The organism is Thermotalea metallivorans, from assembly GCF_001562415.1.
In the GTDB taxonomy this organism is placed as follows: domain Bacteria; phylum Bacillota; class Clostridia; order Peptostreptococcales; family Thermotaleaceae; genus Thermotalea; species Thermotalea metallivorans.
Genome location: NZ_LOEE01000027.1, coordinates 1 through 115343 on the forward strand (window position 1 = coordinate 1; position 115343 = coordinate 115343).

Annotated in this window: 106 protein-coding genes and 8 tRNA genes (1 of these 114 running past the window's edge); 25 read left to right on the top strand and 89 right to left on the bottom strand. The window is 41.4% G+C overall.

Going from position 1 to position 115343, the window contains the following annotated elements:
• A partial coding sequence (locus AN619_RS16210; protein WP_207644250.1) for a hypothetical protein occupies positions 1–206 on the top strand: 206 nt, incomplete at its 5' end.
• Positions 207–424: 218 nt separating this feature from the next.
• Here AN619_RS16210 and AN619_RS04630 read toward each other — a convergent pair.
• Positions 425–667, bottom strand: coding sequence for a hypothetical protein (locus tag AN619_RS04630; RefSeq protein ID WP_068555315.1), 243 nt, complete (start codon positions 665–667; stop codon positions 425–427).
• A 46-nt stretch (positions 668–713) separates the two neighbouring features.
• The gene (locus AN619_RS04635) at positions 714–1481 is read right to left on the bottom strand and encodes a DUF92 domain-containing protein (RefSeq protein ID WP_068555316.1); all 768 of its coding nucleotides are present in this window, start codon (positions 1479–1481) and stop codon (positions 714–716) included.
• A gap of 210 nt (positions 1482–1691) precedes the next feature.
• Between AN619_RS04635 and AN619_RS04640 the strand changes: the two genes are divergently transcribed.
• The gene (locus AN619_RS04640; RefSeq protein WP_068555317.1) at positions 1692–2318 is read left to right on the top strand and encodes an NUDIX hydrolase; all 627 of its coding nucleotides are present in this window, start codon (positions 1692–1694) and stop codon (positions 2316–2318) included.
• A 181-nt stretch (positions 2319–2499) separates the two neighbouring features.
• Here the strand turns inward: AN619_RS04640 and AN619_RS04645 are convergent, their stop codons facing one another.
• The 4 genes from AN619_RS04645 to AN619_RS04655 form a co-directional block, all read right to left on the bottom strand.
• On the bottom strand, positions 2500–2835 hold the full coding sequence (locus AN619_RS04645) for a hypothetical protein (protein WP_198153240.1): 336 nt from the start codon (positions 2833–2835) through the stop codon (positions 2500–2502).
• A 31-nt stretch (positions 2836–2866) separates the two neighbouring features.
• Positions 2867–2989: a hypothetical protein gene (locus AN619_RS16460; RefSeq protein ID WP_278279845.1), complete on the bottom strand. Its 123-nt coding sequence runs from the start codon at positions 2987–2989 to the stop codon at positions 2867–2869.
• Positions 2990–3087: 98 nt separating this feature from the next.
• A complete protein-coding gene (locus AN619_RS04650; protein WP_068555318.1) occupies positions 3088–5859 on the bottom strand; it encodes an ATP-binding protein in 2772 nt (923 codons plus the stop codon).
• Complete coding sequence (locus AN619_RS04655) at positions 5856–6986, bottom strand: metallophosphoesterase family protein (protein WP_068555319.1); 1131 nt, start codon at positions 6984–6986, stop codon at positions 5856–5858. Before AN619_RS04655 ends, AN619_RS04650 begins: the two co-directional genes overlap by 4 nt.
• Before the next feature lie 289 nt (positions 6987–7275).
• On the opposite strand from AN619_RS04655, the gene AN619_RS04660 reads away from it, so the two are divergent.
• Positions 7276–8673, top strand: a complete 1398-nt coding sequence (locus AN619_RS04660) for an MATE family efflux transporter (protein WP_157064911.1) — start codon at positions 7276–7278, stop codon at positions 8671–8673.
• A 182-nt stretch (positions 8674–8855) separates the two neighbouring features.
• Positions 8856–9068, top strand: a complete 213-nt coding sequence (locus tag AN619_RS04665) for a hypothetical protein (RefSeq protein WP_068555320.1) — start codon at positions 8856–8858, stop codon at positions 9066–9068.
• 340 nt (positions 9069–9408) lie between these two features.
• Here the strand turns inward: AN619_RS04665 and AN619_RS04670 are convergent, their stop codons facing one another.
• Positions 9409–9783 carry a hypothetical protein gene (locus AN619_RS04670; protein ID WP_068555321.1) on the bottom strand — a complete coding sequence of 125 codons (375 nt, stop codon included), beginning with the start codon at positions 9781–9783 and terminating at the stop codon, positions 9409–9411.
• Positions 9784–10231: 448 nt separating this feature from the next.
• Between AN619_RS04670 and AN619_RS04675 the strand changes: the two genes are divergently transcribed.
• Both AN619_RS04675 and AN619_RS04680 read left to right on the top strand, forming a co-directional pair.
• A complete protein-coding gene (locus AN619_RS04675) occupies positions 10232–10957 on the top strand; it encodes an HAD family hydrolase (protein ID WP_068555322.1) in 726 nt (241 codons plus the stop codon).
• A gap of 160 nt (positions 10958–11117) precedes the next feature.
• Entirely contained in the window at positions 11118–12350 is a 1233-nt protein-coding gene (locus tag AN619_RS04680) for an LL-diaminopimelate aminotransferase (protein ID WP_068555323.1), read from the top strand.
• Between the two features lie 188 nt (positions 12351–12538).
• Here AN619_RS04680 and AN619_RS04685 read toward each other — a convergent pair whose 3' ends face one another.
• The 19 genes from AN619_RS04685 to AN619_RS04775 form a co-directional block, all read right to left on the bottom strand.
• On the bottom strand, positions 12539–13141 hold the full coding sequence (locus AN619_RS04685) for a SprT-like domain-containing protein (protein WP_068555324.1): 603 nt from the start codon (positions 13139–13141) through the stop codon (positions 12539–12541).
• Positions 13142–13240: 99 nt separating this feature from the next.
• Entirely contained in the window at positions 13241–14239 is a 999-nt protein-coding gene (locus AN619_RS04690; protein ID WP_068555325.1) for a sensor histidine kinase, read from the bottom strand.
• Positions 14232–15263, bottom strand: coding sequence for a 3-oxoacyl-ACP synthase (locus AN619_RS04695; protein WP_068555326.1), 1032 nt, complete (start codon positions 15261–15263; stop codon positions 14232–14234). The genes AN619_RS04690 and AN619_RS04695 overlap by 8 nt, the downstream gene beginning before the upstream one ends.
• On the bottom strand, positions 15256–16293 hold the full coding sequence (locus tag AN619_RS04700; RefSeq protein ID WP_068555327.1) for a 3-oxoacyl-ACP synthase III family protein: 1038 nt from the start codon (positions 16291–16293) through the stop codon (positions 15256–15258). The genes AN619_RS04695 and AN619_RS04700 overlap by 8 nt, the downstream gene beginning before the upstream one ends.
• 19 nt (positions 16294–16312) lie before the next feature.
• A complete protein-coding gene (locus AN619_RS04705) occupies positions 16313–17347 on the bottom strand; it encodes a 3-oxoacyl-ACP synthase III family protein (protein ID WP_068555328.1) in 1035 nt (344 codons plus the stop codon).
• 14 nt (positions 17348–17361) lie between these two features.
• Entirely contained in the window at positions 17362–18402 is a 1041-nt protein-coding gene (locus tag AN619_RS04710) for a 3-oxoacyl-ACP synthase III family protein (protein ID WP_068555329.1), read from the bottom strand.
• Between the two features lie 123 nt (positions 18403–18525).
• Positions 18526–18861, bottom strand: a complete 336-nt coding sequence (locus AN619_RS04715) for a thioesterase, FlK family (protein WP_068555330.1) — start codon at positions 18859–18861, stop codon at positions 18526–18528.
• 21 nt (positions 18862–18882) lie between these two features.
• Positions 18883–19287 (bottom strand): SCP2 sterol-binding domain-containing protein, encoded by a 405-nt coding sequence (locus tag AN619_RS04720; RefSeq protein WP_068555331.1) that lies wholly within the window; start codon positions 19285–19287, stop codon positions 18883–18885.
• Positions 19288–19298: 11 nt separating this feature from the next.
• Complete coding sequence (locus AN619_RS04725; RefSeq protein ID WP_068555332.1) at positions 19299–20315, bottom strand: 3-oxoacyl-ACP synthase III family protein; 1017 nt, start codon at positions 20313–20315, stop codon at positions 19299–19301.
• Positions 20316–20327: 12 nt separating this feature from the next.
• Entirely contained in the window at positions 20328–21179 is an 852-nt protein-coding gene (locus tag AN619_RS04730; protein WP_068555333.1) for a 3-hydroxyacyl-CoA dehydrogenase family protein, read from the bottom strand.
• Positions 21166–22077 carry a 3-hydroxyacyl-CoA dehydrogenase family protein gene (locus AN619_RS04735; protein WP_068555334.1) on the bottom strand — a complete coding sequence of 304 codons (912 nt, stop codon included), beginning with the start codon at positions 22075–22077 and terminating at the stop codon, positions 21166–21168. The genes AN619_RS04730 and AN619_RS04735 overlap by 14 nt, the downstream gene beginning before the upstream one ends.
• Before the next feature lie 23 nt (positions 22078–22100).
• Positions 22101–22505, bottom strand: coding sequence for a VOC family protein (locus tag AN619_RS04740; protein WP_068555335.1), 405 nt, complete (start codon positions 22503–22505; stop codon positions 22101–22103).
• A 36-nt stretch (positions 22506–22541) separates the two neighbouring features.
• Positions 22542–23297, bottom strand: a complete 756-nt coding sequence (gene fabG / locus AN619_RS04745; protein ID WP_068555336.1) for a 3-oxoacyl-[acyl-carrier-protein] reductase — start codon at positions 23295–23297, stop codon at positions 22542–22544.
• Between the two features lie 2 nt (positions 23298–23299).
• Positions 23300–24433 (bottom strand): DUF362 domain-containing protein, encoded by a 1134-nt coding sequence (locus AN619_RS04750; protein ID WP_068555337.1) that lies wholly within the window; start codon positions 24431–24433, stop codon positions 23300–23302.
• 17 nt (positions 24434–24450) lie between these two features.
• The gene (locus AN619_RS04755) at positions 24451–25449 is read right to left on the bottom strand and encodes a 3-oxoacyl-ACP synthase III family protein (RefSeq protein ID WP_068555338.1); all 999 of its coding nucleotides are present in this window, start codon (positions 25447–25449) and stop codon (positions 24451–24453) included.
• A 36-nt stretch (positions 25450–25485) separates the two neighbouring features.
• Positions 25486–26238, bottom strand: a complete 753-nt coding sequence (gene fabG / locus AN619_RS04760) for a 3-oxoacyl-[acyl-carrier-protein] reductase (protein ID WP_068555339.1) — start codon at positions 26236–26238, stop codon at positions 25486–25488.
• Positions 26239–26262: 24 nt separating this feature from the next.
• A complete protein-coding gene (locus AN619_RS04765) occupies positions 26263–26847 on the bottom strand; it encodes an indolepyruvate oxidoreductase subunit beta (RefSeq protein ID WP_068555340.1) in 585 nt (194 codons plus the stop codon).
• Positions 26848–26909: 62 nt separating this feature from the next.
• Entirely contained in the window at positions 26910–28502 is a 1593-nt protein-coding gene (locus AN619_RS04770) for a thiamine pyrophosphate-dependent enzyme (protein WP_068555341.1), read from the bottom strand.
• Between the two features lie 274 nt (positions 28503–28776).
• Positions 28777–29502 (bottom strand): LytR/AlgR family response regulator transcription factor, encoded by a 726-nt coding sequence (locus AN619_RS04775; RefSeq protein ID WP_068555342.1) that lies wholly within the window; start codon positions 29500–29502, stop codon positions 28777–28779.
• A 679-nt stretch (positions 29503–30181) separates the two neighbouring features.
• On the opposite strand from AN619_RS04775, the gene AN619_RS04785 reads away from it, so the two are divergent.
• Positions 30182–31606, top strand: a complete 1425-nt coding sequence (locus AN619_RS04785; protein WP_068555344.1) for a hypothetical protein — start codon at positions 30182–30184, stop codon at positions 31604–31606.
• Between the two features lie 17 nt (positions 31607–31623).
• Here AN619_RS04785 and AN619_RS04790 read toward each other — a convergent pair whose 3' ends face one another.
• A complete protein-coding gene (locus AN619_RS04790; protein WP_198153241.1) occupies positions 31624–33696 on the bottom strand; it encodes a sigma-54-dependent Fis family transcriptional regulator in 2073 nt (690 codons plus the stop codon).
• Between the two features lie 287 nt (positions 33697–33983).
• Here AN619_RS04790 and AN619_RS15875 point away from each other — a divergent pair, with 287 nt between their 5' ends.
• The 3 genes from AN619_RS15875 to feoB all read left to right on the top strand — a co-directional run bounded on the left by AN619_RS15875 (position 33984) and on the right by feoB (position 36455).
• The gene (locus tag AN619_RS15875; RefSeq protein WP_157064912.1) at positions 33984–34130 is read left to right on the top strand and encodes a hypothetical protein; all 147 of its coding nucleotides are present in this window, start codon (positions 33984–33986) and stop codon (positions 34128–34130) included.
• Between the two features lie 194 nt (positions 34131–34324).
• On the top strand, positions 34325–34543 hold the full coding sequence (locus tag AN619_RS04795) for a FeoA family protein (RefSeq protein ID WP_068555345.1): 219 nt from the start codon (positions 34325–34327) through the stop codon (positions 34541–34543).
• Positions 34544–34592: 49 nt separating this feature from the next.
• A complete protein-coding gene (gene feoB / locus AN619_RS04800) occupies positions 34593–36455 on the top strand; it encodes a ferrous iron transport protein B (protein ID WP_068555346.1) in 1863 nt (620 codons plus the stop codon).
• A 29-nt stretch (positions 36456–36484) separates the two neighbouring features.
• On the opposite strand, the gene AN619_RS04805 is transcribed toward feoB, so the two are convergent.
• From AN619_RS04805 to AN619_RS04820, 4 genes are all read right to left on the bottom strand, one after another.
• Complete coding sequence (locus AN619_RS04805; RefSeq protein ID WP_068555462.1) at positions 36485–37060, bottom strand: GNAT family N-acetyltransferase; 576 nt, start codon at positions 37058–37060, stop codon at positions 36485–36487.
• Positions 37061–37349: 289 nt separating this feature from the next.
• Positions 37350–38735, bottom strand: coding sequence for an aldehyde dehydrogenase (locus tag AN619_RS04810; protein ID WP_068555347.1), 1386 nt, complete (start codon positions 38733–38735; stop codon positions 37350–37352).
• A gap of 30 nt (positions 38736–38765) precedes the next feature.
• The gene (gene thpR / locus AN619_RS04815) at positions 38766–39311 is read right to left on the bottom strand and encodes an RNA 2',3'-cyclic phosphodiesterase (RefSeq protein ID WP_068555348.1); all 546 of its coding nucleotides are present in this window, start codon (positions 39309–39311) and stop codon (positions 38766–38768) included.
• Positions 39312–39536: 225 nt separating this feature from the next.
• Positions 39537–40430, bottom strand: coding sequence for an MBL fold metallo-hydrolase (locus AN619_RS04820; RefSeq protein ID WP_068555349.1), 894 nt, complete (start codon positions 40428–40430; stop codon positions 39537–39539).
• Between the two features lie 349 nt (positions 40431–40779).
• On the opposite strand from AN619_RS04820, the gene AN619_RS04825 reads away from it, so the two are divergent.
• Complete coding sequence (locus tag AN619_RS04825; RefSeq protein ID WP_068555350.1) at positions 40780–42480, top strand: ABC-ATPase domain-containing protein; 1701 nt, start codon at positions 40780–40782, stop codon at positions 42478–42480.
• A gap of 97 nt (positions 42481–42577) precedes the next feature.
• On the opposite strand, the gene AN619_RS04830 is transcribed toward AN619_RS04825, so the two are convergent.
• The 15 genes from AN619_RS04830 to AN619_RS04900 all read right to left on the bottom strand — a co-directional run bounded on the left by AN619_RS04830 (position 42578) and on the right by AN619_RS04900 (position 61432).
• Positions 42578–43951: a hypothetical protein gene (locus AN619_RS04830; RefSeq protein ID WP_157064913.1), complete on the bottom strand. Its 1374-nt coding sequence runs from the start codon at positions 43949–43951 to the stop codon at positions 42578–42580.
• A 249-nt stretch (positions 43952–44200) separates the two neighbouring features.
• Positions 44201–45745 (bottom strand): HAL/PAL/TAL family ammonia-lyase, encoded by a 1545-nt coding sequence (locus AN619_RS04835; RefSeq protein ID WP_198153242.1) that lies wholly within the window; start codon positions 45743–45745, stop codon positions 44201–44203.
• Between the two features lie 26 nt (positions 45746–45771).
• Entirely contained in the window at positions 45772–48036 is a 2265-nt protein-coding gene (locus AN619_RS04840; RefSeq protein ID WP_068555352.1) for a xanthine dehydrogenase family protein molybdopterin-binding subunit, read from the bottom strand.
• Positions 48036–48920 (bottom strand): FAD binding domain-containing protein, encoded by an 885-nt coding sequence (locus AN619_RS04845; protein ID WP_068555353.1) that lies wholly within the window; start codon positions 48918–48920, stop codon positions 48036–48038. Before AN619_RS04845 ends, AN619_RS04840 begins: the two co-directional genes overlap by 1 nt.
• A gap of 25 nt (positions 48921–48945) precedes the next feature.
• Complete coding sequence (locus AN619_RS04850; RefSeq protein WP_068555354.1) at positions 48946–49404, bottom strand: (2Fe-2S)-binding protein; 459 nt, start codon at positions 49402–49404, stop codon at positions 48946–48948.
• 146 nt (positions 49405–49550) lie between these two features.
• The gene (locus AN619_RS04855; protein ID WP_068555355.1) at positions 49551–51143 is read right to left on the bottom strand and encodes a BCCT family transporter; all 1593 of its coding nucleotides are present in this window, start codon (positions 51141–51143) and stop codon (positions 49551–49553) included.
• 432 nt (positions 51144–51575) lie between these two features.
• Positions 51576–54644: an AAA family ATPase gene (locus AN619_RS04860; RefSeq protein WP_068555356.1), complete on the bottom strand. Its 3069-nt coding sequence runs from the start codon at positions 54642–54644 to the stop codon at positions 51576–51578.
• Between the two features lie 351 nt (positions 54645–54995).
• Positions 54996–55607, bottom strand: coding sequence for a hypothetical protein (locus AN619_RS04865; RefSeq protein WP_068555357.1), 612 nt, complete (start codon positions 55605–55607; stop codon positions 54996–54998).
• 160 nt (positions 55608–55767) lie between these two features.
• On the bottom strand, positions 55768–56151 hold the full coding sequence (locus AN619_RS04870) for a hypothetical protein (RefSeq protein WP_068555358.1): 384 nt from the start codon (positions 56149–56151) through the stop codon (positions 55768–55770).
• A gap of 262 nt (positions 56152–56413) precedes the next feature.
• Positions 56414–56692: a hypothetical protein gene (locus AN619_RS04875; RefSeq protein ID WP_068555359.1), complete on the bottom strand. Its 279-nt coding sequence runs from the start codon at positions 56690–56692 to the stop codon at positions 56414–56416.
• Between the two features lie 576 nt (positions 56693–57268).
• Positions 57269–57913 (bottom strand): hypothetical protein, encoded by a 645-nt coding sequence (locus AN619_RS04880; RefSeq protein ID WP_157064914.1) that lies wholly within the window; start codon positions 57911–57913, stop codon positions 57269–57271.
• Positions 57914–58083: 170 nt separating this feature from the next.
• Positions 58084–58467: a hypothetical protein gene (locus AN619_RS04885; protein ID WP_068555361.1), complete on the bottom strand. Its 384-nt coding sequence runs from the start codon at positions 58465–58467 to the stop codon at positions 58084–58086.
• A 453-nt stretch (positions 58468–58920) separates the two neighbouring features.
• The gene (locus AN619_RS04890) at positions 58921–59469 is read right to left on the bottom strand and encodes a hypothetical protein (protein WP_068555362.1); all 549 of its coding nucleotides are present in this window, start codon (positions 59467–59469) and stop codon (positions 58921–58923) included.
• 48 nt (positions 59470–59517) lie between these two features.
• Positions 59518–60519 (bottom strand): hypothetical protein, encoded by a 1002-nt coding sequence (locus AN619_RS04895; protein ID WP_068555363.1) that lies wholly within the window; start codon positions 60517–60519, stop codon positions 59518–59520.
• A gap of 547 nt (positions 60520–61066) precedes the next feature.
• The gene (locus tag AN619_RS04900; RefSeq protein WP_068555364.1) at positions 61067–61432 is read right to left on the bottom strand and encodes a phage holin family protein; all 366 of its coding nucleotides are present in this window, start codon (positions 61430–61432) and stop codon (positions 61067–61069) included.
• A 158-nt stretch (positions 61433–61590) separates the two neighbouring features.
• Here AN619_RS04900 and AN619_RS04905 point away from each other — a divergent pair, with 158 nt between their 5' ends.
• The 3 genes from AN619_RS04905 (at position 61591) to AN619_RS04915 (ending at position 65396) form a co-directional block, all read left to right on the top strand.
• Positions 61591–62652, top strand: a complete 1062-nt coding sequence (locus AN619_RS04905) for an NAD(P)/FAD-dependent oxidoreductase (protein ID WP_068555365.1) — start codon at positions 61591–61593, stop codon at positions 62650–62652.
• Positions 62653–62799: 147 nt separating this feature from the next.
• Positions 62800–64539 (top strand): 2-oxoacid:acceptor oxidoreductase subunit alpha, encoded by a 1740-nt coding sequence (locus tag AN619_RS04910; RefSeq protein ID WP_068555366.1) that lies wholly within the window; start codon positions 62800–62802, stop codon positions 64537–64539.
• The gene (locus tag AN619_RS04915) at positions 64536–65396 is read left to right on the top strand and encodes a 2-oxoacid:ferredoxin oxidoreductase subunit beta (RefSeq protein ID WP_068555367.1); all 861 of its coding nucleotides are present in this window, start codon (positions 64536–64538) and stop codon (positions 65394–65396) included. Before AN619_RS04910 ends, AN619_RS04915 begins: the two co-directional genes overlap by 4 nt.
• Positions 65397–65419: 23 nt before the next feature.
• Here the strand turns inward: AN619_RS04915 and panD are convergent, their stop codons facing one another.
• From panD to AN619_RS04935, 4 genes are read right to left on the bottom strand one after another with little or no spacing between them, the layout of a single operon-like run.
• On the bottom strand, positions 65420–65803 hold the full coding sequence (gene panD, locus AN619_RS04920) for an aspartate 1-decarboxylase (protein WP_068555368.1): 384 nt from the start codon (positions 65801–65803) through the stop codon (positions 65420–65422).
• Positions 65804–65808: 5 nt separating this feature from the next.
• Complete coding sequence (gene panC / locus AN619_RS04925) at positions 65809–66657, bottom strand: pantoate--beta-alanine ligase (protein ID WP_068555369.1); 849 nt, start codon at positions 66655–66657, stop codon at positions 65809–65811.
• A 20-nt stretch (positions 66658–66677) separates the two neighbouring features.
• Positions 66678–67511 (bottom strand): 3-methyl-2-oxobutanoate hydroxymethyltransferase, encoded by an 834-nt coding sequence (gene panB, locus AN619_RS04930; protein WP_068555370.1) that lies wholly within the window; start codon positions 67509–67511, stop codon positions 66678–66680.
• A gap of 2 nt (positions 67512–67513) precedes the next feature.
• Positions 67514–68380 (bottom strand): Rossmann-like and DUF2520 domain-containing protein, encoded by an 867-nt coding sequence (locus tag AN619_RS04935; RefSeq protein ID WP_068555371.1) that lies wholly within the window; start codon positions 68378–68380, stop codon positions 67514–67516.
• A gap of 449 nt (positions 68381–68829) precedes the next feature.
• Between AN619_RS04935 and AN619_RS04940 the strand changes: the two genes are divergently transcribed.
• Complete coding sequence (locus AN619_RS04940; protein ID WP_068555372.1) at positions 68830–69384, top strand: phosphatase PAP2 family protein; 555 nt, start codon at positions 68830–68832, stop codon at positions 69382–69384.
• Positions 69385–69684: 300 nt separating this feature from the next.
• Entirely contained in the window at positions 69685–70104 is a 420-nt protein-coding gene (locus tag AN619_RS04945) for a hypothetical protein (protein WP_068555373.1), read from the top strand.
• 76 nt (positions 70105–70180) lie between these two features.
• On the opposite strand, the gene AN619_RS04950 is transcribed toward AN619_RS04945, so the two are convergent.
• The 4 genes from AN619_RS04950 to splB form a co-directional block, all read right to left on the bottom strand.
• Complete coding sequence (locus AN619_RS04950; RefSeq protein WP_068555374.1) at positions 70181–70690, bottom strand: hypothetical protein; 510 nt, start codon at positions 70688–70690, stop codon at positions 70181–70183.
• Between the two features lie 10 nt (positions 70691–70700).
• Complete coding sequence (locus AN619_RS04955) at positions 70701–71126, bottom strand: hypothetical protein (protein ID WP_068555375.1); 426 nt, start codon at positions 71124–71126, stop codon at positions 70701–70703.
• A 42-nt stretch (positions 71127–71168) separates the two neighbouring features.
• Positions 71169–71510: a cupin domain-containing protein gene (locus AN619_RS04960; RefSeq protein ID WP_068555376.1), complete on the bottom strand. Its 342-nt coding sequence runs from the start codon at positions 71508–71510 to the stop codon at positions 71169–71171.
• Positions 71511–71607: 97 nt separating this feature from the next.
• Positions 71608–72633 carry a spore photoproduct lyase gene (gene splB, locus AN619_RS04965; protein WP_068555377.1) on the bottom strand — a complete coding sequence of 342 codons (1026 nt, stop codon included), beginning with the start codon at positions 72631–72633 and terminating at the stop codon, positions 71608–71610.
• A 359-nt stretch (positions 72634–72992) separates the two neighbouring features.
• Here splB and AN619_RS04970 point away from each other — a divergent pair, with 359 nt between their 5' ends.
• The 3 genes from AN619_RS04970 (at position 72993) to AN619_RS04980 (ending at position 76051) form a co-directional block, all read left to right on the top strand.
• Complete coding sequence (locus tag AN619_RS04970) at positions 72993–74807, top strand: heme NO-binding domain-containing protein (protein WP_068555378.1); 1815 nt, start codon at positions 72993–72995, stop codon at positions 74805–74807.
• 152 nt (positions 74808–74959) lie between these two features.
• A complete protein-coding gene (locus AN619_RS04975; RefSeq protein WP_068555379.1) occupies positions 74960–75700 on the top strand; it encodes a CAP domain-containing protein in 741 nt (246 codons plus the stop codon).
• Between the two features lie 15 nt (positions 75701–75715).
• A complete protein-coding gene (locus tag AN619_RS04980; protein WP_068555380.1) occupies positions 75716–76051 on the top strand; it encodes a hypothetical protein in 336 nt (111 codons plus the stop codon).
• A 25-nt stretch (positions 76052–76076) separates the two neighbouring features.
• On the opposite strand, the gene AN619_RS04985 is transcribed toward AN619_RS04980, so the two are convergent.
• The 3 genes from AN619_RS04985 to AN619_RS04995 are packed head-to-tail and all read right to left on the bottom strand — an operon-like array spanning position 76077 to position 80395.
• Positions 76077–77321, bottom strand: a complete 1245-nt coding sequence (locus AN619_RS04985) for an efflux RND transporter periplasmic adaptor subunit (protein ID WP_068555381.1) — start codon at positions 77319–77321, stop codon at positions 76077–76079.
• 12 nt (positions 77322–77333) lie between these two features.
• Positions 77334–79685, bottom strand: coding sequence for an ABC transporter permease (locus tag AN619_RS04990; protein WP_068555382.1), 2352 nt, complete (start codon positions 79683–79685; stop codon positions 77334–77336).
• A complete protein-coding gene (locus AN619_RS04995) occupies positions 79685–80395 on the bottom strand; it encodes an ABC transporter ATP-binding protein (RefSeq protein WP_068555383.1) in 711 nt (236 codons plus the stop codon). Before AN619_RS04995 ends, AN619_RS04990 begins: the two co-directional genes overlap by 1 nt.
• A 640-nt stretch (positions 80396–81035) precedes the next feature.
• On the opposite strand from AN619_RS04995, the gene AN619_RS05000 reads away from it, so the two are divergent.
• Both AN619_RS05000 and AN619_RS05005 read left to right on the top strand, forming a co-directional pair.
• Positions 81036–82616, top strand: a complete 1581-nt coding sequence (locus tag AN619_RS05000; protein WP_068555384.1) for a sodium-dependent transporter — start codon at positions 81036–81038, stop codon at positions 82614–82616.
• A gap of 266 nt (positions 82617–82882) precedes the next feature.
• Positions 82883–83578 carry a hypothetical protein gene (locus AN619_RS05005; RefSeq protein WP_068555385.1) on the top strand — a complete coding sequence of 232 codons (696 nt, stop codon included), beginning with the start codon at positions 82883–82885 and terminating at the stop codon, positions 83576–83578.
• A gap of 20 nt (positions 83579–83598) precedes the next feature.
• On the opposite strand, the gene AN619_RS05010 is transcribed toward AN619_RS05005, so the two are convergent.
• The 4 genes from AN619_RS05010 to AN619_RS05025 all read right to left on the bottom strand — a co-directional run bounded on the left by AN619_RS05010 (position 83599) and on the right by AN619_RS05025 (position 88208).
• Entirely contained in the window at positions 83599–85761 is a 2163-nt protein-coding gene (locus tag AN619_RS05010) for a DNA topoisomerase III (RefSeq protein ID WP_068555386.1), read from the bottom strand.
• Between the two features lie 141 nt (positions 85762–85902).
• Positions 85903–86424, bottom strand: a complete 522-nt coding sequence (locus tag AN619_RS05015; RefSeq protein ID WP_068555387.1) for a chromate transporter — start codon at positions 86422–86424, stop codon at positions 85903–85905.
• Positions 86408–86959 (bottom strand): chromate transporter, encoded by a 552-nt coding sequence (locus AN619_RS05020; RefSeq protein ID WP_068555389.1) that lies wholly within the window; start codon positions 86957–86959, stop codon positions 86408–86410. The genes AN619_RS05015 and AN619_RS05020 overlap by 17 nt, the downstream gene beginning before the upstream one ends.
• Before the next feature lie 133 nt (positions 86960–87092).
• Positions 87093–88208: an aminopeptidase gene (locus tag AN619_RS05025; RefSeq protein WP_068555391.1), complete on the bottom strand. Its 1116-nt coding sequence runs from the start codon at positions 88206–88208 to the stop codon at positions 87093–87095.
• Positions 88209–88503: 295 nt separating this feature from the next.
• On the opposite strand from AN619_RS05025, the gene rd reads away from it, so the two are divergent.
• A complete protein-coding gene (gene rd, locus AN619_RS05030; protein ID WP_068555393.1) occupies positions 88504–88665 on the top strand; it encodes a rubredoxin in 162 nt (53 codons plus the stop codon).
• A 139-nt stretch (positions 88666–88804) separates the two neighbouring features.
• Positions 88805–89701 (top strand): DMT family transporter, encoded by an 897-nt coding sequence (locus AN619_RS05035; protein WP_068555395.1) that lies wholly within the window; start codon positions 88805–88807, stop codon positions 89699–89701.
• Positions 89702–89906: 205 nt separating this feature from the next.
• Here AN619_RS05035 and yihA read toward each other — a convergent pair whose 3' ends face one another.
• From yihA to tig, 6 genes are all read right to left on the bottom strand, one after another.
• Positions 89907–90560 (bottom strand): ribosome biogenesis GTP-binding protein YihA/YsxC, encoded by a 654-nt coding sequence (gene yihA / locus AN619_RS05040; RefSeq protein ID WP_068555396.1) that lies wholly within the window; start codon positions 90558–90560, stop codon positions 89907–89909.
• Positions 90550–92898, bottom strand: a complete 2349-nt coding sequence (lon, locus tag AN619_RS05045) for an endopeptidase La (protein WP_334292193.1) — start codon at positions 92896–92898, stop codon at positions 90550–90552. Before lon ends, yihA begins: the two co-directional genes overlap by 11 nt.
• A gap of 232 nt (positions 92899–93130) precedes the next feature.
• Positions 93131–94822 carry an ATP-dependent protease LonB gene (gene lonB / locus AN619_RS05050; protein ID WP_068555398.1) on the bottom strand — a complete coding sequence of 564 codons (1692 nt, stop codon included), beginning with the start codon at positions 94820–94822 and terminating at the stop codon, positions 93131–93133.
• 120 nt (positions 94823–94942) lie between these two features.
• Positions 94943–96217 carry an ATP-dependent Clp protease ATP-binding subunit ClpX gene (gene clpX, locus AN619_RS05055; protein ID WP_068555400.1) on the bottom strand — a complete coding sequence of 425 codons (1275 nt, stop codon included), beginning with the start codon at positions 96215–96217 and terminating at the stop codon, positions 94943–94945.
• 18 nt (positions 96218–96235) lie between these two features.
• Complete coding sequence (clpP, locus tag AN619_RS05060; protein ID WP_068555402.1) at positions 96236–96820, bottom strand: ATP-dependent Clp endopeptidase proteolytic subunit ClpP; 585 nt, start codon at positions 96818–96820, stop codon at positions 96236–96238.
• A gap of 24 nt (positions 96821–96844) precedes the next feature.
• A complete protein-coding gene (gene tig / locus AN619_RS05065; RefSeq protein ID WP_068555404.1) occupies positions 96845–98131 on the bottom strand; it encodes a trigger factor in 1287 nt (428 codons plus the stop codon).
• A gap of 424 nt (positions 98132–98555) precedes the next feature.
• On the opposite strand from tig, the gene AN619_RS05070 reads away from it, so the two are divergent.
• On the top strand, positions 98556–98759 hold the full coding sequence (locus AN619_RS05070) for a hypothetical protein (RefSeq protein WP_068555406.1): 204 nt from the start codon (positions 98556–98558) through the stop codon (positions 98757–98759).
• Positions 98760–98895: 136 nt separating this feature from the next.
• Here AN619_RS05070 and AN619_RS05075 read toward each other — a convergent pair whose 3' ends face one another.
• The 8 genes from AN619_RS05075 to AN619_RS05115 form a co-directional block, all read right to left on the bottom strand.
• On the bottom strand, positions 98896–99855 hold the full coding sequence (locus AN619_RS05075) for an ABC transporter ATP-binding protein (RefSeq protein WP_068555407.1): 960 nt from the start codon (positions 99853–99855) through the stop codon (positions 98896–98898).
• A gap of 11 nt (positions 99856–99866) precedes the next feature.
• Entirely contained in the window at positions 99867–100856 is a 990-nt protein-coding gene (locus tag AN619_RS05080) for an ABC transporter ATP-binding protein (RefSeq protein ID WP_068555409.1), read from the bottom strand.
• A 28-nt stretch (positions 100857–100884) separates the two neighbouring features.
• The gene (nikC, locus tag AN619_RS05085; RefSeq protein WP_198153243.1) at positions 100885–101781 is read right to left on the bottom strand and encodes a nickel transporter permease; all 897 of its coding nucleotides are present in this window, start codon (positions 101779–101781) and stop codon (positions 100885–100887) included.
• Between the two features lie 32 nt (positions 101782–101813).
• Positions 101814–102740, bottom strand: a complete 927-nt coding sequence (nikB, locus tag AN619_RS05090) for a nickel ABC transporter permease (RefSeq protein WP_068555411.1) — start codon at positions 102738–102740, stop codon at positions 101814–101816.
• A 115-nt stretch (positions 102741–102855) separates the two neighbouring features.
• Positions 102856–104397 carry a glutathione ABC transporter substrate-binding protein gene (locus AN619_RS05095; protein WP_068555413.1) on the bottom strand — a complete coding sequence of 514 codons (1542 nt, stop codon included), beginning with the start codon at positions 104395–104397 and terminating at the stop codon, positions 102856–102858.
• A 578-nt stretch (positions 104398–104975) separates the two neighbouring features.
• Entirely contained in the window at positions 104976–105746 is a 771-nt protein-coding gene (locus tag AN619_RS05105; protein WP_068555417.1) for an acyl-CoA dehydratase activase, read from the bottom strand.
• 14 nt (positions 105747–105760) lie between these two features.
• Positions 105761–106018 (bottom strand): DUF3343 domain-containing protein, encoded by a 258-nt coding sequence (locus tag AN619_RS05110; protein ID WP_068555419.1) that lies wholly within the window; start codon positions 106016–106018, stop codon positions 105761–105763.
• 9 nt (positions 106019–106027) lie between these two features.
• The gene (locus tag AN619_RS05115) at positions 106028–107335 is read right to left on the bottom strand and encodes a double-cubane-cluster-containing anaerobic reductase (RefSeq protein ID WP_068555421.1); all 1308 of its coding nucleotides are present in this window, start codon (positions 107333–107335) and stop codon (positions 106028–106030) included.
• A gap of 307 nt (positions 107336–107642) precedes the next feature.
• On the opposite strand from AN619_RS05115, the gene AN619_RS05120 reads away from it, so the two are divergent.
• The gene (locus AN619_RS05120) at positions 107643–108047 is read left to right on the top strand and encodes a hypothetical protein (protein ID WP_068555422.1); all 405 of its coding nucleotides are present in this window, start codon (positions 107643–107645) and stop codon (positions 108045–108047) included.
• 336 nt (positions 108048–108383) lie between these two features.
• Here AN619_RS05120 and AN619_RS05125 read toward each other — a convergent pair whose 3' ends face one another.
• The 14 genes from AN619_RS05125 to AN619_RS05190 form a co-directional block, all read right to left on the bottom strand.
• Entirely contained in the window at positions 108384–110528 is a 2145-nt protein-coding gene (locus tag AN619_RS05125) for a putative bifunctional diguanylate cyclase/phosphodiesterase (protein WP_068555424.1), read from the bottom strand.
• Positions 110529–110882: 354 nt separating this feature from the next.
• Positions 110883–110959: transfer RNA gene (locus AN619_RS05130), tRNA-Arg, on the bottom strand.
• Between the two features lie 74 nt (positions 110960–111033).
• Positions 111034–111120, bottom strand: a tRNA-Leu gene (locus AN619_RS05135).
• Between the two features lie 46 nt (positions 111121–111166).
• Positions 111167–111242: transfer RNA gene (locus tag AN619_RS05140), tRNA-Lys, on the bottom strand.
• A gap of 6 nt (positions 111243–111248) precedes the next feature.
• Positions 111249–111324: transfer RNA gene (locus AN619_RS05145), tRNA-Gln, on the bottom strand.
• 14 nt (positions 111325–111338) lie between these two features.
• Positions 111339–111414, bottom strand: a tRNA-His gene (locus AN619_RS05150).
• A 5-nt stretch (positions 111415–111419) separates the two neighbouring features.
• Positions 111420–111496, bottom strand: a tRNA-Arg gene (locus AN619_RS05155).
• 4 nt (positions 111497–111500) lie between these two features.
• Positions 111501–111574: transfer RNA gene (locus tag AN619_RS05160), tRNA-Gly, on the bottom strand.
• Positions 111575–111577: 3 nt separating this feature from the next.
• Positions 111578–111654: transfer RNA gene (locus tag AN619_RS05165), tRNA-Pro, on the bottom strand.
• Between the two features lie 224 nt (positions 111655–111878).
• Positions 111879–112352: a YfcE family phosphodiesterase gene (locus AN619_RS05170; RefSeq protein WP_068555426.1), complete on the bottom strand. Its 474-nt coding sequence runs from the start codon at positions 112350–112352 to the stop codon at positions 111879–111881.
• A 1-nt stretch (position 112353) separates the two neighbouring features.
• Complete coding sequence (locus tag AN619_RS05175) at positions 112354–112959, bottom strand: XTP/dITP diphosphatase (protein ID WP_068555428.1); 606 nt, start codon at positions 112957–112959, stop codon at positions 112354–112356.
• Entirely contained in the window at positions 112928–113725 is a 798-nt protein-coding gene (gene rph / locus AN619_RS05180; RefSeq protein WP_068555430.1) for a ribonuclease PH, read from the bottom strand. Before rph ends, AN619_RS05175 begins: the two co-directional genes overlap by 32 nt.
• 149 nt (positions 113726–113874) lie before the next feature.
• Positions 113875–114894 (bottom strand): GerMN domain-containing protein, encoded by a 1020-nt coding sequence (locus AN619_RS05185; RefSeq protein ID WP_068555432.1) that lies wholly within the window; start codon positions 114892–114894, stop codon positions 113875–113877.
• An 80-nt stretch (positions 114895–114974) separates the two neighbouring features.
• Positions 114975–115343: the 3' portion of a DUF2179 domain-containing protein gene (locus tag AN619_RS05190; RefSeq protein WP_068555434.1), read on the bottom strand. The gene runs 153 nt beyond the window's last position; only the last 369 of its 522 coding nucleotides appear in the window; its start codon lies off the right edge, out of view — the gene reads right to left on this strand; it ends in the stop codon at positions 114975–114977.

Below are 115343 nucleotides of genomic sequence, written 5' to 3' on the forward strand. Positions count from 1 at the left end.
GGGACTTTGCCTCCGGCTTCCTTCAGATTCCACCTCACGATGGACACCCTTGCCTTTGGCTAATGGTTCCCACTGCCAAGCCCATAGCGGACTTTCACCGCCAAGTTACTGCCCATGCCGGGCGCACGTTAAAAAGGACAGTTTGGTATCTCAAACTGTCCTTTGTTTTGGTAAAAAAAGCAATGAGGCAAACAGGGGGCCCTTAAGATTTAGGCTTCGTCACTAATGGCTACTAGCTAATGGCTGATAGCTGGTGGCTAATAACTAACAGTTTATAGTTAACAGTTTATAGTTGTTAACGGCTAACTGTTAACTGGCAGCTGGTGACTGGAGAAAAACGGCACAGGTCTGAGTAGGAAGCCAAATCTCCAGGGTTTGTCTGCAAACTCGCAGACAAAAGAATATCAAAAGCAACGGGCAAGAATTACGCCTGCATGTGATTGACTTTTATCCCCTCTAAACCTTCCAGCTGCTCCATCATATGGCGTATTTTTTCCATGTCTCCCCTTAGGTTTAAAGTGATTAAGCCGTGATTGACCTCTCCCGGATCATGAATTCCAAATCTACCAATAATCATATCTCCATGTTTTGTCAAGATTTCCTGCACCTTTGGCGCAGCGTCTGCACGATGATCTACCCTGATGCTCATAACACTCAATGGATCCATAGCATTCCCTCCTTCTTTTTTCTTCTGCTATTTTAGACAAGATTCCTTAAAGATATGCATGAAGCATTAAAAAAATCAAACTTCCAAAAATAGAAGCTAAAAAGTTTACCATATTATTTTTTAACCAATCCGCCTTTTGGATGGCTCCATCATCTTCCTCATAGCCTTCTTCCTTTTCAAAGATTCCCAACAAAGAGTCAAAAAAACCGCCCCCTATGGCACTGATAAAGATCAAGCCATATCGCCACAGGCTTATATTGGGGATAAGCTTCAGAAGGCTCAGTATGTAGATCATCAGCAAATATCCTACCAATCCTCCGACGCCCCCAAGGGTACCCCATAAGGTAATACCCCCGGAAATCCCTTGGGGAACCTCTCTGAATCTATCAAGGGAATAGGTTTTGCTCGGGAAGAGGGTGCCTATTTCTGAACACCAGGTATCAAACAAATTGACGGCAATCGCAGTAAGATACAAATGGTAAAACAAGATATTTTCTGTAAAATAATACATGAGGGCAAAGACAGCAGCAACAGCGCCGTTGGCAAACAACTGCTTCCAATCCCTGGCCGATCGTTCCCGGGCTTTCCCTTTAATTTTTCTTTTATGAGCCGTTTGAATTCTGGTGAGTATACTTCCTGTAACCAAAAAATATCCCAGAGGAAAAATCCAAAAAAAACCATTGACACCAGAAGCCGTACCTATAAACCACAGGGCAAAAATAGCATCTCCAGTAATCCAGTCCATGCGGTAGGTGAAAAAACCAATGGTCATCATCAAGAAAGAAATTAAGCATAGATGATATAGATTTGACATAACGGCCTCCTCATGAGAAAATACTATATAAGCCCTATGGATTAAGCCCTTAGCGATTCATTCCTATGGCTATTCCCTGTTGATCCTGGCCAAAATAGAATTACATAAATAATATTATAACTTTCTGGAATCCATGAAGCGTTAACGTTGCATGACCATATTCAAGTGAAACTTTCACTTTAACTTATTCTTTCAAAGGCAGGTGAATCTATGGAACTTCATGCCATCAAAACCATCGTCCAAAGCAGAACGGCCAAACCTGAGGGAAAGTATAACCGTTTTTCCGTCCTGGTGCCCATTCTTCAAGTTCAAGGTGAACTTCACCTTTTATTTGAAATCCGTTCTGAAAAATTAAAGAATCAACCGGGTGAAATCTGTTTCCCGGGAGGAAGAATAGAAAAAAACGAATCTCCGGAACAATGTGCTGTCCGGGAGACCTCCGAAGAATTAAATCTCCCTACGGAGAAAATTCAAATCTTTGGCCCACTGGATTATATCGTGACACCCTTTAACGCAATCCTATATCCGTTTCTGGGTTTTTTGCCCGGGATCCGAGTAGAGCAAATCCATTTCAATCGAGATGAAGTAGGCGATGTCTTCACCGTACCGATGAAATTTTTTCTGACCAACAATCCCGAGGAGCATTTTATCAATATCAAGGCTGCCCTCCATGATGACTTTCCCTTCCACATGATCCAAAATGGAAGGAATTACAAATGGAAAGTAGGAAAATATCCAGAGCTGTTTTATCAATACAACGGCCACATTATATGGGGGATGACAGCCCGAATCGTCAAAAATTTTATCAATATCATCAAGGGAGAAGAGGACCTGTAAAAAATTATACACTCAACAACCTATATCTTCAACATATGTTATGAATTTCCTTCCTACAGAATACAGCCAAAATTCCCTTCAAAAATAGCAAGCTCTGGATGTCAAGCTTCCAGAGCTGATTTTGTTTCCTTTGTTTAAATGGAAAATCTATGGATGGGGAGAGTCTGAATTAGGCAGGGTTTTATCTTATTCTTTTTAACATCGCCTTGACCACTTCATCAAAGGGCATCGTGCCGATCTGGGCCATAATCTTATCTAATTCGCTTTTTTCCTCCTTTTTCAACGATCCCCTAAGGACAATACTCACCAGCTGGTCTGCATCCACCAAAACAGAAAAGACATTCAGCGCACCGCTCAACAATCCTACAATCACAAGGGCTTGGGCAGGTGTTAAATTAAACTTTCCATTTTGACCACAAGTACGCCGCTGTATTTTATTATGTCCCTTGCTGTCCTGCTTGCCTAATTCAGCCATTGCTTCCTTCATCAGTGCATCTAGCTGCTCGGGTGAAAACACAATAACTCCCCCTCGACTGTATTTCTAGTTCCTAACCCGGTATGATAATGGGCGCTTCCTGCCCTGGTTTTCCCCGTCCCGTTCCAAAAATAAAAACAAGACCCAACAAAATAATCCATACGAGATCAACCTTCAAATCCTCATTTCTGGACAATATACTCCCTCCCTTTAATAGTATTATATTAAGATTCCAATCACCTGTGACTAATTTGCAGAATCCTATGTATTTTCTTCATTTGATTCGTCCTCTCGTTATAAATCAATATAATGTATCTTTTCAAATTTTCTCAGTATCTCCAGTTCCCTTTTTTGACAGGTAAATAAGATCACTTGACGGTTCTTTCCATATTCATAAAGATAATGCAAAACCGCCTCCAGTCGACGGTCATCATATTGAACAAAGGCGTCATCCATGATCATGGGCACGGCAGCTTTCTGGCCAAAAATCAAATCGGCAATTCCCATTCGCATGGCAAAATAGATTTGGTCCCAAGTACCATTGCTAAAGTAATCCATATCTTTCACTTTGTCTTCCACAGGATCTATAATTTTCACACCGTAGTTTTCTGAGATTTTCAAATCCTCATATTTTCCATTGGTAATCCTGCTTAGGATAGTCCCCACCTTTCTATTCAGTCTAGGTCCAAAACTTCTCTGAAGTTCTCGAAAAGAATTTTCCATCTCTTCCATGGTGCAGTCTATGGCAGCTGCCATTTCCTCATAGTATGCCATCCGTTCCTCTAAAATCCTCATCTCTTCCTCGATCTCTGCCATACCTCTGCTGTGGGCAAAACGATTCTGTATTAGATTCTCTATATCCTGGATCTGTTTTTCTAAAGCAATCCATCTTTCCTGCTTTCCCTTCAGCGCCTCTTCCAGTCTTTCTTCCTTTTCCAGTTCCTCTGCACTGTCCATCTCTGCTATTTCTTCTATTTCTTCCATTTCTTTTCTAATGTCCTCCAAAGTCCGCCCTTTCAGCAGTACCTTGCAGGCTTCTTCCAAGGAAGCCCTTTGCTTGTCCAATTCATTTTTATCTTTTAATATTTTGGAAAGCCCCTCAATGCAGTTTTCCACTTTCTCCTCCCTTATCTCTTGAAGATCCAATCTATGTCCCAAATCTTTTTCAATCTCTACAATTTGATCCTGCATCTGTTTTATTCTAGTCCCCAAATCTTTCAGTTCCCTTTCTGCCGCTTCTTTCTCTGAAAGCATGCTTCTATATTTTCTCAGATTATTACGAAATTCTTCTAAGCTACTGCAACGGCATTGCCTATAAATGTTCCGGACATACCCTTCCCGTTGTTCCAAAGTTCTTTCTAAATTCCGGATCTGCTCTTCATTGATATTTTTTCTTCTATCTTCCATACGTACCTTTAGTTCTTCTATTCGATTTCTTTTTTCTCCATACTTCATCATGCCTGCACGAAATTCTTGAAATCCCTCGACTCCAAAGCGGGAATAAATCTCATTGAGATCTTTTTGGATGGCCTCTATTTCCTTCATGATCAGAGTCTCATCCCCAATCACTGCAATTTCCCGCTCTACATCCTTAAGGCCTTCAGCAATTTTTCTCCTATGGATCCATCCATAGCTACACAGCAACAAACCAAAACCGCTTAAGGCATAAAAATAGGCATGAAAAACAAAGGCTCCTATAAGTCCTCCTACCGTCACCAATAGGGCAGAAATCATTATGGCCGAAGCAGTTCTCATTTGATTCCGAAGCAAATCCCTCTTCAGTTGAAAATTTTCCCTCCGAGTTTCCCCGTGGATCTTATGCTTGAGTTCCTTGAGCTGCTCTTCTTTATCATAAACTTCCATTTCCATAGATGGTCGAACTTCCTCAAATTTTTGAAGTGCTCCGAGGCTGTTTTGCTCATCCCTCCACTGGGCCTCCAATTGAGCAAGTTCCTGTTTCTGCTGTTGCCATGCCTGCAGTTTTTCTTCTATCTGCTGACACTCTTGGCATACAGCAGCAAGCCTGGCTTCTGCATCTTCCTCCAAGTCCTCATATCCTTCAAAAGACTGCAACACATCCTTCTTTCCTTCATATCGGACTTTCGCAGTTTCAAGCATCCCATAGAGCTCTGATAACTGCTGCCTTAACTCCTTCCACTGTCTGGCCTTACTCTTTAGGTCGAGGATCAGACCTTCATCTGCTATGGTATCCCCTTGGGCCAACTGTTTATTTTTTTCCTCAATTTCCTCGGATAAGGCATTGATCCTATCTATATAGCTGCAAAGGGCCAAATATTCCTTCTTCCGCTGAAGCTGACGGATTTGTTTTCTCTTTTTTTCCAACGCTACAATTTCTGCCTTTGTTGTCCGTCTTTCCTCCAACAACTTGTTGAGCTTTATCCGGTCTTCTATATTTTCCTCATGGAGGCGATTGACCTTACTCAATTCTTCTTTCAGACTGTCATAGCATCTCTTTAGTTCATCAAGTTTCCCCGTCTTGCGCTGGCCCGTCAAATCCTTTTTGACCTGCTGCAGCACACCCATGGCTTTATAATAAGAGGTGTCTTCATCGCCTGTCTGTTGCAAATTGGCAAGTCGCTTCATGATCTCGTCCTCTTTGTCTCGTTCCACCCGACAATGGAGTTGCTTAATAAATATAGTTTTTTCAAAGGCTTCTTCCCCAATGCCGAAAAAAGACAAACCGGGCTGGCTTGCATCAATATGGCTTGCCTCTTCCCCGGAAATGAGATCCAAAACAATGGCGTCATCCATTTTCCTCTTTTCTCCAAAACGCCGTTTGATGAAATATTCCCTTTGATGATCATCCTGAAAATACAGTTCCCCTTCTGCGTCCTCACCGGTCCAAGGCAAAAAGCGCTTCCGCTCATTTTCTCGCAAATTCTTCTTAGAGGAATTCATTCCATAAAACATGGCTTTGATAAAGGATTGGAGCGTCGTCTTGCCTGCTTCATTCTCCCCGTAAATGACATTGAGGCCCCCATGGAAATGGATTTTCAGGTCCTTCAATTTGCCGAAACGTCCTATCTTTAAACCTTTTATCATCATTCCACACGCACCTCCCCAGTCCCCAGCGCCTTCATTCCCAATTTTAAAGCACAAATTAGCCGCTTTCTCTCTTCTTCATTTGATGCCCTATCTATCTTCTCCTTCATGTTTCGTACGAAAATACCCTTGAGGGAGAATTCACGGGCCAGACTTTCATAATCTACAGCAAAGGTAGTTTCATCCACAAGCTTGATATAATAGAAATCTCCGTGGAGTTTGTCCTGCAATACCTCCCGATGAATGGAAAAACCCTCCCCTATCTCCCCTGTCAAAATAATTTTGTACAGATTCCGTTCCCTTTCCGGGTCGGTAATTTGTTCCCTGATTCTCTCCACAATCTCCTCGTAGGTTCCTACACCTTCCACATCGACCTTTGCCACCATATATTTTCTCTTGCAGATTTCTCGAAAACTTAACTCACATCTGCCTTTTTCTACAGTACCAACAACAACTCCCTTGCTGCCCAATTCGTCAAAGGCCCTTCCCTCAGGATTTCCGCAGTAGCTCCAACTGGTGGCTCCCAGTTTGGTCACACCCGAAAAGCTATGCCGGTGGCCCAAAGCCAAATAATCCAACCCGCTGCTCTCTATGGTGCCTCGCGCAATGGGATTATAATCACTTCCCTGACCTTCTGATACCATATCTCCATGGAGGACCATAATATTTACCAGTTCTTTATTCTCCACGTGAAATCCCTCGATCAAAGACTTTCTTTCATATTTTTTTGAAAAGCCTATGCCATATACGCAGGTATTGTATTCGGGAATCCAAATACCCTTTAAATTTGTATCAAAAATGTGCACATTGGATGGCCAACGAATCAGCCTGTAATAGGATTTATATGTATAGGGATCATGATTGCCGGGAGAAATAAACACCCTGATATGGGGTATTTCTTCAAATTTTCTTATAAGGTAGTCCAAGGTAGTTTTCATCACCCGGTCATTATCAAAAAAATCTCCGCTGATCAAGAGAAGGTTTACCTTTTCATCCTTGGCTGTTTGGATCACCCTGCCAAAAGTTTCTCGCAAATCTTCCTTTCTCTGTTCCGCTATGGAACCTGAAAGTTCTTTAAAAGGCGTATCAAAATGGAAATCCCCGCAATGGAGGATTTTTACCTTCTTCATTATTCTCGCACCTCCTCTATTCATCGATAATTCCATTCTATCACAGAAAAATACAAGATTAAATTTGCAGATAGTTTTCTTGTTATGCTGTCAATTCAGTTGTATACTATCTTTATACCATATTTCTTATAAAACACAAATCAAATTGTATCTGAAAGAAAAATAAATTGTATTTCAAATTTATAGAAAAATGAGGGTGGTTATGTTATGATATTATTTAGAGAGTCTAAATTTATGACTTTCTTAGTAGTATTCATTTATCATTTTATTTTATGAAGGAACGTTGCCTATGTACAAGATCATGGATAAAAAAGAAAAATTGTATACTGCCTTTTTTTCGAATGCTATCCGTAAAGACGTACTCCATATTGCCTGGCCTGTCTTGGCGGAGCTTTTATTAGGCTCCTTATTTGGAATGATCGATATGATGATGCTTGGCAGAATCAGTGATCCCGCGGTGGCCGCCGCTTCTGTGGCAGCCGTTGGAGTTGCCAATCAACCGGTCTTTATCGGTCTATCCCTCATTCAGGCTTTGAATGTGGGAGGAACAGCTATGGTTTCGCGATACATAGGTGCAAAGCAACACGAAAAAGTGGAAGATACGGTGAAGCATATTATCCTTTTGAACCAATTTCTACTGGCCCTTCCCCTTTCTTTATTGGCGATTCTTTTTACAGATCAGATTATGACATTTGTAGGAGCTCAAGCTGATACCCTGGCGGTAGGCAGAGCTTATTTCAGAATTATCATGATCGGATTTATCTTCCAGGCTTTTAACTTTGCCCTATCTGCAGCCCTCAGGGGAGCAGGAGATACAAAACTTCCCATGAAAGTGAATTTAAGAGTCAATTTCCTCAATGTAATCGGCAATGCCCTGCTCATTTACGGGTTATTGGGATTCCCTAAACTGGGTGTTACGGGTGCTGCTATTTCAACGGCATTTTCCCATATATTGGCCAGTTTTATCCTGCTCACATATATTTTCAACGGAAAAAGCATCATTCGCATCCGCCTGAAAAAATCCTTCCGTTTTCGCAAAGATATTATATACAACCTTATCAAAATTGGCGTACCGGCTTCTTTGGAGCAAATGGCTTTAAGATTGGGTATTTTCCTTTTTGTAAAGATTGTAGCTACCTTAGGAACCGTTACTTTTGCTGCCCACCAAATATGCCTCAGCATCTTGGGCTTATCTTTTCAGCCCGGCCAGGCCTTCGGAATTGCAGCATCTTCCCTGGTAGGCAGAAATTTAGGGGCTCAAAACCCTGAGAAAGCCCAAGAATATGCTCGAGAAACTCGAAAGATAGGTTCCATCATTTCATCTTTTATGGCGTTCATCTTTTTTGTATTTGGACCGCAACTGGTAGGTTTATATACAGAAAATCCTAAAATCATAAGGGACGCCTCTGTGGCACTGAAAATTATCGCCCTAGTTCAACCCTTTCAATCTTCCCAATTCATTCTAGCCGGCGGCCTTAGGGGAGCAGGAGATACGGTATTTCCTTTATTCTCCACTTTCTTGGGCGTTTTAGGTGTTCGGGTAATTCTATCCTATATATTGGTCAGCATATTAGGCTACGGGTTGGCAGGAGCCTGGATGGCTGTCTTGACAGATCAGTTTGTACGCTGGGTCTTGGTATATTTCCGGTTTCAATCGGGAAAATGGAAATATATTACCATTCGCTGATACAATTTCTACTTTTTTCGTCCATGGCTTATAGGCCTTTTTTGGGAATATCTTACCATTTTCTTGTTCAAGCCTTATCCCTTGTTGAAAAAATCTGGTGGTCATATACAATAGTATTGAAAGCCCATTTTCTCCTTTGCCGCAATGAAAAAATCTGATTTTTTAAGGATGGTTGTTGGAAAATGGATAAAGCGAATCTACTGAAAATGATGTATGCACACGAACAAGTGGGAAATCAAAGTAGTGAACCGTATCCTTCTTTGGAAGATATGATCAAAGGCGATAAAAAACTAAAAAAACTGGTTTCCCAATTGCTGGATGAACAACTGGTTCAATATCAAAATTCAAAACTTGTACTTACCAACATGGGAAAGTATCTGGCAAAGATTTTATAAAAAATAAGAGGAAATAAAATTAGACAAGGTTTTCTATATCATTTCTTAGAAAACCTTGTCGCCTGTTATAAGAATGGGGGGTAAATATTCTATATTCAATTTTGGGTATTCCCTTTTTCCTACTCTCTATAAGCGATTCCTCCAAACCAAGATCCAATTTACTTCCACACATAAGAAGGGGTTTCAAGCTCAAATAATTCATTGGAAATTCCATTTTCTTTTACAGATACGCATCTGTAATCATCACCATTCTTATAACAATCTATATCAACCTCCCAAAGAGGGGTGCTGATCCCTTTGTTGTGAACATATATACCAAAATCTCAGCCTTTTAAACATTTTATTCATATCCTTCCATTTCCTCGGGCACTTTCACTTCAGTGATTTCTACTTTACCTAAGGCTGTAGATATTTCGACCTCCTCCCTCGTACCATCAACCTCATAGGCTATTTTCAGATGGCGGCTGTCAATCATGGATAGCTCCAAGTAGTCGATTTGTTCCTCTTTCATAAAATCCTCTTTGATTTTTTCCCTTAAATTTTTCACCAAAAATATATCAAATCTCTGTATTTCTCCTAAATAATTGGATACAAAATCTTTTAATTTTTCATTGATTATAAAAATATGTCTTAAAGTCATATCCCGTCGAAAGTTTTCTATAGCAATAAACAATATCATTGTAATGAAGGTTGCAATAACCACAGCGCCCAACATGTTCCATCCCACCCTTGCCTTTGTTTTACTTATTAAAATATTACCCAAAAAGATAGATAAAAATCTTTTTTCTTTCTATACGCAAATCTCTTCACAAACTTTAAAGAACATGATTGTAAACCTTTAAAATCCACAAATTGAAAGCAAATCAATATGGATTTACAACTTTAAAATTGAATTTATTTCAAAAGTTATATTTCTTGAAAGATTAACCAGTTGCCAGTTGCTAGTCACTAGTATTGGCAACTGGTTGCTGGTAAATGACAACAAGGTGCTCACTGTATAAAAATTTCTTTTTTCATAAAAGCATGAATTAACTTTTAGAAATGTATATCAATAGAAATATCTACAAAAAAATTTGCAAAATAGTATTTGTATACCAGGGTTACTGAAAATCAATATGATAGAATATACTATAGATATACCATTTTTTTCTCAGGAGGTATTTATGCAGACTGTTGTTGCTTTTTTCGACATTGACGGAACCCTCTACCGCGATTCTTTGATGGTTGAACACTTCAAAAAACTGCTGAAATATGAAGTCATTGATGCCGCCCTATGGCATCGCCATGCAAAGCACACCTATCAAGATTGGGATAAAAGACAGGGCAATTATGATGATTATCTTTTGGAAATCGCCCAGATTTATATTGAATCCATGAAAGGACTGAATCGACATCAAATCAATTTCATTTCTGATCAGGTAATTAATTTAAAGGGAGATCGTGTCTACCGGTATACCCGCGCCAGAATCGCCTGGCATCAATGCCACAACCATAAGATTATTTTCATATCCGGCAGCCCATCATTTCTAGTAGAAAAGATGGCACAAAAATACGGCATTACGGATTTCAAAGGAACAGAATATTTGATAGATGAAAATGATAATTATACTGGCGAAATTATACAGATGTGGGATTCCGAAAGTAAGCGGAAAGCCATCCTAGAATTTGTGGACAAATATCAGATTGACCTATCCCAAAGTTATTCTTATGGGGATACCAATGGGGACTTTTCCATGTTAAAAATGGTCGGGCACCCTATCGCCATCAATCCTACAAGGGAGCTCATTCAAAACATTCAATTGGATGAAGAATTAAGAGAAAAAATTACCCTCATTATTGAAAGGAAAGATGTAATTTATAAACTGAATGCAAATGTGGAAATTCTATAATTCCTTGAACTTCGCTTGATAAGTGATTTGTCATGGAAGCATTGTCTATGGACTTTTGATGTTCGAACACTTTTCTTTTCCTATGAATATAATGAAAAAGGCAAGTTTTTTCACCGGGAATCCATTTTCCCATTTTCAATAGGAAAGGAGACAACTTACCATGAATTTCATTCAAAATAAAATAGCAGCCCGTCTTGGTGGTAAGAATTTCGATACATCAAAAAAAAATTATAAATTTATGAAAATAAAGAAGGCAAAGGCAGAGGCCATGGCCCAATGGCCCCACCTTCCCCTGATTGATCTTGGCATAGGAGAACCTGACTTGCCTGCCGACCCCCTGGTTGTCCATACCCTTTCACAAGAGGCCGGCAGGCCGGAAAATCGTTGGTATGCCGACAATGGAATACCGGCTTTTCAAGAAGCTGCCGCCCGATACCTCCTTCATGTGTATCACGTGGCAGAAATTGACCCCTATCGTGAAATTCTCCATGGCATAGGGGCAAAGGCGATTTTGGCAATGCTTCCCCTATGCTTTATCAATCCGGGAGAAATTGCCCTCACCACGGTACCCGGCTATCCCGTAATTGCTGCCAACACAAGGCATTTGGGCGGAGAAGTCTATCATCTGCCTTTGTACAAAGAAAATCATTTTTATCCTGACTTTTCGAGGATTCCTCGAGCTGTTTTGGAAAAAGCAAAGCTCTTATATATCAATTATCCAAACAATCCCACAGGCCAGGTGGCCACAAGGGCATTTTATGAGAATGTGGTTGACTTTGCCTACAAAAACGGCATCATTGTCATCTCCGATGCCTCCTATGGTCCCATTACCTTCGATGACTGCCAACCCCTCAGCTTCCTGTCGGTAGACGGGGCGAAGGAGGTAGGAGTCGAAATTCATTCCTTATCCAAAGCTTTTAATATGACAGGCTGGCGCCTCGCCTTTATTGCCGGCAACGCCAAGATCATCGAAGCCTACGGCCATGTGAAAAACAACATAGATTCCGGCCAATTTATTGCCATTCAAAAGGCAGGAATTTGCGCCTTGGATCATCCCGAAATTATTCGTAAAAATTGTGAACGATATTCCAGAAGACACGATCTACTGGTAAAGGCCTTACGGGAAGTCGGTTTTCAAGCAGAAAAACCTAAGGGAACCTTTTATTGTTATGTGCCTATTCCAAAGGGAACAAAATCTGGAATCTCCTTTCAAAATGCAGAAGAGGTCTCGGAGTATTTGATTCAGAGAGCTCTTATTTCTACAGTCCCCTGGGACGATGCAGGTTCTTTTTTGCGCCTCTCCGTCACCTTTGAAGCAAAAGATGAGCAAGAAGAAAAAGAAGTGATGAAAGAATTGAAGAAAAGATTGTTGCAGCTAGCGCTTGTATTTTAAGCCAGAAGAATCATTACAGCCTTTCCTAAGGCTGTAATGATTCTTTTATGATATTGTCCTGCCATCAGCAGCTCAATTCCTACTCAAAAAACATCTTTATTTCAAAAATATATCTTTACAAATTTCGACACTTTTTGATAAAATAAATCACGGATGCATCAGCATCACATCCATTGTTGATATATCGCTTATTTCACATCCCCCTTTTTATATCCCTTTTCAGAAGGGATTTTTTTATCTCCTTCTCTCTTTTTTTGATCCATTCGGAAAGCTTCTTTGATTTGCCCTTTGTTCTCCTTTGCACATCGCCCGCAGTAGATTACCCTTTTTATATTTTTTGTACTTTTATACACGCTTTTGCATTTTCTGCATACATATGTGTAGCGATAAACATCTTCATTCCTTTTTGCCCAAATACACTCACTGTGAAAAATTTTTCTTAGAGTCTTCTTGAAAACTTCCCCATGACCATGTTTCAACTTCCCCTGCTTATAGAGATAATAGTGGGCAAGCTCATGCTTTAAAATCTCTAGCAGTTCCAGTTTCCCAAATTTTTCTGCATATTGTCTATTCACTTGAATCAACCCATGGCCCGTTTTTATATCATAGCGTATATTGGCTCCGGAAGTTTTTAACCGATTGGACCATTTTACTTCCCCTGTATATGGTTCTTGTACATAATACATATATATCCTATCGGTAATCCACAGAAGGTCTTTTTCCTGCAGGTTTTCCATGGCGGAAATTTGATAGTATAAGGATTCGGTAAAAAGATCATTTTGTCTCCACATTTTTCTCTCCCCATCCTATGGTAGTTCTCATTTGAGTTTGTATATAAACCTTTGATGCTTGGCTTCCTATTAGTACAGGCCCTCAATGCTGTTTTCCAATCACCCTTGTTTCGGCAAGAATATAGAAAAAGATATCCTCTTATATTGGGTTGCATCAATCTCAATGACCCCATTATATTTTTCAATAAGTTTTTTTACAATGTATAATCCAAATCCTCTTCCATCGGATTCTTTTGTTGTATACCCGGGCTTATAAAAATTCTCATAGGCATCCCCGGCCAAAAAACCGCTGTTTTCAATTTTAAACCGGTACACAGCATCTATCTGATCGATACATACGCTGACAAAAGGCTCTTGCTTATCTTCCAATGCTGCTTCAATAGCATTGTCCACAAGATTGCCTATGATGCTGCATAAATCCCAAGACTTTATATGGGGCATATCCACTTTGCAGGTGGATATAATCTCGAAATTTACTCCATTTCTTTCTGCCATTTCTTTTTTGGTATTCAAAAGGGCCGTCAATGGTGGATTCCCTATCCTGATAATTTGTCCTACATGCAGGTAGTTGTTTGCAATACCGTTGAGGTATTCCAAAAGCTTATCATATTCTTTCAAAAATGCCATGGATTGCAATGTTTGAATATGATGAATATAGTCATGCCTTTGGCTACGAAGTATATGGATCAGTTCCTCTGTATTTTCCAGATTGCTCCTTATGGCATTGATCTCTATCTGTTTTTCCTTTTTTGCCCTTTGTTCCAGCTTTTTTGTAAAAACAAAAATCAATCCCGTAGAAAATATGACAGAAGCATTTAAAAACAAAATTTCTCCTCTTATTCTTCCAAATAGATTGGAAATAAGGGCAAAATAATTGAACAGCATCAAGGCAGCACTTTGAAGAAACAACGCCAGCAAAACAATGAATTTACTTTGATTTATCAAGATATCACCCACTGTTTCAAATTTAATTAAAAATGCATATGCTGCTTCATCATCTTTTTTTACTTCAACATCCCACATCTCCATTCCTTTTAAAATTTGACAAAAAACCACCTGCGTTTTCCACAGCAGGTAGTTTTTTATCTTTTTATTCACCCTTTCCCCATTGCAAGGTGGTTGCCGCAAAGCTATAGCCAAGGCCGCCTGACAATAATAGCACCTTGCTTCCATTCTTGATCTTATGATTTTCAATTCCCAATTTTAAAGACAAAAGGGGATCTACGTGGCCCACATGGCCATATTCATCCAAATAGATTGATTTTTCTTGACTTAGTCCCAATTGTTCCAGTATATATTGATGGGAAGATCGCTTGATATGGACTAAGGCAACATAATCCAATTCATGGCTTTCAAAACCACTCATTGCTAGGGATTTGCGCGCAACGGCTAAAAAATTGGGAATGCTTTTTTCATTCAAATCCTTCTTAAATCTTTCAAAATCGGGCATCTTCAGCTTCCAAAAACCTTGGCACTTTGTAGATTCAGGCTTCCGAGGATCTGAGGTTCCATTGTGGGATGCCACCACATCATCGGCAAATGCCGACTCAACCATAATGCTGGTCTCCAAAATATGATTGTACGGATGATTTTTCTTCAGTAAGATTGCACATGCCCCCGGGGCCAACGGAAGCATAAAGGATGAATGTGGATCCGTGGGGTCTACCAAATAGCAGATTGTATTTCCTCCTGCAATCAACACTGTATTGATATACCGATCCGCCTTCATCATATCCTTTGCCACCTTCAATGCCAAAGGCGTAGCAGCACATCGATAGGACATATCAAAAGCCCATGCATTAACTGCCCCGATTTCTTTTTGCACTTTAATGGCTGCCGTCCAGCATATATATTCTTTGTATTCCTCTCCATTAAAAATAATCAGGTCTATTTCTTCCGGCTTTACTTGGGCTTTCTGCAGACAATTCTTTGCAGCCTTTATGGTCATAGCCACACAATGATCTTCTTGAGAACCCCATACTTTTTGTTTTATCCCTATTTTTTCCCGAATAACCTTCTCCGGTATGCCCCAAACTTTCTCCAGCTCCTTCGCATGGATCCGTTTTTCCGGCAAATACAGTCCAAATCCTACGATGCCACATTGCACATCTTCCCTATACATGGGCATTCCCCACATATTCTACCAAAGCACTCGCCCAGGAAAAACCGGCTCCTGCGCTAAAGAGCATAATCTTATCACCCTTTTCAAATTTTCCATCCTCCTGCATTTTGTCCAGATTGAAGAAAATATCTGCAGGCCCCATATGACCATGTTCGTAGGAGATGTAAGCTGAGGTCTTTTCTTCGGGAAATTCTATGGTTTGAATAACTTTGTCCAGTACATGTTTGCCGATATTGTACAAAACTACTTTATCAACATCTTCAACGGTATACCCTAATCTGTTCAACAGTTCTATCATTACCTTCTTGTTGTTATTGGCTAACGTACTATACAATTGTTCTCTTTTGGCATCATCGCTCAAATATTCTGCTGCTGTTTTTTTACAGTCCAGGTGAAATGCCCCTTGTGCTATGTTCTCAACTGTTGCCGGGCATCTCACCCCTCCCACAGGTATTCTCCACAGATGATGAAAACTCCCATCGGTCAAGGCATGGGTCCCCAAAATCCGAAATCCCGTATTGCCTCGCTTCAACAGGGCAGCACTGGCACCATCTCCGTAGAAATTTGCAGAGGCTGCCTTCCACCTGTTCACCACAGGTTTTTCGTATTTGTCGGCACAAACGACCAATATATGGCGAAGATCCAAATCTGTCTGCAGCCTGCTGAAGGCAAAATCCATCGCGGCCATGCCGCCGCAGCAGAATTGTTCTATCCGAAAAGCATAGGCATTACGAGCCCCGATTTCATGCTGTATTCTTGCCGCATCAGACCACCTCAAATAGTCGGCAAAGGTATTGGCATACACGACAACATCGATTTCCTCCGGAGATATGCCCCCTTTTGCTATAGCAATTTCCGCTGCCTTTATTCCCATATCCGTAGGTTCCTCGTCCTTCGCCGCATACACTTTATTTGTTCCCATGGCCGTGATTTCTTTTTCTGTAAGTCCTTCGGCTTCTGCTATATCCTTTATAAAGATGGCATGTTTTGGAACGTATCTTCCCGTTGATGAAATTCCCACCATCGGCATATTTTCCCTCCCTCTCGTCCTAAAACTGTATGGCAGCACTGGCCGTGGAAAAACCGGTACCTGCACTAAAAATAGTAACCAATTGACCAGATCGAATGTCTGTGGTTTTCAACATTTGATCCATGTTGAAAAATATATCCACAGGTCCCATATGTCCATGATTTTTGCACACATTCCATGAAGTATCTTGGATATCCATTTCCATGACATCACAAATATTCTGTATAATATAGCGGCCTACATTATAAGTGATCATTTTATCAACCTGAGATTTTTTTCTGCCTATTTTTTCAAGGAGGCGATGCAATGTGGCAATATTGGTGTTTATCATCCTCTCGGCCACCCGTTTTCGTTCCTCGTCATCCTTCAAATATTCCAGGGCAAACCGATTCATATCGATTCGAAACAACCCGTCTTGAATATGCTGGCTCTGCAGGGGGACTGCTGTCCCACCCACCGGTATCCTCCACAGATGATTCAATTCCCCATCCGTCATATTGCATACGCCAATAATTTCATTGGTTGTCACACCTCTTTTGATAACAGCTGCACTGGCCCCATCCCCAAAAAAACATGCATCGGCGTTTTTCCAACGGTTTACAATCGGTTCCCGAAATACATCGGCCGATACAATCAGTACAGTGTTGATATGGGCATTGGACTTTATCTTGGCACAGGCATATTCCAATGCAATAATCTGGGCATTGCAGGCCTGATCCAATCTCATGGCGGCAGCATTTTTTGCACCAATTTCATGCTGTATTTTGGCATATTCCGCCCATATAAAGTACTCGGGAAAAGCGCCGTAGGAATACAGGATCAGATCAATTTCTTCCGGGTATATATTAGCTTCTTGAATGGCTTTTTTGGCTGCTTTAACGGCCATATCCGTAGGGTATTCATCATCCTCTGCCACATGAACTTTTTCAATGCCGATCTTTTCCAAATATTCCCTTGTAAATCTGTATTTTCCCTTTATAGCCTCTGTATATACAATTTTTTTAGGAGAATAAGATGCAGTACTTGCTATGCCAACGCCTGAATAAATCGTCATTTGCTTCCTCTCCTTTATTCTATAAAATCATGCTTTTCATTCCATTCCACCAGCATGGCAGCCCAAGCCAATCCGGCTCCGAAGGAAACCAGCGCTACCTTGTCTCCTGCCTTTACTTTTCCCAATTCCACGGCCTCCGTCAAGGTGATAAAAGGAGATGCCCCTCCCGTATTTCCATACTTTTCAATGGTTGTATGGGTCTTTTCCATTCCTAGCCCCAGCTTTTCCATGGACAGCTTGATAATATTGATATTGGCCTGATGGGGAATCACAAAATCAATATTTTGAACATCAATTCCTGCTGCCGCCGCCACCTGCTGAATGCTCTGGGGAAAAACCGTTGTGGCAAAATTCCATACGGCACCGTTATCCATTCTTAAATACCTTACCTTTGCATCATCCACATTTTCTCTGGTAATGGGCATTCTCGTTCCACCGGCAGGTATAATGCAAGCATCATATCTTGACCCGTCCACATCCAGCAAATAGGTTTGTATTCCCTTTCCTTTTTCTACTCTGCCCAAGACCATGGCCCCTGCCCCGTCGCCAAAAAAACAGCAGGTATTTCTGTCATCCCAATTTAAAATATTTCGACTCAGTATGTCCCCGGCAATCACCAGAACATTTTTGCAGGAGCCGCTTGCCACAAAATTGGCACCGATGGCAATCCCATATACACTTCCTGGACACCCTCCGATCACAGCATCAAAGGCTCCTGCATGTTTCATTCCCAGTTTATGCTGGACAAGAAAGGCAGTGGACGGATCGATATGGTCTGGATCGACCCGAGCCAATACAATCAAATCAATATCCCCAGGTTCCAATCCTGCATTTTCCAAGGCCCTTCTTCCGGCCTCCACGGCCAAATCCGACAGGGCTTGATGCTCAGCAGCCCATCTTCTTTCCCTTACTCCAATTTTCGTCCTGATCCACTCGTCAGAAGTGTCAATCCTTTTTGCCAAATCATGATTTGTAACGATTTTTTCCGGTACATAATAGCCCAGCCCTCTGATTCCAACACCATAGCTTTGTGATTTTCCTAAATTTGCTATCATTTGTTTCCCCCCTATGTATTTTGTCCTCCTATATCACCCGTTCCAACTGCTCTATTCGTTTGGCCACTTCTTTTTCAAAGCCGTGTTGAAGAACAATATATCTCGTATGCTTTGCCTTGCAAATCATGCCCATCTCATCATAGACGGATATTTCAAAATGCATTTTTTTCCTTCGGCGGAGATCAGTTTTGCAGTAATCGTAGCAACCATCCCTGCCACGGTAGGATGGATATAATGGCTGTGAAAACTGCTTCCTATACTGATATATCCGTCGGGCAGCAGATTTTTCACCAATTCCAGTACAGCCTCCACCATACAACAGGTTAGGGTGGATATAGGAATGACCTTTTCCAATTCTTCGCAATCAAACTTATCTCCCGTATTCACCTTTTCCAAACGTCTTTGTATCGTCTTTTCTGCCCCTGCAATAATTCCGGGAAAGCCTTCCATGGCAACCATAGATTCACCCCCAAACATCTGCTACTGAATGCCATGCTTTTCGCAGGCCCTTCGGTAGTACGCCATGGTGGGCATATTGCCAGCCAACAAAATTTGACCGATATCCCCTTTTTCAAAATCAAACAAAGAGGCGGTCAAGGCTTCCATGGGATTCAATTTCCCTGTATTCATATCATGAAATGTCTGGCTGGAAATCTTCACGATCACATCGGCATCTTCCAAGATCCCTTCCTTCGCCTTCATATACCCGTTTTCAATGACAATGGTATGATGGAAGCCGATATCATCCATCCGATATCCCACTTTCAATTCCAAATCTTCTGGAATATATCCGTTTTCCTCTTGATCTGCATTCAAAAAATCAACCATGGTTGTAATCACCTGCCAAAATTTTTTACCGCTTGCATATGTTTTTCTATCACTCATCCCAATCCCTCCTAATTTGCAAATTCTTCTTTTTTACACCAGCGGAACAGCATGCCCCCCCACTGGAATCCTGCACCGTTGCCAAAATTAAATACATAATCTCCTGGTTTTAATTTTCCTGCCTTCAATGCCTCTTTCAGAACGATAAATGCCGTTCCTCCTCCGCTATGGCCATATACATCCGTAACGATATGGGTCTTGTCCATTTTTTCCTTTATGGATTGAAGCTGTGCCGTAATTTGAGACATGGCTGCAGGGTGGGGAGAAATAAATCCGATATCTTCCTGCTTTAGATTGGCCCTTTCAAGGCATTTATAGAATGAAGTTTTAAACCACTTGATCACATTGGGAAGAATGATTCCCCCGATCTCGTCCCTTGTAATAAAATAATCCTTTCCTTCCCCCAAGGACTCCCTGGGAACTCTGGATCCCCTGTTAAAAAGTCCTGAACCGTAAAAATATTGTCCATCGGAGTCAAAGTATTCGGATAAAAACCCTTGATAGCCGTCTTTTAATTTTCCTAGAACCACTGCACTGGCTGCATCCCCAATGGCTCCTACAAAGAGATTTGCCTTGGGATTCAGCATTCTGGTAGTTACATCTCCGCAGACAACCAACGCTTTATTATAGGAGCCATCCATCATAAAGCGGATGGCTGTAGCCATGGCATAATTGGGGGCGGCACAGGCTTGATTCAGATTCAATACCAAAGCCTCCTTCAATCCCAATTCATGCTGAATCAAACATCCCGGAGCCGGACTGAAGAAATCTCCTGAACCTGTAGCCACAATCACAAGCTTGATCTCATCGGGTGATACCCCTGCATCTTCCATAGCCTCCTTTGCGGCAGCAACAGCAAAATCAGAAAAGGCTTCATGATCAGCAGCCCACCTGCGCTCTTTCAGTCCTGTATAAAACAAGACCTTGTCCTCGGCCAATCCCGTCATTTCTTCAATGTCCTTATTGGTTACAATTTTTTCCGGCACACAGTATCCGATTCCCTGGATGCCGATGGATGAATAACCCATATTTTCCCCCTCCTATTTATAGCAATAAAATCCCATGCCTGTCTTCCTGCCCAAATACCCTGCATCCACCATGCGCTTTAATGCCGGTGATGGCCTATATTTGGGATCATGAAAATTTTCATATAAACTCATCATACTGTGATAGATCACATCAATACCTACCAAATCTGCTAATTTTAATGGACCCACCTTTAGGTTGAATCCATCCATGACCATTCTGTCCAATTCCTCCGGCCCTTCCACCAGACCGCTGTCCAACAGTAAAATTGATTCGTTCAGAAAGGGCACCAGCATTCTATTGAATACAAATCCAGGATTATCCTTCACAACATAGGGATTTTTGTCGATCGAAAGGACAATTTCTTTTACCCGCTCCACCACATCCCTGTCGGTTCTGTAGCCCTTTACAATTTCCACCATCCCCATCATGGGCACAGGTGATACAAAGTGAATGCCAAGCATATTCTCCGGCCTTTGCAGTTCCGAGGCCAATTCCGTTATGGAAAAAGTTGACGTATTGCTTCCAATGATGGTACGTTCATCCATATATGGACCTATTTCCCTTAAGACCTCTTTTTTCAATGCCTTGTCTTCTTTGACTGTTTCAATGACCAAGTCACATTCCTGCAACCGTTCATAGTCCTGTCCCATGTAGTAGAATTTTAAATTTTTCAATATCCTGTGTTTTTCCTCTTTTGTCAATCTCTTTTGCTTTTCTTCATGATGGAAATACTGTAGAACTTTATCTCTAAAATTTATGGAATGGCCATACAGATCCACTTGAAAATCCCGGACAGCAAAGGTATGGGCAATGCCGGTCCCCATCAGACCGCTTCCGATAACGGCAACCTTATATTTCCCCATGAATCATCTCTCCCTTTTTTTTCTTGCTTGTTCTGTCAGTTTCCTCATCTGGATAATGGTAAAACCCTTTCCCGGCTTTCCTTCCCAAAAAACCAGCATCCAGCATTTTTTTCAACTCTAAACTCGGGCTAAATTTCGAATCATGAAGATGATCATACATACTCTTCATGCTGTTGTAAATAATGTCTACACCCGTCAAATCAATGAGTTTCAGAGGCCCTACGGCCAGACCCATGCCATCCATCATCATCTGGTCCAACTGCTGGGGTGAATCAATGATCCCTTCCGCCAGAACGTTGGCTGCTTCATTTACAAACTGAACAAATAATCTGGTAAAGACAAAACCGGGATTATCTTTGACAACACAGGGATTTTTGCCAATTTGTCTTACAATGGCCTTTGCTTTTTCCACCACTTCTTCCCCTGTTCGATAGCCCTTGACAATTTCCACCAGCTTCATCTTGGGCACGGGAGAAATAAAGTGCATTCCCACCACCTTTTCCGGCGTCTTGGTTGCCGATGCCAATTCTGTAATGGAAAAGGTGGAAGTGTTGCTGGCGATCATGGTATTGGGAAAAGTATATTGATTGATCATTTGGAAAATCTCTTTCTTCAACTCTTTATCTTCTTTTACTGCTTCGATGACCAGACTGCTATGCCGCAATTCTTCATAATCCCTGCCCATTTTCAACAATCTTAAATTTCCTAGAATTTTTTGTCTTTCGTTTTCCGTCAATCTTCCTTTTTCTTCCTCATATTGCAAATAAGCCAGTACTTGTTCTTGGAATCCTTCCGAATGGCCATACAAATCCACATAAAAATCGTTTATTGCAAAGGTATGGGCAATGCCCTTTCCCATCAGACCCGTTCCTAAAACAGCAATCCTTCTGTTTCTCATGTTTCTCCCTCTTTTCTTTCATCCTATTTTATAACCTCATGAAGTTCAACTAAGATGCCGTTGGTACATTTAGGATGCAAAAAAATATATTTCAACTTTTCTCCATCTCCATCGTAGCTTTGGATAGTATCTATAAAATCATATTGATCCCTTCCCATGAATTCCACAATTTTTTCCAAGTTGTTTACCCTGAAAGAAATATGATGGATTCCCTCCCCTCTTTTCTCCAAAAATCTTCCGATGATGCTATTCATTCTCATCGGCTGCAATATCTCAATCTTGCCCTTTTCAAAATGTATAAATTGCGATGTAAAACCCAGATCTTCATTTTCGGTTTTTTTACTCTTTTGTGCCCCAAAATGCTTTTCATAAAGCAGTGCCAACTTTTCTCCATCTTCAGCCGCAATGCCAATGTGATCAATTTCCAAGGATTTTTTCCCCCTTTCCCTTGTTTTACTTTGATTTTAAAGAACAGACAGTCCTATCCCCCCATCCACATCAATTACCTGCCCCGTTATGTAGCCGGCATAGTCGCTGGCAAGAAAAAGAGCGACATTTGCCACATCCGCAGCTGTTCCTACTCTTTTTAAAGCAATCTTTTTCAATGCTTTCTCCAAAATATGGTCTGGCAGACCATCCCATATTCCTGTTTCAATAAATCCGGGGGCTATGGCATTCACCCGTATATTTTTAGAAGCAACCTCCTTGGCCAATGCCTTTGTAAATCCTATAATTCCACTTTTAGATGCACTGTAATTGGTTTGACCAATGTTGCCATATATGCCCGCAATAGAAGCCATGTTGATAACACAGCCGCCTCCACGGCTTTGAAACAGTTCATCAACAAAGATCCTAGTACAATGAAAGGTGCCCGTTAAATTCACATGGATCACGGTGTTCCACTGTTCCTGGCTCATATTGACAAACAGACTGTCCTGAAAAAGACCCGCATTGTTTACAAGAATGTCGATACCATCAAAATGCCTTCTTATGATTTCCCGGGCCTCTGATACGCTTGCATAGTCCGATACATCTACCTGGATGGGCAGCACTTTTCTTCCTAATTTTTGAATTTCCTTGGCCGTCCCATGGGCCAGAGCAGCATTGTTTTTATAAAAGAAAATAATATGGGCCCCATTTTGGGCAAACTTCAATGCAATCTCTTTTCCTATTCCTCTGCTTGCCCCCGTAATCAATGCAACTTTGTTCATCAGCATCATCCCTATGCTCCCCCCCTACCGCATTTTTTCCCGCTTTTTTTGATATCGCTCCTTTCAATGGCATCGCTGAAACAGGCCTCCTGACAACAAAAACAACTAATACATAATTTTTTATCCACAGCGGGAAGGTCTTTTATGGTAATGGCCTCCACCGGACATATTTCTTTACAGATGCCGCACTTGGTGCAGTTGGATGGATCAAATACAGGGACTGGCTTAAACAAATAATAAAATACTGGCATCAGTCTCTGGGCCACTCTTCCCAGGATTTTCAATGCTACAGTCGGCCTTTCGTAGACTACAACGGGAATATCATCTCCAATTTCCTGTACCTCCTCCGCCTTGGGCCCCAAACCTCTTCGGATAGCTTTTTCCACATAGGTAACCTCCTTGAGGTCAATGCCTATTTGTCTGATGGCTACAATATCCAAAGCTACTGCATTGTAGCTTCCCAAGAGCATACCCGTTTGAACAGGCTTGCCATTGGCAGGTCCGTTTCCTTCCATGCCGATAATCCCGTCCATAATATGCAGCTGGGGTTTTACGACATTTAAGACATCTACCAACACTTCCTCAAAATTGTCCTTTGTCTGGGTCCTGGCATGAATTTGCATTTTGTTTTTTCCTACCAGGGTTCCGTATAAATTTTTTATGGCACCGGTATAGATCTCCGCATGATGAATTTTTACCTTTGGCATATTGATAATCACATCAGCCTCTGTTACATATTTGCTGAGGGGCAGCTTCTTCATATACTTGTTGGTATCCTCAAAAACCTCATCAATTTCATAGCGATCAAAGTCACATACCTTACACCCGTATTTTTCAGCAATTGCATTGATGCCACATACGGAAAATATTTTGGGTGTCCCGTGTACACCGGCATCTCCAATCCATATTTCTTTGATCCCCATATCCTGTAGAATTTTGACTAGGGCCTCAAGAACAACTGGATGGGTTGTCGCCGCCTTTTCAGGAGGCAGGGGGGAAACCAGGTTTGGCTTCAGCAGCACTTTTTTTCCCTTTGCCACCACTGTCTCTATGTTGCCCAGCTGATCAAAAATCTTTCGGATGCCGGCTTCCACCTGATCCAAATCGTAAGTATCGCATTTTACCTTTGCTACAAGATTACGCAACTCCATTCCTCCTATTCCTATTGTCCCCACTGTATCACTGCCGATCCCCAGGTCCAACCGGCACCGATGGTAGCCATGACAATTTTATCGCCTTCCTTTAATTTTCCCTCCCTGTTGATCTTGTCCAAAGCCAAGGGAATGTTGGCACTGGATGCATTGGCATATCGATCTAAGGTAATTACCACCTTTTCCTCGGGGATATTCAATACGCTTGCACACTTTTTCAAAAGGCTTAAGTTGGGCTGATGGGGAACCAGATAAGCAATATCATCTACCGTTATGGCTGCCTCCTCCATGGCCCTTCGGATAGCATGGGGAATCACTTCACTGGCCGTTATGCCTACTTCTTTTCCAGCCATCCGCAGATAATGCCACCGCCTGTCAAGCACTTCATAGCTTGGGGGATACTCGGCATTTCCTCCAAAGGTAGTCACCATATCCTTGCTTTGCCCGTCAGAAGCAAAATAAGTAGAGAGAATACCGTTTTGACTCTTTGCATTTTTCAACACCACGGCCCCTGCCCCATCCCCGTAGTAGGCGCATGTTCTATCCTTATAGTCTGTCATGACGGACATGGCATCGGCTCCGATGACCAGGGCATTTTGAAAATAATCATTTTTTAAAAACTGCTGGGCACAAATCAAGGAAAACACAAAGCCTGCACAGGCTGCATTGAGGTCAAAGGCCGCAGCTTTTGGAGCAGCAATCTTTCTTTGAACAATTGTCGCCAAGGAGGGAACCATTCTGTCCGGTGTTATGGTTCCTACAATGATCAAATCAATGTCTTCCGCCTTCATTTCTGCCATCTCCAGGGCTTTTACCGCCGCCTTTGCCGCCATATCCGACGTACATTCTCCCCTTGCCATTCTCCTCCTTTCCTTAATGCCCAGCACAGATTCTATCCACGCTTTATTGGTTGGCGCACATTTTTCCAGTTCGTCATTTGTCACAACCTGATCCGGAACATAGGACCCTGTGCCGCTGATTATGACCTTTTTTCCTGTCATGATCATCATCACACTCCTCCATTTTGCATTTATTTTTCTATTGTGTTAGATAACGGCTAACTGCAACCCTCCATCTACAATCACCGTTTGGCCTACAATATAATTTGATTCGTCACTGGCTAAAAACAATACAACGGAAGCAACATCCTCCGGTCTTCCCAAGCGTTTCATGGGAATTTTATCTCTCATTTTTTGAATCACCTTATCAGGAATCTGCATCAGCATGTCTGTTTCAATACATCCTGGCCCCACGGCATTGACATAAATCCCATCCCTTCCCACTTCCGCTGCCAAGCTCTTGGTAAATCCCACAATGGCCGCTTTTGCGGCGCAGTAATTGGCTTGCCCCATATTGCCTACAAAAGCTCCCAAGGATGCCACATTAATGATTTTCCCATATTTTCTTTTTTTCATATGGGGCAAGACCGATTTTATGCAGTAAAATACGCTGTTTAAATTGTTGTCTAACACTTCATCCCATTGTTCTTTATCCATCTTAGCCAACAGATTATCCCGTGTGATGCCTGCATTATTGACCAAGATATCAATTCTGCCAAATCTGTTTATAACTTCGTTCACTGTCTTTCCAAGGGATGCGTGATCTTTTACATCCGCCCGCAGGCATAAACATTGGACACCATATGCATTTACAGCTTCCACTGTGTGCATGGCTGCCTCCACATCGTTTTTAAAGCAAATCACCACATCTGCTCCGGCTCTTCCCATTTCCAAAGCAATGGCCCTGCCTATACCCCTGCTGCCTCCCGTAATGAGGGCTACCTTTCCTTTTAAATCCATTGCATCCAATCCCCCTTTCCTTTTTCATTGGATGAGACCTCTGCCCATCCTAAACGCCTTTATATTTTCCTCCATATATGGACGGGGCACGTAATCACAAATGATTTGCTCCCAATACTGTCCGTCTATATCTGTATACTTTGAAAATACCCCTGTCATGAATATATTGACAAACTTGCTGTCCATATGGTGATCCTTCAATATTTTGGCACCGTCCACCATCAATTTCCAACAATCCAGTCCCCTCATCCGTTCATCTATATCAATGTCCTCCTGCAATCCGTTGATGACGGAAGTGGGCCTATTTTTGCAGTCATTGACAATCAACTTCCCTTTCTTTTTTAGATAGGGCAGCCATCGAAGTCCTTCGTACTTTTCAAAGGCTAGAATAATATCTGCTTCACCCCTTTTGATCAAAGGAGAATATATTTTTTCTCCCGTTCTGATATGGGTTACCACGGATCCCCCCCTTTGCCCTAAACCGATAATGTCCGTAGCTTTGATGTCGTATTCCGAAGCTAAAAATACTTTTGACACAATGTCACTTGTGAAAACAATGCCCTGTCCGCCAATCCCACAAATGATAAAATTTCCGCCCTTCAGCAGCATATTTTCACCCCCTTGCCTTCGTCGTAACAGTTAGGATTCCTATGATTTGCTATACTGCCCCATTAAGTGTTGGTAGGGCTTGCAAAAATAAGACAGGGATGTCTGGCAATGATCACAGAAATTCCTTCTTTGTCCATCTCCCTTAACAATATCCCCTCCAGTCGATCCTCATCATAACTATCCACCACATACACATCCAGAATCCCTATGGTTTTGCATATTGCTTCGATGGAAATGCGATTTTGGATTGAATCCTGTTTCAAAGGACTGGAGATATTTCTTTGCCCTCCCGTCATGGCTACCGTAAAATTATCTTCAATGATAAAAACGCCCTCTCCCTTATGATAGACTGCATTGATGAGTCCGTTCATGCCCGTATGCCAGAATTCACCGTCTCCCATGACAGCTACCATCTTTTTGCCGTCTTTCCTGAATCTGTTGTATCCATGGGCAATTCCAAAGGAAGAACCCATACACTTTACCACATCCATAGCACCCACATGGGGAAAAGCTCCTAAGCCTCCGCAGCCAATTCCCCCAACGGCTTTGATATTATTTTTCTTTAATATCCGATTCACAACGGTATGGGGGCATCCCGGACAATTTACAGGCAGCCGGAAGGGAACTTCACTGGACTTTTTCTCTCTTTGTATTCCCAGAATTTTTTCTTCGATGATTTCTGGGGTAAAATATAGCATATGGGGAAATCTAGGAAATACATTTTCCCCTTGGACTGTCAATCCCATGCCTCTGATTTCCCTTTCTATGATAGGATGTCCGTCTTCGATCACATAGACTGTCCTGTGACTGCCAACAAAATCCCGAATCAATCTTTGAGGCAATGGAAATACCAAACCCAGTTTTAAGAATGAAGCGTGAGGTACGGCTTCTTTGGCATAATGGTAGGAAACACCGGAGGCAATGATGCCGATTTCCCTGTCTCCCATCTCTACTTGGTTGATGGAAATTTCATTGCATGCATCCTGCAATGCCGTCCAATTTTTTTTAAAATCATGCCAATATTCTTTGAGCATAGGCGAATCGTAATTGGGAAAACCAAATCGAACCACATTTCCCACCGTCTTTTGAAGACTTTTTTGATGGGCAAGTCTTCGCGTTGCCCTTTGCCCCACATCCTGTTCCAGTTTTACGACGGATTTTGATTTGCTGGTAATGGAATTTAACCGTAAAATCACCGGCACCTCATAGGTTTCACTGATCAAAAAAGCCATTTCCATAAACTCCTTTGCTTCCTGGCTGTCCGATGGTTCCAGCAGTGGAACTTGGGACATGATGCTATAGTGCCTGCAATCCTGATAATCATCCCCTACGATTCTGCCCACGTCATCGGCCACCACCAGTACCAGTCCTCCGTTCATCGGTGTACCTGCCAGTTGTGTAAAGGCATCGGCCGCCACATTGAGCCCCAAAGTCTTCATCACCACCAGGGTTCTTACACCTGCTAGAGATGCTCCTATGGCCGCTTCCAAAGCCACCTTCTCATTGACGGCCCACTCCCAATGGACACCCTCGAATTTTGCCAATTCACTTACCACTTCCGTACAGGGCGTGCCCGGATACCCCGTAACAAAAGCTACCCCACTTTGAAAGGCCCCTAAGGCAGCCGCCTGATTTCCTGTCATGATATTTCTCATAGCACCCCTCCGATCTATCGCCAATAAATTCTTTATATTTACACTTTTCACTTTTTTCTTGTAGTTTCTTTTCTTCAATTTGCGATTTTTTCCCTGTTTATTTTCTTATCTAGCCAATTTTTCGATGCCAATAGCCAAAATTCGTCCCTGTATATCCAAAACACGAAAAAGGAATCTGTCAGCAACAAAAAACAAAAAAACTTCCCCATTGGGAAGGAATATAGGCTGCAGAAAAGCAACAGTATGAGTAGAAAACCAAATTTCAAAGATTTTTCTACAAGCTCGGAATTAGACAGTTTTTCAATTCCTCAAATTTATATCTGCTCATAAAGGCAACTTTGTTGGTCTGTAAAAATTTAATTTCATAGGACCTATTTCCAATATCTTTAATTCTGCTGATTTTATCTTTATTCACAATGAAAGATTTATGTACTCGCATAAAATTTCTTCCCAGTTTCACTTCTAACTCCGTCAAAGTCTCGGGAGAATGGAATACATCTTTTTCCGTATGAATTAAGGTAGTTTTCTCCTGTTTCTCCATAAACAATATATCACTTACCGGAATAAAAAATATTTCGTTTTTGTTCTTTACTACAATCTTCTGCAGGTGATCAAGTTTATTTTTTTCCTCACGAATCATGTTTTCCAGGCTGCAAATCGTTTCTTTGAATCGAATGACGTTGATAGGTTTTAAAATATAGTCATAGGAATGGACACTGAAAGCTTCAATGGCATATTCAGAATAACCTGAAATGAAAATGAATTTTATTTTGGGTTGCATTGCGTTGATAATTTTTGCAGTTTCCAATCCGTTGAGACAATCCTCTTCGCCAAGCTCTATATCCAACACAGCAATATCCAAAGATTTTTGTCTGCTTCGTTCAATGGCTTCTCTGCTGGTGGAAACATCATATACTTCTGAATCCGATACACTTTCCAAGATGATCTTTCTAACAAATCTTCTGGTATAAACTTCATTCTCCAATAACAAGATATTCATCTTCTGCACCTGCCCCCTATGGATTCAATGTTTTTTCTATAAATTACAGGCATTTTATCGCTTCATCTGTTTTCTAATCCTTTTATGGTTCTTCTTTCTTATCTGCCTTTAGATCTATTATTTCAGCATAGAATTTTTGACAATTTTTTTATTTTTTTTGAATTGCTTTATTTGTATATATCATAACATTTTTGCTAGAATGTTGTAAATATTTTTTATGCTTTATTCATTAAATTGTAATAATTAATATTTTTAATATTTACTTAACAATTCATAAAAAAAATCGGGTCCCTTCAAGGAACCCATTTCCATAGCAATTTTCCGAACTAGAAAGAAAGGAGTAATTTCTTTCATAATATATTTATTCTCCTGTTTCCCAAAAATCCCTTCTGATTTTTCAAAAAATAAACAAAACTCCCATGAAAATTTTTCCATGAATCATTCCTTTTTTTTTTATGTCAGAGCAAAACCAGTTTTATGAAATGGGCAGAATCCCCTCTCCTTTACTGCCTCCATGGATGGCATGTGGCGTTGCCCGTTGCCACCAACAGCCATAGGTGACGGGGAATCACTTCTACCATGGCAGTCGGCCATCATGTTCTGGGTATCATCATGGCATCCTTAGTCAATACTTATAATAAATTGACCTTATGAAAAACTGTTTAGGAGAGGATTTGTTGTGGAATATCCCCTTTTGCATCAGTATAAAATGTACTTTATTCATCCTTTTATCTATGAAGACAATAATTATGCCAATATTATCAAGTGTTTGTTGCAAGAAGAAAGCCAGTGGCAGCTCAAAATTTATAAAAGCCAAAAGGAAGAGGACCACATTCGTACCGAATACTTTCTTCCTCACATCATCAAGTTTTTATATCCTACCATGTATTTAACGCCAAAGGAAATTGCAGAAATAGAAAATTTCAATCTACACCGATTAAAAGAATTGAGCAGCTTGGATTTCACCTTAAAGCCAGGCATATTAGAAAATTATCAATATTTTCAGATACTGGCTGATGACATCCACTATGATTTGTCCTTTGAGAACATCTACTTGAAAATATTTCATGGTGGCGTGGGATTTTTGTATTTTTCCATTTCCTGTAGAAAACAGGACTTTTCCCTCAATGACTTAATCCGTATCAATCAGATGGTTCGCCCCATTCGTCCCTTGTATAAGGATTACTCCATGCCCAGATTTCGTTTTTCAAAAACTGCTTCCTTGTATACCTTAAAGGATTTATTAGATACATTGCTTAGTGAAATCAGCATCTACGACCATAAGGAAAAAATCTACAACATCTATATTGACCGGCTCATATTTTACAGTTATGCCTGTGTGAAAAAAGATTCCCTGTCCACCAACCAATGGATTTGCAAAAGAACAGACTTGTTAGAAGCCTTAAGAAGCTGCAGCCTGTTTGACCCCTTAAAAGAAAATACCGTACTATTAAATGAATTCGATAGGAATCTGGTATATTTTTCCCGATACAAATCATCCATCTACGGATTCAGCAAAGAAGGCGGCGTGCTGCTGGCAGTGGATAAAGACCCCACGGGAGAATACATCCTGCCTAATATCTGCGAATCTTTTATCCCCTACTATTTTTCCACCTATTACTTGGATATTCTGATGTTAGGGTTATACCAGCGAATTTCCTTGATTAATTACTGCAGAAAATTGAGCATGCTCAAATCCCTTATTCATTATAAGCAAAAAATTGAACATCTCCGATTTGAAATCCTTAAATTTACCAATACAGCATGGTTTACACAAATCACCAATTCTGAGCTGGGCATGGCCATTTGGAAACATTGGTTGGTATTATTTGAAAATGAAGCCCTATACTGTGAGGTAAAGCAAGGCTTGGATGAACTGGATGATTTTCTTGAAAATAAACGTCAAAACCGCTTTAACATCAAGCTGGGATTGATTACTGCCCTAACCATTCCACCCACCCTGATTTTCAGTTATGTGGGCAGCGATTTCGACCGTTTGACTTTCTCCGCCCTTCTCCATCCCAGATTTTTGGCGAGTTCCTTGATCTTGTTCCTGATCATGATCGGCCTGCTTTTTACCATCGATAAACTGCACAAAAGCTAACGTCAGGCTTCTCCTTTTCATTCAATACCATACTTCCATATTTTTTCATAAAGGCTGGAACGGCTGATATTCAATATTTTGGCTGTTTCTGTGCGATTTCCACCCGTGCTTTTTAGACAATCCACAATGGCCTCTCGTTCTGCTTCCTCCACAATATCCTTCAATTCTCGCTTTCCCCCGGCCTGCATACTGACCTCCGCCTTTTTCAAGTACCGGGGCAAATGGTTCACCTGTATCTCCTTCCCATAATCCGTCAGATTCACAGCCCTTTCCAAAACATTTTCTAATTCCCGGACATTTCCCGGCCAAGCATGGCCTTTCAAGTACTTCATGGCCTGTGGGGACATGCCGGCCACATAGATTCCTACCTGTCCGCAAATTTTCGCAAGCAAATGTTCCACCAAGGGTTCTAAATCCTCAGGCCTTTCCCTCAGAGGCGGTATGGTGATAGTCATCACATTCAATCGATAATAAAGGTCTTCTCGAAATTCTCCCTTTTCCACCATCTCTTCAAGATTTCTATTGGTGGCGGCAATAATCCTCACATCCAAGGGTATATTGTCAATCCCTCCCACCCTTTCAATTTCCTTTTCTTGAAGTACTCTTAACAGCTTTGCCTGCATGGGATGGGGCATGTCGCCAATCTCGTCAAGGAAGATACTTCCCCCATTGGCCAATTCAAATTTTCCTATTTTCCCACCTCGTTTTGCTCCGGTAAAAGCCCCTTCCTCATAGCCAAAAAGCTCCGACTCCAGCAATTCTGCAGGAATGGCTGCACAGTTTACCTTCACGAAGGGCCCGGCGGCCCGGTTGCTGCGTGCGTGGATCGCATGGGCAAACAGCTCTTTCCCTGTACCGCTTTCCCCCCTGATCAGCACGTTGGAGTTGGTATAGGCTGCCTTCTCTGCCAAATACTTCACTTCCCGGATTTTATCGCTGTTCCCTACAATGCTGTCAAAATTATATTTTACCCCGCTGGCTTTCTGGAGGGCATCCTTATAATATTTCAATTCCTTCTCAATTTTGCTGATTTTATTGGCCAATACACTTACTTCTTTTACATCTTTAAACATGATCTTCCCAACCGCACCAACCACCTTGCCTTCTTTATAAATGGGTATGCGCATCACCACAATGTTTTTCCCCTTTACGTTTTGAATCTCGCCAATCTCCTCTTTTCCCATCTTGGCAACGATGTGCATCCTCGTCCCCTCAATGACCTCCGTAACATGCTTCCCTATGGCATCATCCTTATCAATCCCTAGATACTGGGCATAGGCATCATTGAGCATGGTAATCATTCCTTTGTCATCCACCACCACGATTCCGTCGTAGGCATTATCCAGTATCGTTTTCAGCACCTCAGAGATATGCTTTTCCTCCTCCAATTCTTTGGTCACCCGTTTTAAATCAGTAATATCCTGAAAAACTGCCACTGCTCCCACAATTTCTTGATCCTTTATAATAGGCGTCCGATTGATAATCAATTGTCTTCCTTGAAAGTGCTCCGTCTTTCCCAGCTCTTTCTTTCCGCTTTTTATGATTTCAGGCAGTCTGGAATCAGGCAACACTTCGTATATATTCCGTCCCACGCTGTCTTCCATCCTCGCCCCCAATATTTTTTCAGCAGAATGATTATAAACAATAATTTCACAATTTTTGTTGATGGCCACAATAGCATTATAGGTGGAATCCAAGATAGCGGCCAATTCATTGGCAAGATACTGTTGCCTTTGAAAATAATCCCTCAGCATATCTCTTTTTCGGATAAATCCCTTTATTTTTTTTTGTCTGTCCACCACAAGCATGGGCCGATCATATTGAGAGACAACCTGATCCATGCTGGCTTCCTCCGATAACACCAGATAATCCTCCTTTTCCAATGCATCGATTTTGGCACAGCAATCTTTTCCTTTACTGATCCATCTGCACAGGCTGTCTTTTGTAACCACGCCCTTTACTTGATCTTTCTCGTCTAAAATTGGCATAAAATCTAAGCGATGTTGTTCCATTATACCGGCAGCACGCTTTATATCATCATTTTCCTTAAGATATACTACCTTTTCATCCAAATAGTCTTTTATTTGCATTCCCATGCCTCCTCAAAGATTCCAGGCTCATGCATTTATTATATCATAATTATAAATCTTGAAAATTCAAAAACCTTTCCTCCATGGGCTCCTTTGGAAAGAAAAAATTTTGGAATTTTATCCTTTTGAGGCAGTGAAAGGACCTATTTCTACTCATTGTCTTCATATATTTTGAATCAAATGCAGACAATATAACATAGCCTGTGATTTTATTTTTACAAAATCATAGGTGTTTCAAACTTTTTCTATTCACTTTCCATGGGGCTCAATCATAAGGAGGGATAAGGATGGCAAAAGCATACAAATTACTGATCACACTGCTTCTTGTCTTTACAGTGGCAGGCGGCGGTGCTACAAATGCTTTTACACCTATTGAATCCAAAAGTTTGGTCTTTAATTCTATCCACCTATCGTCTATTCAATATCATCTGTAACACTCAGGATAAAAACAAAAATATCTTGTGATCTTTCTCACAGGATATTTTTGTTTTTAGTATTGACAATCATTCTCACTAGGTGTATGATTAAATTGTAAAAAGAGAAGCAAGTTTTGTCATTTTGTTGATAATGATTTTCATTATATGATTATATGGACAATTTATCTTACTTTGAAGGAGGTTGTGTGTTTATGACCCTTGATTTGGCAGTAAGAGGCCAAAAAATAGAGGTGGTAAAAATTCCTGATGCAAATATTCGCGCCCAAGCCATCCGTTTAGGAATTTATGAAGGAGCACAATTGATCTGTTCTGAAAAACTTCCGGCGGGTCCTATCATTTTGCAGAATAGGATGCAGGAAATTGCCATCGGAAGAAATCTAGCAAAAAAAATTTCCATTAAGGCAGTATAGGATTTATTTTTCCATGGAAGAAAGAAATAAATAAGGAGGGGTTTTTGTAATGGAGTGTTGTCATAATCCGGCTTGCAGCATAGAGATTCCTGAAGGTGCCAGAAAAATCGTTCTCGCCGGAAACCCAAACGTAGGGAAATCAGTCTTTTTTAATGCTTTCACAGGCATGTATGTAGATGTTTCCAATTTTCCAGGAACTACCGTTGACATCAGTATAGGCAAATATCAAAATGACGTGGTGATGGATACGCCGGGTGTTTATGGAGTTTCATCCTTCAATGATGAAGAAAGAGTTGCCCGTGACGTTATCCTCTTTGCTGACGTCATTTTGAATGTGGTGGATGCCGTTCATCTGGAAAGGGATCTATTTTTGACACAGCAAATTATCGATATGGGCATTCCTATGGTGGTCGCCCTGAATATGATGGATGAAGTAAAAAGAAACGGATTAAAAATCGATGTTGACAAGCTTTCCAAGGAATTAGGGGTGGAAGTCATTCCAACGACGGCTATTAAAAAAGAGGGCATCGAGGAGATCAAGGCTGCCCTCCAAAGAGCCAGAGTCGGCAACCCCATTCCCGAAGTCAAAGCACTGATGGATACGGTGATCGATAAGGTGGATACAGCGTCAGAAGCCCTGCTCGTAGTAGAGGAAGATGAAAATGTTTTAGAAAGACACGGACTGGAAAATGTCTACGGCAAACGGGAAGAAATTTATAAGCTTCGAAGAAATCGCATCGATCAAATCATCAGCGCCGTAGTATCGGAAACCAATCGAGGAGCATCCTTTAAGACGAAGCTGGGCAGGTGGATGCTGAAACCCCTGACAGGTATCCCTATTTTATTTGTGGCATTGTACTTAACTTATCAGGCCATCGGTGTATTCGTTGCCCAGACGGTCGTAGGCGTCACGGAAGAAATCATTATGGGCCAATACTATTATGATTTTATCATGGGTATTATGACAAAGCTTGTTGAGGAAACTTCTTTTATCGGCCAGTTGCTGATCGGAGAGTTTGGCGTATTGACCATGGCCCCCATTTATCTGTTGGGGTTATTGCTGCCATTGGTTGTAGGATTTTACTTTATTTTGTCTATTATGGAAGACTCAGGATATCTGCCAAGGATTGCAGCTTTAGTAGATCGCCTGCTTACGGGCTTAGGGTTGAACGGTCGTGCCATCATCCCTATGATCCTTGGCTTCGGCTGTGTGACCATGGCAACCATCACCACAAGACTGCTGGGTTCTAAGCGGGAAAGATTTATTGCCACCATGCTTTTGGGTTTAGCCATTCCTTGTTCAGCCCAATTGGGTGTCATCGTGGGATTAATTGCGCCCCTAGGCGGCAAAATGGTTTTATTGTACTGCCTGACGATTTTTACGGTCTTTGTAGTCACAGGAACAGTATTAAACAAAATTATGCCGGGTGAATCCACCGATCTGCTGATCGACCTTCCCCCGCTAAGAGTGCCGGTTCCATCCAATGTATTTAGAAAAACTTACATCAAATCGAAAATGTTTATTGCTGAAGCGGGTCCGCTGTTTGTACTGGGTGCAGTCGTCGTAACAGTACTCCAGTATACGGGTGCCTTGGAAGTCATCATGAATGCCTTCTCTCCGATTACGGAAGGATTTTTAAAACTTCCTAAGGAAACTACACAAACCTTTATTATGGGAATCATCCGTCGCGATTTCGGTGCTGCCGGCTTGAACGATCTGGTTTCCCAAGGTATGCTGAATGCGCTCCAAACAGTGATTGCCTTAGTGGTCATTACGCTGTTTGTACCTTGCATCGCAGCCATCATGGTTATTTTCAAAGAAAGAAGCTGGCAGGAATCCGCCCTGATCTGGATCGGAAGCTTTATTATCTCCTTTGTTACAGGCGGTATTCTTGCACAAATCATCCTATAAAAACAAATGGGCCTAAGGGGCATTTCCCCTTAGGCTTTTTGTTTTTTCTTTTCTACCAAATCCTTTATGTAGATAGATTTATACTCATGGGCCAAAATATCCATGTAAATTTCATCATATTTTGCTCCGGCTATTTGCTTTGCTTCTCTCAGCCTCCCTGCTTCCTTCAGGCCGGCCTTTTGGTAGCAGCGAATTGCCGGTGTATTGTAAGCGTATACCTTCAGATAGATATTATGCATATTCAAGATATTAAATCCAAAATCCAGCAGCAGCTGTATGGCTTCCACACCGTAGCCCTTTCCCCAATACTCCTTATTTCCGATCAGTAGACCCAGCTCTGCCACACGATTTACATAATCTATCTTCACAAAACCTATATTGCCGATCAGTTCATCTTTGGCCAGATCAACAATAGCAAAATTAAATTCTGTTTTAGACAATCTCTCCAATATTTCTTTTTCCTCAGCAGGTGTAATCAAACTGGCTGAAAAAATCATCCCTGCCGCCACTTCCATGTCATTCACCCATTGGGTATATTTTTCAAAATCATCCACCCGAATTGGCGACAAATAGCATTTTTTCCCTACCATTTTCTTAAAATACATCCCATATTCCCCCTTGAAAATTTTATTTTGAAAAATCATAGAGTTTCAACAACCCCATGATTTTTCAACATTTCCCATACGGATATAGAAATATCCCTAACCATTTTCACGAAGGCCGTCCCCATGATGTATCTCCATATTCTCCAGTCCATTCCATCTATTTGTCTTTTTCATGAATCAACGACCTCCCCTCAGAAAAATTTTTTTGTAGTTTCAATGTACTTCAAATTGGAAAACCTGTCAACACATTTTTTGTTTCTGCTATCGGAGCCTATCAGCCCCTTCCTCCCTACTTCATCCATTTTTTCAGCAGTTTCATTTTGTCTTTATAGGGTGGAAATGCCAGTGGTATACTGAATTTCGTCGTTCTTTTCATCACACTCTTTTTATGAGAAAATGTATCAAAACTACTTTTCCCGTGGTAAGCACCCATCCCCGATGGACCTACGCCACCAAAGGGTATGTATGGTGATGCCACATGGGATAGGGTATCATTGATGCAGCCGCCTCCAAAAGATACCCTGCGGATTATTTCCTTCTGGACGGTTTTGTTTTCAGAGAACACATATAAAGCCAAGGGTTTCGGCCTCCCGTTGATCCTATGAATTACTTGATCCAAATCTTCATATTCTAGGACAGGCAGCAGGGGCCCAAATATTTCATCGGCCATGATAGGATCATCCCAAGTCACATTGTCCATCACCGTAGGCGCTATATACAAATCTTCCAAATCATAGGCCCCACCGTATATAATCTTTTCTCGGTCCATAAGACCTATCAGACGCTCCATATGCTTGTTGCTAACAATCCTGCAATAATCTTGGCTTTGTGCAGGGTCGTCTCCATAGAATTTTTTGATAGCTTCTATCAATTTGGGGATAAAGATCTTCTTGATTTCCCTATGAACTATCAGATAATCAGGAGCTACACAGGTCTGGCCGGCATTTAAAAATTTTCCCCAGGCAATTCTCTTGGCTGCCACGGCAATATGGGCTTCCTTATCCACAATACAAGGACTCTTCCCCCCTAGTTCCAAAGTCACAGGCACCAGATTTTTCGCTGCTGCCTCCATCACAATCTTTCCTACGGGAACGCTTCCGGTAAAAAAAATATAATCGAATGCTCCATGGATGAGGGCTGCAGTCATCTCCTTCTCTCCGCTGACCATACGGATATACCTCTCGTCAAAACATTCCTTTATCATGCTTTCCATGACCTGGGCAACATGGGGTGTATATTCCGAAGGTTTCAAAACTGCACAGTTTCCCGCAGCGATGGCGCCAATCAACGGCTCTATCAACAATTGAAAAGGATAATTCCATGGGGCAATAATCAGTACAGTCCCATAGGGTTCAGGATAGATATAACTTTGGGCACCCAAATGTATAATGGGCGTCGCCACCCTCTTTACCTTGGCCCATGACTTGAAATGCTTTAAGGTATAACCAATACTGTCCAGCACATATCCCACCTCCGTGGCATATGCTTCAAAGGCAGGCTTCCGAAGATCCTTGTACAGAGCATCCAGCAGCCTCGACTCATAAGCTTGGATGGCCCTTTTTAATTTTTTTAGCTGCTCCATACGAAAAGACAAATCTTTCGTTTTCCCTGTATCAAAATATGTTTTGTGCTCTTTCAATATTTCTTTTACAAATCCGACGTAATCCTTTTCCACAGGACACCCCTCCTTGCCAATGCAGTTCTTTCACTTCAATTTTTTTCTATAGATCGGGACATAGTGTAAAACCCCATGGATTCTGGTACTTTCCATGAGGGAGATGCTTTCCACCCGGATGGACTTTCCCTCAATGACGATTTCCTTCGATACTTCTTGAAAATCTTTGTTTAAAATAATTTCTCTGCCTAGGGTAATATGGGGCCTGAACTCCCTTTCCTCCCGGAGAAAACCTTCCCTTTCCAGATTTGCCTCCAGTTTTTCGAACAATTCCTTGAGATCCCTATGCCCTTCGCTGATTCCAATCCAGATAATTTTCTTGCGATTTCTGGGAAATTCCCCGAGAGCCCCCAGCTTCACCCCAAAGCTTTCTACAGCTTCTGCCGTTCCATTGATGGCAGCCTTGATTCTGTGGATTTCCTCCCGGTTTGCCTCTCCAATAAACCGTAATGTTAAATGAAAGTTTTCCCTTCCGGTAAAGTTTCCCCTAGCACTGTTTTTCTTCACATCAGCCTGCCGTTGGGCCAGATATTTCTTCATCTCATCGTCAAACTCAATGGCAATAAATACACGCATGCCGTCACACTCCTAAGTTTTTTCAATCTATATGTAAAATTATTCTATTTTTAATCAAATTCTGATCTTGTATTAAAAAAATACAGAAGATATCCACCATCCCGCCATCATTAATATTGTGACAATATTCGTTGTCATTGTAGGATTGCCCGCAGCCCTTGTCACCCACTACAAAATCAAAATTCAAAAAGTAGATTAGGGAAGAACGCAGAGATTACAATGACCTTATACCATAGTCCAGTAAACTTGATTATTCTCCACTTGTGCCCTGATCTTCTGCATATCTGCCAGAGCACCGATATGGGCCACAATGGTTGTATGGAGCAAATAATATTGTCCCAAACTGCTGACCTGTACGCCATAAGTATCACAAACTGCCTTTACGAGCTGCTCCGTCGTCTTTTTCCATGACAGCTGCTGGAGTATACATTGTTCTATATCATCTAGGACATCCATATGCATTTGTACGACTTCGTCAATCCTCTCCACAGGCTCGCCGTGGGACGGTATATACCACCCATAGGCAGTATCCATGAACCACTGCAGGGTTTCCCTTTGTCTGTTGATGTCCATATGAAAGGGAATCTTATGCTTTTTCAGCACTTCCTCCGATATGAAAGCATCGCCGCAAAACAGGATATTATCTATTTCAATACCGATCTGGTTCATGGAATGTCCCGGCAATGGTATGATCCCTAACTTTATCCCCAAGATATCCAGGGTCGTTTCCCCTTTTGGAATGACATAATCTACCTTTGAGGGCTTGCCCATCAAAAACTTGTTTTGCAGCTCTTTTACCGGATTTGCTCCCGAAAAGAGATAAAAGGGCTCGAAATAGGGATATTGGATGATGGATTCCTCCATGGCCGGCGCATAGACAACAGCCCCTGTTTTTTCTTGAATGTAGGCATTCCCGCCGAAATGATCCGCATGGGAATGGGTGTTGATGATAACCCTGACGGTCAATCCTTCTTTTCCCAAGATATTGACAATCTTCTTTCCCACAGCATCCTCCAGACCCGTATCAATGACCACAGCCTCTTTTCCGCTGACAATACAGCCAATATTAACCACATTCGATATATAATATACCCTGTCGCTGATTTTTTTTAGTTCCATGTTCCTTCCTCCTCCGCATAGGAAACATTAATTGGAAAAATAATAAAGATACTGAAAAAATACCCATATCCTATTTGTACCGCTTTTGTACTCCTTTTGCAAGTACATGATTGAACTCACAGATGGCTTGTGGGCGCAAAGCAAAATTATCGTTTTTATCCTTTCTATTGATTTTTTTCATTAGTATCATTATCCTTAAAATAGAATCACCATGGGAATCATCGGATTGCCAGTCATCAGTTATTGGCCATTCACCCTAATAAGCAAAGGCAGAATATCTTAACAAACCTAACCTTTGCACAAATTTCATTCTAAAGTTGTGAACCTATAAAACACAGGAGGTGCTATCATGGAACAGCTAAAAGCAAAACTGCACCAAATTGATGGCAAAGGCTATAAAGCCTACAAGAGTATCCAAGGCACATACCATGGCCATGGGTATCTTTTACATATTGATTATGTACAACCCGATCCTTTTGCGAATCCTTCCAGGGTTCGATTCGAAATGCCCAAGGCTGTTGCCAAATATAAAGATGAATGGTATCAGACACCATGGCGAAGGACAGCCTTCGAAGATTTCATAGCGCGAGAAGTTGCCCGACGGATCAAGCTGCTGTCGGATGGCATCAAAGGCTCCGGCAAAAGTGGCCTTGTGTTGATTGATGCACCCGGTCAGGAAGTTTTAAAACGCACGGCCGTGAAAGCGGACCAGAAAAGCATAGAAATTCGCCTAAGCGTAGGATTCCCTGCCGAGGGCAGGAAAATTCTAGGCAAAGAAGCCATACAGCTTCTCTATCATGATATCCCCTATTTTATGGAGCAGGCAATTCTTCACCTGAACCCAGAACAGTTAATGGAACATTTGATTTTGGCAGATCAACAGGAAGCCATTCGCCGCTACTTAACCCAAAACAATTACATATGTTTTATTGCCAACGGCTCCGTGCTGCCCCGGGAGAGCGGCATCAGCAACCGCCCCCTGCGGGGAAGTCAGGCGATCCCTTTCCAATCGCCACCCTCTTTGGAAATTGAAATTCCAATCCCCCACAGTCAGCCCATCCGGGGGATGGCCATTCCTCAAGGCATTACCTTGATCGTAGGCGGTGGCTATCACGGCAAAAGCACACTGCTGAAGGCTATTGAACGGGGTATCTATAACCATATTCGAGGGGACGGCCGGGAATACGTCATCACCGACGTTACAGCCTTCAAAATCAGGGCGGAAGACGGCCGCAGGGTAGAAAAGGTGAATATTTCTCCCTTTATTTCCCAACTTCCCTTCAACAAAAATACAGAAATTTTTTCCACTGACAATGCCAGCGGCAGTACATCCCAGGCAGCAAATATCATGGAAGCATTAGAAATAGGAAGCAAGGTGTTGCTCATGGATGAAGACACCAGTGCCACAAACTTTATGATCCGTGACGGGCGTATGCAGGCTTTGGTAGAGAAAGAAAAGGAACCCATTACTCCCTTTATTGATAAAGTCAGACTCCTTTACTCCGATTATCGAGTCTCCACCATCCTCGTCATCGGTGGTTCCGGTGATTATTTCGATGTAGCTGACAGGGTGATTATGATGGATACCTACCGTCCCTTTGATGTGACGGAAAAGGCGAAGGCAATCGCACGGCAATGGAAAAGCGGGCGTCTCCCAGAAGGAGGAAAAAATTTTGGACAGGTTGCAAAACGTGTTATCCAGAAAAAAAGCATGAACCCCTTCAAAGGGAAAAAGGAAAAAATCGATGTCAAAGGACTCCACACCATTCTCTATGGTTCCAGCGCCATTGATTTATCCTTTGTAGAACAGTTGGTCGATCCAAGTCAGACCCGTGCCATCGCCCATATGATGGGATATTTGTCCAAATGTAAGGAATATGATTCATCGACACTGTCTGACATGCTGGAAGGGTTATACCAATTGATTGAAGCCAAAGGATTGGAAGCCATTTCCCCCTACTTCGGACAGCACCCTGGAGATTTGGCCCTGCCCCGGCAACTGGAAGCTGCAGCAGCCATCAACCGCCTCCGTACCCTCCAAGTACGGTGAAACCGGTCTCTGACCAAAATTGCTTATACCGCCGACAAACCTTCGAAACATCCCAAGCTCCCGGTGCCTTTCTTTTTTTGCAACGATATGTTTTTATTTACCTTTTTTTGATATTCCAATAAATCACAAATATGAGAATCAGTACACCTATATTGAAAACAATAAAACCTTTATACGAAGAATTTTCCTGGCCTTTCAGCTTGCCTTCCACCACTGCATCTTTATTTTCCTGCTCCGATGCCCTTTTGATAAAAATATTTTCCCCTATACCATATTTCGCCTTGATTCCGGCAGGCAAATCCTTCAGCTCTTGGGCCGCCCACAGCTCCAGGGCTCCTGGCCGGGATATATTTTTTTTCGCAATTTTGTTCAATAGATGAATATATTGATCCGTATCGCCCATTTTTTTGTACAATTGGCTTAATGGATAAAGATTTCTGTTTTCCAATAGGCCGCTGGTTTTGAAATAGTAGATGGCCCCCTTGTAGTCCCCTCTCTCCATCAGAATCAAACCTCGATAATAATCCAAAAAGTTTGCTGTTTCTAAGGCATAATCAGATACCTGCTTATCCCGATGCTCTTTGTAGCGATTTACCCGTCCCATGGCATCCAAAGCCTGATCATAATTGCCTTTTCTATAGGCTTCGTAGGCCATGCTTCCGTACTTTCTTATGGCATCCATGTCTTTGTTGCCATCGTCCATCCATGGGTCAAACAACAGATATCGCCGCCTCGCCAAGGAGTCCTCATCATAGAGTCGAATATTAAAATTAGGCTCCAGGGCAAAAAATTCCCAGACAAATTTCCTATCCCCGGGCATAATGCGCAGCAGGATATTGGGATTGTCTTGGTATAAGTCATAATCCCTTATCACAAAATCTTGGGGATCTACCTCCCTGTCAAAATGCATTGTAATCTTCCCATATCCAATGGGATTTTTCCAGGTTGAACCCGTCTCTAAAACGTATTCTATCATCTTACCCCCTATGGAATCATAACCGTTTTTTACCCAATAGGTGTTCACCACACGCCGCACCTGTGCCTTTTCAAAGGCCATCTCCCACACATACCAGTTGGCATAATACATTCTTTCTTTATTGTTTCCTTCTTCCTTCAATCCTTTTTTCAAACCGACTTTTACTTCTTTCCCGTCCACATACGTTTTAAAATCATATATTTTTATATCGTCCCCAAAAGCTTCCCGTTCCTCCGATGGCGGCAGGGTGCCGTAGGCGGGAAATCCTGCCATGACCCTCTCCTTCTCCCCTGTGTTTCTAAAAAGAAATTCACAGCGTATAAAAGATTTATCCCCTTTTACTTCTATGTCAACCTGTTCGCTGAGCATTTCCACCTGGGTATCGTAAATGGGATAAACGGTATTGCCCTTTCCTCCCAACACTGCATCATCTGCAGAAACGGATGATGTCATCAGAAAAAATATCAGATACAAAACAATTCCTTTCTTCATCAAAACGGCGCGGAATCCCTCCCCACCATGCAGCGGTAAAGAATGCGCCTTTCCCCCTTTCCCATCACGAAGAAACAACCCCTTTCTTGACACCGGCTTCCTGCAATCTATGAAAGCATGCATGCTTGCCATATTTCTCAAGGGCATATATCCTCTATAAGGGCATTATATCATCTTTTGTTATGGACGGAAACGCAAAAAAATGAGGGAACATAGATCCTTGTCCGTTCCCCTTCCTATGAAATCCTATCATCATGGATGCTGTCCCACGGATGCATCATTGATTGCTGCCATTACTGCTTTTAAAATCTTCCCTGATTTTATAATACTATAGGCTTTTTTAATATCTTCCGAAAGATTTCTATCCTGATCTAAGAAAGGAATTTCTTCCCGAATTGCTTCATAGGCAATCCTTGTTCCTTTTCCCAAACGGGTAGCCCTTCGCAAATCAATTGCCTGGGCTGCATGCATAGCCTCTATCCCCAAGATATACCTTAAGTTGTCTACAATTCTTGCCGTCTTCTTTACCACATAGGGAGAGTTGTTGGCATGGTCTTCAATTTCCCCTGCCAAAGAAAAGTAGTCGGCCGTAGCCGGATTAGATAAATGCCGGATTTCCGTATCCAAGGATGTAAATGTTTTTTGAATGGTGGCATAGGCAAGTACCCTACCGTCAGCCGGTGTCAAAAACCTTGACAATCCTGTAAATTTCGGTGTTCCCAATTTAATAATCCGATAACAAGTATTTCGGGAAAGATGGCTTAATGCGAGTCCTAACATCTCAAATCCCAAAACCCAAGGAGTAGGTTCATAATTCGCACAAGAAATAATTCGATTTTCACTCATGATCAGACAAGGATTATCATCGGATGAATTCAACTGAATCAGCAAGTATTTTTTCACATATTCCAATGCATCCCGAACGGCTCCGTGAATTTGACAAGACCCCCTCAAACTCAAAGGATCCTGCAGGGACTCTGTCACTCCAGGTAGCCACAGGTAGCTCCCCTCCAAACATCTCCTTACCCTATCGGCACTACGGGCCTGCCCGGGAAAGGGCCTTACCCTGTAGACCCCTTCATCCAAAGGCGTTACATTGCCTCGAAATCCTTCCAAAGTCAAAGCATAGAGGATATCCGCCGTATCAATTAAATCTTCCGTATCTTTCAATACAAGGGCTCCTGCTCCAGCCGACAAAGCATTGGAACTTACAATCGCCAAACCATCCTTCGGTCCCAGTACAACCGGTTTCAATCCCGCTTTTTCCAGGGCATCTGCCGCAGGCATCCTTACCCCGTTATAATGTACTTCCCCTTCTCCAATCATGGCCAAGCCGATATGGGATAAACAGGTAATATCTCCTTCTCCCACAGAGCCCCTTTCGGGCATCACCGGATGAATACCGTAGTTCAGCATATCTCGATACATGGTTACAACATCAGGCTGAATTCCTGTACAGCCTACCAATAGAGTATTTAGCCTTGCCAGCATCGTTGCCCGTACATCTTCTTCGCTGGCTTCCGGTTCTACCCCAAGACAATGGGAAAGAATCAGATTCCGGTTATATTCCTGATAATACTTGGCCACTACCATTCTATCCTTATTTTCCCCCACACCCCTTGTAAATCCGTAAACAGGGATGTCACTACTGGCCATATCCCACACCATTTGTCTTGCTAATGCTATGCGTTCCATGGCTTCCTTGCTGATCTCTACTTTCATCCTCCTGCGGGAAACTTTTTCCACGTCTTCAATGGTCAGATCCGTGCCGTTCAATAGGATTGTTTCTTGCATCATATCAACACCCCGTTTCTCTTTACTGATCAAAAAATTTCTCTTTCCATCTCCCTATGCTTCTTCTCCTGCAACGCCCCAATAATTTTTTCTGGTGTTACAGGCAAAGAAGTGATATGCACATCCAATGCATGATTGATGGCGTTCACAATTGCCGGAGCAATGGCGCAGGTACTGATTTCACCCACGCTCTTAGCGCCAAAGGGGCCATATTCCTCCCCATTCTCTATCAGCAGCACCTTTACATCAGGCATATCAGGAGCATTGATGATATGGTATTTGCTGAATCGGTCCCCCGTAATCCTGCCCTGGGCATCTACTTTGATTTCCTCCGTAAGGGCAAACCCGATGCCCATTTGAATGGCCCCTTGGATTTGTCCCTCCACAAAGCCTGGATTAATAGCCTTTCCGATATCATGGACTGCCAGTACATCCACCACCCGTACCAATCCCGTATAAGTGTCAATCTCTACTTCCACAAAATTCGCCGCATATACGCCCGGATTGGCCGGTGATGCATAGGTATAGGTTACACTGATATCATCTTGATATCTTGTCTGGATACGAATCACCATTTCCCCATAGGCATATTTGTCATTTTCTTTTGTTCTGCTCCAGACAAAGCCTTCCTCCATGACCACGTCTTGGGGATGACATCCTAGAATCTTTGCAGCATAGGAAACAAACTTTGCCTTCAACAGTTCTGCCGTCTTCATGGCACAGCCGCCGCATACAAAAGTTACGCGACTGGCTTGGGTTCCTGCCACATCAAAGGGACTAACAAGGGTATCTCCTTCCGGTATCATGATTTTGTCCAGCGGCACATCTAGCACTTCAGCAACAATTTGTTTTATCGTCGTAACGGTACCGCAACCCAGATCATGAATACCCGAATTCAAGCATAATCCTCCATCTTCCGTCATACGGAGGGACATGGTAATAAAATCCTGATAAGCACCGTAATACCCATTGCCATGGGTGGCACAAGCCATACCCACTCCCCGGACAAATCTTCCCCCACCCTTTGGCTGGGACCACCGCGCTTTCCAACGAAAGACTTTCATTCCTTGTTCTACACAGTCAATAATCCTAGCATTTCCCAAGGGAGGCCCTCCTGTAGGATCTTTGTCAAAGGGATGCACCAGATTCTTTAATCGCAATTCAGCAGGATCCATTGCTAATCCCCTGGCCACATGGTCCATGTTGATCTCCGATAGAACATGGATCTGTGGTGATCCGTACCCCCTGCATGCACCCCCTATAGGCGAATTGGTATACACTACGTCTGCAATATAGCGCTGATTTATGATTCTATACAGGCGGAAGGCTTTTTTCCCCATGGCTGTAGCAACGGCTTCCCCATTGGTCAAGTAAGCCCCTGTATCCACCAACATATGGATATCTCTAGCCAGGATATTTCCATGTTGATCTACGGCTGTTTTCACCGTACCTAGGGTAGCTGTTCTCGTTCTCGTACCAATGATGCTCTCCCTTCTGTCCATCAACAGTTGGACAGGCGCCCCTGTTGCTTGAGCTAGAAATGCACATACCGGCTCCAGTATGGGCTGCCCCTTTCCGCCAAAGGACCCCCCCATGGGAGCTTTGATCACCCGGATGCGATTCAATGGCATGTTTAACACCTCTGCCACCAGCAAACGCACTTGAAATATCACTTGGCAAGGTGTCCATATGGTAATGTTGCCCCCAGGATCAGGTGCCGCCACACATACATGGGTTTCCATAGCAGCATGGTGAACCTTGGGCGTTTCAATTTTGTCTTCGAATATATAGACTGCCTTTTCCATCATTTCATCCACTTGGCCACACTTTATTTCTTTTCGTGCCATATGATATCCGGGACAATGCAGGGCTTCAACGGGGTCTGTCACCGGCGGCAACTCTTCGTATTCTACTTCAATGAGTTCTACAGCCCGTTCTGCTGTATGCCTGTCTTTGGCCACTACCGCTGCAATGCGGTCTCCCACAAATTTCACATAATCTGTGAATAATCGCTCGTCCTTGAGAACATCCAATCCCACAAACCATTTGTGGGAGTTATACAGCCTATCCGGTGAATTCTTAGTTGTAAATATCTTTACAACACCTTTCAATGCCTCTGCCTTCGAAGTATCTATTTTTTTGATTTTTCCATGGGCTACATCGCTTAACAACAGCTTTGCATGGAGCATCCCCGGCAGCTCCATATCCCCTGCATATTTTATCTTTCCCCTGACTTTTTCCTCGATGTCATGCATCGGTATTGTCTTGCCCACATATTTCAAATTTTCTTTCATCAGGCCCTACCTCCTGTCAGCACATCCTGAAACAATTTGTCAAAAACCTCATCCGCCAGTCCCTTGACAGCCTCCCTTTTATAAGCCCATGAACTCCTGGAGGCTATGGATTCGTCCACCTGTGCTGTCAGTGCATTTTGAAACGCCATGCACAAATCCTTGGATATCGTCCTTCCTACCAAAACTTCTTCTGCCTTCCCAGAACGAAAGGCTTTGGGACCCAATGCACCCAGTACAATTCTCGCTTCTTCTATGGTGGAACCATCTCCCCTGCATTTGACCACTGCCGCCATGTTCAGCTTTGCTATAGTAACCCTGGACCGGCTTCCTATCTTTGCAAAGGCAGTTCTGTATCCTTCATCCAAAACAGGTATCTGTATCTCCACAATCACCTCATCATGGCCTAGGCTGTTTTGCCCTGCTCCCAGGACAATCCCGTCCATATCTTTTTCATAGCTTTCTCCATCGGACTTTAACACCACAACCTTTGCATCCAAAACCATCAAGGCCGGAATAGAATCAGCTCCCGCAAAAGCATTGGCCACATTTCCCCCTATGGTAGCGGCGTTGCGAATTTGGGTAGACCCGATCTGGGATGCTGCCTGAACGACACAGGCGGCATGCTTTTGCATAATTTTATTTCCAACAATTTCTGTAAAGGTTGTATTCCCTCCAATCCGAATAATTCCATTCTCTTTCTTGATATACCTTAACGCCGGAATCCCTTTTAAGTCAATGATGGTTCCCGAGTAAATTCTATTTTTTCTCAACTTGATCATGAAGTCTGTTCCGCCACTGATATAATAGGTATTTTCATCGGCATCTTTCATGCATGCCAACAATTCATCTATGGTACTGGGTGTTTTCACAACCATTGCAGCCATAGGCGGATACCCCCTCCTTTTCCCTTTACTTTTGTGCTGCGGCTTCTTGCACCGCACGAATAATTTTTGTATATCCCGTGCATCTGCAGAGATTTCCTTCTATCGCAATGCGAATTTCCTCCTCGGTGGGGTTAGGATTCTTGATGAGCAACGCTTTGCAAGACATCAGCATGCCCGGTGTACAGTATCCGCATTGTACAGCTCCATGATCAATAAAGGCTTTTTGCAAGCTGTCCAGTTCCCCATCTTTCTCTAAAGCTTCAATGGTAATAATTCTTTTCCCCCTTGCCTGATGGGCCAACACCAAGCATGAATTTACAGCCAAATCATCCATAATCACAGTGCAGGCCCCGCATTCCCCTTCACCGCAGCCTTCCTTCGTTCCTGTTAGTTTTAAATAATCTCTCAATACATCTAAAAGCCTTAAGCGAGGATCTATGTCCAGATGATATTCCACCTCATTTACAATCATATCCAATTCCATGCATCAGACCTCCTCTTGCCATTTCTTTCTTTATTTTCTATCCTATTCTATTACCGTCGCCAAAAAGTCAAAAATGAAGCTATCAGAAAATTTAGAAGAAAAAGTCCATCGATTGAGATGGACTTTCCCGTTTTCCCTTTTCCCCGTTATTCCGCCCCAACTGCAAAATCCTTCTCTACCTCAGCAGTTTCCGGACAGCTGGCTACGTCATATTTTTCTTGTTTGACAATCATATACATCGATGTGAATGCCATGAGCACCATCAAAAACAGTATGGGGAAGCCTGCCACAGTAGATATTTGCTTGGTGGCATCAATGCCGCTGATTTTCCCCCCGGCACAAATCAGATTAATAATTGCCAAGGATGACATGACGATTCCCCAGAATATCTTGATTGCTCCAGGAGGCTCAACCTCTGCCGAATCATAGGCCGTAGTAGAAAGAGAAGAAATGGTGGATGTCATAGAGTCAGCTAGGGTAACAATAGACACATAAATGGCAATAATATAGATGGCACTGGTAAATCCGGATAAGGGAAAATTCTTTAAGAAAGAAAATACAGCCACTTCATTCCCCCCTGCCTGCATGGCCTCAAAAATACCGGCACCGTTCATTTGCAAGTGTATTGCGGCACCACCAAATACGGAAAACCAGATCAGGCCAAAGGTCGCCGGCAAAATTAAATTTACCATCATGAACTGCCGAATGGTGCGGCCTTTAGATATTCTTGCAAAAAACATTCCTGAAAGGGGCGCATAGGCCAACCAAATCGCCCAATAGTAGATAGGCCACCATCTCGGCCATGGAGACCCGTCCACAGGGCTAAGGAAATGTGTTCTTTCAAAGAAATTTTGCAGAAAATGTCCTGTGGCTTGTGTTCCAAAGTTCAGGATGAATCTTGTGGGACCAAAGATAAAGATAAATGCCAGCATCAGCAAGAATAATTTTGCATTGTTGTCTGAAAGCCAGCGGATTCCCCGCTGCAGACCCGTATAACTGGAAATAATATAAGTAGCAACAATGATGGCCACAATGATGATCCATAAACCTTTTCCTGTCTCAATTCCCCATAGGATATTCAATCCGCTGCCAATTTGCATCGTACCAACACCTAAGATAGCAGCCACCCCACCAGCAATGGCAAATAGGCAAATATTATCCACTACAGCTCCTACTGCCCCCTTGATTTTTTTCCCAAACAGCGGATAGAGCATGGAACTCACCTGGAATGGCAGCTTTACATTATACACGGCGTAGGCAATGCCTGCCCCTGCAATGGCATACATGGCATAAGGAATATAAGTCCAATGAATTAACGTTTGGGTCATGGAGAACATTGCTGCTGCTTCGCTACCTGGCTGGATTCCCAGTACTTCCGGTGGAGCATACATATGGGTGAGCGGTTCCACAACTCCCCAGAATAAAATCCCCGTACCAATGCCGGCACAAAGAGAGATGGCAAACCAGTTCCAATAACTCAATTCCGGCTCTGCATCCTTTCCGCCCAACTTAATATCTCCATACTTGGAAAAAGTCAAATACAAACACATGAATAAAAAGATGTTTCCCGAAATCTGGAACAGCCATCCAAAATTCAGGAATGCAAACTCGGCAATCTTATTCTCTGCATGGTAAAAGGCTTCCGGTGCCACAATGCCTGTAACAATTGCCAGAATAAAAATCAGAGACATAGGTATAAAGATCGACATCCGCAGATCTGCCTTTTTTAGTTTTTCCATTGCTTTCCCCCCTATTTTTTTATTTTATGAAACATTCAGAAAGATACGCAAAACAATCATTCCACGGAAAATGGTAGATCCATCTAATCATTTTCAAGGCTTGCCATTTTCTGTTCGCTTGAAAAATTAGGATTTTTCTGAATATTACATATTTGTATATTATTTTAATAGGAAATCGTCAATAAAAAGTCCATAACACGATCTAAAAAATATAGGATCCTTGTGGAGGATCTCAGACTGAAGACACAGTAATACAATATCCTTAAATCCTTGAGATTTAGACTTCGTCACCAATGGCTGATGACTGCTGGCGAATTGCTGGGCTGATAGCTGATGACTGATGGCTGATAGTGAATAGTTGTTAATAGCTTTTACCGGCTAACGGCTAACTGGCAGCTAGGGAAATGATGATTTTCACCGAACAAAAGAAAACTACTGGGAAATATGCATATTTCTTAACGCTTCTAATCTCTTGCTCTCATAACAATTGAGCCTTGTTCCAAGTAAATTGATGGCTTCCGTGCAATATTCCTCTACGGTTTTGCTCAAATATCCTGCAAACACCTTTTTCAATGGAGCGTTTTTTATCATCCGTGCGCTGATTTCCGCCTTTACTCGATCTACCAGCCCCATTTCATAAGGGTTTTTTAATTTTTGGGCATTCTCTTCCGCTTTTATCAGATGCTGCAAAGCTTCCTCATATTTCCCTTCTCGAACCAGCAAGAGAGCCGCATATCCATTGGCCGTAGATCTCCCCCACAAAGCGTCCAGTTGAGAATAAAGATTTAATGCTTTATTGAGATAATATCTGGCTTTGTCATAGTCCTCCATATCAAAGGCAGCCTGACCTCCATTGGTATAAAAGACAGTCAGCCCGCAAATCATATTTTTCTCCTCACAAATAGATATGGCTTTATCATAATAATAGACGGCCTTATGAAATTGACATTGGTGCCGCTTGCTTTCTCCTATAAAATTATAGGAAGCTGCAATATTCAATATATATTTCCCGGGATCATTCAACGTTTTGAAAATGAGTATGGCTTTTTTCAGGAAGGCTTCTGCCTCTTTATATTTTCCTTCCATAATCCGCAACAGACCCTTGAGCCGCAAGAGAATACCTATTTCCCCTTTTTCTCCGCTTTCTTCTGCGATTTTTAAAGCCTCTGAAAGATAAGTTTCCATAGCTTCCGTATTTTGCGTATTGATGCAATAATAAATCATCTGTCGATACCCTTTTAAAACCATAGGAAAATCCCTACAATGCAAGGATAAGTCCATCATCTTCTGTATCAGGGCCAATCCTCGAGTGTACTCCCCTTGGCGAATATAAAATCTCCCCATCATATGAAGGAACGATATTTCCAAAGCCTTGACCATTTCCCTATCTCCAGACTCCTCCTTTACTTCCTGCAACAAAATTTCCAGTTCCTTCAATTTGACAGCCGTTTGTTCCGGTGGCAGGTATAAATACCGTCCTTCTGTCCCATGGGCATCATGCAATACCGGAAATATTTCATGGCTAAAGGCAAGATATTCCTCTAAATTTTTGATGCTGTATTGCAAAGCCGCCAATTTATTGCCCCCATTGGAAAAATGATAGATCAACCTTGAATACAAAAACATATCGGTTTTGTTATTTTCAAGCTTCTTCTCCAAAAACTCTGCAGCCCTGTGATGAAGTATTCTTCTTCTGGCCAGGGACATTTCCCCATAGACGTATTCCCTCAGTTTTTGGTGGGTAAATACAAATCCGATTTCTTCACCTTCTCCCATTTCCCTAAGAAGGCATTTGCGCTGCAGTTCTTCGATAATATCCATCAACTCCAATTCATTCTTCCCGCTTAAATACTGCAAATCTCCAAGGGTGACCTTATCAAAAAATATAGATGCCATATTCAGTATCTTTTGCCCTTCCTGGGAAACATTGAAAAACCTGCTTTTCAGCACATCCTTCATTTTGGAAGACATCCCATGGCAATGGATATTGTGCCGCAGGCTGTTCAAAAACTCTACCAAAAAGAAAATATTGCCTTCCGTTTCCTTATACATCATCTCTTTTAATTCTTCCGTAAGCCGATAAGTGGGCAACAGGGCAGAAGCAAAATCTATGGTCTCCTGTCGATTTAACCGATGCAGCTCGATTTTCTCTATGAGGTCATAGCATCCCATTTCTGCTATAAACCTTTCAGCCTTATCCCCATAGCCCTTTCTGCAGGTAATTATGGCGAGCAAGGAATGATTTCTATCCTCCAATAGGAGATTTCGCAAAAGGGACAAACTCCTATCATCGATCCACTGCAAATCTTCAAAACAAAGAATCAGTTTTTTGCACTGTGCCACCTTCTGCAGTATGTTGAGAATCACTTTTTCTACTACTTGATATTGAAAAATATCTGCTTTTTCCACCGGATTGATATCAGCCATTTTTGCTTCTGTATCAAATATGGGAAATATGTAGTTGACAATGCTCCTCCAGATTTTCGGTATCTCGATATTCTCTTTTTCAATGATCCGGGCAAGTTTTTGAAAGATGCCCTGCCAAGGCTTCAGCCAGTAGTTTTCTTCTGCTTGATAACAGTAGGCATCCAAGACCCACACGCCCTCAAGATTGACAGATTTTAAAAATCTTTCCATGAGCCTGCTCTTGCCGATGCCCGCTTCCCCTAAGATCACCACAGAGCTTGCATTTTCTCCCTGGAGAAATTGATCATGATTTTGATTCAGTTGCTGCAGCTCCCTTTCCCTTCCGTAGAAAAATTCAGTACAACAATTCTCCTTATTTTGCCGCTCTTTTGCCCTTTTCCGTTTTAGCAACGTTTCAAATACCTCAACGGTTTTTAGATCCGGAGAAATGGACAACTCCTTATGCAGCAGCTCCACCAGCCTATGATAGACCTCAACTCCCTTATTGAATTGCCCTCCCTCTCCGTAAATCATCATGAGAGTTCTATAGGCCTCTTCATTGAATTCATCGGCCTGCATCAACAACTTGCAGTAAACTTCCCCCTGTGGGTAATTTTTTGCCTCTATGCATTTTCTTATTTCCCTATGGAGTTTATGGATATAGATATCTCTGTAGCCTTCTCTGCTCTGGAACAGCCATTCCTCAAAATTTTCAGCATCCTTAACCAACAACCCGCAAAGAAATTCTCCCCTATAGGCAGCAATACTTTCCGGTCCTTCCCCATGCAAAAATGTTTCCACATCAATTTCCCATTGTATCTCGTCATTTAATAGAATCACGGCTCTCTGGGGTGAAAGAAAAACATCATCATGAAATACTTTGCGAATCATGTACACGGCATTTCGCAGATTTTTTTTGGCCACATCTTCGTCCACTTCCGCCCATAACAGATTGACCAATTCATCCCTTGTAGCCTGTCTCTTGATAAGAAGATAGTAGAATAGGGCTTCTGCCTTTCGAAAGGGAAACGCTATCTGTTGGCCATTATATAAGATTTTTGGTGTTCCCAGCAACGTTGCCACACCTTTACCCATGGCGGCTTCCTCCCCTTACCCTTGTTCTTTCTCCTTCACCCTCAAATATTTCCATCCCACATTTTCAGATTGGAAATCCGTTTTTTCAGCAGCTCCAATTCCATATTTTCAATTCCCTTAAAAAAATAGATATGCATATAAAAATCCATCTGAATTTTCTAAAATTTTCGATAGACCCTTTCTATTTCTATTATAGCTGATTCTTTTTCCTATTCAAATAAGGGGTGTACACCCATTCAAAAAAAACCTTCTCCGTATTGAAGAAGATCAGCCTGTAGAAAAGACAAATGGATTTTCTCGGAAACCGCCCATAGGCAAACAAAAAATAAAAGCCTAAGGAATCTTAAGCTCTTATCTGGAGATCTGGGCTGTAAATCGCCATTGCCCGTTTTCTTTCTTCAGTTTTAATCGATAGCGGCCTGTCGCCTTTTCATAGATTTCTACTACTTCTACCACTGCTAAATCCTCTTTTTTATATGTAATCTCAGAAAACTGAACATCCTTTAATCGATTTTCCTGGTCCCTGCGATTAATCATTACATTTTTCAACCAGTAGAGGGAATATTCCTCCGGCAGATTTCTTTTATAAATCTCACTGGAGAGAGAATATAAAAGTTTTCCCGCAGCCTGATAAGACAAATTTCCTGCAGCCGTCTGGAAGATAATCCCTTTCCATATCCCTAGGGCTTGATTGATGTCTCTCATATTCTCCCCGTCTATGACAATCGGTGCTGATGTTTGGTTCTCTGCATTCCTACCTTCATTTTCCGTCTCTACTTCTTTTATATCTTTTGTTTCCTTCTGCTCCAGTTCCTGTTGGAGGGTTTCCAACGGTTCTGTTTCTAATTCTGCTGCCACAGTCTTTGCTGTAAGAAAATAACTTGTCAACATTCCCACAGACCCGCCCAGCATGACCATCATAAGGATAATAAAAATACCCGCTATTTCTTTTTTTTCCTTCATGCTCCCACCCTTTGTTGTCATTATAATCATGATAAGATAGATGCATCATCTAACAATACAACAGACATATTTTACCACAATTCTTTATTTTTTGCAGCAAAAATAACAGCACAAAAAATAAAAGCCCATAAAAACAAAGGGCAAAAATAAAACCCAAAAATTATTTTTCTAAATAAAAGAATTCCCAGGAATCATTTATTTTATAGTATTTTTTCAAAATACATTTACCGTTGGCCCGTTCTGTAAGTTGAATTATTTCTTTTTTATCATAGCTAATTAAAAAAAGCGGCGTTCTATCTCCTATTTCATTGTCTGAAGTACGTATTTTAATAAATAAGGGATAGACTTCATCTCGAAAAGATTTATCAAATTCTTTGCTTTCTATTTTAAACAAATTGTGAGCATTTTTTAAATCAAATAAATAGTATTTTTTTACATCTAAATCAAAAAGATTTATTAATCTATCATACATTTCTTTAATATCAAAATCACAATTTTTTGGCTGTGGTGTGCACGGTAGTACACCTATTCTGAAATCATCCATTATAGATTTAGCCTCCCTTCAATCCATTACTTCATAATGTTCATCGTCACCAAGTATCGTACATTTTATCACACGATATTTTAAAAGATCTGTAGGAATGAACTCTTCTAAATGATCAAAAGTGCTTTTTATATCTAAATTTTCAAATGTTAGGATATCAATAAACAATATACTTTCTGATTCCTTTCTTATGGGCCCTATTTAAAATATGAAAGTGTTTGGAAATAGATTGTTTGCTATCATGTAATCATATGCTTTTTTTTTAAAATTCTTTATCTGCTTCAGTACCTTCATAAATTGGCGCAGCTAAATCACTATGCAGGCTCCTAATATTTTCAGCATAGATTCCTATCAACCCCTCTGCCTTTTTTAGATTTTCATATGGCTGGGTTTGTTCATCCAATAGTTCTCGCTTCTCTATTTCCAGATTTGAAGTATCTAAATTGTTATACACTTCCAACCCTTGCATCATTGCATATACGACTACAACAAAAGTCATCACAACAAATATGATTGAGCGTAAAGAAATTTTCTGAAACATGTTTTCGGGCTCCTTATTAATTCATTTTCATAGCTTCATTCCATGTGAACTACCCCCACTTATAGAAGTGGCGGCTTCGTGGTCAATATAGCCAACGCTACAAGTTTACCCACGCTAACCCCGTTGTTCCAACGGTTAGAATAATAACGCCAGTTTCTGTTCTTGGCAAGAACTCACTGCATTAGTCTATGATAACGAAACTTGTGTAGGTCAATGCTTGGTTTTCCCTCGCTACACAAGGGCGAATCGGTTGGATATTTTACGAGTAGAACCATTTCCTCTACTCAACCCCATATATCCAGTTATCAAAGAGCTATCACAGCTATATTTTATCACAACAAGAAAATCTTGCCAATTCATCTCATCACTTATAGAAGTGAGAGACTTCCCGGCATTTAAGTTAAATCTAACAATACGAATAAATTTCATATCAGAAGGCTGGACAGAACCATATAATGCCAATAAGTTTTTATCTTTTCTGTTGCTGGTATGTGCGCATATTTCTATTTCTTTATATTCAATCCCAGATTCTCCACAAGAGAATTACCAAAAAATATTTTTTACTTATGATTTGTTCTATTCTACGTAATTTAAATAAATATCTGGCTTAAAGCCAACTAAATCAAGAACTTTGAATAGTACTGCATTTCTACTTTCACTTGTATCAAAATACCTATTTCCGCTCATTTCTATGATTAGTGTATTCTTGATAGCTTCGATAATTGATTTCACTGTTGGTCGTTTATGGGTAACGCCTTTGGATACTTCAAGTACTTCATTGCGTTCTTCCAAGCTCTGTCTGACTCTATGCTGCAAATAGCACCCAATCAGTAATACAAGCATGAAAACATATCCCAGTCCTTTGATTCGTTTTTCATCTTTGAGATAGACTGCTCCGAGGTAGATAGGATCTTTTAGAAACCTAAAAACTTGTTCAATATTGTTTTGTTGCTTGTATTCTTTGAGTATAGCATCCATGCTGTATTCATTACGATCTAGCAGGGAGGTAACGAGGATAAAGCTTTTCTCATTGCGAAGTAGTTTCTCATGGTATGATGGTTCTATCTGTACCTGCTCTATGATTACTTTGTATTGTGTAATCGTTTGAGCAATAGCATTTTTCTTTGGTCTACCTACTTGACCATAAGATTTTACTTCTTCTTGGGTAACAGAATATTTGCAGATGAAGTTCTCTTTTTCGATATGTTTCACTAAGTCCATACGAGCCTGCAAGGCATCTGCTTCACATGCAAATGCTGTGTCTGTAGAAATCCCTTTTTGGTTTTTATTATTATTTTTGCAAATTATTCTCATGGGAAATCGGGGAGCAAAAATAAAAGCGCAAAAAATAAAAGCCCATAAAAACAAAGGGCAAAAATAAAACCCAAAAATTATTTTTCTAAATAAAAGAATTCCCAGGAATCATTTATTTTATAGTATTTTTTCAAAATACATTTACCGTTGGCCCGTTCTGTAAGTTGAATTATTTCTTTTTTATCATCGCTAATTAAAAAAAGCGGCGTTCTATCTCCTATTTCATTGTCTGAAAAACACATTTCAATGAATAGGGGATAGATTTCATCCCGAAAAGATTTATCAAATTCTTTGCTTTCTATTTTAAACAAATTGTAAATATTTTTTAAATCAAATAAATAGTATTTTTTTACATCTAAATCAAAAAGATTTATTAATCTATTATACATTTCTTTAATATTAAAATCACAATTTTTTGGCTGTGGTGTGCACGGTAGTACACCTATTCTAAAATCATCCATTATAGATTTAGCCTCCCTTCAATATTAAAAAATATATAAAAAGTTCAACGATTGTTAAACTTTGTGATAGATAACACCTCTATTCTATCAAGAGATTATCTGCAGGAAATTTCTTGGTATATCTTTCTGTAAATTGGAAACATAAGTTTTCCTGTATTTCAAATATTCTCCTGTGTATAGCAATTATCCCTACATAGGATAACTATTGCAATAACAGCAGTTACATGACACCTTGAAAATTAAAAATTCAAGCACATTCAAATTCCTATTTTGTTCTAATTTCCCAATTATCGCGGATAAAATTTCTAATGGGACACTTTCAAACATTGTCTCTGTAGCAAATACAAGAGTTTTGCCAGACAATATGGCAGCTCTAAAATAGCATACAGATAGTTCTAATCTCTCATAATAATATTTATAAATAGTGTGATTTTCAATTAACCTATTTAATTTTTACCATACTGTACTTATATTTTCTGTCACATTCCATTCTAATTTTCCAGTGGTAGCGTTAGAGACTGTATGAAGCGATTGTAGCTCATATACATCCCCTTTTACAGGAGACCAATCTTCATTGCTTGTGGATGCTTTTCCGAAAAAACCTGTATATGTAGTAGAAGGTAATCTTCTATTAAGAAAGCCATTTTTCCACAAAACCCCTGATACGCTAATTTTCCATATTTCAGGAAGACCATTAGTATCTAAAACTTCTGTTTCAGCACTTGCCCTAATAAATCCTTGAGAGTATGACTTATACAAGTCATGCCAGTTTATAACAATATCTCCTATTGAAGATATTGCTGCATCTACATCTGAATCTGGAGATAGGTACCCACTTGATGCCTTTTTCATTTCATTTTTATCTGCTGCATCAACATTATAAATTTGAATTACATCATTAGAATCAAAATTATTATTATCTGTAGAAATTGCAATGCTTGCATTAAATGACATTACAAAAATACTTAAGATCATAACACTTGTTATAATTCTTCTTTTCATTTTTTATTGCCCCTTTCCTAAAATTGTTATATTTGAAAATCACACTATTTATTTGTTTTTTATAGCTATTTTTTCTGTATAAAATACATTGTCCCATAGCATCACATTGTTATAATCATCAAAATCTGACTGTTTTGTAAATGGATAATTTACAATATAAAAAGTTATTTCTTTTGCATCCTCCTGAAAGTCAATTTGGGTCGATATAATATTCGATTTGTTTATAGATATACAAAATTCTTCATAGGCATTCCCATTGAAAATAGATACTATTTTATTGTTTTCAATTGCAAATATTAATGCATTAATATGCGTATTTCTATCTATTTGAACACTTTCTTTCAGTCTTTCCTTAACCCTGTAAAAAATAGGTATATTTAATGGTTTTCTAAAAGACTTATCAAATGTTACACCTTTATATATTTTTCTTATATCTGATTCGGATAGCTGTTTTGTATCCTCATGTTCGAGTACAGCCATAATTTTATCTCCAACTGTTATGTCAGAAATTATAGATTTTTTTCCTCCATAATTTTGAATATCTGCCTCGGCATTTAGGTTAACTACAGAAAATCTTTTAATAATATGATATTCACTTACGCTTAGCCGAATGTTTTTATTCTGTTTTGGTGTAAGAATAAGAAAACAGTCGTTTATTTTTGTATTATCTATATTGAAACTTACTAACATTTTAGTAGTTATAACATTTTGAGATTTGGGAATGATAATTTTATGTACCTCTTTGAAATCTGAATTATTTATACTAAATTCTTTTTGCTTAAAATTTGATAAAAGGATTACATCATATACGATGTCTTGGTTAGATTGAGATGCTACTCCAAATGTACACAATACCGTTTTCTCCTCACTAGTATAAATTTCCCCGGATATTTCCCCTATATCATTTATTAACTCTATTCTCACGGCTGATCGTATAACTATTTTATCAACATTATTCATATTAAGAATAAATAATATAATAGTAACTACACATAAACTTACAGTTATAATTAAAATACTTTTTTTACATTTAGACAAACTATAGTGCATTATTACCTCCTTGCAAGATAGCTATCAGAGATTTTTATTTTTTGTACATAATTATACGGTTGTAATCTATATCAAAATTAAAAATTTGTCATTTCTGGTTATTAATGTCAATATAAAATCCATATCCTATTAAATTAATTTGAAAAAATTCTACAAAAAACAACAATTTTTTAATCTTCCTTCACAAAATAATAGACGCAAGAGAATTTTGTTTTGCCAGCAAAAATGATTGTTTTCAATTATATTTGCAATTATTATTATATACATAATTCCGTAATAAGTAAATATAATTTTGAAATATAATTAAATAATTTGTTTTTTATTGCATATAAAAAATATCACATAAGTATTTTAAGGTAAAAATAGATAATTTCATATTCTTAGGAAAACTTTTTAATAAATCTTAGCGTATGGAAGCATCCAATTGTTGTGGATAAAAATATTCAAAGCAAGTAAATTCTTCCTAACGTAAAAAACGCTGCTTCCCTTTCATGGGGAACAGCGTTTTTCTGCAAACTGAATCCCTTAGATCAACTCTAAGGGATTCTTAGAATACACCTTTGCCAGGAATAATCATATTGATAATTCCTATAACAAGAGCAGCGAGAATCGCTCCAAGGAAGCTTACCGTTACTCCGGCAACAAGGTAACCTGTTAAGTAGATAATGATTGCCGCAACGATAAAACCTGTAACCCCCCTTCCAAAGGGCGTTGCATCAAAACCTGTAAACCTTTCAATAAGATAGTCCAGTACCCCGATGACGATGGCCGCCAAAAGCAGTGGTACAAATCCTCTTATTGTGAAGTAGGGAGTAAAAAAGGCTGCAACGGCTAAAACCACCATAGAAACCAATATCCTGACAATCATCTGACCGATTCTCAGGTCCCCTTGTTCTCTTTTTCTTTCTACCATTTGTATAACACCTCCATATTTGTATATATAAACATTATTCTCTCCTTGATACTTTTTTATGTATCCATTCTCATAAGTCAATGCATCATTTCATGATATTTTGTCTTTTGGTCCATACTAATGCTATACATGAAATGTTATACAAGGAGGCATGTCTTATGAAGGTGGCAATTGTCGGCGCCGGGTTATCGGGCCTATGCTGTGCTTACGAATTGGAACGTCATCACATCATTCCAACCCTATTTGAAAAGGAAAAAAAACTTCCCTCGGGTTTTTCTTATCCCGAAGCAATCATTGAACTGCTGGAACGTCCTATTACAGATATCTTTCAAATCCTTTCCGACAGGTATGATTTGCAGTTGCATCCTATCAGCCCTATTAACAAGATTGAATTCTATTCTTCCAAGGAAACGGCTGTGATCGAAGGCAATCTTGGATTTATTACTGCCAGAAGAAGCCATGAAAATTCCCTGGAAAGACAGCTGCTCAACAAAATTCAAGGGGAAATCATATACAACATCGTACCCAAATATAGTGACCTCATCAAGGAATATGATTATATTGTCATTGCAACGGGTGATACTGCCTACACCCAAGAATTTCAGCCTTTCCAAACTGACGTAAGGGCAGACATGGTCCTGGCACAGATTGAAGGGGAATTCAATCCCGATACAGTACAGATGTGGCTAAACAATGACTTTGCTCCCAAAGGCTATTGCTATATTTTGCCTATGAATAAAACAACAGCCCTTGCCGCCATAGGAAGTCCTTTGATTCAATCCAATATCAAAGAACATTGGAATCATTTTGTAAAAAATTGTGGCCGTCAGTTTACTGTGCTGGAAACGAGAGATGCAAAAGATTATATTATGGGGAGGCCTGCATCGGGAAGAATCGGCAATGTATTCTTCATCGGCAATGCGGGAGGCTTCATTATGCCCTCCTTTGGTTTCGGACAGACACCTGTGATGTTGAGCGGCATCAAGGCCGCCCGAGCTATTGCTCTGGGGGAGGACTATGATGCATTCTTCAAACAAATGCAAAGAGATTACGTCCTTTCCCTTACCATGCGGAGGCTATGGGAAAGGATGGAAAACCACCATTTTGATTCCCTGGTAAAAGCACTGAATCGTCCTTTGGCGAAAAAAATATTTGAAAATAAGCGCATCAATTTTCTAAAGCTGGCTACCCAGCTATTGTCTCCCATTCTAAAAGAATAAAGAAGCAAAAATCTACTTCCTCTTTTTCGGCGATAAATCTTTAGGAAAGGCATATAATACCAATAGCATGATTTTTTTCTTGATTAGATCCATACACTTATTGGTAGATATAAGATAGGCCAAAAATAAGCCGGAGGAGGGATGCCATTGACAGAAAATATCACCCTGATGCTCGGGGGAATTCAAGGAGAAGGTATCGTCAGTACAGGAGATGCCTTGATTCGAGCACTTTCCAGAGCAGGATATTATGCCTTTGGATATAGGACCTTTTCTTCAAGAATCAAGGGCGGACACACCCATTATGTGATTGACATCCACACAGAAAAGGTGCTAAGCTGTAAAGACCCATTGGATATACTGGTGGCTTTTGATGGAGATTCTATAGAAATCAATCTGCCGAAATTAAAAAAAGGCGGTCTTTTGATCTACGATGATATCATACCGGAACAAGAACTGCTGCAACATATGGACAAAAAGAATTATTTCATTCTTCCTGCCCCCCTTACCGCCATTGCTAAAAAATATGGCGCTGCCGTTATGCGGAATACGGGCATCTTAGGCCTACTCGGTCAATTGTTCCATATTCCTTTCCATTTCTTTGCGGGAGTGGTGGAAAAGAACTTTCAGAGAAAGGGGGAAGAAATAATTCGCAAAAATATCAGTGTACTCAAGGAATGCTACGAGTTATCCCTTGAGGATCAAAGACTTTCTTTGGAATATATGCTGATGCCTCCCAAAAACCCTATGGCAAGGGCCTCCATGATCGGCAACGAAGCCATAGGACTGGGAGCCCTGATGGCCGGCTGCAGATTTATGGCAGCCTATCCCATTACCCCATCCTCGGAGATTATGGAATACCTTACAAAAAAATTCCCCGACGATAACGGGATCATGATGCAAACAGAGGATGAAATCTCTGCCATTACTATGGCCATTGGTGCTGCCTATGCCGGTGCCAGAAGCATGACAGCCACTTCCGGACCGGGCATCTCCCTAATGATGGAGGGAATCGGCCTTGCCGGCATGGCAGAGATCCCAGTGGTCGTTGTCGATGTCCAACGGGGTGGGCCAAGTACGGGCCTACCTACCAAGCATGAGCAAAGTGACATTGAATTCCTTTATCACGGCCCCCACGGTGAAGTGCCGATCATTGTTCTCGCTCCCTACACAGTAGAAGAATGCTTTTCTCAGACGGTTTGGGCCTTCCATTTGGCAGAGAAATACCAATGCCCTGTAATAATCCTAAGCGATCTGCATCTGGGATTATCGAGACAAACCCTCGATTCCCTGGATAAAGGAAATATTCAAATAGATCGTGGGAAACTCATGAGGGATGAAGATTTCAACCCCAAAGAAGAGCTTCCCTTCAAACGTTTCCGGTTCACAGAGGATGGCATATCTCCCCGAGCCATCCCCGGGCAGCCCTTTGGCATGCACCATGTGACAGGTATTGAACACTTGGAAACCGGAAGACCTTTCGAAGGTTCCCAGAACAGAAAACAAATGATGGAAAAACGGCTCCGGAAGCTGAAGGACCTTGAAAATTCAGATCATATTGATTTGTTCGGCAATGGGGAGGGCCATCTGCTCATCTTATCCGTTGGCTCAAATTACGGAATACTCAAAAGGGTAATCGAAGAAAATCAGTACCCCGCAACTCTAGGCATGTTGAGGATGATCAAGCCTCTACCCGTCAAACAATTAAAAGAATTGTGTGGAAAATACAAAAAGATTTTGGTAGTAGAGGGCAACGCCACAGGACAACTGGCATCCATCATCAAAAAAGAAGTAGGATATCATGACAAAATCGTCAATCTCTTGAAATATAGCGGCACACCTTTCCAATACAAAGAAGTGCAATCTAAGATTGAGGAGTTGATCGAATGAAAACTGCCAAAGATTACAGCAATCATACCACTCCTACTTGGTGCCCCGGCTGTGGTGATTTCTCCGTACTCCGTTCTTTGCAGGCTGCCCTGGCCCACCTTGAGATTGAACCCCATCACGTGGCAGTAGTTTCAGGTATCGGATGCTCCGGAAGAATATCGGGCTACTTGAATGTATATGGTTTCCACAGCATCCATGGAAGGGCACTGCCTGCAGCCCAGGCCATCAAACTGGTAAATCCTGACCTTACCGTGATCGCTTCCGGTGGGGACGGGGACGGTTTTGCCATTGGCACATCCCATACCATCCATGCCATTCGCAGAAATATTGATATAACCTATATCGTAATGAACAACCAAGTGTACGGCTTGACGAAGGGACATACATCCCCATTAAGCCAGACAGGATTTGTTACGAAGAGTACACCCTATGGTTCCATAGAGGCCCCTATCAGGCCGGGCCTGCTTGCCTTGGCTGCCGGTGCCACCTTTGTGGCCCAAGGCTTCTCAGCCTTCCAAGATCAATTGGTAGATATCATCATCAAAGGAATTCAGCATAAGGGTTTTTCTCTCATCAATGTATTCAGTCCCTGCGTAACCTTTAATAAAATCAACACCTATGGGTGGTTTAGGGAACACCTGGCAAATTTGGATGAGGACAAAAACCATGATCCGTCTGATTTTCAAAAAGCCATGAACAAATATATAGAAACGGACGGTCTTTTCACAGGCATCCTATATCAAAATCACCATCAGGATTACTACAGCCAACTTCCGGGAGAAAGGAAGGTTCCTATCATAAAACAGGACCTGGATATCCGCCACAAATTGGATGAACTCATGGAGGACTTCATTTGAAAAGCGGAGGAATCTTCCTCCGCCTATCTGCTTTCCCCATGTTTTTCCTGGTCGGCCATTTCAATCATTCTATTTTTCTCATCCACAAAAACAATCCTTGGTTTTAAGATTTTTGCCTCTTCTGGGGTAACCCAGCAGTAAGCAATAATGATGACATGGTCTCCCGGCTGCACCAGCCTTGCGGCAGCACCATTTAAACAAATCACGCCGCTGTCGGCTTCCCCTTCGATGACATAGGTTTCCAACCGGGCCCCATTGTGGTTGTTCACAACCTGCACCCTTTCTCCCGGCAAGATATTTGCAGCCTCCATCAGCCTTTGATCGATGGTAATGCTGCCTACATAATTTAGATTGGCCTCCGTTACTGTGACACGGTGGATTTTCGATTTAAACATATTCAGCATCATCTATTCTATACCTCCAAGCGTATATTGTCAATCAATCGGGTTCTGCCAATTTTCACCGCAAGGGCGATCAATACATCCCCCTGGATTTCTTCTATCGCTTCCAATGTAAAAGCATCCACAATTTCTACATAATCAATGGAAGCCTTTGGTTCATCTTTGATAAAATCTATCATCCATTCCTTTACTTTCTGTACATCCCTTTCCCCTTTTCGGATCATCTCTTGTGCCCCAAAAAGAGATCGGGACAGCACCAGTGCGGCCTTCCTTTCCTCTTCATTCAGATAAGTATTTCTGGAACTCATGGCAAGGCCGTCCATTTCCCTTACAATGGGGCATGGGATGATTTCAAGGTCCATGTTTAAATCTTTCACCATTTGCTGGATTACCGCCACCTGCTGGGCATCCTTCTGGCCAAAATATGCCCGGTCAGGCTTTACAATATGGAAAAGCTTCGTCACCACTGTGGCAACGCCTCTGAAATGTCCCGGTCTTGAAGCACCACACAGCCTAGATGTGATCCCTCCTTCTACTTCTACGTAAGTTTTATAACCTTGGGGATACATTTCTTGTACGGAGGGGTGAAAAATCACATCAGCCCCTGCCCTTTCCGCCAATTGGCTGTCCCTTGCCAAATCCCGGGGGTATGTTTCATAATCTTCCCCTGTGCCGAACTGGGTAGGATTGACAAAAATGCTCACCACCACAAATTCATTTTCCTCCTTGGCCCTTTTGATCAGGGACAAGTGTCCTTCATGGAGATATCCCATAGTAGGCACAAATCCTATTTTTTTTCCTCCTCTTCTTGCCTCTGATACCGCTTCCCGCACCTTTGCAATGGTCTCTATAATTTTCATCCTTTTCCTCCTGCCTATTCCTACAATTTCGCCAGTATTTCCTCATCCATGGCAAAGGTATGCTCCTTTGCCGGAAAGGTCATGGCCTTCATTTCCTCTATATATTGCCTGCATGCTTCTTGTATGATACCGCCCAATTGGGCATACTGTTTCACGAACTTTGGCTTAAAATCCGAAAACATACCGAACATATCCTGGGTTACCAGCACCTGTCCGTCACAATATTTCCCTGCGCCAATGCCAATGGTAGGAATATCCAGTTTTTCTGTAATCATCTTCGCCAGCAGTTCCGGAACACATTCCAGAACGATGGCAAAAGCCCCTGCCTCCTGCAACAGCAGGGCATCCCGAATTATTTTTCTGGCCTGCTCTTCGCTTTTTCCCTGAACCTTAAAGCCTCCCAGCAGATTCACCGATTGAGGCGTTAGGCCAAGATGAGCAATCACAGGGATCTGGGCCCTGACAATGGCCTTTACTTTGTCAATAATCTCTTCTCCCCCTTCTAATTTCACTGCATGGGCATTTCCCTCCTGAATCAGCCTTCCAGCATTTCGCACACTTTCCTCCACACTGATATGATACGACAGGAAAGGCATATCGCCAATGACCATGGCCCTTTGGGCTCCCCTGGCCACGGCTTTGCAGTGATGGATGATGTCGTCCACCGTTACTTGGAGAGTATTCGCATAGCCCAACATCACCATCCCCAAGGAATCCCCCACCAACAAACTGTCTATTCCTGCGTCATCCAACAGCTTTGCCGTAGAATAATCATAGGCCGTCAACATAGAAATCTTTTCACCTTTTTTCTTTGCCTCCAAAAAAGATGCCGTGGTAAATTTCTTTACTGTCATCATTACACCTCACTCAATATTTTTTTTAATCCTTCCTTTTTTTCAGGGTCTTTCAACTTATGGACGGATGCCAAATGGAAAGTCATCTGCCCCATCATTTTATAAAACCATAAAGTCTCCGGCATTTTTTCCTCTATGGATTGAATATGATGAAAAATTGTTTCTCCATCACCCCTGGCGATAGGTCCCGTCAAAGCAATGGCAGTCCCCAAGGCCTCAATGTTTTCAATGGTCCCTAAAATCAGTGGAAGCACCGCTTGAAATCCTTCTTTCTTGGGAATACCGATTTTTTCAAAGTATGCCAGTCCCTGATGCATCAAAGTCACGAGATAATTGGAAAAAATACAGGCTGCCGCATGATATAGCCCTTTATGCTCCGTGGCAATTCGAAAGGTTCGATTGCCCATCTTTTGAAATAATCCTTCGATCACGTCCATTTTTTCCCCATCTCCTTCAATGCTGAAATAGGTATGTTCCAAATCCTCTATAGCCTTCCCTATGTCGGCAAAGGACTGCAGGGGATGAATGGAATATATGAAGCAGCCCTTTTCCTTGGCACGATACAGAATTCGAGAAGAAGATGCCCCGCTCATGTGGGCAACAATTTGCCCTTTTCGAAAGGCATTCTCCTCTGCCAAATGATCACATACCTCTTTGATATGATCATCCGTTGTAGTGATCCATAAAAAATCTACATCTTTTGCTAGCGCCTTCGCTGTCTCATAGACAAAACTATTGGTGCTTGCCGCCGCCTTCAAGGCAGAGTCCGTAGACCTGCTAAAATAACCTTGCAGGGCAAAACCCTTCCGTTGCAGGTAGGCCCCAAAGGCCGTTCCTACTTTTCCTGCGCCGATAAATCCCATTTTCATTCCATCACTTCCTCAAAAATAGAAATCGCCTTCTTCCAGCCAACAAAGCATCATACATTCAGATAAAAGGCAAAAGAAGGCGACTGCTATTTATCAAAAATATGCAAAAAAGCCCTTCTGAGCATTCCTCAAAAAGGCATCATCCTGTCCCTTTCATACCTTTTCTGTCTCGGTCCCGTCGGCTCAGAGCAGATTTCTTTTCAATTTCAATAATCCCCTTAGGGGTATAGCTCTTTCGATGCTATCCAAGCTTCATTGTATCACATCTCATATGCTTCCACAATAAGGATTTATTTGCGTTGTGTTTATTTGAAATTGTGTTGAAACAAATAAGGCCCATTGTATTTCTGTAGAAAATTTTACATTCTGATAACATGTTCATAACATGCCTCCCATATGATAAAATTAGAGAGAATTAATGAATACAAAACACAGGGAGGCATGAGCCAATGCATAAAATTATTCGGGTCATTGCTGCGGGAGATTTAAAACTTTTCTATATTTTTAATGACCATCTGAAATGCATTTTTCTAGATCGTATCGTCCCTTTGATTACCGGCCTAGGAGGAGCTTTTTTTACTGTTACCACATCCCTAATTCTTATTTGTTTCGGAAAAGGAATCATAAATATGGCAGGATGGCAGTGCCTTACAGCTTTAGCAACCAGCCATATTGTTGTTCATTATTTAAAAAAAATTTTTGCCAGACCGCGTCCTTTTCTAAATATAACAAATATACATACCTTCAAAAATCATCTTTATGACTATTCTTTTCCATCGGGACATACAACAGCAGCTTTTGCCATGGCATTCACCCTATCCATCTTTTTCTCTCCATGGACTCCGCTATTTATTACTTTGGCAATACTCGTGGGATTGTCTCGAATATATCTGGGTGTTCACTACCCTACCGACGTATTTATGGGAATGATCATTGGAATTGTTTTTTCCGTGGCAAATCATATTTTGTTCAATCAATGGATCTTTCCAGTTTTCAATTTTTAGGGAAAGGTTTTTATTTTCCAGACTTTATTTTTGGTTTATTTTTTTGTATCCTTTGTATCTTCAAAGTTTCTTTTTTGTTTTTTCCCTATTTCCTCCTAGTTTTTTACTTTAGAAAAGCAGCGCAGGTCTGAATAGGAAGGCGAAATCTCAAGGTGCCATGACCTTGGTATCGCTTTGTCTTCGGCCTACAGCAAAGAACTGCTTCACCTTTTCTTTTACTGTAAAAAAATTTTAGAATATGATGAAACTTTTTTTCTTTTTCTACGTCTATATATAGGGGGAAATTGAGGGGGGATCATCATGAAAAAATTCTTTCTGTTTTTTGTATTGGGTTCCATTGGCATGTTTGGACTGATAGGGTGTAACAATCAGGAAATAACGGGCAATGTAAAAGATTTCAAAATGATATATGATACCGGCCAGCTTGACCAGGAAGTAATCCACTGGATTTATCAGACGAAATCAAATACTGGCATATATAAAAAACATTTTTCATCGGGTACCTTTATTCTTATCAGTCTGACGGATCATCCAAATTATTTGATCAAAAAAGTTCATATCAAAAAGGACAAGCACGGCTATATCTTCAGCATTACCTTAAAGAAATCCGGCCAGGTATCTTCCTTGTTAAATGAGCCATTGCCGTCGTCTCCCATCATTCTCCAATCCGCCACAGCCAATGACAATGCCACATATGATATGAAGGTAATTTACCAGTAAAGTCAAAATGCCTCCTTTACTATATACATAATAAAAAAGCAAAGGTATTCATCCTCATGAATGCCTTTGCTTTTCTCTAAATAAGGGAACTCATTTTCTTGACGGTTTTTATTTTCCATCTTCCCTTTTCCATTACAAACAGCAGATCTTCTATTTCTTTTCCCTTCATACTTTCGAGGCTATTTTTTTGAACGGAATAGTTTTTTGCGATCCTTACCCATACCCCTTCCGCCGTAGGATAATATAAATGAATTTGATAGGCCAATGTCTCATAAGGATGCTGTTTGAAATCTTTTGCCAGCTCCTCCCTTAAAGCATGGTAGTCCCTCGTCTTATCATCATGATATCCCTTAGAAATATAAGCCATGTAATCATTCACTTTTTTTTGCAGCACACTTCTTCTTTGGCGCTCAAGAATCTCTCCGATTTCCTTTTTGATTCTCAGAAAATATGCCTCGTCTTCCCTTGCCTTCAGATACACATTCACCGACTGATCTTCCCCAGGATAAAGTCTTTCCACATCCATAGACATACCAAAAATAATTACCCATAAGACAAAAGCAATGATCAAGCAGAACTTTTTCATTCTAGTTTTTTTAATCCCCTACAACGGTAATCAGCCTGTTTCCCACATCCCTAAGTTTTCGCTCCCCTAGGGTCTCGAAAGCTACTGCCAGAATAGTTTTGATGACGCCTTCATCCTCATCATATTCATAGGCATAATAATAGGCAATCAGGTCCTCCGGCAAGTTTTCCTCGATCTCTACCGCATACTCATCCGCCTTATTCATTAGCTCCGATATAAATTCCTCTTCATCTGTTTCTATATCCAAATCAAATCCCTCCTCCTGGAGGTCTTTTTTTAGGTTTTCCCCATCGCACTGAAGAATAAAGGCCAAAACATCTTCTCTTTTTGTTCGTTTGGAAATATCGGCGACCACATCAAATTCTGTATTTTCCTTGATAATCTTTGCAATTTCTTCAAAGGCATACTGCTTATTTTTTTCTCTAATGATGCTCATATATTTCACCCCTGCTTTCATAAATAGTATCCACTCTATTGCTTATTCAATCTTTACACCAAAGTTGGCCAACAGGATCACATCCTCCGTGCCTTGATTGAACAGTCCGTGCACTTGGCCGGCGGGTGCTGCAATCATATCCCCTGCCGATAGCTCCACCCTTTCCCCATTGACAAGCACAGAGGCCTTTCCTTGCAGAATAAAAAATGCCTCCGCTACATCATGGGCATGGGTCCGTATTTCCCCTTGGGGCTCAATTTTTATATACTTGTTCGTAATGCCCATGCCATGCTGCCCGGTCAGCATATCCTTTACGTATACTCCCGGAAAAGTAGGATGCTTCACCCATTCCATATCTTGCACATGAAATACCAGTGTCTTCATTTATCTTCCCCCCTCGCCCTGTTTTATTCCATTGTACCATATCCTTGTTTTTATCACAATTGGGCCACCCTCTGGTTCAGCAATCCTTTCCATAATGTTATGTAAAATATTCAATATGCCCATTGGGAAAATATTGCATAATCAATTCCGACAGGTATTCTTTCATCTCCTCGGCAACATCCTTGGGATAAACATATTTTGCCCGCCCATACTTTCCAAATTTCAATACCCGCTTCCCTTCATCCATATCCAACTTGGTATTGGGATACCTCTTTCGGATGATTTCCTTGGCATTGCGGGTAAAACGATGCTGGATAAGCTCAAAGGTGATAGCTTCTCTTCCCGCAAAGTTCAAATGTTGCCGCAGTTCTTCCATCAATTTTTTGTATCCTTCCCTCCATTTTTCATGAAGAAGAATGGGAGCAATAATAAATCCCAGGGGATAACCTGCTTTTCCCATTTTTTCCGCCGCCTTCAATCGTTCTTCAAGGGGGTGGGTATTATGCTCAAACTGGTCCACCACATACTGGGAGTTAACAGAGAACCTGAATCGAGTATTCCCTTGGTGTTTTGCATCCAGTAGAGAATCTACATTGGAAAATTTGGTCACCACCCTTAGTTTTCCTTTCTCCAAAGTGCCAAAATGTTCGATAGTATCCCTTAAAGCTCCTGTAATGTGTTCTACTCCTAAGGGATCTCCCGTACTGGCTGCCTCAAAGACAGTTGTCTCGGGAAGCCTGTTTTCAATGTATTGACGGATGGTTTGGAAAATTTCCTCTATATTCACATAGACCCTGACATAGGGTCTTTTCCCTTGGGTAGTAAACAAATAACAATACTCACAGTTGCCGGGACAATTGGTCACCAGGGAAAATTGGTAATGGGCCGAAGGTTTGCATACATCCAATGAAAGGCTCTTTTTCGTTCCCACCACCAAAGTCTTTTTGGCATTGGAAAATTTTTCCCTATCGGTATCGCCGGGAATATTCCTCACTTGATGATGGGATGTAGTCTTCAAAATAGGAATATCATGTTCCATGCAAAATTTGTAAATCCTCTCCCCCATAGGAAATTCCAAGGCTGCTGGTTCAAAATAAACACGATCCGGCATCCAAAGTTTCATGGGCCATCGCCCCTTTCTATTTCTTGATCAAATATTTTTCTCTACCTATCTTCTTCACTTTCTTCGTCCTTTATGCAGATCATTTCTTCTTCCTAAAGAAAAAGACAGCCGGAAAGGCTGCCTTTTTCTTTGATGAGTTGTGGGTGGGAATAAGGTGTATTTAAAAGTCTTTCGACTTTTAAACTATCTTTATCTATTTTCATGATTTCCAAAATATATATTTTTATTCATGTTTTTTAGATTTTTTTTGTGGTATATACTTAGGGGAGCGGTTGTTGACCGACCGATTCTGTAATATAATAAGGATGTACATACAAGTATTTCCAAAGAAATTATACATACCGCAAGGAGGATAAGATATGAAGGGTACAGTAGTGTCTACATGGATCAGCAGTCTTGAAAATCTCTATGGGAAGACCGTTGTAGAAAAAGCAGTGCAGAAAATCGGCTGGGAAACCGATCGGATAATTACTCCATTAGAAGATATCCCCGATCATCAACCGAAGGAAATCGTAGAAGAAGTTGCAAAAACTTTAGGGAAAACAGCAGGTGAAGTATGGCGGGAAATCGGCAGAAGCAATATTAAAACCTTCCAAAAGTGGTTTCCGTCCTATTTTGAGCGATTCAGCTTAAAAGGATTTCTTATGATGATGGATGATGTCCATGCCCAATTGACAAAAATGATTCCGGGTGCAAAACCCCCCAGACTGATTGCCAAAGAAACAGGGGACAAAGAAATTGAAATTCTCTATGAATCAAAAAGAGGGATGTTCGATTATTTCCTCGGTCTGCTGGATGGCAGCGCTATATTTTTTAACGAAAAGATTATAACGGATGTTCTAGAAAAAGGTACATACCCCGATGGAAGAGCTTACCTAAAGGTGAAGATTCGATTGGAGAAGGACAATCGAACACTTCAAAAATACCTTGCAAACCAAATTCTTTCCTTTGGTTTCATCAAGAGTATACCTTTCAAAATCGCCGCTGTGGTTGCTCTCATATCCTTTGCAGCACCTTATTTAAAGGTAGGCAGCAATACCTTCTTGAATCAAGTGATTTTTACTGGTTTTATATTTTTTGTTTCCTTTGCAGCCAGTGCTACCATACTTTCTCCTATTCAATCCATCAAAAAAGAATTGGACATGCTGTCCAACCTTGATTTTGCCAGCAACTTTCAGATTAAGACAGGAGACAGCTTTGAAAACTATATCCATGAGATTAATACAATGAAGGACAAGATAAAAAAGGATTTTCTATTTTTAAAAGGCGGTACCGACGATATGTATAATTTTACACGGAAATTCTCTGAAATCGCAAAAGATATGAAAGAAGTTTCCGACGGCATAGCGGACTTGGTTCAGGAAGTAGCCAACGGCGCCATGCACCAAGCAGAAGAGACGGAAAAGTCTGTCCATATTTTGAATGATAACATTGAAACCCTAAACCAACTGGCTTCACAGGAGGCCAGAAGCAAGCAGCAGTTGGAGTCAGCCGTAGAGGACATCCGCACCTCCTTCCGAAAAATCCAAAATGTAGCCGCCATGCTCCTCCATATCAAAGATGATTTTTCCGCTGTCAATGCCCAAGGGGAAGATTTATCCAAGCGAGCCCAAGGTATTATCGATATTGTAACCACCGTAGAACAGATTTCTGATCAAACAAACCTGCTGGCACTAAATGCTGCCATTGAAGCTGCCCGGGCCGGAGAAATGGGCAGAGGTTTTACCGTTGTGGCCGAAGAAATTCGCAAACTGGCTGAAAATTCAAAGGATGCCGTAAAAACTATTAATGAAAGCCTTCAATTATTTACTTCCGATGTGAAAAGCATGATCGCACAAGTTACAAACCAATTTCACCGATTGGAGGAAAGCAACAAAACACTGGCTGCCGTTGCTTCTGACAACGAAAAAGCCACAAAGGAAATTACCCTTGTATCCGATCAAATTGTCGAACTTGTAGAGGCATTATCCTTAGAAACAAGAAAAATATCGGACGTATTCCAAAATATACATTCCTTGGCGGCTATTGCCGAAGAAAATTCTGCCGCTACCCAGGAAATGAGTGCCAATGTCATACAGTATTCCAGCAGGATTAAAGACTTAACCGATTATATACAGCAACTGGAGACATTGACCAGCAATCTGAAGATAGAATTAAAAAAATACAAAATATAATTTTTTCTTTCCGACCGAAGAAAAGTACGGGAAATCCGTGCTTTTTTTTTGCATATTTCTCCTCCCTTCCCATAATGTGTTATCTACAGTGCCGGCGAAGGATTCATGTTTTTTAAAAAACAAGGAAATAATATGATTGAGGTGATTATACTATGAAAAAAATATTCATCATATTTGCAACAGTAATTCTGATCCTTGCCGCATGTACTCCCGTAAGACCACAGCAGAGGCCCATGGTTACACCCCAGGCTTCTTCCATTTTCAAAAAAGGGAGTGTGGAGCAAATCAAGATTATTGCCGACCAGGCTCCTTTAAGAACCGGTCATTCCACAAACTATCCCATCATTCGGCAGCTTCCCAAAAACAATGTCTATCGGGTGCTTCGTGACAGGGAAGGTTGGTATGTGGTAGAAACCGATGACGGTCAAGTAGGCGCGGTAGAGGCAAAACAAGCAAAACCCTATATTGAACCTCCCAGCATGGCCGACCAGCAGCAGAACATTGCCCAGCTGACGCCCAATGAGGAGGAAATGCTTCGTCTTCTCAACGGTGAAAGGGTAAAGCGAGGATTAAATCCATTAAAGCTTGACATGGAAATTACGAAGGTAGCAAGACTAAAATCCCAGGATATGATTGATAACAACTATTTCAGCCACAATTCTCCCACCTATGGAAGTCCTTTCGATATGATGAAGCAATTTGGCATCAAGTATATCTATGCGGGAGAAAATTTAGCGGGCAATCCATCTGTGGCAAATGCCCATGAATCCCTTATGAATTCTCAAGGACATCGAGAAAATATCCTGAATCCTAATTTTACCCATATCGGTATCGGTATTCGTGAAGGCTCCCGATATGGCAAAATCTGTACCCAGATGTTTGTGGGAAGATAGGAAAGGGGTTTATTCATGAGACATGAAATAGACAGCGAAAAACATCGCAATAATTTGTTGAAAACCGTTGAAGGAACAGCATGGATTCTATGCGATGCTCTAAAGACAATGGTGCATCACAATATCATACCGGATGAAGATGCTTCAAAGGCACCGGCATCCAAACTGGCCCAGCATATGGCAGAAATTTTTGAAGTCCTGTCAGAATGCGAAGAACCTGCCGTCATTGACTATACTGCCGACAGGATGCTTCGATTTGCAGACAAGGAGCAGGACAAGCTTGTGCAATATGTGAAAAATTATATGGGGGACAATCCTTTGGCAGAACGCATTTTGCGGCGCCGATCATAAAAAAGCCCAAAAATCCGGGCTTTTTTTATTCGTTCTTTTTCTGAATCTGTATCCCTTGCTTTATCTTTTCGTTAGGCGACAAAATGACCTCTTCTCCCTGTTGAAGACCTTTGACAATTTCCACACGCTCTCCGCTTTCAATCCCCTTTTCGATCTTTCTTAATACCGCTGTACCCTTCTGGTTTACAAAGACAGCATGGTTTCCTTCATATTCAAAAACAGCATTTTCTGGTATCCACAGTACCTCCGGCTTTATTTGGGTAATGATGCGAATATCCACCTCATAGTCGGGCTTTAACTTTCCGCCTTTGCCTGCTTCTGAAAAATCTATTTCAATCTTCACCCTCTTCTGCTCAATCCCCAGATCAGATATTTTGCTGAAGGCCTTGGGATATATTTTTCTCACAACGCCTTTCAGATCTTTGATCCCCAAATCATCACTCCAGATGACAACAGGAGCCCCTTCTGTCACCTCTCCAATCTCACGGATTAAAATATCACTTTCTATATATAAATCATCTCTGTTTCCAATCTCAAAGAGGGCCATTCCCGGCTGGATATATGTCCCCGTTTCTATTGCTTTTGCCATAACCATACCCTCTCGGGGTGCTCGAATAATTAAATTTTCCTTTTTTTGATAGAGCAAATCAATTTGGGACTGAATCTGACTGATTCTGGCTTCATATTGCTTTCTCTGCTGGGTTGAAATACCTTTTTCCACCATTTCCAAATCGCTTTTGGCACTTTCTAAAGCAGCCTCTTGCAAATGCAAATTTGCCAATGCACTCCTATAAGTTTCATAGCTGACGGCTCCCTCTTCATAGAGTCTTCTGCTGTTGTCAGCCGCCCTTTTTGCCTCTTCATAAGAGACCGTAGCACTCTTTACGGCAGCCTGCATCTTTCGCACCACTTGCCCGTCACTAGGTTTTAATGCCTCCTGATACTGGGCCATAGCCGCCTCCTTTTCTGCCTTCAGCCCTTCCAATTGTATGCTCAATTCTTTTTCATTCAATTTTGCCAAAATGTCCCCTGCCTTTACTTGATCCCCCACCTGCACCAAGATTTCTGCCACTTTTCCCCCTTCGGAGGCATAAATCGTCGTCTGCTGTTCCATTTTCACGATGCCTACTTCTTCAATATACTTTTCAAGCTTTCCCTTTTCCACTGGAAAAGTCTCTACTTCCAGCCTTTGATTTCTTCCTATGGCAAAATAGGCAATGCCTATCACGCCTAGGATGGCTAGGACAAGCCATAGCTTTTTTCTCTTCATTTTCTCTCCCTCCTAGGAAACACGATTCTTTAATGCGTCGATAAAATTAATGCTGTAGATTTTCTTTAAAGTAGCCAGCTGGGCAACTAAGACAAAGCCAAGGGTAGCAACCGCCGCTATGATATAAGTCTTCGGCGTCAATATCACAGGAATCGTATACATATCGGTGTTAAAGGCTTCCGCTATGCCCTTTATCATGCCGTATCCCACAGGCATGCCTATCACGATGCCAATGGCGGCCATCAGCATATTTTCCTTGGTAATCATCTGATATATATTCTTTTTGTCAAATCCTAAGACCCTCAAAGAGGAAAATTCCATGCTCCGTTCTGCAATACTGATGATGGTAGAATTATATACAATGGCAAAGCCTAAACTCCCCCCGAAGAGCATCAGCACTCCCGTTGCATAGATGGCAGAATCTAAAAACTGCAAAAAAGCATTTTTCATATCTTCCACCGATTGTACAGCGGAAATATACTTGATATTTTTTAACTTCTCTTGAACATGATCCTTTGCCCTTACAGATACGCCTGTAACCATACCCTTTTCCGCCAAGGTATTCTCCATCTCATCAATATTCATATAGGCATTGATCCCTAAATACTGCTTGATAATTCCCTTTACCTCCACCGTGATGTCATCTTTCTTTGGCATAAAATTCTTGATCGTAATTCTATCCCCTACTTTTACCTGGAGCCCCTTGGCCAATCCCTCTGTAACAAATATCCCTTTCTCCGGAAGCATGATCCTCCGTTGGAATTCGTCTCTAAAGTCATAGAATCGGGTATTTCTTGGCACACCGATAATGTTCACCACCTTTTTTCTCCACCCCTTTCGCAGCTCAAAGGGATATTCCAGCTTTGGTTCTATATGCTCTGTTTCAATCAGCTGTTTTATCTCCACCATCACCTTCCGATTCATGGGTTTTGCAAAATCAATGGTATAATCCATTTTCTGAAATTCTCCGTAATGCAAAGAAAACATGGCGCTCATGGCATTGCCCTGGGCTATGGGTACCAGGATGATTCCATAGGTTAATGCAATACCGCATACCAGAAAGGCAAACCGCCTTTTACTTCGGGCAATATTCCTGATGACCATCTTCCAGCTAAAGCTAACACGGGACCAAAACCATTTTGCCTTTTCTAAGAAGATCCTTTTTCCGGCCTTCGGTATCTCGGGACGCATAGCATCGGCAGGCATAATTTGCAATACAGGTTTGGCTCCCATCAGTCCTGCAAAAACACAAAAAACACTGGTGAACAGGATGGCATAAAACATGTATCCATAGTAGATATCTATCTTTAAAAAGGGTATGTTATAAAACTGGGCATAGGTCTTGGCCAACAAGCCAGACAGCAGAATCCCTCCTATATTTCCCATCAAAGCTCCTGTAATGCCGATAACCAAAGCAAACTTCACATAATGGGATAAGATCTCATCATTTCCGTATCCCATGGCCTTCAGCACGCCGATATAGATCCGGTCATTTTTTACAATTCTTGTCAGCATGATATAAATAATCATAGCAGCGACTATCAAAAACAGCATGGGAATGGCCGTAGAAGTCTTTTCCAACTGATTGAGTTCTTCCGTCAACATTCGATGACTCAATTGGTCTTCCCGTTCCACGATCCGTTTTACTCCATAGCGGTCCAATTCCTCTTCAAGCATTCTCACAACATCGTCGATTCTATCATGATCCTTCACCTTGATTAGAATCTCATTATAGCTATCCCTATATCCAAAGGTCGCCTGGGCAAAATTTTCGCTTACATAGACCACGCCGAATTTTTCCGGTGCCGGCAGCAGGGCCTGCTCATTCTCCATAAGATAGATATACTCGGAGCTAGCGGCAATACCTGCCACATCCAACTGCACCATTCTCCCGTTGATATAAGGGGTAATTTTGTCTCCTACAGCAATACCCCTGGCTTTGGCAAACTGTTCCAGCACAATGGCTTTTTTCAATTCTCCATGGATATCTTTTCCTTGGAGCATATATAAATCATTTATCTTTTTCTGACTCTCGGGAAGAGATACTATTCTCACCCTTACCTTTTCATGGGCATCGTCCACCTTCAAGGGCACATCAAAGCTGATTCGACCTTGGACCTCTCCAATGCCTTCCATTTCCCGTAGTCTGTCTAGAGCACCTCTGGGTATTTTGACCACTTGAACAAAAATATCCCCAAAATTGGTCTGACTATAGTAATCCTCTACCGTATTCTTCATATTCATGGCCGTCATACTAAAGGAAACGTATATGCACAACCCTAGCGCAACCACTACGGCAATGGAGATGAACTGTCCCTTGGCATGCTTTAACATTCGAAACAACCGAACATCCAGTTTGCCCATTACCATTCAATCCTTTCCGGCGGCAGGGGATGGATATTTTCTTTTATCTCCACAATCCTGCCGCTGCGCATTTTAATCACACGATCCGCCATCTCCCCGATGGGTGTATTATGGGTAATAATGACCACCGTCTTATGGAATTGCTTATTGATTTTGTGCAGCAAAGATAAAGTCATGATTCCCGTTTGAAAATCCAAAGCACCAGTAGGTTCATCACATAAGAGGATCAAGGGATTTTTGGCCACTGCCCTGGCAATAGCTACCCGCTGTTGCTCTCCGCCGCTCATCTGTGAGGGAAAATGATCCTTTCTATCCCCTAGCCCTACTTCCTCCATAATATGGTCAATGTCCAAGGCATCCTTACAGATTTCCGTAGCCAGCTCCACATTCTCCCGGGCCGTTAAATTGGCAATCAGATTATAAAATTGAAATACAAAACCCACCTTATCCCTTCGATAGACCGTCAGCTGCCGGTCGTTATAGTTCGTAATTTCCTGCCCCTGGATAAAAACATTGCCTTTCGAAGGCGAATCCATTCCCCCCAATATATTTAAGAGGGTACTTTTTCCCGATCCGCTGGGACCCAAAATAACGACAAACTCCCCTTCGTACAGCTCAAAACTTGCATCCTGCAGGGCATGAACAACTACTTCCCCCATCTGATAGGTTTTGCTGACGTGCTCCACCCGCATTAAAACTTTTTTGTCCATCATCATCATCTCCTAAGCGACAACGATTGCAATTGATTGTTTTTTTCTTTTTTTTCCAGCAATCTGTACTCCATAAACATATATATACTCCACCAACCATCCTAAATCCTTTCTCACATCATATACTAATTAATGATGCTGGAGAGAATTTTAGACCAGTCAAAAACTTCGTCGTCATCCCATGAAAAATGGGCGATGCAATCTACATTTTTAGTTGATGCAAGTATACGAGAAAACAAATTCATTTTTTCTATGGGATCCTATGTATTATAAAAAATTTTTTCTGCATGAAAATAAACAAGTTTTGTTACAAATTTATGGTTTTATGGAAATAAAATGAATTTTATTGATAAAAAAATGTCATTCTAGCCAAACAAAATACAGCTCCTTATCCATGGCTAATCTTTATAAAAAAAATAGATTATTTCTAAATATAGCATTTTTAAAATAAATAAAATTATTTGAAAATCAAGTAATTATTCCTCATTTCTCCCATGTACTTTGACAAAAAATCAACAAATAGTTTTCCAATTTTAAACATTCAGAAAAGTAAAAATAATCATTGATAAAATTTTCGAAAGTCAGTATAATGGAAGTTGAAATAAAAATCATTTATTTTTTAAAAGGAGGGAGCATTCATATGAGCAATTCAAGAGAAAACTGGGGCTCCAAGATAGGTTTGATTCTTGCCATGGCGGGAAATGCCGTAGGCTTGGGCAACTTCTGGAGATTCCCCTATCAAGCTGCTAGCAACGGCGGCGGTGCATTCATGATTCCTTATTTTGCTGCACTTTTATTAATCGGTATTCCTGTTATGCTGGTTGAGTGGAACCTTGGCCGTTATGGCGGCAAGTATGGCCATGGTACGTTAGGGCCTATGGTATATTTGCAAGCCAGAGAAGGAACAAAGCCAAAAACTGCTCTTATTATCGGATCATTGGCAGGAATGATTGCTTTCGGTGTAACACTTCTTGTAAACTCCTATTATAATCAAATTATCGGTTGGACTTTAGGCTACAGCTTCTTATCCTTGACCGGCGGCTATATGGATACTGCCCAATCCACAGGTGCAGTATTTGTAAATTATATTCAAACGCCGTCACTGGCTATTACTTTCTGGGTATTGGCTTTGGCCGGACTGGGCTTTGCCGTTATGAGAGGTATTCAAAAGGGTATTGAAGCATGGGCAAAGATAATGATGCCTGTACTTTATGTTTTTGGTATTATTCTTGCTATCCGTTCTTTGACTATCGGCAGTCCTGTAAATCCTGATTGGTCATCCATGAAAGGATTAAACTATATCTGGAATCCCGACTTCGCAGCCTTGAGCTGGAAATCTGCCTTAGCTGCAGCGGGACAAATTTTCTTCACATTATCTATCGGTATGGGTATTATCTGCAACTACGCTTCTTATCTGAAAGCGGATGATGATGTTGTTGTATCCTCCTTGGCAACCATTTCATTGAATGAGTTTGCAGAGGTTATCCTAGGCGGTACTGTTGTTATTCCTATTGCCTACGCCTTCTTAGGGCCTGAGGGAGTAGGAGCCGGTGTAGGTCTGTCCTTCATCGCCCTGCCCAACGTATTTAGAACAATGGCCGGTGGTCAGATCTTCGGATCTCTTTGGTTCCTGTTGCTGTTCTTCGCAGGTTTCACATCCGCCATCGCCATGTACAACTATCTGGTTGCCCTGCTGGAAGAAGATTTGGGTGTTGCCAGAAGCAAGGCTGCATGGATCGTATTTATCGGATACATCATTGTGGGTCTGCCTGTGGCATTGGAGCCAATCTTAACAAAGACAGCAGAACTTGTTTATTTAACAGAAGTCGACAACTGGGTAGGAAGCTACCTGCTGATTGTATTAGGTTTAATTGAAATTATTGCAGTTGCTTGGCTGATGGGAGACCGAGCACTGGAAGAAATGAACCGCGGTGGTTTGTGGCAAATTCCAAGCTGGTTCTTCAACCTATTCCACAAGGTTTTAACACCGGCTGCAATCGCCATACTGCTGTTCTTCTCAACACGGGACTACATCACAGCCGGATACTTTAAAGCGATCCCATCCTTTGTTGAGAAAACACCACAACTTATTCCTTGGGTAAACGGCGCCAGAATCGTTCTCGTAACTGTATTGGCTGTTGGATTTATTCAATCGTATAAATCCATTAGCTCTAAATACAAAGAAGAGATCGAGACTAACAAAGTCTCTGTGCGTATGTAAGGAGGTATAAATTATGACAGGTGCAGCATTGGGATTTTTAGTAGTAACATGGTCTATCATCTTAGGAGCTATCGTGGTCACCATGAGACCACTGTTGAAAGCTGGCAAATAGAGCATAAGCCCCACCTTTTGGTGGGGCTTTCTCACCCTATATGCCTCTTTTTTTCTAAAAAACATCTTTTTTGAATATACAACAGAAATTAGGTATATGATACAATTAATATGGTTTATTTTGCATGATCCATCAACTTGTAAGGAGTGATTCCATGGAAACAACGCAACTTCTAGATATAATCAAGGAATTGCAGGGCCTGGCAGCAAATCCTCGAATCATCCAAGAGGGAAAAGGCCTGAAACTCCAAAACACCCTTGTATCCCTAGAAAAACAGTTTCAGGAAATCAAGGTTCCGGAAAAATATCAAAACATCTATAGCGCCCTGTGCAAGAAAGGAAAAGAAACCGTTAAGGCATTAAAAGAAAGCAAAGATACCAGGGGCAATCAGGACAAGCTGGAAGCCTATATACGGTATCTCCATGCGGCAAAGGGTGACTTTGAGGGAAAAACCAATGAAGTGAACAAATATTTGAGGACTTTTGTTTTCACTTCTGCCCTATTTTTGGCCCTCTCTCCCCAGTTTTTTGGTTTTATTCTTCCTGCGGTATTTTTTGTGCCCATCTTTTTGGGGATCCGGGGTGTAAAAAACCGCTCTATGACTGGATTATATATGAGCCTGGCAGTGGCACCCGCAGCCTTCATGACATCCTTCATTTGGATTCGTTACGGCATCTATGCCTTATCCCATCATCAGGAAGCTGTGGAAAGGGTAATGGCCGATACAGGAAGATCCTTTGCATTTGCCAGAGCTCTCGTTACAATTCCTCCTGTCTTGGCAATTCTTCTGCTATTCCTTGCCTCCCTGCAAGTTTATCGAGGCATCAAAACAAAAAATCTTTTTGTATAGCAAAATAGAGGGGGACGATATCACTCCCCCTCTTCTTTCTTATCAGCAAGCTTAGGATTGGAAAAAACAAAGGCCCATCCCCAATAGCCTGAATCTAACCGCTTTAATTGAATCGTCCCGTCAAATTTCTTACCGCTGTTTGGAGAAACCATTCCTTTGACCAGTGCTTCTCCTTTTGTAATCAGTTGCTTTGCTACGGTTTTGGTCATCTTCTTTTTGTACCTGGCCATTAACTTGTCTTCTTTAAATAAACGAAAAGTACAACCTTCTTTATAGCGGTCACAGTAAAAATTTTTTTCTCCTTCCATGACTTTTCCTTGCCCGCAGCTTGGGCATAATCCTATCGAAGGGATTACATCTTTTTCTTTCTCCTCAGTCCCCCTAGGCTTCTTCTTCCGTGAAAAGGTTACTGCCGTTTGCCTTTCATTGGCATCGCGCACCAAAAAAACTATAAAGTTGCGTATCTTTTCCATGAATTGTTCTGGATCCATTTTCCCTTGGGCAATCTGATTCAGAGCCTTTTCCCATTGACCTGTAAGCTCTGGAGAAGATAGGGCTTGAGGCACCAAATCAATCAGTTTCATTCCCTTTTCTGTAGGAATGAGATTTTTGCCTTCCCGAACCACATAACCCACCTGTATCAGCCTTTCAATGATGGCTGCCCTGGTAGCTGGCGTGCCGATACCGCTTTCCTTCAGCTGCTCTTTTATTTCTTCATCTTCCACAAATTTCCCGGCATTCTCCATAGCTGAAAGAAGCATACTTTCATTATATGGCTTTGGCGGCTGGGTCTGCTTTTTTTCCAATTTTGCTCCATGGACAGCAACTTTTTGTCCCTTTTTCACCGGTGGAATATTGGGCTCTTTTTCTTCCTCCTGCTCCAAGACCCTCCATCCCAGTTGAATGACTTGTTGCCCCGTGGTTTTAAAGACTTCTCTCTCTACCTCCGTGATAACAGTGGCACTGTGATAAATATAATCAGGATAAAATACAGCAAAAAACCTAATCGCAATCAAATGAAATATGTTTTTTTCTTCCACAGAAAATTTTTCTATATCTACTTTTTTATCCGTAGGAATAATGGCATGATGGTCACTGACTTTACTGTCATCTACAATCCGCTTTGTCACGGGCAACTTTTCCAAGCTCAACAGATAGCTACAATATTCCTCGTATTTGCCATCCTTTAAATTTTGCAATTTTCTTTCCAAGCTTTTTATCATATCCCTCGACAGATATCTGCTATCTGTCCTCGGATAGGTGATGGCTTTGCGCTTTTCATATAGGGCCTGGGCGATATTCAAGGTTTGTTCTGCCCTATAGCCGTAGCGCTTATTGGCCTCCCTTTGCAACTCCGTCAAATCATAAAGCAGCGGCGGTTTTTTTACTACTTTCTTTGTTTCAATTTCCGCAACCTTTCCTTCTTTTCCTTCTACTTTTTCCTTTAATTGCACTCCCATATTTGGGTCCTCAATCTTTGTCTCCTTCGTTTTAGGGTCAAACCAGATGGCCTGATATCCGCCAAAATCACATTTCAATTCCCAGTAGTCCTTGGGTACAAAATTTCTGATTTCTTTCTCACGGTTCACCAGCAAAGCCAACGTAGGCGTCTGCACCCTTCCAATGGTAAGAAGATCCCTATACTTCATGGTATACGCCCGGGTAGCATTCATCCCTACCAGCCAATCGCTTTCACTCCTGCATTTGGCGGAATAGTACAAGGAATCATAGGCTTTTCCGTCCTTTAAGTTTTTCAATCCCTCTCGAATGGCTTCATCGGTCAGGGAAGAAATCCATAGCCTCTTGACAGGTTTTTGACAATTGCAAAGCTGATAAATATACCGAAAAATCAATTCTCCTTCCCTTCCTGCATCCGTTGCACATATGACCGTCCCCACATTTGCATCTCCCAAAAGCTTCTTGAGGATGGCAAACTGCTTATAGGTATTGGGGATGGGCTTTAATTTCATTTCTTCCGGAAGTATGGGCAGGGTCTTCATGGACCATACCTTGTATTTCATATCATAATCCTCGGGCTCCCACAGGGTTACCAGATGTCCTATAGCCCATGTGACGATATAATCATTGCCTTCCAAATATCCTTCTTTTTTGCCTTTGCATCCCAATATCCTGGCAATGTCCTTTGCCACACTGGGTTTTTCTGCAATCACAAGATTTTTCATCCCGTTACCTCTTTCCCCGAATTGATGTTCGCATGCTTCTATCTTATTGCAACCCTTCAAAAAGATCAAGTTTTTTGTATTTTATTCCCACTCCCTCGCAATCTGCAAATAATGGGTGAGAAAAATACCGTAACGTATACGCTAATAGATCCATGCACCTATAATCCCAGCAGTCACAATCGCCAGAATGGGATGCATTTTCAACCGGCCCACACCGATAAAAATCACAAATGCAATACCTACACTCTTCCAATCCACAAAAGCCGTTTTGCCGATGGAAATGCCTGCACTCAAAATCAGTCCCAATACAGCAGGCCTGATTCCCTCAAATACAGCTTTTGTTCCTTTTGCATCTTTGATCCCCATGAAGAATTTCGCCAGCAAGGTAATCAAGATAAAGGAAACAATGGCCACCCCGATGCTGCCTGCCAGGGCACCCGCCATCCCTGCTACCTTATAGCCTACAAAGGTCGATGCATTTACTGCAATCGGTCCCGGTGTCATTTCCGCGATGGCTACGACATCCACAAACTCCTTGGCACTAAGCCATTGATGATTCCGTACAATCTCCTCTTCAATCATGGGGAGCATCGCCAGACCGCCGCCAAAGCTAAAGGCACCGATCTTTGTAAAGGTTAAAAAAATTTTAATGAGTGTTTTCATCGGTCTTTTCTCCTTTAAAAATGAAATATCCCAAAGCACCGGACAAAATCATCACCAAAATGGGATGGAACCCAAATACCGTAACCAGTAAGGTCACAACACCTACCCAGGTCAAATTCCATAGATTTTTAGGCAAGGGTTTGCCCAGCTTCATGACTGCAACCAAAATAAGAGCTGCCACAGCTGGTCGGATGCCGCTAAATACCGATTCAAGAAGGGGTATGCTGCGAAACTGGACAAAAAAAGCCGCAATCAAGGTGATGATGATGATAGAAGGCAGCATTGTTCCCAGACACCCCAATAGAGCTCCCGGAAAACCAAAAAGCCTGTAGCCGATATATGTAGAAGCATTGACAGCAAAAGCCCCAGGAATAGTCTGGGAAAGTGCTATGATATCAATAAATTCCTCGGCATCAATCCATTTATTTTTTTCCACAATTTCCTCCTCGATGAAGGGAATCATGGCATATCCTCCCCCCAAAGTAAAGGCACCGATTTTGAAGAAAATAAAAAACATCCGGAATAGTTTTTTCATGGGCTTGATTCCTTTCCATAGATCATATTTTTATCCTTTCAAAATTTTATATAATTTCCGGCTGCCTGTCAAATTCATCCCCCATAACAAACCATAAAGGCGCGGATTTTCCACGCCTTTACCTTGTACGTCTTTATTTTAAATTTTCGGGATTCAAGCACTCTAATTCCGGAACCACAAACAATCCGTCTTTTCTGATTAATACATCATCAAAGTAAATTTCACCTCCGCCATACTCGGGAGTTTGAATACATACCAAATCCCAGTGGATGGCTGATTTGTTGCCGTTGGAAGCATCATCATAGCTTTGTCCCGGTGTGAAATGAAAACTTCCCATAATTTTTTCGTCAAACAGCGTATCTTTCATCGGTTTCAAGATATAAGGATTGACGCCGATAGCAAATTCCCCGATATATCTAGCCCCTTCGTCGGTATTGAATACCTCGTTGATTCGTTCCGTATCGTTGGCTGTTGCCTTTACAATCTTACCGTCTTTAAATTCTAATCGAATGTTTTCATATGTAAAACCTTGGTATACGGCAGGACAGTTATAAGTCAATACACCGTTGACGGAATCTTTTACCGGTGCGGTAAATACTTCTCCGTCCGGAATGTTCATTTTGCCGTCGCATTTGATTACCGGGATGCCTTTGATAGAAAAAGTTAAGTCTGTTCCCTGTCCCTTGATATGTACTTTATCGGTTTTTTCCATCAAAGCTACCAAATGGTCCATTGCCCTTGACATCTTTCCATAATCCAAATTGCATACATTAAAATAAAAATCTTCAAAAGCTTCTGTGCTGGTATTTGCCAACTGAGCCATAGAATAATTAGGGTATCTTAGCACTACCCATTTTGTATGATTAACCCGCTGCTCCGAATGAACAGGTTTTAGAAAATGCTCCATATAAATCTTCATTTTGTTGCCCGGAACATCGCTTAATTCCGTAGCATTAAATCCTGCCCGGATACCAATATAGGCATCCATGTCCTTCATTCTCTCCAGCTCATATTTTGCCATCATCTTCATTTGCTCTTCCGTACATTCCAGCAGCATTTGCCTGAGAAGCTGATGGTCTTTCACAGTAACAAAGGGAAGAGCTCCTGCTTTATACGCCTCTTTCACCAATTGCTTTACTAGAGGCACCTCATAGCCCATTGCTTCGATCAGCACTTTTTCTCCCGGCTTTAATTCCGTTGAATAATGGATGAGGTTATAAGCCAGTTTTTCTATTCTTGGATCCAGCATCATATCATCTCCTTGTAAATTTATAAATAAATTTTGTTAGAAAACATTTCTTATATCATATCCTTTATATGTATCAGTTTTTTTATTCATATTATACCACTAATTGTCTATCTTTGCCTCTATGATTCCAAAATAATAAAAATATTTAACAATTTCTGCGGATCGATGCATAGATGTTGAGCTCCTGCATATAAATCAATATTGGAAATCATTTTTTTGTTTAGAATGATCAGCGGGTGGGTAAAATCAAACTAGATTGTTAATCAAATGCTTATCAATGAAAGGAGAATGTTCAATGCAAAAATACAGATGTATGCCCTGCGGTTATATTTATGATCCGGAGGTAGGCGACCCCGACGGAGGTATTGCTCCAGGAACAGCCTTTGAAGATATTTCTGATGATTGGGTATGTCCCATTTGCGGCGTAGGCAAAGACATGTTTGAACCCGCTGAATAATTTACATGCATCTGAGGCTTCCAAGCATAGGCTATGGAAGCCTTGCTATTTTTGTGATAAAATATTGAGGTATTGAAAATACTTTTGTTTTAGGTCTTTTGCCATCATTCATCGACAAAATACTCCGGGAGGGAATAGCATGAAGAAACAGTATCAGGCGGATCTGGCTTTATTGGGGGTAACCTTGGCTTGGGGGGTTTCCTTTATCCTGACAAAAAATTCTTTAGCAACACTGGAAACCTTTAATTTCTTAGGCATCCGATTTCTCATTGCAGCAATTGCTTCGGCCTTGTTTTTTTATAAGCGCTTTATGAAATTGGATCGTGCCACACTGAAATATGGAATCTTCATCGGAATCATCATGTTCTCCGGCTATGCTGCACAAACCATCGGCTTAAATTATACAACGGCTTCCAAATCTGGATTTATCACTGGTTTTTCTGTTGTTATCGTTCCCATTTTTTCTGCCATTGTTCTGAAAAAAATACCCAGATTTTCTTCCGTGATCGGCGTTATAGCGGCCATCATCGGCTTGGGCCTGCTGACTCTAGATGCAACTTTGCAATTAAATATAGGGGATTTTTATACGCTTATCGGTGCTTTTTGCTTCGCCTTTCACATCATTACGGTAGGAAAATATGCCGTGCAGGTGGATTCTATTAATCTGGCCATCCTGCAGATCGGAGTAGTAGGAATTCTCAGCACTGTTGTCAGTGTTATCTTTGAAACGCCTATCCTCCCCACCGATGAAGGGGCGTGGTTTTCTATTCTATTTTTGAGCTTTGTTTGTACTTCCGGCGCATTTATTGTACAAAATGCTGTGCAAAAATACACTACCACCACCCATACCGCCCTTATTTTTACGGGAGAACCCGTATTTTCCGCCATATTTGCCTATTTCCTCTTGGGAGAAGTCATGAATGCCCGGGGCATCTTCGGCAGCATTCTCATCGTGGCCGGCATGCTGGTTGCCGAATTGGATATTGATTTGTCCTTCCTGAAATCGGGAAAAAAAGAAGCTTTAAGGGAACAATAATAATAGTAAAACAACGCTAAGGTTTGATTTATGACTTTATAAAGATAAGCTTTTTATGCAGCAAATGTTTCGTTGCCAGTTGCCAGTCATCAGTCACCAGTACTGGCAACTGATAACTGGCGACGAACTGCTATTCAAAAATATAACTTTTTACAATAAATCTAATTTTAAAGTTGTAGATCCATAGAAAAAAACAGAGGAAGGTTTATCTTTCCTCTGTTTCTTCATTTTCTTCAACGCCGTCTGTATTTTCTTTATCAAAATAAAATCCGTTTACCCGAAATATCTCCCCAATGACTTCCCAAAGCTCCTCTTTTCCTTCCCTTGTCTCTGACGATATAGGGATCAGCAAATCCTCTTCATCCATTTCCAGCGTCTCCCGAATGAGCTGCAAGTGTTTTTGTCTCTGCCCCCGGCTGATTTTATCTGCCTTTGTAGCAAGGACAATGCCATGAAAACCAAAATACTTAATCCAGTGATACATCTGCTGGTCCTGTTCCGTAGGTTTGTGCCGTATATCCACCAACTGAAAAACCTCCAGCAAGTTTTTACGGTTATTCAAGTAAGTTTCTATCATTTTTCCCCACTGTTCCTTGCTGGTCTTTGCCACCTTAGCATACCCATATCCGGGCAGGTCCACCAAATGAAATTGCCCATTGATTCGATAGAAATTAATGGTTTGGGTTTTTCCCGGGCTGGCACTGGTCCTTGCCAATTTTTTTCGATTGGTAAGCATATTAATGGTAGACGATTTGCCTACATTGGACCTGCCGGCAAAGGCAATCTCCGGCATATTTTCTTCAGGATATTGGGTAGGTTTTACGGCACTAATTACGATTTCAGCACTTTTAATTTTCATGACATTCTTCCTTCCTTACCAGGGCATGCTCCAATACTTGATCCATATGCTCTACAAAGACAATCTCCAACTTCCTTCTGATATTTTCTGGAATTTCCTCGATATCCTTTTGATTTTCCACAGGCAATAATACTTTTTTGATTCCTGCCCGATTGGCCGCAAGGACCTTCTCCTTAATGCCTCCTACGGGCAGCACGCGTCCCCTCAAGGTAATCTCTCCTGTCATAGCCACATTTTTATGAATTGGAATATTGGTCAAGGCCGAAATGACAGCCGTCGCCATGGTAATTCCCGCCGACGGTCCATCCTTAGGAATGGCTCCTTCAGGAATATGAATATGGATATCTAAAGTCTGATAAAAATCTTCCGGTAATTTTAACTCTTCCATTTTAGAGCGGATATAACTGATTCCTGCCCTTGCAGATTCTTTCATGACATCGCCCAATTGACCCGTAAGCACCAATTTCCCGTTTCCTTTCATGGTGGTAACTTCGATGGACAAAGTATCCCCACCCACTACAGTCCAAGCCAAACCCGTTGCAATGCCCACTTCATTTTTTTCTTGGGCTTTGTCATATCTAAATCTTGGGATGCCCAGATAATTTTTAAGATTGTTGGGATTGACACGAACTACCTTCGCCTTCTCTTCCAGCATTCTTCTGGCAGCTTTTCTGCATATGGTGGCAATTTGTCTTTCTAAATTTCTTACGCCCGATTCCCGGGTGTAAGAATTGATAATATCGCGAATGGTCTGCTCTGAAATTTGCAAATTCTCCGGCTTTAAGGCATGCTCCTTGATCTGTTTCGGCAAAAGATATTTTTGAGCAATAACCACCTTTTCTTCCTCGGTATAGCCCGATACCTCAATCACTTCCATTCTGTCCAAAAGAGGTCTGGGAATGGTTCCAAGGCTATTCGCCGTAGTAATGAACATTACCTTGGACAAATCAAAGGGTACTTCCAGATAATGATCGGTAAATTCCTTATTCTGCTCCGGATCAAGGGTTTCCAATAAGGCTGCAGCAGGATCTCCTCGAAAATCGCTGCTGAGTTTATCAATTTCATCAAATAGAAATACAGGATTCTTAGAACCCGCTTCCTTGATGGCAGAAATAATCCTTCCCGGAATAGCGCCGATATATGTTCTGCGATGTCCTCGAATTTCTGCCTCATCCCGCACACCACCTAAGGACATTCTCACAAAGTTTCTATTCAAGGAGCGTGCAATCGACTTGGCAATAGATGTCTTTCCTACGCCGGGAGGTCCCACCAAACAAATAATGGGGCCTTTCATGTCTTTGGCAAGTTGCCGGATGGCCAAATATTCCAATATCCTTTCTTTTACACGCTTTAGTCCGTAATGATCTTCATCTAAAATTGCTTTTGCCCGCTGAATGTCCAATTGATCCTTTGTCTGTTTATTCCAAGGCAAATCCAATATCCAATCTACATAGGTGCGAATCACGCTGCCTTCGGCAGATCCCGGGGCCAATCTGGAAAGCCTGTCCACTTCCTTCAAAACCTTTTCTTCTACCTTCTTCGGCAATTTTGCCTTTTGGATGCGCTCTCGATAGGCCTCCCCTTCATCATCGATGCCGCCATAATCCCCAAGTTCTTCCTGAATAGCCTTTAGCTGCTCTTTGAGATAATATTCTTTTTGCAGTTTATTGATCTGCCGCTTTACCTTTGCATTGATCTCCCTTTCAATCTCTAGAATTTCTATCTCCCGGAGAAGGAACCTATAGAGAACTTCCAATCGCTCCTTCGGATGAAAGGCTTCCAGTATTTCCTGCTTCTGCTCTATTTTCAAAATCATATGGGAGGCAATGACATCGGCCAATCGACCGGGCGCTTCTATGGTTGTAACAGACATAAGTATTTCCGGTGAAATCCTGTTGCTGATGGCCACATAATTTTCAAAGGCATCCAGGACAGCCCGCATTAGGGCTTCCAACTCCTTATCAATTTTTATTTCCTCCCCGAAAATTTCCTCTTCTACCTCTGCCTGAAAGAAGGGGTCCTCCTGAAGGAGCTTCACAATTCTTGCCCTGCTGATCCCCTCTACCAAAACCCGAATGGCATCCCCCGGGAGTTTTAGCATCTGCTTAATTTTTGCAACCGTTCCTACCTGATAAAAATCTTCTGCCGTAGGAAGATCGGTTTCAGCTTCTTTTTGCGTCGTAAGAAAGATCAATTGATCATTTACCATGGCTTCTTCTAATGCATGAATGGATTTTTCCCTGCCTACATCAAAATGCAATACCATATATGGAAAAACAGATAATCCTCGCAGCGGTATTAAAGGCAGGGATTCTCTTTTTGTCTTTCGGCCTTCCATGCTCATCAACTCCTCATTATTCAGGATAACATCTATATTTTTCGCATTGTTGCTGTGAATATTCCTCAAATTCGGATATCTTATATATACACATCTCGCCGGCAAATAAACAATCCTGTCATGCAATTTATAATTATATAGAAAACTGGACATCTTTTCAATAGCCATCCTTGTTCATATCCTATGCTATTTTACCATAAACCCAAAGAAAAAGCCATGAACAGTCCTTTTTCTACAATAGGATACTGTTATGGCTGTTTATACCTTCTGCCATAGCGATCACCCGAGGCTCAACAGGTAAAGAAGATACCTGTATTCGCTCCTTGATGACGGCATAATCTATGACCTCCTGAATATCTTCCACAGGAATGACTTCAATGCCCATATCGCGAAATCTCTCCTGCCAATTTTCCGCAGGAATCAGTACTCGTGTGCATCCCGCCTGTTTTGCAGCTTCTACCTTTGCCACCACGCCACCCACGGGGTTTACTTTGCCCCTGATGGAAATCTCCCCCGTCATGGCAATCTTGTTGTCTATTTCTGTATTGGTGATGGCTGAATAAATGGCCGTTGCCACAGTCACTCCTGCAGAAGGTCCATCCATCATCATCCCTCCCGGAAAATTCAGATGGATGTCATAATCCCTCGGATCCATATGAAAGCATTTCCGCATCACTGTCAGTACATTCTCCACAGAACCTTGAGCCGTGCTTTTTCGCTTCAGCTTTCTTCCTGTGGAAGTTACCTCTTCCTCGTGAACAATACCTGTGATGATAATTTTTCCGGTCCCTTTTTCCGTAGGTATGGCTGTCGCCTCTGTCTCCGACACAACCCCTATGTTAGGACCTATGACTGCCAAGCCGTTGACGACACCCACCTGGGGAGCTTTGGCAAGTTTTGATTGAGGTCTGGGATAATAGTGCCCACTCTCCACCACCCACTCCAGATCCTTTTTGGTCAGGATTTTTCTAGATTCATTCAAAGCCACACCACTGGCAATTTGAATCATATTGATGGCATCTCTTCCACTGGCGGCATACTTTTTGACGATCTCTACAGCCTCTTCTTCGATAGCAAAATGAATTTTGTCTACGGCCCTTCTGCATATCACCGCGATTTCTTCGGGCAGCAGAGGGCGAAAATAAATTTCTGTACATCTTGACCGCAAGGCCGGTGGAATCTCAGAGGCACTTCGGGTGGTGGCCCCCACAAGCCTAAAATCTGCCGGCAATCCTTTTTGAAAAATCTCATGAATATACTTCGGCGTATTAGGATCTTCCGAATTATAGTAGGCACTATCTAAAAACACCTTTCTGTCTTCCAACACCTTTAATAGCTTGTTCATTTGCACCGGATGGAGTTCTCCGATTTCATCTAAAAATAAAATACCCCCATGGGCCTTCGTCACAGCTCCCGGCTTTGGCTGAGGAATTCCTGACTGGCCCAAAGGCCCTGCCCCTTGATAGATGGGATCGTGAACTGTTCCCATTAATGGATCTGCAATGCTGCGTTCATCAAACCTTAAGGTCGTAGCATCTAATTCAATAAATTTCGACTGATAATTAAAAGGTGAATGGGCTGCCTTTTTAGCTTCCTCCAGTACTAGCCTTGCGGCAGCTGTCTTGCCTACACCCGGAGGACCATAGATCAATACATGCTGAGGATTTGCACTGCACAGGGCTGCCCGAAGAGCTTTGATACCATCTTCCTGTCCAATGATATCTTGAAAGGATTGGGGTCTTGTCTTTTCTGAAAGGGGAATGGTTAAAGAGATATTCCTTAGTTCATTCAGCTTTTCCAGCTCTTTTTTTGATTCTTTTTCTATGGCGGATCGATTGCCCGTTTGATTTTTCAACAGATTTAAAAAGTATAGCCCAATGACCACCGCAAAGAAAAATTGGACTAAGAAAAAAGCACTTGGCAATTTTATTTTCCTCCTTTCGTCCCTGTTTCTATTAGTATGTGAATGAAGAATCCTTCCTATGATGGACAAAAAATGGAGGAAAAACAATATAGTAGGCGAATCCGCAGATCCGCCTACTGACTAAGAAGCAGTTTCTTCTTTTTTCTTTTTGCTCTTTCTCTTTTTGGCATCGGAAAGAAGCAATGTAGGTTCCGTTGCATTTTCAACGGTTTCTTTTGTAACAACACACTTTTCCACATCTTCCCTGGATGGAATGTCATACATCACATCCAGCATAATATTTTCTACGATGCTTCTTAACCCTCTGGCACCAGTTTTTCTTTCAATGGCCTTTTTGGCAATGGCTCTGAGGGCTTCTTCATCGATTTCAAGCTCTACATTATCCATTTCAAAAAGTCTCTTATATTGTTTGATCAAAGCATTTTTGGGTTCGACCAAAATCTTGACGAGGGCTTCCTCATCCAATTCATGCAGGGTCACAATCACCGGTACCCTTCCCACAAACTCTGGAATTAAACCATATCGCAATAAATCCTCCGGTTGAATCCGGTTGAGCAATTCTCCAACATCCTTCTTCATATTGCTCTGAATATCCGCTACAAAGCCCATGGATTTTTGTCCGATACGTCTTTGAATGATCTTATCGATTCCATCAAAGGCGCCGCCGCAGATGAACAGGATATTGGTGGTATCAATTTGAATAAACTCTTGATGGGGGTGTTTTCTTCCTCCTTGAGGAGGTACGCTGGCGATCGTTCCCTCTAAAATTTTCAGCAGTGCCTGCTGTACACCCTCACCGCTTACGTCGCGGGTAATAGAAGGATTATCTGATTTTCTGGCAATCTTATCAATTTCATCAATATAGATAATCCCCTTTTCCGCCCGTTCTATATCATAGTCGGCTGCCTGAATCAGTTTTAGCAGGATATTTTCTACATCTTCGCCCACATAACCTGCTTCCGTAAGGGAAGTAGCATCGGCGATGGCAAAGGGAACATTCAAAATTCTTGCTAATGTCTGGGCAAGCAGAGTTTTTCCTGATCCCGTAGGTCCAAGCATGATGATATTGCTTTTTTGGAGCTCTACATCATCCGGTTTGCCTTCCCGGTTAATTCTTTTATAGTGGTTATACACTGCTACAGCCAATGCTCGTTTTGCCCTTTCTTGTCCCACAACATATTGATCCAGTACATTTTTAATCTCCTGGGGCTTCGGTAAATCTGTCATCTCCATTTCCATATGCTCATCAAATTCTTCCTGAATAATTTCCTGGCATAATTCGACACATTCATCACATATATACACACTGGGTCCGGCAATAAGCCTTCTCACCTGATCCTGAGATTTACCGCAAAAAGAGCATTTTAACTGCTTCTTTTCATCAAATCTTGACATTATTACACCTCTCTTGTCTTATTTCCTAGAAGTGATCACCTTATCTATCAAACCATAGGCTACGGCTTCAGCAGCATCCATAAAGAAATCTCTATCTGTATCTCTTGCTATTTTCTCCAACGGCTGTCCAGTTCTCTCACTTAAAATTCGGTTAATGACATCCCGCATCTTTAAAATTCTTTCCGCATGGATACGAATGTCCTCCGCTTGGCCCCGTGTTCCTCCCAAGGGCTGGTGAATCATAATTTCAGCGTTGGGAAGGGCAAATCTTTTTCCCTTTGCACCGGCTGCCAGCAAAAACGCACCCATGCTTGCTGCCATGCCGATGCAGATCGTGGACACATCCGGTTTGATGAATTGCATTGTATCATAAATGGCCATTCCGGCAGTGATAGATCCTCCGGGACTGTTAATATAGATGCTGATGTCCTTGTCGGGATCCTCAGATTCTAAAAACAGCAGCTGTGCTACCACCAAACTTGCCGTATGATCATTAATTTCATCTCCTATGAATATAATTCTTTCTTTCAAAAGTCTTGAATAAATATCATAGGACCTTTCTCCCCGATTGGTCTGCTCTATTACCATTGGAATTAAAGGCATCTTCTTTACCCCCATTCGTTGCCGTTATTTTGTCACATTTGCATTTTCCACTAAAAAATCTATCGTCTTTCTTACTTTGATACCCTCTTTCATGTATCCGTAATCCGATTCCTTTAGGGAAGCCCTGAACTTCTCCGCGTCGGTATTATACTGTTTTGCATATCTTTCAATTTCTGCGTCGATCTCTTCCGGATCTGCTTCAATATTTTCCTGCTTAGCGATTGCTTCCAGGGTTAGCTGGGTTTTTACTCTATTGTATGCATCATTTCTCATTTGGTTTCTAATGTCTTCTTCTTTTTGATTCATATATTGAAGATATGTTTCCAAATTTAAACCTTGGAATCTCAACTGATAATCCAGCTCGTTCAGCATATCATCCAATTGATGCTCCACCATGATCTCGGGAATATCTATTTGTGCATTCTCTGTAACCTTTTTCACGACTGCATCCCTTAACTCTCTTTCATCTCTATTTTTTGCACTTTCTTCGAGCTTTTTGCGAAGATCCGCCCTTAATTCCTCCAAGGTATCGAATTCGCTGACATCCTTTGCAAACTCGTCATCTAATACAGGCAGCTCTTTTTCCTTGACTTCATGGATTTTTACCTGAAAGATGGCCTCTTTACCCGCCAAGTCAGCTGCATGATATGCCTCAGGGAATGTTACCTTTACTTCTACGTCTTGCCCGGCCTCTGCTCCGATCAGCTGATCTTCAAATCCGGGGATAAATTGTCCCGACCCGATGACCAGCGTTTGTCTTTCAGCAGTTCCGCCTTCGAACTGTTCATCTCCTACAAACCCTGCATAATCAATAATTAAAGTATCTCCTTCTTTGACAGGTCTTTCTACAGCAATCAGCCTTGCATTTCTTTCCCTTAATCTTTCGATTTCCTTTTCCACATCTTCTTCTTTTACATTATACTCTTTTTTCTCTACTTCTATACCTTTGTATTCTCCCAGGACCACCTCCGGCACCACCGTTACTGTAGCCGTAAGTACCAGATTTTGCCCCTTTCCAATTTGTTCAATATCAACAGCCGGTCTGTCCACGGGATCTAAGCCATGATCCTTTACTGCCTTCTCATATGCTTCAGGGAAGATGGTGTTGATTGCTTCCTCATAAAATACACCCTCCCCATAATGAATCTCTATTAGCTTTCTAGGTGCTTTGCCCTTTCTAAATCCGGGGATATTGAATTTCCCCTTCATTTTATGGTAAGCTTTTTGCACCGCATTTTCAAAATCTTCAGCACTTGCTTCAATCCTTAAGGTTACTTCATTATTCTCTTTTTTTACTACTGTTGAATTCATTGAATTTGTTCCTCCTCTATATTTAAAATGTGCTTAAAGTTTACGGGTTTGTTGTGAAAAAGATTTGCCATGATAGTCTATACCTTAATCCTTACTATTATAACATAAAAATGCCATGAAAACTAATATTTTGCAACAAGTTAAATTTTTGTTGTTTATCCTCTGCCTGGGACTTTTTCCCTGGGGCTAAGAAAAGGATGCCAATACTTTAAAGACCAATGGATTTTCCATTGGTCTTTTATACAAAATAAGTTTTTCCATATACATTATACCATTACCCATAAAATTGTAAACCAATAATTCAAAAATTGCAAAATTTTTTCCTCTGTGAAAAAAGGAATCCTCTGTAACCTTTTTCGCATCCTGTCATACTATAACATTAGGTGCAAAACCCAATGTTCAGAAATCAAGGAGGTTATAGGCTATGAGTGAAGCAAAAAAAGGTTTTTTCGCCGGATTTGGTGACAATACATCCTTGTTGTTTTTCTTCCTGCTTTTGGTCGTCCTATTCTTCAACGGCGGATTCTTTGGCGGAAGCTGCTTTGGAGATAATGATTCCCTATTGTTCTTCTTCTTGCTATTGGTTGTTTTATTCGGATGGGGAGGTTTCGGCCACATCGGCTACTAATCCCGGAACCGATTTTCCCTCATTCTTTTATTCAGGAAAACGCCGCAGGCCTGCACAGGAAGCCAAATCTCAAGGGTTTGTCTGCAAAATTTAGGGATACAGATCATTGCTGTATCCCTATTTTGCATGATGGCCTTTACTTGATCACCTCTAAACAATCGCACGCCACAAAATGTCCCGGTGATATTTCTCTCAATGTACTGTCTTGTTTTGTACAAGCGTCGGTAGCATGAGGACAACGCTTTGCAAAGCGGCATCCCGGCTGTGGATTGATCGGAGAAGTAATTTCGCCCTTGAGCAGGATTCTTTCCTTCTTGTGTTTGATGCTCGGTACAGGAATTGCCGATAAAAGGGCCTTTGTATACGGATGCAACGGATTTTTAAACAGTTCCTTTGCCGGGGCCAGTTCCACCAGTTGTCCCAGATACATTACGGCAATATTATCGGAAATATGCTTCACAACGGAAAGGTCATGGGTAATAAACATATAGGTTAACCCGAATTCTTCCTGCAGGTCTTGCATTAAGTTTAAGATCTGGGCCTGAATGGATACATCCAGCGCAGAAACAGGCTCATCGCATACAATAAACTTGGGATTCACCGCAAGGGCTCTGGCAATACCGATCCTTTGTCTTCTTCCCCCGTCCAACTCATGGGGATAAGCATTATATAATCTTTCCGCTAATCCTACCGTAGACATCAAGGATGCAACTTTCTTATCCAATTCTTGCTTATTCTTTACCAGTTTATGAATCAGCAGAGGCTCTGCGATGATCTCGCTTACCGTCATCCTTGGGTTTAAGGATGCATAGGGGTCCTGAAATACAATCTGCATCTCTTTTCTCAGATCCCTCAATTGGCTTTTATTAAATGTTCTGATATTCTTCCCTTCAAACAATATTTCTCCGTCCGTAGCTTCCAACAATCTTAGTACAACTCTGCCTGTAGTAGATTTGCCGCATCCCGATTCCCCTACGACCCCTAACGTCTCACCTTTATTAATAAAAAAATTCACGTTGTCAACGGCATGCAAATATCCGTTCTTTACTTTGAAATATTTTTTGAGATTTCTGACCTCTAATAGTTTTTCTGCCATGCTTCCACCTCCTATGCTTTCACGATTCCTTCATAGATTAAACATCTTACCTTGTGTCCGTTCCCTAAATCCGTCGTCTTTGGCATTTGTTTTTTACATACATCCGCTGCCTTTGGACATCTTGGATGGAATGGACAACCGGACGGCAAGTTTGTCGGGTCCGGCATTAGCCCCTTGATAGGATTTAATCGTTCCACCTCTTCTTCAAGGTTTGGAATCGATCCGAAGAGTCCCCAAGTATAAGGATGTTTGGGATTTTCAAATAAATCTTCTAAAGAAGCCGTTTCTACAATTTCTCCCGCATACATGATGGCTACCTTATCGCAAACTTCAGCCACTACCCCTAAATCGTGGGTAATCAGAATCATGGCCGTTTGGAATTCCTTTTTCAGATTGTTCATTAAATCCAATACCTGGGCTTGAATGGTTACGTCCAGCGCCGTTGTTGGTTCGTCCGCAATCAACAATTGAGGATTGCATGCCAAAGCAATGGCAATCACTACCCTTTGCTTCATACCGCCGGAGAATTGATGAGGATATTCACTATGTCTATTGCCGGGAATCCCAACCATCTCCAGCATCTTTTTTGCTTTCTCAATGGCATCCTGTTTGCCTAGGCCTTCATGAATCTGAATCACTTCTGCGATCTGCTCGCCCACGGTCAATACGGGGTTTAAAGATGTCATGGGGTCTTGGAAGATCATCGAAATCTTGTTGCCCCGGATGTGTCTCATTTCCACTTCCGATTTCTTCAATAGGTCCTCCCCTTCAAAGAATATCTCTCCACCGAGAATTTTCCCTGGAGGATTCGGTACAAGCCTTAGGATGCCCAAAGCCGTTGTTGTCTTGCCGGCACCTGTTTCCCCCACCAAACCCAAGGTCTCTCCTCTATTCAACTGGATATCTATACCGTTCACAGCTTTTACTGTTCCATCTTCCGTGATATAGTGAATCGTTAAGTTTTTAATATTTAACAATTCTTTTGTTTCTGCTTTGCTCATGTCATACACTCCCTTCTATGGTAAGGTATTATTGTTTTAACTTAGGATCCAGAGCGTCTCTTAAGCCGTCACCCAATAGATTTAATGCTAAGATTGTAATCATAATCAACAGTCCTGGGAAAGTGGTTACATGCCATGCATATCTCAGATATGCTCTTCCTCCTGAAAGCATAGAACCCCACTCGGGAGCCGGTGGCTGAATGCCTAAACCGATAAAGCTCAAGCCTGCCGTAGAAAGTATTGCACCTGCAACCCCTAAAGTTCCTTGTACAATTACGGGTGCTAAGGCATTAGGGACGATATGCTTTGTCACAATTCTAAAATCACTGGCACCTATTGCCCTTGCTGCTTCAATAAACTCTTGATCTCTTAATGATAAAACCGAAGCTCTGACAATTCGTGCATAAGAAGGAACCGATGATATGCCAATTGCCAGCATCAAATTAAAAAGGCTGGGGCCTAGTGCCGATACAATAGCAATCGCCAATAATATACTTGGGATCGCCAAAAAAATATCCATGGCTCGCATAATCACATTATCTATCTTGCCTCCATAATAGCCTGCTACAGCCCCTAATGTCCCTCCAATGAGTATTGAAATACCCACTGCCACAATACCCACTTTCAGGGAAACTCTGGCTCCATGAACAAGTCTTGCAAAAATATCTCTTCCAAACTCATCTGTTCCCAGCCAATGCTTGGCACTGGGTCCTTGTAATCTTTGTGCAAGATTTTGCTTGATTGCCACTTCTTCATAAGGAGCAATTACATCGGCAAAAACAGCTGTTAGAACTAAAATAATTATAATTGCCAAGCCAAACATCGCCATCTTATTTTTACTCATTCTTCTAAAAACTTCTAGCCAAATACTTCTTTTCTTAGGAGTAGTGGGAACCGATGCTTGTGTTTCTGTCATCTTTATCATTTCATCAACCTCCTTTAATCATACTATATATGCTACTTGTATTGAGATTTAATTCTTGGATCTACAAACGCATAAAGAATATCGACACCCAGATTGACAAAACTAAATGTTACTGCAATAAAAACAACGGTAGCTTGTACCATCGGTGTATCTTTTTGCTTAATAGCATCTACCAGGAGTCTTCCAACCCCAGGCCATGAAAAGACAGTTTCCGTAAGCACAGCACCCCCAAGTAAATATCCAAATTGCAAACCCACAACGGTAATTACAGGAATTAGTGCATTTTTCAATGCGTGCTTATTCACAACAGTTTTCTCATTTACTCCTTTTGCTCGGGCTGTTCGAATATAATCTTGTCTTATTACTTCCAGCATGGAAGATCTTGTCATACGTGTAATAATTGCAGCAGAACTGGTTCCCAGGGTCAAGGCAGGAAGGATGAAATTAGCGAATCCTCCGTAGCCACCGGAAGGCAACCATCCTAAATATACCGAAAATAAAAGAATTAGCATCAGCCCCTGCCAAAAGTTTGGCATAGATACTCCAATCAGTGCCGCAATCATACTTATACTATCAAATAACGAATATTGCTTTGTCGCTGAAATAATTCCAACAGGAATACCGATTGCAACAGCAATCAATACGCCTAAAGAAGCTAATTGCAATGTAGCAGGGAATCTACTAAATATTTCTGCAAATACTTCTCGGTTCGTAGTGTAAGATCTTCCAAATTTGCCCATCATTGCATTCTTGACAAATCTTCCATATTGCATTAGAAATGGATCGTTTAAGCCCATCTCTTCTCTCAATCTTTCTACCGCTTCCGCCGGTGCTTTTTCTCCTAAAATCATTTGGGCAGGATCCCCTGGTGTCATGTACATAATTGAAAAAACAATAAATGTTACTCCTAATAGTACGGGAATTAACATCAATAGTCTTCGAAATACATATTTATGCATATGCTGCCTCCCTCCGTTTATAAACATATTTCTACTTTTTTCTTAACTTTTTTTAATATTTCCTTTCCAAAGTAAAAGTGAGACCTCGCATAGGGTCTCACCAATGTATGTTAAATTAATAGCTGACACCAAATAATCTGTGATGCCCTGCCGGATGCAATCGGAATCCTTTTATACCTTTTTGCATACCAACATTTTGAGTTTGATAATAAAGATTTGCTGCCGGTGCTTCTTCAACTACAATTTTTTGCACTTCAAAATATGCCTTTTCTCTTTCTGATGTATCCACAGAAGTTCTACCCTTTTCCAACAATTCATCTACTTGAGGATTCTCATAGAACGTTCTATTTCCTGCACCACCTTTTGCTGAGCTATGGAATAATGCATACATTCCATAATCAGCATCTCCTGTTACAGTTACCCAACCTAAAATGAACATATCATGCTCGCCTCTGGCTGTTCTATCAAGATAGCTTCCCCATTCTAATGTTTCAATAGCTACATCAATTCCGATTTCTTTTAATTGTGCTTGTATAATTTGGGCAATTTGAACTCTTACAGGATTGTCATTCGTCCAAAGAGTTGTCTTAAATCCACCTTCTAACCCTGCTTGTTTCATCAATTCTTTAGCCTTTTCCACATTATATTCGTAAGGCTTGATATTTGGATTATGACCAAACACTTTAGGACCAATCGGTGCGCCTGCTTTTTCCCCTGCACCATTTAATACAGCCGTAATGATATCATCTCTATTGATCGCATAGTTAATAGCTTGTCTTACTTCTTTTTTGTTGAAAGGTTCTTTATTTACATTAAAACCTATATATGCTAAAGATAGAGACGGTTCTTCAATCAATGTTAATTTTTCATTGTTTCTTACTTTATCTTTATCAATAGGCTCAATGTCATAAGCAATATCCACTTCTCCTGTTTCCAAACCTATGGTTCTATTTGTTCCTTCGGTAATATTTCTAAAAGTAACCTTTTTAATTGCAGGAGCTCCTTCAAAATATTCTTCATTTGCCACCAATTCAATTTTGTCTCCCGCTTGCCAGTTGGAGAATTTAAACGGACCAGTTCCTACCGGATTTTGACCATAGTTATCTCCTGCTTCTGTAACAGCCTTTTCATTTAAAATAGATGCTGCTGTATGGGACAAGTGGGAAAGAATAGGTCCAAACGGCTCTTTTAATTTGATAACAACCTTGTAATCTTCCGGCGCTTCTACTGACTCAATTGCTTCTACAATATGAGCTACTTTATCAGACTTTAGCATTCTTTCTAATGTAAACTTAACATCGCTTGCCTTTAATTCTTCACCATTGTGGAATTTTACGCCTTTGCGAATATCAAATTCCCATGTTTTTTCATCTTTTTGTTCCCATTTCTCAGCCAATCCAGGAACTATTTCCATGTCTTCATTTGCTGTTACTAAAGTATTATAAATTTGCTTCATTACTCTCGAAGACGGTTGATCGTTTGTTGCATGCGGATCAAGGGACTTTGCATCAGCACCTTGTGCTACTACAATTTCTTCTTTGGCAGGTACCGCATTTTCACCTTGCTCAGCTGGCTTTTGTCCGCCACATCCTGTAACGACTAAGGCAAACATTAAAACAAGTGCCAATACTGCTGCAATTTTCTTGTTTCTTAGCATAACGTTTTCCTCCCTTTTATAATTGAAATGTTATATTACATTTGAGGTGGTCCTTCCTCAAAATTGTAACCTGTAATGGTTTTGCATCTCTTTCCTTTGGGTACATCTCTCAGACGCTATAGAAATTTTCATACAGCTCGTCATGGCGATAGATGCATAAATCTTACAATTCATATAATATAAAAATCTTTTCTCCATTTCAATATTGTTTTTCTGCCCTTTTTTTACCGCAAGGACTGGTGCATTGAAAATTCTGCCTTCTGTTATATTTAACAAATTCTTAACATTTGTTGTCTCTATATTACATTTTTTTAATACAAGCTGATAGATAGTATTTTCAAGGCTTTTCCTTTTGTGTGCATAGTTCAAATATTCAGAACTTTATTTCCTTTTTTTGCTCTCTTGGCGATTGTTGCTGATTTTTGCGAATTCTTTCTTGCACCTTTCGATGGATTTCCTTCTTTTTTTTGTATTTTACTAACATTTTTACTTTTTTCTATATAGATTTGCAACTTCAAAATAAAATTTATTCAAAAACAATAAGGATAGGACAAGGAGTCAATTGCAGACCCCTTGCCCTATCCTTGAAGCATTTCCCAACCGATCACTGCAGCACCCAGTGCCCCTACAACTTGAGTATCCTCTGCAGTATACACAGGCCTTTTTATTTTTTTCTCAATGGCTTCTTTGATTAACCTGCTTTTGGCTACGCCGCCTGTAAAGGCTACTTCCCCTGATATATTCAATTTCCCCATCAGAAAAGCTGCCTTGTTTGCTATAGATGCAACAATTCCTGCTGCAATGGATTCTTTCGAAACTCCCTGGGCCAAAAGACTGATAATTTCTGATTCAGCAAATACCGTACACATGCTCGTAATATTTTGAGGGCGGGCTCCTTCTGCCAATTGATCCAAATCCTCAATTTCTGCTCCCAACAGATTTGCCATTACTTGAAGAAATCTGCCTGTCCCTGCAGCACACTTGTCATTCATGATAAAGTCCTGCACATTCCCTTTGTAATCCAAGAGAATAACTTTGCTGTCCTGCCCTCCGATATCCAAAACCGTGCGGATTTGATTGTTTAGAAAAAAGGCCCCTTTCCCGTGACAGCTGATTTCTGTAATGCCTTTATGGGCAAAATCCATGGTCACTCTTCCATACCCAGTGCCAATGATTTTCTTTACTTCTTCCCTTTTTATTTTTGCACGACGAAGCAGCAGTTCACAAACGGTCTTTGACGCTTTTTGGGGACTCCAACCTGTGGGAATGATCACCTGTGCCACAATATCCCCTTGAAACAGAACGCCCTTTGTGGCTACCGATCCCGCATCAATTCCGATAGTATACAAAGCTGTCTCCTCCCTTATCCAAACCAGTTTCTCCTCTTTTTCTCTATGGTATAAATCCCTTCCGTTCGGATATCAGTATACTCCTTTAGAAGTTCTTCTACCACCGTCACATCCTCCGGCCTCACCATAATGGATATCCCGCAGCATTTGCTCAATTCCCTTGGCGTAGGGGCAATGGCATATTTTATTCCCCTGGATCTCAAAATCTTTTCTAAAGCAATTCCGTCGGCATGGGAAGGAAATAATACATAACTCTGCCGTTGCATTTTCATTGCGTCACCCTACTCCGTAGCCGCCACTTCCTTTTTGGCTTTGGAAATTTCTAGCATTTCAAAGAAGGCTTCCAGTCTCGTTTTGATCTGTCCTGCATCCTGAAGACTATAATCGCTTTCAACCATGATCACAGGAATTCCCGCCTGATCCAAAGCCTCTTTTACCTTTTTGTATTCCAAAGCATAGGTATGACAGAAAGGCAGGCTGTAATATACAACCCCATCGGCCCTATATTCTTTATATAGGCGGATAATATCATCAATTCTGCCCTTATTGGGCGTAAAACAGGCACAGTTGATCCCTAAATATCTGTCCGCCAACCCACGAATTTGTTCTTCCAGAGTATTTCCTTCTTCTTTTACCAGATTTTCAAAATATCTGGTGCCTGTGCATGTCTCCTCACAGACAACGGCTCCGCCGCTAGTTTCAATCATATGGTGAAGTTTCCAGTTTGGGATCGCCATGGGCGTACCTGTCACAAGAATTCTGGGTGTACCCTCTTTGAAGACCCCTATGCCCTTGGCAATTCTATCTTCCAATTCCTCGCACAATTCTGCTACTTTTGCAGTAAATCGCTCGGGGTCGTCATAGAAAGCAATTTGCGTAATTAACAGCACATCCTTACCACTGATGGGAAGATTCTCTGCTTTTCTGGTATTGTATAATCTTTGCAGCACGGCCCTCTTCTGATTGATTCGCTGAATTCCTTTGGCCAACTTTTCCTCGGTAATTTCATTCCCCGTTAATTTTTCAATCTTTTCCTTGAACAGCCAGAGCTCATCCATCCAGTGCAGATAGTCCTTCTTCCGCTTCATCTGGGGCAAATCCATCACATGCATAGGTACATACCCTTCAAGAATTTCCCACGCCTTTTTCTTCCCGTCACAGGTTGTTTCCCCTACCAGCAGATCTACTGACTGAAAATAAGGACAGGTTCCGCTTAATTTTGCTCCCACAGAAGCTTTAATCAGGGGACACATATTTCTCGGAAGCACCCTTTCTCCATCGGGAATCCAAAAATCCGAACCGCCGCACAGGCCAACACCAATGGCATCTGCCGCAACAATCATCTCGTCAGGCACAAACACACAAAAACTGCCCAACACTTTGCCTCCTTGCTTCCTATGCTCCGCCAGCTCCTGCACCCTCAATCCATGGATTTCCGAAATCACAAAATTAAAATAGTTCATCCCTTCGGGACGATTCTCCTGGGATAAATAAATATCCCCATAAAATTCCGGCAATACTGCACACAATTGATCATGCTTTTCCAAATCCATGTCCAATGACTGCCACAGATCTCTGTAATCACCCATTGTATCAAACCCCCTTGCTTTATATTTAAGTTCATTATATTATTTTTTCTCATCTCTTTGTCCAATATTGGAAAATATTATACCCTGTCATCAAATGATAGAAAAAAGCTATTCACAACAACTGAACATTATCCGCAAGCTATCAGCCTAACAATGCCCTGGCAGCCCTTTGCGGTGAAATCAAAATCTCAAGAGTTCTTTCTCATCCTATTGCTTTTTTTACAGGGTGATATATTATTTTTTGTAGTCGTAGCATCACAAAGTACTTTCGTTTCATATATTATAAGTGAGGAAGGAGGGGGAATTTATGAAGCAGAGTGATCATGGGTGTATCAAGGAAGGATTCTTAGGTGCCGAGATATTGCATTCCAGCACCAAGTGTAAGAAGGGGATTTATCAAGTCATTTTTGCCGGAGCGGAAAAGATTCATTGTAGGGATCAATGGAAAATAAACTTTATTTTCAGTTTTGTATGTCCCTCTGACAAGGGCCAGGACGTTGGCTGTCAGGCAGCATCCAGTGCCAATATGCAGGTAGTGGTTGCCCCCGGAGAAAGCATCAGATTTGAACGGTATTTAGGCATTCTGAAAAAAGAAACCATAGAATACGGTATTGAGGATTACGGATTGTGTGAGCGTTTTTTCCCCGTACGCTCCATAAAATTCCTTGAAATTGAAACCGATTTTATACGATATGAAATTCATTGCATCTAAAATATGGCAATCGACCATAGCCTCTCACCCTTTGAAAACCATAAAAATATAAGGTACAAGCCCTCCAGTCATTTCTCCCCATTTTTTTCTATTTCTTGATGTAACTCAAAAATCTCATTGCAAAAATTATCCATTACATCTATTTTGTATCAGATATGCATACGATTATCTACCTACCCTCGTGCCTTTCTTCTTCTTTTTCCCTATCAGTATTGGCACCGTCGATGCAGTAGGACTTCTTATCATCTCTTTCGGGAAAGAATTAAGGATCAAAAAAAGGGAAAAACAGGATAATCTTAGTAAAGTAATTTCCCCTGTTCCATTGCTTTTAAAGTGTTATGGGACCAATACCAAAGAATTTTCTCCGGCCAAGAGCTTCTCTATTTCATCTGCCGGCAGAGGTCTGCTGAAAAGATATCCCTGGGCTTTATCACAACTCTGATTCTGCAGAAAAATACGCTGTTCATCAGTCTCGATGCCTTCTGCCGTTACAATGAGATTCATGCTATGGGCCAATGCAATCAATGACTTTGCAATGGCTTCCTCATTGGATCCTTGCGTAATGTCATTCACAAAACTTTTGTCAATTTTCAATGTATGGATAGGCAGCTGCTTTAGATAATTCAAAGAGGAATATCCTGTACCAAAGTCATCCAGTGCAATTTTAATGCCCAAATCCCTGAGCCTATGCAAAATTTTGATGGTATGCTCCAAATCTTTCATGGCCAGACTCTCGGTGATTTCCAATTCCAACCACTGGGGCTTTAGATGATACTCCTGCAGAATCCCTTGAATTATCTCCACAAGGTCCTGCTGCTGAAATTGACGGGCCGATAAGTTTACCGCCACGCAAAGAGGGGGATATCCGGCATCCTGCCACTTCTTGTTTTGCCTGCAGGCCGTTCGCAGTACCCATTCACCAATAGGCATGATCAGGCCTGTTTCCTCTGCAATAGGAATAAACTTGTTGGGAGGTACCGCCCCCATCGTGGGATGGATCCATCTCACCAAGGCCTCCACCCCCACCATCTTGCCCCTTTGCAAATCAATTTGCGGTTGATAGTAGACGGACAATTCATTGCGTTCCAAGGCCCGCCTTAAACTATTGCTCATCTCTAATTTTTCCACAATCCTCTGATTCATATCGGTGGTGTAAAACCGATAATTGTTTTTTCCGCATTCCTTTGCACTGTACATGGCTGTATCGGCATTTTTAAACAGTGCATGGCTGTCTTTACCATCCTCTGGGTAAATGGTGATCCCGATACTAGTGGTAATATAAAATTCCCGGTCGTCTACAATCCATGGATTTTGAAAAGATTTTAGAATATTTTCCACCATCGATACAACTTCTCCTCGATTCAATACCCTGGGCAATAGGATGGCAAATTCATCTCCTCCCAAACGGGTAACAATTCCCTTCTCTTCCAGCCGTCTCTCCAGTGAATTCCCTACATTCTTGAGCAACAAATCTCCGAAAGCATGGCCTAAGGTATCATTGACCGTTTTAAAATTATCTAAATCCAAATAAATCAATGCTGTCATTTCTTCGGTCCCATCTGCTTCCTTCAAAGCCCTTGCCAGATGTTCTTCAAATATGGCACGATTAGGAAGCCCTGTAAGGCTGTCATAGTATGCCAGTTGATAGATTTTTTCTGCCGCCATCTTTTGGTCTGTAATGTCTTTATGGGAACCTACCATCCGAATGGGTTTTCCATCGGCATCCCAAATAGCCTTTCCCCTGCTCAATATCCACCTGTATTCTCCTGATTTTGCCCTAAGCCGGTATTCCTTTTCATAAAAGGGAACTTTTCTGTTTAAATATGCCTGGATTGCATCCATGGTCTCTTTTATATCTTCAGGATGAACCAATCCCTTCCAGCCCTCCAAGGTATTTTCAATCTCATGGTCCTTATATCCCAACATTTCTTTTGTTCTTGTGAAGATAAAACAATTGGTCTGGGCCATATCATGGTCCCAAATGCCGTCACTGGTTCCTTCCAAGGCTAACCGGTAGCGTTCCTCGCTGATTCTCAACGCCTCTTCACTTTTTTGCAGTGCCTGATATTTTTCTTGCAAGTCTTCTTCTGTGGCGACCAGCTCCTCATGGATTGCTTCCAGTTCTTCATAGCTTTGCAACAACTTTTGACTCCAATATTCTCCTTTTTTGAAGCTCCTGCTGATAAGGAAATACAGCATGGTTCCGGTAGTTACTAGAAAAAACCACCCTTTGATTATGCTGAATCGTATCATAGTTTTGGGATCTTGAGCAATCATTTGCAGCAACTGATCAGAAAATAAAATCCACAATCCCCCTACAACTAAATAGACGCACATAATTTTAAAAGCCCTGACTTTCCCTTGAAAAGGCCTATTGAGAATTAAAAATCTATCTGTATTCCAAAAACTCTTTTTACTCGAGAGGATTTCCGGATGATTCTTATTTCCAATTTTCATCTTAAACACCTTTCCATCAATCATTCAAGAACATCTTCTTCATAAAAAAATATCCTAAAGCACGAAAGCTTTTTAATAGATCCTTGTAATCAATTATTTATTTGTATTATATAGCATTTTGCTACAATATTCTACAAAAAATTCCATATTTCTGCAATCCCTTAATTTTAAATTTCTATAACAGCTCCTGATCAGAGCAGGAAGGCTTTTTCTAAAAAAATTAAACCTCTCAAGGCTGTGAGTTGAAATATCTGCATTGAGACTTTGGTAAAACACATGACAGGAAGTATGGCTTATCCACAATTTATGAAAGTACATAATTCCCTAATGCATAATGAAAAAACCTTTGAAAACATTCGTGTTTTCAAAGGTTTTATTTGGTGCGCCCTGAGGGACTCGAACCCCCGACCAACTGGTTCGAAGCCAGCGACTCTATCCGACTGAGCTAAGGGCGCATGATCTATCTCCAGCATATCATAAAGGAATAGTTTCCACAATATGCTAAACAGTTTCTTTCTTTTCAATAAAATGGTGCGGATGAAGGGATTCGAACCCCCACAGCCTTGCGACTACTAGAACCTGAATCTAGCGCGTCTGCCAATTCCGCCACATCCGCACGAATCTGCCCATTGGGAGTGAAAAGTTAGGTATTACCCCTAAATTGGTGACCCATCCGCGGCTCGAACGCGGGACACCTTGATTAAAAGTCAAGTGCTCTACCTACTGAGCTAATGGGTCATGGAATGGCTGGGGTAGCTGGACTCGAACCAACGAATGCCAGAGTCAAAGTCTGGTGCCTTACCGACTTGGCGATACCCCAACGCCTGCCTAAACTGGGGTGGATGATGGGATTCGAACCCACGAATGCAGGAGCCACAATCCTGTGTCTTAACCGCTTGACTACATCCACCGTACTGGTGAGCCCACAGGGATTCGAACCCCGGACACACGGCTTAGAAGGCCGTTGCTCTATCCAGCTGAGCTATGGACCCACATTGGAGCGGACGAAGGGAATCGAACCCTCGCGATCAGCTTGGAAGGCTGAAGTTCTACCATTAAACTACGTCCGCAAATGGTCGGGGTGGCAGGATTTGAACCCGCGGCCCTCTGGTCCCAAACCAGATGCGCTACCAAGCTGCGCTACACCCCGAACTGACAAAGATTAGTATACCCCATTTCAAACGTCCCGTCAAAGCCCACCACATCCAATTTATAAGGGTAAAAACCTGTTATAACGAATCTCCTTTGATATGATGATTTTTTCAATTCATATCTGGGTATTTCATCATGATCCCATATTTTACTATTCTATTATGTGTATTTTTTCCGTTTCTTATACCTGGCCCATCATTTTTGTCCAAGTATACCTATCTTTTAGATCTCTATGATATCACCATTGATTTCCGGGCCATAGATATCAATCAACCCGTAGGATGATCTGGCTCCACCCCTTGGTTGGCTGATACTGCCAGGATTAAAAATCAGTACATCCCCCCAGGCAATACGCAGAGGTACATGGGTATGACCATAGAGGACAATGTTGCAACCCAACTCCAATGCACGATAATACAACCGGTTTAAATCCCGCTTCACATCATATTGGTGCCCATGGATCATATATATTTTGTGTCCCTCTATCTCCCGGATGATTTCTTCTTCTCCCTCCCTGTAGAAATCACAATTGCCCTTTACACCGATCAAGGGTACCCCAATTCTTTCCCTTAATTTCATTCCGTCCTCATAATAATCTCCCAGATGAACCAATAAATCGACCTTTCCCATTTGCTTTATTGCTCTTTCCGCTGTCCGAATCGCTCCATGGGTATCGCTGATAACACCTAGCCTCACCCTATATTCCTCCCATGATTTTCTTTAGTTCTTCCTTCAGTTTCTCTAGGGCCCTTGCCCGATGACTAATTCTATTTTTGATATTGGCACCCAATTCTCCAAAGGTTTTGTTATATTCCGGAACAATAAACAACGGATCATAACCAAAGCCGTGATTGCCCTTTTCTTCAAATCCAATGATTCCTTCGCATTCTCCCCGGACACTAAATTCCCTCCCATCAGGAAAAGCTACGGATATGACCGATACAAAGCGGGCAGTCCTTTTCTCCAAAGGTATATTTTCAAGCATCCGTAAAAGTTTTTCATTGTTGCTTTTATCCCTAGCCCCTTCCCCGGAAAACCTGGCAGAGTACACTCCCGGTTGATTATCCAGGGCATCTACTTCCAATCCGGAATCATCCGCCATGGCAATACTGCCTGTCAAACCCATAACTTCCTTGGCTTTTTTCATGGAATTTTCTTCGAAGGTTTTTCCATCCTCTATAATCTCCAGGTGTTCCAGCCCCACCTCATCCATGGATTTGATCTCCAAAGGAAATTCTTTTAATATGGCCTTTATCTCCTCTACTTTGTGCTTATTCTTCGATGCAATCACTACACGCCCCATGATCTGCTCCCCCTGTTTCTTCCTGTAGTTTGCCAATGAGATCTCCTATCTCGCCCAAAGCCTCTTTTTGTATTTGAATCAATGCTTCATTTCCCTTTTCTCCCAATGCCAGCAGTATCATCAAATCCTGCCTGCTGAAGGGTGACTCTTCTCCTGTTCCTTGGACCTCAATAAATTCTTTATGGTCTGTCATAACAATATTCATGTCTACCTTTGCTTTGGAATCCTCTTCATAGCATAGATCCAGTACGGGGTTTCCGTCCACAATTCCTACGCTTACGGCTGCCACATAATTTCTGATAGGCAGTTTGCCGATTTGCTTTTCCTCGTACAACCTGTGCAAAGCCATGACTAAGGCCACAAAGGAGCCTGTGATCGAGGCCGTTCTGGTACCTCCGTCTGCCTGAATCACATCACAGTCTATCCAGACAGTTCTCTCCCCCAAATCTTTCAAATTTACCACGGACCGTAAAGCACGGCCAATCAACCTTTGTATCTCCTGGGTCCTTCCTTCCAACTTTCCCTTGCTGGCTTCCCTAGGCTTTCTTATTTGGGTAGATCTGGGCAACATGGAATATTCCGCCGTCACCCAGCCGCTGCCTGTCCCCTTTAGAAAGGGAGGCACTTTATCTTCGATAGAAGCTGTACAGATTACTTTGGTGTTTCCCATTTCAATCAGTACAGATCCTTCTGCATATGCCAAATAGTCCTTCGTTATTCGAACAGGTCTTAAAGCATCTGCTTTTCTCCCATCAACACGTATCATTCCTATTCTTCCTCTCTCTTTTGATTTACTATACCATATTGTACCATATATTTGAGCAGATTACATCTTTGATTATTCTCTCCCTCTCCAGTGGAATTTATAAATTCTCCGCAAGAAGAAATCCAGCGGGATCCCACTGGATTTTGAATCTAATATTGATTTGCAAAGGTAGGCACCGCTACAGCCTCTTCCTTCCTCACCTTGCCTAATTCCACTTCCTTGCCGTTTGCAAGGATTTTTACCGCCGTCACATCCTTGTACTGTTCCCTGAGGGTTAAAGCAATGGATTTTATCACACTTTCCGCTGTTTCTGCACTGTCCTTGATCTTTAGTATTTCCTCGTTAAAGTTGACATAGGCTACGGCATTATTCATGTCGACGCTGATCACCTTTGTTCCCTTGGGAATCTGTGTATATAAACCGGACCCCTCCGGCGGACCTTCAACTAATGCATCCAGAGCATCAATGGCGTTTACCCCAAGACTGTCTTTTTTATCCACAGCCTTTGTCACAGGTACAAAATAGGTCTCCAGTCCATTGGTTGTTCCCTCATAATATACTACTACCTTATCCTTGCTGGGGACAGCGCTGACATAGTTGATGTTGTCCCTTGTAATGGGCTTTCCTACCTCCGTACCAAAAGGAAGCTTCTTCTGGATTTTTCCGTCAATCATCAACTGAACACGATCAATGGTTACAAATTCGGTCAGTGTATAAACAACGGCTTTCACCAAAGATTCTTCCTCTGCCTTTGTAGCATAATTTAAGAAATCCGATGAAAAATCTACTTTACATAAACCATTATCAATGTCCATTCCCCTGATTTCTGTATTTGCCGGAATTACGGGGATCAAGCCGATACTTTCCATATCCTTCCGGTTGGCCGGATTATCCACTAGAGATGCCAATGTAGCCTTTGCAATTCCTTCCGTCCACGGAATCTTTCTCATCACAGGAATTAAAAATCCCTTATCGTCCTTATAATACAACACTGTATCTCTAAGCTGCACATCCCCTTGGGCACTGGGATCATTTTCAATGATATTCGAAGCAGCCTTGTCTTCATCATCAAATAAGTTTTTAACCATGCGAATGGGGTTTGTGCACCCCGCAAGGCTTATCATCATGCATAGTACTAAAAATAATGCAATAAAGCAGTTGCGTTTCATTGATTAACCCCCCAACGAATCATCTTTAATAAAATTATATTAGTCAAGGGGTAATCCTATGTCTAAAACAATAAATTTCCCTATTTTCTTTTCAACCGCTGCATGTATCCTCCCCGGATACTCTTTGTATCCATCACGGTAATAAAAGCATCTTTGTCAAATTCCTCCATGATTTCGTGAAATTTAGGCAGCATATTTCGCTTCAATGCAATATGAAGTATTTGTTTTACACCATTTTTCCCATAGCCTGGGATTACCGTAACGCCAAAGCCTTCCCCCCGCAGGAGCTCCACCAGCTGACTTTCATCTTCCTTCGTAATTACCTGAACCGTGGCGTCACCCAATGCCATTTTTTGCTCGATAAAAATTCCCACAATCTGGCCTGTACCAAATCCTAGGGAATAGGCAATCAAATTTCCCAAGTTATCCAACTGACCCATAATTTTCGT

Excerpts from the sequence above, each read along its gene's own strand:
- AN619_RS04855 (WP_068555355.1), bottom strand. The coding sequence starts at position 51,143 with ATGGAAAAACTAAAAAAGGCAGATCTGCGGATGTCGATCTTTATACCT.
- AN619_RS04995 (WP_068555383.1), bottom strand. The coding sequence starts at position 80,395 with ATGGACAAAAAAGTTTTAATGCGGGTGGAGCACGTCAGCAAAACCTAT.
- AN619_RS04885 (WP_068555361.1), bottom strand. The coding sequence starts at position 58,467 with ATGGATGATTTTAGAATAGGTGTACTACCGTGCACACCACAGCCAAAA.
- AN619_RS04755 (WP_068555338.1), bottom strand. The coding sequence starts at position 25,449 with ATGATGATCATGACAGGAAAAAAGGTCATAATCAGCGGCACAGGGTCC.
- AN619_RS05095 (WP_068555413.1), bottom strand. The coding sequence starts at position 104,397 with ATGCTAAGAAACAAGAAAATTGCAGCAGTATTGGCACTTGTTTTAATG.
- AN619_RS04715 (WP_068555330.1), bottom strand. The coding sequence starts at position 18,861 with ATGGTTGCCATGGAAGGCTTTCCCGGAATTATTGCAGGGGCAGAAAAG.
- AN619_RS05070 (WP_068555406.1), top strand. The coding sequence starts at position 98,556 with ATGAGTGAAGCAAAAAAAGGTTTTTTCGCCGGATTTGGTGACAATACA.
- AN619_RS04915 (WP_068555367.1), top strand. The coding sequence starts at position 64,536 with ATGAAAACTGCCAAAGATTACAGCAATCATACCACTCCTACTTGGTGC.
- AN619_RS04730 (WP_068555333.1), bottom strand. The coding sequence starts at position 21,179 with ATGGGGAAATATAAGGTTGCCGTTATCGGAAGCGGTCTGATGGGGACC.
- AN619_RS04990 (WP_068555382.1), bottom strand. The coding sequence starts at position 79,685 with ATGGGCAAACTGGATGTTCGGTTGTTTCGAATGTTAAAGCATGCCAAG.
- panB (WP_068555370.1), bottom strand. The coding sequence starts at position 67,511 with ATGACAGTAAAGAAATTTACCACGGCATCTTTTTTGGAGGCAAAGAAA.
- fabG (WP_068555339.1), bottom strand. The coding sequence starts at position 26,238 with ATGGATTTAAAAGGAAAGGTAGCCCTCATTACGGGAGGCAGCAGGGGT.
- AN619_RS04695 (WP_068555326.1), bottom strand. The coding sequence starts at position 15,263 with ATGTATAGGGAAGATGTGCAATGTGGCATCGTAGGATTTGGACTGTAT.
- lon (WP_334292193.1), bottom strand. The coding sequence starts at position 92,898 with ATGGAAGGCCGAAAGACAAAAAGAGAATCCCTGCCTTTAATACCGCTG.
- AN619_RS04660 (WP_157064911.1), top strand. The coding sequence starts at position 7,276 with ATGTACAAGATCATGGATAAAAAAGAAAAATTGTATACTGCCTTTTTT.
- AN619_RS05025 (WP_068555391.1), bottom strand. The coding sequence starts at position 88,208 with ATGCTGGATCCAAGAATAGAAAAACTGGCTTATAACCTCATCCATTAT.
- AN619_RS04835 (WP_198153242.1), bottom strand. The coding sequence starts at position 45,745 with ATGATGCAAGAAACAATCCTATTGAACGGCACGGATCTGACCATTGAA.
- AN619_RS04870 (WP_068555358.1), bottom strand. The coding sequence starts at position 56,151 with ATGGATGATTTCAGAATAGGTGTACTACCGTGCACACCACAGCCAAAA.
- AN619_RS04890 (WP_068555362.1), bottom strand. The coding sequence starts at position 59,469 with ATGAAAAGAAGAATTATAACAAGTGTTATGATCTTAAGTATTTTTGTA.
- AN619_RS04820 (WP_068555349.1), bottom strand. The coding sequence starts at position 40,430 with ATGGAACTAAAAAAAATCAGCGACAGGGTATATTATATATCGAATGTG.
- AN619_RS04845 (WP_068555353.1), bottom strand. The coding sequence starts at position 48,920 with ATGGCTGCAATGGTTGTGAAAACACCCAGTACCATAGATGAATTGTTG.
- AN619_RS04770 (WP_068555341.1), bottom strand. The coding sequence starts at position 28,502 with ATGAGAAATATCATGACAGGAAATCAGGCGGCTGCCTTAGGGGCCTTT.
- AN619_RS05115 (WP_068555421.1), bottom strand. The coding sequence starts at position 107,335 with ATGGGTGATTACAGAGATCTGTGGCAGTCATTGGACATGGATTTGGAA.
- AN619_RS04935 (WP_068555371.1), bottom strand. The coding sequence starts at position 68,380 with ATGAAAATGGGATTTATCGGCGCAGGAAAAGTAGGAACGGCCTTTGGG.
- AN619_RS04635 (WP_068555316.1), bottom strand. The coding sequence starts at position 1,481 with ATGTCAAATCTATATCATCTATGCTTAATTTCTTTCTTGATGATGACC.
- AN619_RS04765 (WP_068555340.1), bottom strand. The coding sequence starts at position 26,847 with ATGCTGCTGAAGGGCGGAAATTTTATCATTTGTGGGATTGGCGGACAG.
- AN619_RS04950 (WP_068555374.1), bottom strand. The coding sequence starts at position 70,690 with ATGAAAAAGTTCTGCTTGATCATTGCTTTTGTCTTATGGGTAATTATT.
- rd (WP_068555393.1), top strand. The coding sequence starts at position 88,504 with ATGCAAAAATACAGATGTATGCCCTGCGGTTATATTTATGATCCGGAG.
- AN619_RS04945 (WP_068555373.1), top strand. The coding sequence starts at position 69,685 with ATGAAAAAATTCTTTCTGTTTTTTGTATTGGGTTCCATTGGCATGTTT.
- AN619_RS04840 (WP_068555352.1), bottom strand. The coding sequence starts at position 48,036 with ATGAAAGAAAATTTGAAATATGTGGGCAAGACAATACCGATGCATGAC.
- AN619_RS05110 (WP_068555419.1), bottom strand. The coding sequence starts at position 106,018 with ATGAAAATGCAACGGCAGAGTTATGTATTATTTCCTTCCCATGCCGAC.
- AN619_RS04795 (WP_068555345.1), top strand. The coding sequence starts at position 34,325 with ATGACCCTTGATTTGGCAGTAAGAGGCCAAAAAATAGAGGTGGTAAAA.
- AN619_RS04960 (WP_068555376.1), bottom strand. The coding sequence starts at position 71,510 with ATGAAGACACTGGTATTTCATGTGCAAGATATGGAATGGGTGAAGCAT.
- AN619_RS04665 (WP_068555320.1), top strand. The coding sequence starts at position 8,856 with ATGGATAAAGCGAATCTACTGAAAATGATGTATGCACACGAACAAGTG.
- AN619_RS04860 (WP_068555356.1), bottom strand. The coding sequence starts at position 54,644 with ATGGGTAAAGGTGTGGCAACGTTGCTGGGAACACCAAAAATCTTATAT.
- AN619_RS05010 (WP_068555386.1), bottom strand. The coding sequence starts at position 85,761 with ATGAAAAATCTTGTGATTGCAGAAAAACCCAGTGTGGCAAAGGACATT.
- tig (WP_068555404.1), bottom strand. The coding sequence starts at position 98,131 with ATGAATTCAACAGTAGTAAAAAAAGAGAATAATGAAGTAACCTTAAGG.
- AN619_RS05120 (WP_068555422.1), top strand. The coding sequence starts at position 107,643 with ATGAAGCAGAGTGATCATGGGTGTATCAAGGAAGGATTCTTAGGTGCC.
- nikB (WP_068555411.1), bottom strand. The coding sequence starts at position 102,740 with ATGCATAAATATGTATTTCGAAGACTATTGATGTTAATTCCCGTACTA.
- feoB (WP_068555346.1), top strand. The coding sequence starts at position 34,593 with ATGGAGTGTTGTCATAATCCGGCTTGCAGCATAGAGATTCCTGAAGGT.
- AN619_RS04650 (WP_068555318.1), bottom strand. The coding sequence starts at position 5,859 with ATGATGATAAAAGGTTTAAAGATAGGACGTTTCGGCAAATTGAAGGAC.
- AN619_RS04865 (WP_068555357.1), bottom strand. The coding sequence starts at position 55,607 with ATGAAGGAAAAAAAAGAAATAGCGGGTATTTTTATTATCCTTATGATG.
- AN619_RS04805 (WP_068555462.1), bottom strand. The coding sequence starts at position 37,060 with ATGTATTTTAAGAAAATGGTAGGGAAAAAATGCTATTTGTCGCCAATT.
- clpP (WP_068555402.1), bottom strand. The coding sequence starts at position 96,820 with ATGCCTTTAATTCCAATGGTAATAGAGCAGACCAATCGGGGAGAAAGG.
- yihA (WP_068555396.1), bottom strand. The coding sequence starts at position 90,560 with ATGAAAATTAAAAGTGCTGAAATCGTAATTAGTGCCGTAAAACCTACC.
- AN619_RS04705 (WP_068555328.1), bottom strand. The coding sequence starts at position 17,347 with ATGACGATTTATTCAGGCGTTGGCATAGCAAGTACTGCATCTTATTCT.
- AN619_RS04655 (WP_068555319.1), bottom strand. The coding sequence starts at position 6,986 with ATGAAGAAGGTAAAAATCCTCCATTGCGGGGATTTCCATTTTGATACG.
- AN619_RS15875 (WP_157064912.1), top strand. The coding sequence starts at position 33,984 with ATGGCAAAAGCATACAAATTACTGATCACACTGCTTCTTGTCTTTACA.
- AN619_RS04955 (WP_068555375.1), bottom strand. The coding sequence starts at position 71,126 with ATGAGCATCATTAGAGAAAAAAATAAGCAGTATGCCTTTGAAGAAATT.
- AN619_RS05175 (WP_068555428.1), bottom strand. The coding sequence starts at position 112,959 with ATGGGGCGTGTAGTGATTGCATCGAAGAATAAGCACAAAGTAGAGGAG.
- panC (WP_068555369.1), bottom strand. The coding sequence starts at position 66,657 with ATGAAAATTATAGAGACCATTGCAAAGGTGCGGGAAGCGGTATCAGAG.
- AN619_RS05080 (WP_068555409.1), bottom strand. The coding sequence starts at position 100,856 with ATGAGCAAAGCAGAAACAAAAGAATTGTTAAATATTAAAAACTTAACG.
- AN619_RS04880 (WP_157064914.1), bottom strand. The coding sequence starts at position 57,913 with ATGGACTTAGTGAAACATATCGAAAAAGAGAACTTCATCTGCAAATAT.
- AN619_RS05035 (WP_068555395.1), top strand. The coding sequence starts at position 88,805 with ATGAAGAAACAGTATCAGGCGGATCTGGCTTTATTGGGGGTAACCTTG.
- AN619_RS04980 (WP_068555380.1), top strand. The coding sequence starts at position 75,716 with ATGAGACATGAAATAGACAGCGAAAAACATCGCAATAATTTGTTGAAA.
- AN619_RS04940 (WP_068555372.1), top strand. The coding sequence starts at position 68,830 with ATGCATAAAATTATTCGGGTCATTGCTGCGGGAGATTTAAAACTTTTC.
- AN619_RS04720 (WP_068555331.1), bottom strand. The coding sequence starts at position 19,287 with ATGAGTGATAGAAAAACATATGCAAGCGGTAAAAAATTTTGGCAGGTG.
- AN619_RS05015 (WP_068555387.1), bottom strand. The coding sequence starts at position 86,424 with ATGAAAACACTCATTAAAATTTTTTTAACCTTTACAAAGATCGGTGCC.
- AN619_RS05075 (WP_068555407.1), bottom strand. The coding sequence starts at position 99,855 with ATGGCAGAAAAACTATTAGAGGTCAGAAATCTCAAAAAATATTTCAAA.
- fabG (WP_068555336.1), bottom strand. The coding sequence starts at position 23,297 with ATGATGCTGATGAACAAAGTTGCATTGATTACGGGGGCAAGCAGAGGA.
- AN619_RS05000 (WP_068555384.1), top strand. The coding sequence starts at position 81,036 with ATGAGCAATTCAAGAGAAAACTGGGGCTCCAAGATAGGTTTGATTCTT.
- AN619_RS04725 (WP_068555332.1), bottom strand. The coding sequence starts at position 20,315 with ATGGGTTATTCATCCATCGGCATCCAGGGAATCGGATACTGTGTGCCG.
- AN619_RS04700 (WP_068555327.1), bottom strand. The coding sequence starts at position 16,293 with ATGCCGATGGTGGGAATTTCATCAACGGGAAGATACGTTCCAAAACAT.
- AN619_RS04875 (WP_068555359.1), bottom strand. The coding sequence starts at position 56,692 with ATGTTTCAGAAAATTTCTTTACGCTCAATCATATTTGTTGTGATGACT.
- AN619_RS05185 (WP_068555432.1), bottom strand. The coding sequence starts at position 114,894 with ATGAAACGCAACTGCTTTATTGCATTATTTTTAGTACTATGCATGATG.
- AN619_RS04905 (WP_068555365.1), top strand. The coding sequence starts at position 61,591 with ATGAAGGTGGCAATTGTCGGCGCCGGGTTATCGGGCCTATGCTGTGCT.
- AN619_RS05005 (WP_068555385.1), top strand. The coding sequence starts at position 82,883 with ATGGAAACAACGCAACTTCTAGATATAATCAAGGAATTGCAGGGCCTG.
- AN619_RS04710 (WP_068555329.1), bottom strand. The coding sequence starts at position 18,402 with ATGATAGCAAATTTAGGAAAATCACAAAGCTATGGTGTTGGAATCAGA.
- AN619_RS04900 (WP_068555364.1), bottom strand. The coding sequence starts at position 61,432 with ATGGTAGAAAGAAAAAGAGAACAAGGGGACCTGAGAATCGGTCAGATG.
- AN619_RS04735 (WP_068555334.1), bottom strand. The coding sequence starts at position 22,077 with ATGAGAAACAGAAGGATTGCTGTTTTAGGAACGGGTCTGATGGGAAAG.
- rph (WP_068555430.1), bottom strand. The coding sequence starts at position 113,725 with ATGATACGTGTTGATGGGAGAAAAGCAGATGCTTTAAGACCTGTTCGA.
- AN619_RS04670 (WP_068555321.1), bottom strand. The coding sequence starts at position 9,783 with ATGTTGGGCGCTGTGGTTATTGCAACCTTCATTACAATGATATTGTTT.
- AN619_RS05125 (WP_068555424.1), bottom strand. The coding sequence starts at position 110,528 with ATGATTGATGGAAAGGTGTTTAAGATGAAAATTGGAAATAAGAATCAT.
- AN619_RS04685 (WP_068555324.1), bottom strand. The coding sequence starts at position 13,141 with ATGTGGAGACAAAATGATCTTTTTACCGAATCCTTATACTATCAAATT.
- AN619_RS04895 (WP_068555363.1), bottom strand. The coding sequence starts at position 60,519 with ATGCACTATAGTTTGTCTAAATGTAAAAAAAGTATTTTAATTATAACT.
- AN619_RS04775 (WP_068555342.1), bottom strand. The coding sequence starts at position 29,502 with ATGAATATCTTGTTATTGGAGAATGAAGTTTATACCAGAAGATTTGTT.
- AN619_RS04630 (WP_068555315.1), bottom strand. The coding sequence starts at position 667 with ATGGATCCATTGAGTGTTATGAGCATCAGGGTAGATCATCGTGCAGAC.
- AN619_RS04825 (WP_068555350.1), top strand. The coding sequence starts at position 40,780 with ATGGAACAGCTAAAAGCAAAACTGCACCAAATTGATGGCAAAGGCTAT.
- AN619_RS04850 (WP_068555354.1), bottom strand. The coding sequence starts at position 49,404 with ATGGAATTGGATATGATTGTAAATGAGGTGGAATATCATCTGGACATA.
- AN619_RS04985 (WP_068555381.1), bottom strand. The coding sequence starts at position 77,321 with ATGAAGAGAAAAAAGCTATGGCTTGTCCTAGCCATCCTAGGCGTGATA.
- AN619_RS04790 (WP_198153241.1), bottom strand. The coding sequence starts at position 33,696 with ATGCAAATAAAAGACTATTTGGATGAAAAGGTAGTATATCTTAAGGAA.
- splB (WP_068555377.1), bottom strand. The coding sequence starts at position 72,633 with ATGAAACTTTGGATGCCGGATCGTGTTTATTTTGAACCAGCAGCCTTG.
- AN619_RS05020 (WP_068555389.1), bottom strand. The coding sequence starts at position 86,959 with ATGAAAAAACTATTCCGGATGTTTTTTATTTTCTTCAAAATCGGTGCC.
- AN619_RS04975 (WP_068555379.1), top strand. The coding sequence starts at position 74,960 with ATGAAAAAAATATTCATCATATTTGCAACAGTAATTCTGATCCTTGCC.
- thpR (WP_068555348.1), bottom strand. The coding sequence starts at position 39,311 with ATGCGTGTATTTATTGCCATTGAGTTTGACGATGAGATGAAGAAATAT.
- clpX (WP_068555400.1), bottom strand. The coding sequence starts at position 96,217 with ATGTCAAGATTTGATGAAAAGAAGCAGTTAAAATGCTCTTTTTGCGGT.
- nikC (WP_198153243.1), bottom strand. The coding sequence starts at position 101,781 with ATGATAAAGATGACAGAAACACAAGCATCGGTTCCCACTACTCCTAAG.
- AN619_RS04680 (WP_068555323.1), top strand. The coding sequence starts at position 11,118 with ATGAATTTCATTCAAAATAAAATAGCAGCCCGTCTTGGTGGTAAGAAT.
- panD (WP_068555368.1), bottom strand. The coding sequence starts at position 65,803 with ATGATGCTGAATATGTTTAAATCGAAAATCCACCGTGTCACAGTAACG.
- AN619_RS04675 (WP_068555322.1), top strand. The coding sequence starts at position 10,232 with ATGCAGACTGTTGTTGCTTTTTTCGACATTGACGGAACCCTCTACCGC.
- AN619_RS04640 (WP_068555317.1), top strand. The coding sequence starts at position 1,692 with ATGGAACTTCATGCCATCAAAACCATCGTCCAAAGCAGAACGGCCAAA.
- AN619_RS04970 (WP_068555378.1), top strand. The coding sequence starts at position 72,993 with ATGAAGGGTACAGTAGTGTCTACATGGATCAGCAGTCTTGAAAATCTC.